Source organism: Nonomuraea sp. NPDC003727 (assembly GCF_053586935.1).
Window position 1 is genome coordinate 629,830 of sequence record NZ_JBSFNE010000001.1, and the last position, 115,343, is coordinate 745,172.

The 115,343-nt window shown below is 71.5% G+C and carries 90 protein-coding genes, 1 tRNA gene and 1 pseudogene (1 of these 92 running past the window's edge); 53 read left to right on the forward strand and 39 right to left on the reverse strand.

Annotated elements, in window-relative coordinates; genetic code table 11:
* Nucleotides 1–465: 465 nt before the first annotated feature.
* Nucleotides 466–918 (reverse strand): GatB/YqeY domain-containing protein, encoded by a 453-nt coding sequence (locus ACWDLG_RS03195; protein ID WP_354907930.1) that lies wholly within the window; start codon nucleotides 916–918, stop codon nucleotides 466–468.
* A gap of 30 nt (nucleotides 919–948) precedes the next feature.
* On the opposite strand from ACWDLG_RS03195, the gene ACWDLG_RS03200 reads away from it, so the two are divergent.
* Both ACWDLG_RS03200 and ACWDLG_RS03205 read left to right on the forward strand, forming a co-directional pair.
* A complete protein-coding gene (locus tag ACWDLG_RS03200) occupies nucleotides 949–1,842 on the forward strand; it encodes a metallophosphoesterase (protein WP_354907931.1) in 894 nt (297 codons plus the stop codon).
* A 63-nt stretch (nucleotides 1,843–1,905) separates the two neighbouring features.
* Nucleotides 1,906–1,979, forward strand: a tRNA-Pro gene (locus ACWDLG_RS03205).
* Nucleotides 1,980–2,086: 107 nt separating this feature from the next.
* Here ACWDLG_RS03205 and ACWDLG_RS03210 read toward each other — a convergent pair.
* Both ACWDLG_RS03210 and ACWDLG_RS03215 read right to left on the reverse strand, forming a co-directional pair.
* Nucleotides 2,087–2,236: a hypothetical protein gene (locus ACWDLG_RS03210; protein WP_449915444.1), complete on the reverse strand. Its 150-nt coding sequence runs from the start codon at nucleotides 2,234–2,236 to the stop codon at nucleotides 2,087–2,089.
* 707 nt (nucleotides 2,237–2,943) lie between these two features.
* Nucleotides 2,944–3,318 (reverse strand): winged helix-turn-helix transcriptional regulator, encoded by a 375-nt coding sequence (locus tag ACWDLG_RS03215; RefSeq protein ID WP_449915447.1) that lies wholly within the window; start codon nucleotides 3,316–3,318, stop codon nucleotides 2,944–2,946.
* A gap of 109 nt (nucleotides 3,319–3,427) precedes the next feature.
* Here ACWDLG_RS03215 and ACWDLG_RS03220 point away from each other — a divergent pair, with 109 nt between their 5' ends.
* Entirely contained in the window at nucleotides 3,428–4,924 is a 1,497-nt protein-coding gene (locus tag ACWDLG_RS03220; protein ID WP_449915450.1) for an FAD-dependent monooxygenase, read from the forward strand.
* Nucleotides 4,925–5,132: 208 nt separating this feature from the next.
* Nucleotides 5,133–5,276 (forward strand): annotated as a pseudogene (locus tag ACWDLG_RS03225) (IS5/IS1182 family transposase); the annotation flags it as partial.
* 646 nt (nucleotides 5,277–5,922) lie between these two features.
* Here ACWDLG_RS03225 and ACWDLG_RS03230 read toward each other — a convergent pair.
* Complete coding sequence (locus ACWDLG_RS03230; RefSeq protein WP_449915453.1) at nucleotides 5,923–6,768, reverse strand: alpha/beta fold hydrolase; 846 nt, start codon at nucleotides 6,766–6,768, stop codon at nucleotides 5,923–5,925.
* 81 nt (nucleotides 6,769–6,849) lie between these two features.
* Here ACWDLG_RS03230 and ACWDLG_RS03235 point away from each other — a divergent pair, with 81 nt between their 5' ends.
* The gene (locus ACWDLG_RS03235; protein WP_449915455.1) at nucleotides 6,850–7,299 is read left to right on the forward strand and encodes a MarR family winged helix-turn-helix transcriptional regulator; all 450 of its coding nucleotides are present in this window, start codon (nucleotides 6,850–6,852) and stop codon (nucleotides 7,297–7,299) included.
* 358 nt (nucleotides 7,300–7,657) lie between these two features.
* Here ACWDLG_RS03235 and ACWDLG_RS03240 read toward each other — a convergent pair whose 3' ends face one another.
* From ACWDLG_RS03240 to ACWDLG_RS03250, 3 genes are all read right to left on the reverse strand, one after another.
* Nucleotides 7,658–8,071 carry a hypothetical protein gene (locus ACWDLG_RS03240; RefSeq protein WP_354907935.1) on the reverse strand — a complete coding sequence of 138 codons (414 nt, stop codon included), beginning with the start codon at nucleotides 8,069–8,071 and terminating at the stop codon, nucleotides 7,658–7,660.
* 484 nt (nucleotides 8,072–8,555) lie between these two features.
* A complete protein-coding gene (locus tag ACWDLG_RS03245) occupies nucleotides 8,556–9,941 on the reverse strand; it encodes a DHA2 family efflux MFS transporter permease subunit (RefSeq protein WP_449915457.1) in 1,386 nt (461 codons plus the stop codon).
* A 52-nt stretch (nucleotides 9,942–9,993) separates the two neighbouring features.
* Nucleotides 9,994–10,827, reverse strand: a complete 834-nt coding sequence (locus ACWDLG_RS03250) for an NAD(P)H-binding protein (RefSeq protein ID WP_449915460.1) — start codon at nucleotides 10,825–10,827, stop codon at nucleotides 9,994–9,996.
* Between the two features lie 100 nt (nucleotides 10,828–10,927).
* On the opposite strand from ACWDLG_RS03250, the gene ACWDLG_RS03255 reads away from it, so the two are divergent.
* The 4 genes from ACWDLG_RS03255 to ACWDLG_RS03270 all read left to right on the forward strand — a co-directional run bounded on the left by ACWDLG_RS03255 (nucleotide 10,928) and on the right by ACWDLG_RS03270 (nucleotide 14,672).
* Nucleotides 10,928–11,407 (forward strand): MarR family winged helix-turn-helix transcriptional regulator, encoded by a 480-nt coding sequence (locus tag ACWDLG_RS03255; RefSeq protein ID WP_449915463.1) that lies wholly within the window; start codon nucleotides 10,928–10,930, stop codon nucleotides 11,405–11,407.
* Nucleotides 11,408–11,584: 177 nt separating this feature from the next.
* Nucleotides 11,585–13,177 (forward strand): serine hydrolase domain-containing protein, encoded by a 1,593-nt coding sequence (locus tag ACWDLG_RS03260; RefSeq protein WP_449915466.1) that lies wholly within the window; start codon nucleotides 11,585–11,587, stop codon nucleotides 13,175–13,177.
* Nucleotides 13,178–13,442: 265 nt separating this feature from the next.
* Nucleotides 13,443–13,616, forward strand: a complete 174-nt coding sequence (locus ACWDLG_RS03265) for a CsbD family protein (protein WP_354907941.1) — start codon at nucleotides 13,443–13,445, stop codon at nucleotides 13,614–13,616.
* A 111-nt stretch (nucleotides 13,617–13,727) separates the two neighbouring features.
* Nucleotides 13,728–14,672, forward strand: coding sequence for a D-2-hydroxyacid dehydrogenase family protein (locus tag ACWDLG_RS03270; protein ID WP_449915469.1), 945 nt, complete (start codon nucleotides 13,728–13,730; stop codon nucleotides 14,670–14,672).
* A 342-nt stretch (nucleotides 14,673–15,014) separates the two neighbouring features.
* Here the strand turns inward: ACWDLG_RS03270 and ACWDLG_RS03275 are convergent, their stop codons facing one another.
* The 5 genes from ACWDLG_RS03275 to ACWDLG_RS03295 are packed head-to-tail and all read right to left on the reverse strand — an operon-like array spanning nucleotide 15,015 to nucleotide 30,605.
* Nucleotides 15,015–15,920 (reverse strand): TauD/TfdA family dioxygenase, encoded by a 906-nt coding sequence (locus ACWDLG_RS03275; protein ID WP_354907944.1) that lies wholly within the window; start codon nucleotides 15,918–15,920, stop codon nucleotides 15,015–15,017.
* 2 nt (nucleotides 15,921–15,922) lie between these two features.
* Nucleotides 15,923–17,212 carry an MFS transporter gene (locus ACWDLG_RS03280; protein WP_449915472.1) on the reverse strand — a complete coding sequence of 430 codons (1,290 nt, stop codon included), beginning with the start codon at nucleotides 17,210–17,212 and terminating at the stop codon, nucleotides 15,923–15,925.
* Nucleotides 17,187–21,083, reverse strand: coding sequence for an amino acid adenylation domain-containing protein (locus ACWDLG_RS03285; protein ID WP_449915474.1), 3,897 nt, complete (start codon nucleotides 21,081–21,083; stop codon nucleotides 17,187–17,189). Before ACWDLG_RS03285 ends, ACWDLG_RS03280 begins: the two co-directional genes overlap by 26 nt.
* Nucleotides 21,080–30,385, reverse strand: a complete 9,306-nt coding sequence (locus tag ACWDLG_RS03290; RefSeq protein WP_449915477.1) for an amino acid adenylation domain-containing protein — start codon at nucleotides 30,383–30,385, stop codon at nucleotides 21,080–21,082. Before ACWDLG_RS03290 ends, ACWDLG_RS03285 begins: the two co-directional genes overlap by 4 nt.
* Before the next feature lie 13 nt (nucleotides 30,386–30,398).
* Nucleotides 30,399–30,605, reverse strand: a complete 207-nt coding sequence (locus tag ACWDLG_RS03295) for an MbtH family protein (protein ID WP_354923334.1) — start codon at nucleotides 30,603–30,605, stop codon at nucleotides 30,399–30,401.
* A 446-nt stretch (nucleotides 30,606–31,051) separates the two neighbouring features.
* Here ACWDLG_RS03295 and ACWDLG_RS03300 point away from each other — a divergent pair, with 446 nt between their 5' ends.
* From ACWDLG_RS03300 to ACWDLG_RS03335, 8 genes are read left to right on the forward strand one after another with little or no spacing between them, the layout of a single operon-like run.
* The gene (locus ACWDLG_RS03300; protein WP_449915479.1) at nucleotides 31,052–32,149 is read left to right on the forward strand and encodes a hypothetical protein; all 1,098 of its coding nucleotides are present in this window, start codon (nucleotides 31,052–31,054) and stop codon (nucleotides 32,147–32,149) included.
* 16 nt (nucleotides 32,150–32,165) lie between these two features.
* Entirely contained in the window at nucleotides 32,166–33,500 is a 1,335-nt protein-coding gene (locus ACWDLG_RS03305; RefSeq protein ID WP_449915481.1) for a DUF6002 family protein, read from the forward strand.
* A complete protein-coding gene (locus ACWDLG_RS03310) occupies nucleotides 33,500–35,191 on the forward strand; it encodes a beta-ketoacyl synthase N-terminal-like domain-containing protein (RefSeq protein WP_449915484.1) in 1,692 nt (563 codons plus the stop codon). Before ACWDLG_RS03305 ends, ACWDLG_RS03310 begins: the two co-directional genes overlap by 1 nt.
* On the forward strand, nucleotides 35,188–35,919 hold the full coding sequence (locus ACWDLG_RS03315) for a thioesterase II family protein (protein WP_449915487.1): 732 nt from the start codon (nucleotides 35,188–35,190) through the stop codon (nucleotides 35,917–35,919). Before ACWDLG_RS03310 ends, ACWDLG_RS03315 begins: the two co-directional genes overlap by 4 nt.
* Nucleotides 35,916–38,240, forward strand: coding sequence for a lantibiotic dehydratase (locus tag ACWDLG_RS03320; protein ID WP_449915490.1), 2,325 nt, complete (start codon nucleotides 35,916–35,918; stop codon nucleotides 38,238–38,240). Before ACWDLG_RS03315 ends, ACWDLG_RS03320 begins: the two co-directional genes overlap by 4 nt.
* Nucleotides 38,237–41,626 (forward strand): amino acid adenylation domain-containing protein, encoded by a 3,390-nt coding sequence (locus tag ACWDLG_RS03325; RefSeq protein WP_449915492.1) that lies wholly within the window; start codon nucleotides 38,237–38,239, stop codon nucleotides 41,624–41,626. Before ACWDLG_RS03320 ends, ACWDLG_RS03325 begins: the two co-directional genes overlap by 4 nt.
* The gene (locus ACWDLG_RS03330; protein ID WP_449915494.1) at nucleotides 41,623–46,914 is read left to right on the forward strand and encodes an SDR family NAD(P)-dependent oxidoreductase; all 5,292 of its coding nucleotides are present in this window, start codon (nucleotides 41,623–41,625) and stop codon (nucleotides 46,912–46,914) included. Before ACWDLG_RS03325 ends, ACWDLG_RS03330 begins: the two co-directional genes overlap by 4 nt.
* A gap of 4 nt (nucleotides 46,915–46,918) precedes the next feature.
* Entirely contained in the window at nucleotides 46,919–48,721 is a 1,803-nt protein-coding gene (locus ACWDLG_RS03335) for an AMP-binding protein (RefSeq protein ID WP_449915496.1), read from the forward strand.
* 55 nt (nucleotides 48,722–48,776) lie between these two features.
* On the opposite strand, the gene ACWDLG_RS03340 is transcribed toward ACWDLG_RS03335, so the two are convergent.
* Complete coding sequence (locus ACWDLG_RS03340; RefSeq protein WP_449915498.1) at nucleotides 48,777–49,235, reverse strand: MarR family winged helix-turn-helix transcriptional regulator; 459 nt, start codon at nucleotides 49,233–49,235, stop codon at nucleotides 48,777–48,779.
* Between the two features lie 56 nt (nucleotides 49,236–49,291).
* Here ACWDLG_RS03340 and ACWDLG_RS03345 point away from each other — a divergent pair, with 56 nt between their 5' ends.
* The 12 genes from ACWDLG_RS03345 (at nucleotide 49,292) to ACWDLG_RS03400 (ending at nucleotide 57,371) form a co-directional block, all read left to right on the forward strand.
* Complete coding sequence (locus ACWDLG_RS03345) at nucleotides 49,292–50,422, forward strand: FAD-dependent oxidoreductase (RefSeq protein ID WP_449915500.1); 1,131 nt, start codon at nucleotides 49,292–49,294, stop codon at nucleotides 50,420–50,422.
* A 267-nt stretch (nucleotides 50,423–50,689) separates the two neighbouring features.
* Complete coding sequence (locus tag ACWDLG_RS03350; RefSeq protein WP_449915503.1) at nucleotides 50,690–51,301, forward strand: hypothetical protein; 612 nt, start codon at nucleotides 50,690–50,692, stop codon at nucleotides 51,299–51,301.
* Nucleotides 51,302–51,306: 5 nt separating this feature from the next.
* Nucleotides 51,307–52,491, forward strand: coding sequence for an SRPBCC family protein (locus ACWDLG_RS03355; RefSeq protein ID WP_449915504.1), 1,185 nt, complete (start codon nucleotides 51,307–51,309; stop codon nucleotides 52,489–52,491).
* Nucleotides 52,492–52,531: 40 nt separating this feature from the next.
* A complete protein-coding gene (gene gvpJ / locus ACWDLG_RS03360; protein ID WP_449915507.1) occupies nucleotides 52,532–52,993 on the forward strand; it encodes a gas vesicle protein GvpJ in 462 nt (153 codons plus the stop codon).
* A gap of 1 nt (nucleotide 52,994) precedes the next feature.
* Nucleotides 52,995–53,786: a GvpL/GvpF family gas vesicle protein gene (locus ACWDLG_RS03365; protein WP_449915508.1), complete on the forward strand. Its 792-nt coding sequence runs from the start codon at nucleotides 52,995–52,997 to the stop codon at nucleotides 53,784–53,786.
* A complete protein-coding gene (locus ACWDLG_RS03370) occupies nucleotides 53,786–54,043 on the forward strand; it encodes a gas vesicle protein GvpG (protein WP_449915511.1) in 258 nt (85 codons plus the stop codon). Before ACWDLG_RS03365 ends, ACWDLG_RS03370 begins: the two co-directional genes overlap by 1 nt.
* Nucleotides 54,044–54,047: 4 nt before the next feature.
* Nucleotides 54,048–54,389 carry a gas vesicle protein GvpO gene (gene gvpO / locus ACWDLG_RS03375; protein WP_449915513.1) on the forward strand — a complete coding sequence of 114 codons (342 nt, stop codon included), beginning with the start codon at nucleotides 54,048–54,050 and terminating at the stop codon, nucleotides 54,387–54,389.
* Between the two features lies 1 nt (nucleotide 54,390).
* Nucleotides 54,391–54,807 carry a gas vesicle protein GvpJ gene (gene gvpJ, locus ACWDLG_RS03380; protein ID WP_449915515.1) on the forward strand — a complete coding sequence of 139 codons (417 nt, stop codon included), beginning with the start codon at nucleotides 54,391–54,393 and terminating at the stop codon, nucleotides 54,805–54,807.
* Complete coding sequence (locus ACWDLG_RS03385) at nucleotides 54,776–55,600, forward strand: GvpL/GvpF family gas vesicle protein (RefSeq protein ID WP_449915517.1); 825 nt, start codon at nucleotides 54,776–54,778, stop codon at nucleotides 55,598–55,600. Before gvpJ (ACWDLG_RS03380) ends, ACWDLG_RS03385 begins: the two co-directional genes overlap by 32 nt.
* A complete protein-coding gene (locus tag ACWDLG_RS03390; RefSeq protein WP_449915519.1) occupies nucleotides 55,590–55,823 on the forward strand; it encodes a gas vesicle protein in 234 nt (77 codons plus the stop codon). Before ACWDLG_RS03385 ends, ACWDLG_RS03390 begins: the two co-directional genes overlap by 11 nt.
* Before the next feature lie 7 nt (nucleotides 55,824–55,830).
* Nucleotides 55,831–56,133, forward strand: a complete 303-nt coding sequence (locus ACWDLG_RS03395) for a gas vesicle protein K (RefSeq protein ID WP_354921818.1) — start codon at nucleotides 55,831–55,833, stop codon at nucleotides 56,131–56,133.
* Nucleotides 56,134–56,207: 74 nt separating this feature from the next.
* A complete protein-coding gene (locus tag ACWDLG_RS03400) occupies nucleotides 56,208–57,371 on the forward strand; it encodes an ROK family protein (RefSeq protein WP_449915521.1) in 1,164 nt (387 codons plus the stop codon).
* Nucleotides 57,372–57,400: 29 nt separating this feature from the next.
* On the opposite strand, the gene ACWDLG_RS03405 is transcribed toward ACWDLG_RS03400, so the two are convergent.
* Entirely contained in the window at nucleotides 57,401–57,613 is a 213-nt protein-coding gene (locus ACWDLG_RS03405) for a CsbD family protein (RefSeq protein ID WP_449915523.1), read from the reverse strand.
* A 78-nt stretch (nucleotides 57,614–57,691) separates the two neighbouring features.
* On the opposite strand from ACWDLG_RS03405, the gene ACWDLG_RS03410 reads away from it, so the two are divergent.
* A complete protein-coding gene (locus tag ACWDLG_RS03410) occupies nucleotides 57,692–58,570 on the forward strand; it encodes an alpha/beta fold hydrolase (RefSeq protein WP_354921889.1) in 879 nt (292 codons plus the stop codon).
* Here ACWDLG_RS03410 and fxsT read toward each other — a convergent pair.
* From fxsT to ACWDLG_RS03445, 7 genes are all read right to left on the reverse strand, one after another.
* Nucleotides 58,539–62,357, reverse strand: coding sequence for an FxSxx-COOH system tetratricopeptide repeat protein (fxsT, locus tag ACWDLG_RS03415; RefSeq protein WP_449915524.1), 3,819 nt, complete (start codon nucleotides 62,355–62,357; stop codon nucleotides 58,539–58,541). The genes ACWDLG_RS03410 and fxsT overlap by 32 nt on opposite strands.
* Nucleotides 62,354–63,436 (reverse strand): TIR-like protein FxsC, encoded by a 1,083-nt coding sequence (locus ACWDLG_RS03420; protein WP_449915526.1) that lies wholly within the window; start codon nucleotides 63,434–63,436, stop codon nucleotides 62,354–62,356. The genes fxsT and ACWDLG_RS03420 overlap by 4 nt, the downstream gene beginning before the upstream one ends.
* A gap of 12 nt (nucleotides 63,437–63,448) precedes the next feature.
* Nucleotides 63,449–64,201 carry an aminoglycoside N(3)-acetyltransferase gene (locus ACWDLG_RS03425; RefSeq protein ID WP_449915529.1) on the reverse strand — a complete coding sequence of 251 codons (753 nt, stop codon included), beginning with the start codon at nucleotides 64,199–64,201 and terminating at the stop codon, nucleotides 63,449–63,451.
* Entirely contained in the window at nucleotides 64,198–66,402 is a 2,205-nt protein-coding gene (locus tag ACWDLG_RS03430; RefSeq protein WP_449915531.1) for an FxsB family cyclophane-forming radical SAM/SPASM peptide maturase, read from the reverse strand. The genes ACWDLG_RS03425 and ACWDLG_RS03430 overlap by 4 nt, the downstream gene beginning before the upstream one ends.
* Before the next feature lie 19 nt (nucleotides 66,403–66,421).
* Nucleotides 66,422–66,592 (reverse strand): hypothetical protein, encoded by a 171-nt coding sequence (locus ACWDLG_RS03435; protein WP_354921837.1) that lies wholly within the window; start codon nucleotides 66,590–66,592, stop codon nucleotides 66,422–66,424.
* A gap of 199 nt (nucleotides 66,593–66,791) precedes the next feature.
* On the reverse strand, nucleotides 66,792–67,151 hold the full coding sequence (locus ACWDLG_RS03440; protein WP_449915534.1) for a hypothetical protein: 360 nt from the start codon (nucleotides 67,149–67,151) through the stop codon (nucleotides 66,792–66,794).
* 138 nt (nucleotides 67,152–67,289) lie between these two features.
* Nucleotides 67,290–68,027 carry a class I SAM-dependent methyltransferase gene (locus ACWDLG_RS03445; protein ID WP_449915537.1) on the reverse strand — a complete coding sequence of 246 codons (738 nt, stop codon included), beginning with the start codon at nucleotides 68,025–68,027 and terminating at the stop codon, nucleotides 67,290–67,292.
* A gap of 268 nt (nucleotides 68,028–68,295) precedes the next feature.
* Here ACWDLG_RS03445 and trpD point away from each other — a divergent pair, with 268 nt between their 5' ends.
* From trpD to ACWDLG_RS03460, 3 genes are all read left to right on the forward strand, one after another.
* Complete coding sequence (gene trpD, locus ACWDLG_RS03450; protein ID WP_449915540.1) at nucleotides 68,296–69,312, forward strand: anthranilate phosphoribosyltransferase; 1,017 nt, start codon at nucleotides 68,296–68,298, stop codon at nucleotides 69,310–69,312.
* A gap of 200 nt (nucleotides 69,313–69,512) precedes the next feature.
* Nucleotides 69,513–70,247, forward strand: coding sequence for a glycosyltransferase family 2 protein (locus ACWDLG_RS03455; RefSeq protein ID WP_449915543.1), 735 nt, complete (start codon nucleotides 69,513–69,515; stop codon nucleotides 70,245–70,247).
* Nucleotides 70,248–70,390: 143 nt separating this feature from the next.
* On the forward strand, nucleotides 70,391–70,813 hold the full coding sequence (locus ACWDLG_RS03460; protein ID WP_449915546.1) for a hypothetical protein: 423 nt from the start codon (nucleotides 70,391–70,393) through the stop codon (nucleotides 70,811–70,813).
* On the opposite strand, the gene ACWDLG_RS03465 is transcribed toward ACWDLG_RS03460, so the two are convergent.
* Nucleotides 70,777–71,211: a hypothetical protein gene (locus ACWDLG_RS03465; protein ID WP_449915548.1), complete on the reverse strand. Its 435-nt coding sequence runs from the start codon at nucleotides 71,209–71,211 to the stop codon at nucleotides 70,777–70,779. The genes ACWDLG_RS03460 and ACWDLG_RS03465 overlap by 37 nt on opposite strands.
* Before the next feature lie 44 nt (nucleotides 71,212–71,255).
* On the opposite strand from ACWDLG_RS03465, the gene ACWDLG_RS03470 reads away from it, so the two are divergent.
* Nucleotides 71,256–73,160, forward strand: a complete 1,905-nt coding sequence (locus ACWDLG_RS03470) for a sensor histidine kinase (RefSeq protein ID WP_449915550.1) — start codon at nucleotides 71,256–71,258, stop codon at nucleotides 73,158–73,160.
* Here ACWDLG_RS03470 and ACWDLG_RS03475 read toward each other — a convergent pair.
* The gene (locus ACWDLG_RS03475) at nucleotides 73,133–73,606 is read right to left on the reverse strand and encodes an NUDIX domain-containing protein (RefSeq protein ID WP_449915553.1); all 474 of its coding nucleotides are present in this window, start codon (nucleotides 73,604–73,606) and stop codon (nucleotides 73,133–73,135) included. The genes ACWDLG_RS03470 and ACWDLG_RS03475 overlap by 28 nt on opposite strands.
* A gap of 92 nt (nucleotides 73,607–73,698) precedes the next feature.
* On the opposite strand from ACWDLG_RS03475, the gene ACWDLG_RS03480 reads away from it, so the two are divergent.
* On the forward strand, nucleotides 73,699–74,982 hold the full coding sequence (locus ACWDLG_RS03480) for an MFS transporter (RefSeq protein ID WP_449915555.1): 1,284 nt from the start codon (nucleotides 73,699–73,701) through the stop codon (nucleotides 74,980–74,982).
* Here the strand turns inward: ACWDLG_RS03480 and ACWDLG_RS03485 are convergent.
* Nucleotides 74,875–75,588, reverse strand: coding sequence for an MBL fold metallo-hydrolase (locus ACWDLG_RS03485; protein ID WP_449915557.1), 714 nt, complete (start codon nucleotides 75,586–75,588; stop codon nucleotides 74,875–74,877). The genes ACWDLG_RS03480 and ACWDLG_RS03485 overlap by 108 nt on opposite strands.
* Entirely contained in the window at nucleotides 75,578–75,724 is a 147-nt protein-coding gene (locus ACWDLG_RS03490) for a hypothetical protein (protein WP_449915560.1), read from the reverse strand. Before ACWDLG_RS03490 ends, ACWDLG_RS03485 begins: the two co-directional genes overlap by 11 nt.
* 275 nt (nucleotides 75,725–75,999) lie before the next feature.
* Here ACWDLG_RS03490 and rho point away from each other — a divergent pair, with 275 nt between their 5' ends.
* From rho to ACWDLG_RS03510, 4 genes are all read left to right on the forward strand, one after another.
* A complete protein-coding gene (gene rho, locus ACWDLG_RS03495; RefSeq protein ID WP_449915561.1) occupies nucleotides 76,000–77,130 on the forward strand; it encodes a transcription termination factor Rho in 1,131 nt (376 codons plus the stop codon).
* A gap of 179 nt (nucleotides 77,131–77,309) precedes the next feature.
* Nucleotides 77,310–78,320: a putative RNA methyltransferase gene (locus ACWDLG_RS03500; RefSeq protein WP_449915564.1), complete on the forward strand. Its 1,011-nt coding sequence runs from the start codon at nucleotides 77,310–77,312 to the stop codon at nucleotides 78,318–78,320.
* Between the two features lie 120 nt (nucleotides 78,321–78,440).
* The gene (locus tag ACWDLG_RS03505; RefSeq protein WP_449915566.1) at nucleotides 78,441–80,216 is read left to right on the forward strand and encodes a prolyl oligopeptidase family serine peptidase; all 1,776 of its coding nucleotides are present in this window, start codon (nucleotides 78,441–78,443) and stop codon (nucleotides 80,214–80,216) included.
* A gap of 83 nt (nucleotides 80,217–80,299) precedes the next feature.
* The gene (locus ACWDLG_RS03510) at nucleotides 80,300–81,802 is read left to right on the forward strand and encodes an APC family permease (RefSeq protein ID WP_449915568.1); all 1,503 of its coding nucleotides are present in this window, start codon (nucleotides 80,300–80,302) and stop codon (nucleotides 81,800–81,802) included.
* On the opposite strand, the gene ACWDLG_RS03515 is transcribed toward ACWDLG_RS03510, so the two are convergent.
* Nucleotides 81,799–83,331 (reverse strand): PP2C family protein-serine/threonine phosphatase, encoded by a 1,533-nt coding sequence (locus ACWDLG_RS03515; protein WP_449915570.1) that lies wholly within the window; start codon nucleotides 83,329–83,331, stop codon nucleotides 81,799–81,801. The genes ACWDLG_RS03510 and ACWDLG_RS03515 overlap by 4 nt on opposite strands.
* 120 nt (nucleotides 83,332–83,451) lie before the next feature.
* Between ACWDLG_RS03515 and ACWDLG_RS03520 the strand changes: the two genes are divergently transcribed.
* Complete coding sequence (locus tag ACWDLG_RS03520; RefSeq protein ID WP_449915572.1) at nucleotides 83,452–87,618, forward strand: HAMP domain-containing protein; 4,167 nt, start codon at nucleotides 83,452–83,454, stop codon at nucleotides 87,616–87,618.
* A gap of 3 nt (nucleotides 87,619–87,621) precedes the next feature.
* Nucleotides 87,622–88,254, forward strand: a complete 633-nt coding sequence (locus ACWDLG_RS03525) for a response regulator (protein ID WP_354920307.1) — start codon at nucleotides 87,622–87,624, stop codon at nucleotides 88,252–88,254.
* A gap of 40 nt (nucleotides 88,255–88,294) precedes the next feature.
* Here ACWDLG_RS03525 and ACWDLG_RS03530 read toward each other — a convergent pair whose 3' ends face one another.
* The 5 genes from ACWDLG_RS03530 to ACWDLG_RS03550 all read right to left on the reverse strand — a co-directional run bounded on the left by ACWDLG_RS03530 (nucleotide 88,295) and on the right by ACWDLG_RS03550 (nucleotide 94,939).
* A complete protein-coding gene (locus ACWDLG_RS03530; RefSeq protein ID WP_449915574.1) occupies nucleotides 88,295–89,260 on the reverse strand; it encodes an NAD(P)-dependent alcohol dehydrogenase in 966 nt (321 codons plus the stop codon).
* 462 nt (nucleotides 89,261–89,722) lie between these two features.
* Nucleotides 89,723–90,673 carry a permease prefix domain 1-containing protein gene (locus tag ACWDLG_RS03535; RefSeq protein ID WP_449915575.1) on the reverse strand — a complete coding sequence of 317 codons (951 nt, stop codon included), beginning with the start codon at nucleotides 90,671–90,673 and terminating at the stop codon, nucleotides 89,723–89,725.
* The gene (locus tag ACWDLG_RS03540; RefSeq protein ID WP_449915577.1) at nucleotides 90,670–91,005 is read right to left on the reverse strand and encodes a PadR family transcriptional regulator; all 336 of its coding nucleotides are present in this window, start codon (nucleotides 91,003–91,005) and stop codon (nucleotides 90,670–90,672) included. Before ACWDLG_RS03540 ends, ACWDLG_RS03535 begins: the two co-directional genes overlap by 4 nt.
* Nucleotides 91,006–91,091: 86 nt before the next feature.
* Entirely contained in the window at nucleotides 91,092–92,423 is a 1,332-nt protein-coding gene (locus ACWDLG_RS03545) for an NYN domain-containing protein (protein WP_449916180.1), read from the reverse strand.
* Nucleotides 92,424–92,596: 173 nt separating this feature from the next.
* Entirely contained in the window at nucleotides 92,597–94,939 is a 2,343-nt protein-coding gene (locus tag ACWDLG_RS03550) for a sigma-70 family RNA polymerase sigma factor (protein ID WP_449915580.1), read from the reverse strand.
* 172 nt (nucleotides 94,940–95,111) lie between these two features.
* On the opposite strand from ACWDLG_RS03550, the gene ACWDLG_RS03555 reads away from it, so the two are divergent.
* A complete protein-coding gene (locus ACWDLG_RS03555) occupies nucleotides 95,112–95,741 on the forward strand; it encodes a hypothetical protein (protein ID WP_449915583.1) in 630 nt (209 codons plus the stop codon).
* Nucleotides 95,738–96,277: an orotate phosphoribosyltransferase gene (locus tag ACWDLG_RS03560; RefSeq protein WP_354920325.1), complete on the forward strand. Its 540-nt coding sequence runs from the start codon at nucleotides 95,738–95,740 to the stop codon at nucleotides 96,275–96,277. The genes ACWDLG_RS03555 and ACWDLG_RS03560 overlap by 4 nt, the downstream gene beginning before the upstream one ends.
* 22 nt (nucleotides 96,278–96,299) lie before the next feature.
* Here ACWDLG_RS03560 and ACWDLG_RS03565 read toward each other — a convergent pair whose 3' ends face one another.
* Nucleotides 96,300–96,740 carry a hypothetical protein gene (locus ACWDLG_RS03565; RefSeq protein WP_449915586.1) on the reverse strand — a complete coding sequence of 147 codons (441 nt, stop codon included), beginning with the start codon at nucleotides 96,738–96,740 and terminating at the stop codon, nucleotides 96,300–96,302.
* 43 nt (nucleotides 96,741–96,783) lie between these two features.
* A complete protein-coding gene (locus ACWDLG_RS03570; RefSeq protein ID WP_449915588.1) occupies nucleotides 96,784–97,479 on the reverse strand; it encodes a DedA family protein in 696 nt (231 codons plus the stop codon).
* Between the two features lie 115 nt (nucleotides 97,480–97,594).
* Between ACWDLG_RS03570 and fbaA the strand changes: the two genes are divergently transcribed.
* The gene (gene fbaA / locus ACWDLG_RS03575) at nucleotides 97,595–98,605 is read left to right on the forward strand and encodes a class II fructose-bisphosphate aldolase (protein ID WP_354920334.1); all 1,011 of its coding nucleotides are present in this window, start codon (nucleotides 97,595–97,597) and stop codon (nucleotides 98,603–98,605) included.
* A 339-nt stretch (nucleotides 98,606–98,944) separates the two neighbouring features.
* On the opposite strand, the gene srmL is transcribed toward fbaA, so the two are convergent.
* Both srmL and ACWDLG_RS03585 read right to left on the reverse strand, forming a co-directional pair.
* Complete coding sequence (srmL, locus tag ACWDLG_RS03580; protein ID WP_449915589.1) at nucleotides 98,945–100,111, reverse strand: PheS-related mystery ligase SrmL; 1,167 nt, start codon at nucleotides 100,109–100,111, stop codon at nucleotides 98,945–98,947.
* Nucleotides 100,112–100,343: 232 nt separating this feature from the next.
* Entirely contained in the window at nucleotides 100,344–100,745 is a 402-nt protein-coding gene (locus ACWDLG_RS03585) for an NUDIX hydrolase (protein WP_449915591.1), read from the reverse strand.
* 169 nt (nucleotides 100,746–100,914) lie between these two features.
* Between ACWDLG_RS03585 and ACWDLG_RS03590 the strand changes: the two genes are divergently transcribed.
* The 4 genes from ACWDLG_RS03590 (at nucleotide 100,915) to ACWDLG_RS03605 (ending at nucleotide 104,955) form a co-directional block, all read left to right on the forward strand.
* Nucleotides 100,915–101,901 carry an aldo/keto reductase gene (locus ACWDLG_RS03590; protein ID WP_449915593.1) on the forward strand — a complete coding sequence of 329 codons (987 nt, stop codon included), beginning with the start codon at nucleotides 100,915–100,917 and terminating at the stop codon, nucleotides 101,899–101,901.
* A 121-nt stretch (nucleotides 101,902–102,022) separates the two neighbouring features.
* Entirely contained in the window at nucleotides 102,023–102,433 is a 411-nt protein-coding gene (locus tag ACWDLG_RS03595) for a DUF3151 domain-containing protein (RefSeq protein WP_354920343.1), read from the forward strand.
* Between the two features lie 96 nt (nucleotides 102,434–102,529).
* A complete protein-coding gene (locus tag ACWDLG_RS03600) occupies nucleotides 102,530–103,813 on the forward strand; it encodes an adenylosuccinate synthase (RefSeq protein ID WP_354920346.1) in 1,284 nt (427 codons plus the stop codon).
* A 236-nt stretch (nucleotides 103,814–104,049) separates the two neighbouring features.
* The gene (locus tag ACWDLG_RS03605) at nucleotides 104,050–104,955 is read left to right on the forward strand and encodes a glycerophosphodiester phosphodiesterase family protein (protein WP_449915596.1); all 906 of its coding nucleotides are present in this window, start codon (nucleotides 104,050–104,052) and stop codon (nucleotides 104,953–104,955) included.
* Between the two features lie 55 nt (nucleotides 104,956–105,010).
* Here ACWDLG_RS03605 and corA read toward each other — a convergent pair whose 3' ends face one another.
* A complete protein-coding gene (corA, locus tag ACWDLG_RS03610; protein WP_449915598.1) occupies nucleotides 105,011–106,078 on the reverse strand; it encodes a magnesium/cobalt transporter CorA in 1,068 nt (355 codons plus the stop codon).
* Nucleotides 106,079–106,571: 493 nt separating this feature from the next.
* Between corA and purD the strand changes: the two genes are divergently transcribed.
* The 5 genes from purD to ACWDLG_RS03635 all read left to right on the forward strand — a co-directional run bounded on the left by purD (nucleotide 106,572) and on the right by ACWDLG_RS03635 (nucleotide 112,808).
* Nucleotides 106,572–107,792 (forward strand): phosphoribosylamine--glycine ligase, encoded by a 1,221-nt coding sequence (gene purD, locus ACWDLG_RS03615; protein WP_449915599.1) that lies wholly within the window; start codon nucleotides 106,572–106,574, stop codon nucleotides 107,790–107,792.
* Nucleotides 107,789–108,625: a phosphoribosylaminoimidazolesuccinocarboxamide synthase gene (locus ACWDLG_RS03620; RefSeq protein WP_354920358.1), complete on the forward strand. Its 837-nt coding sequence runs from the start codon at nucleotides 107,789–107,791 to the stop codon at nucleotides 108,623–108,625. Before purD ends, ACWDLG_RS03620 begins: the two co-directional genes overlap by 4 nt.
* A gap of 102 nt (nucleotides 108,626–108,727) precedes the next feature.
* Complete coding sequence (gene murA / locus ACWDLG_RS03625; protein WP_354920361.1) at nucleotides 108,728–109,996, forward strand: UDP-N-acetylglucosamine 1-carboxyvinyltransferase; 1,269 nt, start codon at nucleotides 108,728–108,730, stop codon at nucleotides 109,994–109,996.
* Between the two features lie 164 nt (nucleotides 109,997–110,160).
* The gene (locus ACWDLG_RS03630; protein ID WP_354920364.1) at nucleotides 110,161–111,450 is read left to right on the forward strand and encodes a transcriptional regulator; all 1,290 of its coding nucleotides are present in this window, start codon (nucleotides 110,161–110,163) and stop codon (nucleotides 111,448–111,450) included.
* A 389-nt stretch (nucleotides 111,451–111,839) separates the two neighbouring features.
* Nucleotides 111,840–112,808 carry an EamA family transporter gene (locus ACWDLG_RS03635; RefSeq protein ID WP_449915603.1) on the forward strand — a complete coding sequence of 323 codons (969 nt, stop codon included), beginning with the start codon at nucleotides 111,840–111,842 and terminating at the stop codon, nucleotides 112,806–112,808.
* 114 nt (nucleotides 112,809–112,922) lie between these two features.
* On the opposite strand, the gene hisC is transcribed toward ACWDLG_RS03635, so the two are convergent.
* From hisC to ACWDLG_RS03650, 3 genes are all read right to left on the reverse strand, one after another.
* A complete protein-coding gene (gene hisC, locus ACWDLG_RS03640) occupies nucleotides 112,923–113,990 on the reverse strand; it encodes a histidinol-phosphate transaminase (protein ID WP_449915604.1) in 1,068 nt (355 codons plus the stop codon).
* A gap of 153 nt (nucleotides 113,991–114,143) precedes the next feature.
* Entirely contained in the window at nucleotides 114,144–114,809 is a 666-nt protein-coding gene (locus ACWDLG_RS03645; protein ID WP_354920373.1) for an NUDIX hydrolase, read from the reverse strand.
* A 10-nt stretch (nucleotides 114,810–114,819) separates the two neighbouring features.
* Nucleotides 114,820–115,343: the final stretch of a DUF4434 domain-containing protein gene (locus ACWDLG_RS03650; protein ID WP_449915607.1), read on the reverse strand. 1,249 nt of this gene lie beyond the right edge of the window; 524 of the gene's 1,773 nt are visible here — the last part of the coding sequence; the start codon falls outside the window, past its right edge; it ends in the stop codon at nucleotides 114,820–114,822.

A 115,343-nucleotide genomic window follows, 5' to 3' on the forward strand; every position in this document is an offset into this window, starting at 1 on the left:
ACGTGCCCGCTTGCCGAGTGCACGGGCCGCTCGCCGCACACCCACCTGCCGCGTGCACGGGCCGCTCGCCGTAGCGTCGTCCCCGGTGCACGGGCCGCTCGCCGTACTGCCGCCCACCGGGGGTGCACGCCGCGCGGAACGGGCGTGATCCCGCGCCTGGAGGCGGCGTACCCGAGAACCATCACGCCCCGCCTCCCCCTCCGAGACGGCAAGCCGGAGGTCGACGAGCAGGGGCGCCCGGCACTCCGAGAAAGCGCGGGGTCCGCCCAGAATGCGGGGTCCGCCCAGAATGAGGGCGCGCCCGGGTTCTGGGATGAACCGGGCGTGCCCTCGCCCGCAGGAGCCCGTGGAAGCCTCTGGAAAGCAGGAGATTCTGGAAGCCTCTGAAAGCAGGAGACCTGGAAGCCCCTGGAAAGCAGGAGCCCTTGGATGCCCCTGGAAGGAGCGGGGGAAGCCCGGGAGGGGCTAGCTGAGGCGTGCGCGGACGATCTGGGCCACCCTGCCGCCCTCGGCGCGCCCGGCGACCTTGGGGTTGACGACCTTCATCACCTGGCCCATCGCCTGCGGCCCTGACACGCCGAGTTCGGCGACGGCCTCGTCCACGATGCGGCCGAGCTCGTCGTCCGACAGCTGCGCGGGCAGGTACTCCTCCAGCACCGCCTGCTCGTCCAGCTCCGCCTGGGCCTGCTCCTTGCGGCCCGCGTTGCCGAACGCCTCCGCGGCCTCACGACGCTTCTTGGCCTCCTTGGTGAGGACCTTGATGATCTCGTCGTCGGACAGCTCCCTGGCCTCCTTGCCCGCGACCTCCTCCACGTTGACCGCGGCCAGCGCCATGCGGATGGTCCGCAGGCGTACCTCGTCCCTGCTCTTCAACGAGGCCGACAGGTCGGCCTTCAGCTTGTCCTTCAATGCGCTCATGCGCTCCATCCTTTCAGGCATGATGAAGAGATGAGGAAAGCTGTCGCAATCCCCCTGTCCCTGATGGGCCTCGGTCTGGCCGGCCTTGGCTACGCCTCGGTCATCGAGCGCAACAGCTTTCGCCTCAGGCGCTTCGACGTACCGGTTCTCGAGCGCGGCCAGCGGCCCGTGCGCATCCTGCACCTGTCCGACCTCCACCTGACGCCGGGGCGGCGCATGCTCATCAACTGGGTGCGTTCGCTCGGCTCCCTGGAGCCCGACCTGGTGGTCAACACCGGCGACTCCATCGCCCACGTCGACGCCGTGCCGTCCCTGCTGCACGCCCTGGAGCCGCTGCTGTCGCGGCCCGGCCTGTTCGTGTACGGCTCGAACGACCTCTACGCGCCCAAGCCGAAGAACCCGGCCCGCTACCTCTGGCGTACCTCGAAGAACGACCGCCGCCAGCACGTCCCCTCCCTGCCGTGGCGCGAGCTGGGCGAGGGCATGGCCGCCGAGGGCTGGCTCGACATGAACAACACCACGGCCCGCATCAAGGTCGGCGACCTCGACATCGCCGTCGCCGGCATCCACGACTCGCACATCGACCGCGACCGCTACGACCTGGTCGCCGGCCCGGCGCCCCGCGACGCCGACCTCCGCCTCGGCGTCATGCACTCCCCCGAACCGCGCAACCTGAGCCGCTTCGCCGCCGACGGCTACCAGCTCCTGCTCGCCGGCCACACCCACGGTGGCCAGCTCTGCATCCCGTTCTACGGGGCGCTGGTCACCAACTGCGGCATCGACAGGGCGCGCGTGAAGGGCCTGCACCGGCACTCGTCCGCCTGGCTCCACGTATCGGCGGGGCTCGGAACCTCCCCCTACGCGCCGGTTCGGTTCGCGTGCTTCCCCGAGGCGTCGTTGCTGACATTGGTTCCGCGACGCTGAGGCGTCACATGTGGTTCGGAAGTCCGCTAGACTCGTGCAGGCACGCACAAGACGGGCGTGCACCGGGGTGTAGCGCAGCTTGGCAGCGCGCTTCGTTCGGGACGAAGAGGCCGTGGGTTCAAATCCCGCCACCCCGACCCAGTAGGTGCAGGTGAGAAGAGGCTTCGGAGAGATCCGGGGCCTCTTTTTCGTTCTCTGAAGGTCGATGGGGAGCCAAACGGGGAGCCACCTCAGTCAGACTTTTCTAGCTGTCGCCGAAGATGGCGTTCATGGTCTCGGCACCTTTGGTGATCACCGGCTTGAGTTGATGCCGATAGACCTCCTCCGTGACGCTGGTGCCGGAGTGCCCCACGAGATCGGCGATGGTCTCGATGGACACGCCATGGTCACTCATGATCGAAACGAACGAGTGACGGAGTTCGCGGGGAGTCCAGTTCTTGCCGACCCCGCCCGAGCTATGATCTTCCTGAAGGATCGCCGGACTCTCCCGGCACCCAAGGGAGCACCGATATCGGTGGTGAACACCAAACCGGAGTCCTCCCAGAGTTCCCCGACCTCCTCCCTGCGAGCGACCTGCTTCGCGTGGTGCAGTCGGAGCGCATTGGCCGCGAGCTGGGGCAGTTCCAAGGTTCGGCGCGACTTGCGCGTCTTGGTGTCGCCTCCCACTCGATCAGCTCGCCACACGTAGATGGCGAACCGCTCGTGAGGAACCCCACCTCGGTTACCGGACGCCAGGATCTCCGAGACTTCACCCAGGCGACTAGGTGATCCCCAACGCAGCGCGCGGGCTTCTTCGGTACGGATGCCCGTCGTGAGACTGAGCACCACGTACGCGTGGAGATCTGACGACTCTGCGGCTTTGAGCACCGCTTCGGCTTGTTGTTGCGCAAGCGCTCGACTCGGCCGGCCGCGCCTGCCTTTTGGCGTGACCACCAGCTCAGCTACGTTCCTGAGAACCAGGTCGCGCGCTTGTGCATGGCGGATGGCCCGTTTCAGAACCGCGTGAACTTCCGCGAGGCGCGCTCCCCGCGCACGTGGGGACGGTCCCTGCCGTGGCTGCCGCCCGGCACCCCATCCACAGCGCTCCCCGCGCACGCGGGGTCAGGGAAGCGCGGCGCCGGCGTCGTGGGCCGCGCGCGCGGCGATCAGTTCGGACAAGTGCGCACTGGTCCACTCACAGACAGCGGCCAGAGGGCGGAACAGCGTGCGGCCGAGGGGGGTGAGCTCGTACTCCACGCGGGGCGGATTCTCGGCGTAGGCGGTGCGGGAGACCAGGCCGTCGCGCTCCATCGAACGCAGCGAGGCGGCGAGCGTCTTCGGCGTGATTCCCCGCAGCGGCACCAGGAGCTCCGAGAAGCGCCGGGGACCTCCGGCGAGACAGGCGATGATCTTCACGGCCCACTTGCCGCCGATCTGGATCGGCGGCCTGGCAGAGGCACACCCCGCGAACATGTCGGGATCCAACGGTCGGGTCACCGGTCCATCGTAGGCAACTATCGTTGCGGAAACCGGCACCCCCGCTACTACCGTCTGCGCAGTGGCCGGCGACTTCACCGCCAGCCTCCTGTCGAACGGAGCATCCGTGATGAACGTCGATGTGATCGTCGTCGGAGCCGGACCGACCGGGCTCATGCTCGCCACCGAGCTGGGCCTCGCCGGAGTACGCGCCGTTGTCGTCGAACGGCTGACGCAGCGCAGCGGACAGTCCAAGGCGCTCGGCATCCAGCCCCGCTCCGCGGAGGTGCTCGAACTGCGAGGCCTCCTGGAACCGCTCATGGACCGGGCGGTCCAGCGGGTGGCCGGCGGGCACTTCGCCGGGTTGCGGCTGGACTTCACCGCCTGGGACACCCGGCACCCGTACGGGATCGGCATCCCTCAGGGGCGGGTCGAGGCGCTGCTCGAGGAACGGCTCGGCGAGCTGGGCATCCAGGTCCTGCGCGGGCACGAGGTTACCGCGCTGTCGCAGGATCCCGACGGGGTCGAGGCGACTCTGCTCGGGCCCAGGGGCGAGTCACGGCTCACGGCACGTTTCCTCGTGGGCTGCGACGGCGGGCGCAGCACCGTCCGCGAGCTCCTGGGCATCGGATTTCCCGGCCTGGACGGGAAGCTGTCCTCGGTGGTCTGTGACATCACGATCTCCGACTCGGACGGCGCCGTGCCGGAGACCTGGCGCCTGCCCGTCATGACCCCCGACAGGACCGGCAAGGGCTACATCGCTCCGATCGGCGACGGCGTCCACCGGTTCCTCTTCTACGGGGCCGAGCAGCAAGGACTGTCCCGCGACACCCCGATCACAGAGGAGGAGGTGGACCGGGCACTGCGCAACGCGTTCGGACCGGGGGTTCGGGTCACGGACATCCGGTGGGCCTCCCGGTTCACCGACGCCTCGCGGCAGGTCGAGCGGTACCGTCACGGGCGGATCCTGCTCGCCGGGGATGCCGCGCACATCCACTCGCCCATGGGTGGGCAGGGGATGAACCTCGGCCTGCAGGACGCGTTCAACCTGGGGTGGAAGCTCGCGGCGGAGATCGGCGGGTGGGCGCACGAGGGGCTGCTCGACACCTATCACACCGAACGGCATCCGGTCGCCGCGCGCGTCCTGGCCAACACCCGCGCCCAGGCCGTCCTCCTCGTCCATGACGAGGAGAACCTGGCCCTGCGCGACATCGTCGAGGAACTGCTGCGGGTGCCGGACGCCAACCGGATCGTCGCTGGGATGATCTCAGGGCTGGACATCCGCTACGACCTGCCCGGCCGACCCCACCCACTGCTGGGGCGCCACATCCCTGATCTCGACCTGATGACGCCGTTCGGGCCCGACCGTGTAGCGCGGCTGCTGCGCGACGGCCGCGGCCTGCTGCTGACGACCGGCGACGAGGCCGTGTTCGCCGAGGCCGCCGAGGCATGGGCGGCCAGGATCGGCCGGGTGCATGTGAAGGGCGAACTCGGTGCGGACGCGGTGCTGGTACGGCCCGACGGTTATGTCTGCTGGGCTGGTTCCGCCGCCGACGTCTCCAGCCTGACCGACGCCTTGGCACGGTGGGCAGGTGCCGCCGTGACGACCATCAGATCGCGATCATAACCGGGTGCCACGTGAGCGCCGCTACCTTTCCGACTTAACCGATGCGCAATGGGCGCCGATCGGGCCGCTGCTTCCCACTCCGAGCACGGACGGACGGCCCAAGAAGCACCCGCGCCGCGACATCGTGGTGGAGTGGAGTCAGCGGATCTTGCAAACCATGCTGCACGTTGTCCGCAAGGCACCCGGACAGATCGGGTTCGCGGTAATCAAGCGGCGGTGGGTCGTCGATCGGTCGCTGGCCTGGCTGACCAGTCATCGCCGCCTGGCACGGGACTATGAGCGCCAGCCGGCCACGGCCGAGGCCATGATCCGGTGGGCGGCGATCAGCGGAATGGCCCGCCGCCTTACCCGGGGAAGCGCCGCAACTCGTCAGCAGCGCCTCGCCCTCACTCGTCCAACGGAGTGACCCTTCTCAAACACGCACTAAGACATGGTCCGCTGGCGGAGGCGCCAAGAGGCTCTCAATCATGATCAGTCCCCAATGCGTCACCAAACCGCCCGTGTGGATCTTAGGCGTAGCGCGCCGGTGCAGGTCAGAGCCATGATCTCGTTGGTCTGAGCCTTCCCCTATGGATCAGAAGGCTATGGGTTCCTCCTGTCGGCCTCGGCGCGCGGAGCGCGTCTCAAGCTCTCGTTGTGAGTGACGTATTGAGTGACAATGGCGGCAAACGATCACAAACGTCTGCGGACGTCCACAAACGTTCTATGCAGCTCAGGATGCCGACAGAGCAAGTTCAAACACATGTTCGAATTGCTTCGGGACGAAGAGGCCGTGGGTTCAAATCCCGCCACCCCGACCCAGAAGTAGCAGCACAAAGGCCAGTTCCGGAGATCGGAACTGGCCTTCTGCGTTGGCTGAGTGTCTACAGCCCCAGATCCGAAGTTCTGGGACTCGAACCTCCAAAGTGGCCGGCACAGCCGCGCCAAGACAGCCGTGAGCCGCCGTGCGGGAACATCATCGCCGCCATCGCGAACACGGCGAACGCGAGGATCAGATCTCAGTGGGAGGCCGCGGGACCTGCGGCGAAGTCGTGGATGAGCTTCCAGATCTGGGCGGGCGCCTCTTCCTGGGCGAAGTGGCCGACGCCGGGCACCAGGGCGGTGGTCAGATGCTGGATTCCCGACTCGCGGAACCCTTGCGCGTAGGTGGCGATGTCGCCGCCTTCTCCGTCGCCGCGCAGGTAGAGAAGCGGCGTGCTGACCGGTCCGGCTTCGGCGAAAACCGCGTTGTCCCGCGCGTCCTGACCGAAGGCGCGGTAGAGGTCGAACCCGGCGGTGAGTGCCGCGTCGCCGTCATAGGCGACGGCGTGGGCACGCCGCGACTCCGGGGTGATCCTCGCCGGGTCCACCGACAGCACGTCGTAGAAGTAGTCGAAGTATTCGGCCTGATGCCCCTGGACCAGGATCTCCGGCAACGCCGTTACGGCGTGGAAGCCGAAGTGCCAGATGTAGGGGTTCGCCAGGACGTCACTCCATGGGGCCACGCCAGGGATCACCGTGTTCATGATCACAACACGGGCGACGTCGTCGTATTGCCGTAGATAGGCGTAGGCGATCATCCCACCGGCGTCGTGTCCGACCAGCGTCAGGTCGGTGAGTTCGAGACGCCGCACCAGCTCGTGCACCACTCCCGCCAGGCGAAGCTTGGATCCACCCGGGACAGCCCCAACGGATTCGCCGATTCCGGGCAGATCGATGGCGATGACCCGAGCGTCCGCGGCGGCCGCATCCATCACGCCCTCCCATGCCCGCCATGATTCCGGCCAGCCGTGCAGGAACAGGAACGGCTTGCCCCGCGGATCCCCCACTTCGACGGCATGCAGCGAGAAATCGGCGATCGACACGTGGGTATGACGCGGCCTAATAGACATGTTTCATGTCTATCAAACGACATGAAACATGTCTAATCGACTAGTCTGGTGGGCGTGAGCAACGACGACGGCCCCACCTTCGAGCGGGGAACGGGTTTCCTGCTGGCACGGCTGGGCTCGCTGGCAGCACGGTCGTGGACCGGGTTCCTGACAGGGCACGATCTCACCCAGGCCCAGTACGCGGTCCTTGTGACAGTCAGGGAACAGGGGCCTGTCGGCCAGCGGCGCCTTGCCGAACTGATCGCCGTGGATGCCCGCAACATCGTGCTGGTCCTCGACTCCCTGGCCGCCAAAGGGCTCATCGAGCGCAGGGTGCATGACCTCGACCGCCGCCGCCGCGTCATCACCCTCACCGACGGCGGAAACGCCCTCCTCGACACCATGGTCGCCACCGCGGCGACCGAGCAGGATCACTTCCTCCACGCCCTGACCCATCGTGAACGCGAACACCTCAACCGCCTGCTCAGAACGGTCTACGACTCGCACGTTCCGGCTCCCGGCTGACGCGTCCAGTGGCTGCCGGCGACCGTGAGCTTGTCGCCGAAGACGGTGTTCATCGTGTGGGCGCCCTTGCTGATCACGGCTTGAACCGGTGCTGGTGGACCGCTTCCGTGACGCTGGTGTCCGCGTGCCCGACGAGATCGGCGATGGACTCGATGGACACACCACGGACGCTCGTCTCCACCGAGCCATCCGCTCCTCCTTCGCCGGCGGATGTCGCGTGCGGCGAGGCGCGCCGGAACGAAAGTCACCGGTCCCCGGGCGATCCGGTCCTGGTGGGGCTTCCGCTCCGATGCGCCTCGCACTGCGACAGATCAACGGGTCGGCGGGGACAGCGCCGATACCCTCCGCCCGCCCGTCATCACCCTCCGGGGTTCGCGCACTTCCTGATCTGCCTGCGGATGTCGTCGCCGGTGTTGACCCACGCGTCGGTCAGCACCGTCTGCGTGCCGTCACCGCCCGCACCGTAGCCGCCGCCCAGGGAGATCCAGGCGGTGGTCGAACCGTACGGGCCGGTGACCTTCGGGCCCTCCAGCCAGCACACCGGATGGACCGTGTCCCCGTAGGCGTACCAGCCCACGGGGCGCTTGCCGAAGTTGATCCGGTACACCTCCCCATCGGCGGTCCCGCCGATGGTGGTCGCCTCGAACGTGGCGAGCCCCGCCGTGTTGACCACCTTGCCGGTGAGTGCCTGCTGGGCCGAGGCCGCACCCGGCAGGGCCGTCATCCCTGCCGCCAGAAGCCCGCCCGCGACCAGCGCGCCGATCTTCCTCATCGTCTGTTCCCTTCGTCGTGACGAACGCTGCGAGATCACTTTCGGCAGGCAGGCACGATGTCCACCACCGGTGGACAGCACCTGCGGACAACAACCGGACACTCCCGGATGGCCGGCGACCATGACCGTCTGCTCTGCGATGAGGACGCGACGGACTGCACCGGCTCGGCGGCGCTGCGGAAGCGCTGGTACCCGAACCCGCCCCAGGAGGCCGTGGTGATCCCGGAGACCGGCCACGTGCTGACGGCTGGGGGCCGTCCCCGTGTCAGACGCAACGGCTTTCCTCCGGGACGACGAGGCCGAGAGCGCCGACCCCTTGAACGCAAGATCAGTCCTGGAGGGTCTTCGCACGGCTTGGAGGGTTTCCGTCGGTCGGGCGGCAGAGGCGTCCGTGATCCACAGAACGTCGACGAACGAAGCCTGCGCCCGGCCGGACGGGTGCGGAGCAGGGCATGGCGAGAGCGGTGCGCCCCTGGTCGTTTCCTCAGTGGTGGCCGGGCTGGGCGTTGCGGGGCATGAGCCAGACGAGGCCGCAGCAGGCGAAGGTGGCGGCGGCCACGACGGTCAGGCTGAGCGCGGCGCCGCCGGAGGTGTGGAAGTAGACGGTGGTGATGGCGGCCGCGCCGATGCTGTTGGCCAGTTGCTGGATGGCCGACAGGGAGCCGCTGGCGCTGCCGGACTGCTTCTGGTCGACGTCGCCGAGGGTGACCTGGTAGATGGAGCCGAAGCAGGTGCCCAGGCCCAGACCGGTGACGAACACCGGCAGGGCGAGCGCCGGGCCGGAAGCCCGGGTCTGCACGAACGCGAGCAGCACGAGGGTGCCGGCCAAGGTCAGGACCAGGCCGATGAAGACGAGGGTACGGCCCAGCCGGGCGATCAGCCGGTGCGCCGCGATCGAGGCGACGATGATGCCGGCCGCGATCGGCGCCAGGCCGAGGGACGCCTGGGTCGGGCTGTGGTGGAGCACGTCCTGCAGGAACAAGGAGAGGACGAGCAGCAGGCCGGAGACCCCGGCGTAGAAGACCAGCCCGAGGATCAGGCCGGAGGTGAAGCCGCGGTTCTTCAGCAGGGACGGCTCGATGAGCGGGTTGGCCGCGACGCGCTGGCGCAGGAAGAACAGGGCGAGGAAGCAGGCGCCCGCCGCCAGGGAGAGGATCGGGCGCGCGGTCCAGCCGTGGCCGGGGCCGTCGATCAGGCCGTAGAGCAGGCCGAGCATGGTCGCGGCGAGCAGGCCGGAGCCCAGGGCGTCCACCGTGACCGTACGGTCGCCGTCGTCGTGCGGCAGGAGCCGGGCGGCCAGGACGATGGCCAGACCACCGAGCAGGATGTTGATCAGGAACATGGCGCGCCAGCCGAGCCCGAACAGGTCGGCGTCGATGAGCGCGCCGGCGACGATGGGGCCGCTGATGGCGGACAGTCCGAGTCCGGGGACGAAGACGCTGAAGGCCTTGCCGATCTCCTCGCGGGGGAACACCGCGCCGAGGATGCCGAAGCCCTGCGGGATCAGCAGCGCCCCGAAGGCTCCTTGCAGGAGCCGGAAGACGATGGCGGACGCGGGACCGACGGCCAGGCCACAGGCGATGGACGCGAGAGTGAAGCCGGTGATCCCGATCAGGAACAGGCGGCGCCTGCCGTACTTGTCGCCGAGCCGTCCGCCGACCACGAGCAGGACGCCCATCGCCAGGGCGTAACTGGCGCCGAGCCACTGGATGAGAGCCTGACCGCCGTGCAGGTCGGCGGCGATGGTGGGGGCGGCGATGTTGGTGATCGTCGCGTCGAGCAGGTCGAGGATCGCGGCGAAGAGGATGACGGCGAGGATGGCCCAGCGTCTGCGGACGAGGGTCTTCGGGGGCGCCGAGAGAGTGGACATGAGGGGTGCCTTAGGAGAAGGGCGGGCCTGAACGTCGGCCCGGCGGCGGTTGTCACTGCTGGAAGGCCGCGGCGTTGTCGCGGGCCCACTGCTCGAAGGTGCGGGCGGGCGTGCCGAGGAGGGTCTGGGTGGTGTCGGCGACGGCGGCGGGGGCGGCCGAGGCGGCGGCCCACAGGGCGAGCAGGGAGGCGACCATCGGGGCCGGCATGTACCGGCTCATCTGCTGCTCGGCCTCGGCGTGGGTGATCTGCACGAGGGGGATGTCCCGGCCGAGGACGTCGGACAGGACGGCGAGCTGCCGGCGGAAGGTGAGCGCCTGGCCGCCGGTGAGGGTGACCGCGCGGCCCTTGAGCGAGTCGCCGGTCAGCGCCTCGACGGCGATGTCGGCGATGTCGTCGGGGTGGATGGGCGCGATGTCGGCGTCGGGGTAGGCGAGCTGGATCGGCAGGTTCTGGCCGATGAAGTAGGCCCAGCCGAGGGCGTTGCTGGCGAAGGCGTCGGGGCGCAGGAAGGTGTGGACCAGGTCGGAGGCGGCGAGGGCCTGCTCGACTTTCAGGCTGTGGGAGGCCAGGGGGTCGGTCTCGGCGTCGGGGCCGAGGACCGAGGAGGACGACAGCAGGACGACGTGCTCGACCCCCGCGGCCTGGGCGCTCTTGATGAAGGCGTCGATGCCGGTGGGGTCGGGGTAGAGGAAGACCTGCCGTACTCCGTCGAGCGCGGCGTCGGTGGGGTGGTCGAGCGCGAGCTCGACGGCCTCGACGCCGGCGGGGACGGTGAGCTCGGCGGGGTTGGCGCTGGCGGCGCGGACGGGAAGCCCGGTGGCGTGGAGGCGGGCGATGATCGCCTGGCCGACCTTGCCGCGGGCGCCGGTGACGAGGATGGTCATGAGGAACTCCTTTTCGTGTTGATCGACACATGCATGCTGTCATGCACATAATTTCATGTCAACACATGTCTTCGGAGACTCATGGATATACGATGGACGCGTGACGAATGACGAGCTACTGGACGCTGTGGGGCCGGCCTTCTCCAAGCTGCGCCGTACCTCGCTGCTAGAGGTGGAGAACCCGATCTCGACCAAGGACCTGAGCAGGACCCTCGTCCTCAACATCGTCCTGGAGCACCCCCAGGGCGACGGCAAGGAGGTCACCGTGGGAGCGGTGGCGGAGGTGCTGGGAGTGGATCCCTCGGTCGCCAGCCGGATGGTCACCGACAACATCAAGGCCGGCTATCTGATCCGGGCGGCCTCCCAGGAGGACGGCCGTCGCACCGTCCTGCGGCTCAGCCCCGAAGGCCGCGAGCTCATGACGCGCTTCCGCCGCCACCAGCGCTCGGCGTTCGAGTACATCACCGCCGACTGGTCGGAGCACGATCGGCTGGAGTTCGCCCGCCTGATGCTCAAGTACGTCGACTCGCTGGCGCACCTGAACGAGAGAGCCCAGGCCCGCGACACGAAGGGCGCCTAGTCACCGTTCAGGCGTCGCCGCCCCAGTGCTCGAGGGCGCCCTCCTTCGGCTCGGCCGTGGACGCCGGGGTCCACCTGACGAAAGTCAGGGTCAGGGGCGGCCGATCGGCCACTGTGTGGCACCCTGGCCGACTCCTAGCGTTCCTTCCCAGCGGACGAAGAGCTCGGAAGGAACCCGATGAAGGTGCGGAAGATCGCGGCGATGGCCGGTCTGGCCGGCGTGCTGCTGGCCACGGGGATGACGGCGGCGGGCGCCTCGACGACGGGGACGACGACGGCGGGCGCCTCAGCAACGGCGCACGCCTCGGCAGCGGCGGGCGCCTCAACGACCGCGCACGCCTCGGCGGCACCGAAGAGCGCGGACCTGAGCGCGAGCGTGATCGACGACTTCATGCGCGGCTATGTCGAGAGGACCCGGCTGCCTGGCGCCGTGGTCGCCGTCACCAAGGGCGACCAGGTCGTCCATGTCGCGGGCTACGGCCACACGGCCGGCGGCGAGGCCATCACGAAGACGACGCCGATGCCGCTCGCCTCGGTGTCCAAGTCCTTCACGGCCTTGGCGGTGCTTCGGCTCGCCGACCAGGGCACGATCAGCCTGGACTCCCCCGTACGGACATATCTCCCCGAGTTCACCATGGCCGACCCGCGCGCCGAGAAGATCACCGTGCGCCAGCTGCTCCAGCAGACCTCGGGGATGAGCGACATGAGCTTCCCTGAGCTGACGCTCCCCGCGCCGGACACCCTCAAGGACGCCGTCGCGATGCTGCGGACCGCTCCGCTCGACACCGAGCCCGGCGCCAGGATGGCCTACCACAACCCCAACTACGCCGTCGCGGCGCGACTGGTGGAGGTGGTGGCGGGGATGCCGTTCGCGGACTACATGGCCACCGCGGTGTTCCGTCCACTCGGCATGACGTCCACCAGGACCGTGAACACCACCAGGGACCTGCCGGGTGAGGGCGCCGGTTACGTCCGGGCCTACGGGCAGCTCATCGGGCGCTCCCACCCGAAGTGGTTCGTCAGCGGCTCCTTCGGCGTCGTCAGCACCGCCGACGACCTGGCCAGATGGCTGATCGCGCAGAACGGCGCCGGCCGCGTCCTGCCCAGGAAGACCCTGAAGACCGCCCAGACCGCGTCCGGTGTGGCCGGCAGCACGTACGGCATGGGCTGGGTGGCCGGCAGGACCGCCGGTGGAGCGCCCCAGCTCCAGCACACCGGCTGGCTGCTCACCCACAACTCCGCGCAGACGCTCCTCCCCGCGAGCCGGTACGGCATCGCCGTCGTCACCAACACGGGGATGATCTCCGGCGACGACGCGCTCCTCATCACCAACGGCCTGATCGACATCATCGAGGGCCGCCCCGACGCCGGAGCGGCGCCCTTCACCATGACCGCGGACCCCTGGCTGGCCGGCCTGACCGTGCTCAACCTCGGACTCGGCCTCCTGGGGGTCTGCCGTGCCCGCCGCTGGGCCCGCCGCCGCACGGGCCAGGCCGTCTGGCGCCCGCTGCTGCGGCTGCTGCCGTACGCGGTGCCGATCGTGTTCTTCTTCGGCCTCGCCGACCTGATCGGTCTCCTGATGCACAGGTCAGGCACGCTGGAGCAGATCACGTACGTGTGGCTCGCCCTGTACGTCTGGGCCGCCACGGCCGCGCTGGCCGCTGCCGCCGTCATCGTCTGCCGTCTCGTCCACCTCGTTGGTGTCCGCGGCCCTCGTGATTGGCGGCGCCGGAGGACCGCCCGCGGTGGCGCTCTGTCGTCGACGACATGAAACGGGTCGCCGTGAACCCGGCGTGCCCGTGTACTTATGGGAATCCAGGGCAGCGTGGTGGGTGGAGCCGTCCGGCCGGTCGAGGCCGGCGCGCACCGTGGCGGCCCGCAGGCGTGCCAACTGGTGGATGAGCCGGTGCCTGCGGTGACCGTCGTGGGATCGACCGCAGCTCCACGTGATGTGGACGGCGACGACGCGCATGCCCCGGCTGCTCGCGCGGACGTACTGTGGAAGTGGACATTCGCCACGCAGGGGAGGCGCGGGGATGGGCAAGACGGAGAAGGCCAAGGGCAAGGCAGAGGAAGTAAAAGGCGAGGTCAAGCGGGATGTCGGGGAGATGACCGGCAACCAGTCGATGCGGGCCAAGGGGAAGGCCGAGAAGATCAAGGGCAATCTCAAGCAGGCCGCCGAGAAGGCGAAGGACGCCTTCAAGAAGTGATCGAAGGCGAAGGACCGGCCACGAACCGCGTGGCCGGTCCTTCCGTGGCCGGCCTTGACAGGAGGGGCGTCGGCTCTCACCTCGGTGACGTCAGCTTGGTAGGGTCCGGCCATGCTGCGTTGCGCCATCCTCGACGACTACCAGAACGTCGCTCTCACCCTGGCCGACTGGACCGCCGTCGAGGCGAGGAGCATCCAGGAGCACATCGACTCGATCGACGACCTCGTCACGGCGATCGCCGACGACGAGATCGTGATGATCATGAGGGAGCGCACGCCGTTCCCCGCCGAGGTGTTCGCCAGGCTGCCCAAGCTGCGGCTGCTGATCACCTCCGGCATGCGCAACGCCTCCATCGACCTCGACGCCGCCCGAGCCCACGGCGTGACCGTCTGCGGGACCGGCGGTTTCTCCACGCCGCCCACCGAGCTGACGTGGGCGCTCATCCTCGGCCTGGCCAGGCACCTGATGCACGAGTCCGCCGCCATGCGCGCCGGCGGGCCCTGGCTAACCACCGTGGGCACCGACCTGCACGGCGCCACCCTCGGCCTGGTCGGCCTCGGCAAGATCGGCTCCCAGGTCGCGAAGGTCGCCCAGGCCTTCGGCATGGACGTCGTGGCCTGGAGCGAGAACCTCACCCGCGCGCGTACCGACGAGGCCGGCGTACGGCTGGCGCCCTCGCTGGAGGCGCTGCTGTCCGAATCCGCCTTCGTCTCCGTCCATCTCGTCCTGAGCGAGCGCACCCGCGGCCTGATCGGCGCCAAGGAACTGGCGGCGATGCGCTCGGACGCCTACCTGGTGAACACCTCGCGCGCGGCCATCGTCGATCAGCCGGCACTCATCCGGGCGCTGGAAAGCCGCGCGATCGCCGGCGCCGGCCTCGACGTCTTCGACATCGAGCCGCTGCCCGCCGACCACCCCTTCAGAGCGCTTCCCAACGTGCTGGCCACCCCGCACCTCGGCTACGTGACCATGGCCAACTACCGCACGTACTTCCGCGAGGCCGCGGAGAACGTCACCGCCTTCCTCTCCGGCGCCCCGCTCCGCGTCCTGACCTGAGCGCGACTCGCCGGCCATCAGGCCTGACGCACCCGCCAGGAGCTCGGACCCATGCCGGCCCGACGCACCCGCCAGGAGCTCGGACCCATGCCGGCCCGACGCACCCGCCAGGAGCTCGGACCCATCCCGGCCCGACGCGCCCGCCAGGGGCTCGCGCGCACCGGTCGGCTCCGGCGTCCGGCAGAGTGCGCCGGTTCGACGACCTGCCCGCGGACCCCGCCGCCGGACCCCGCCGGCGGGCCCTGCCGACAGACCCCGCCGGCGCGTGGACTTCCCCCGGGGACGCAGGGTGCCCCCGAGGGGAGGTCGTCCGTCGAACAGGGCGGCCGCCCGCGAACGCGGTCAGATCATCGCGACGAGGATTCTCCGGTTGCCGGTGTAGGCGTGGCGGCCGTGCATCACCAGCAAGTTGTCGATCATCATGACGTCGCCCTGCTGCCAGGGGAAGGCGCACTCGTTGCGTTTGGCGACCTCGCGGACCTGGCGAAGGTCGGCCACGTCCAGCGCGCTCCCGTCCCCGTAGGTGGCCTGCAGCGGCAGTTCCTCGTCGGAGGCCGCCATCTCCAGCAGGGCCTCGGCCTCGTCGTCGGGCAGGCTGGAGACGTGCCACTGCTCGGCCTGGTTGAACCAGACCTCCTCGCCGGTCTCCGGGTGGCGGCGGACGGCGGGGCGCACCTGCCGTACCCGCAACTCGTCGTCCTCCGTCCAGCGGAACTCGGCGCCGGTCTCGGCCAGGGCACGCTCGACCTCGTCCCGGTCGGCGGTCTCGTAGGTGTCCTGCCAGGACTTGCCCAGCCCGAAGCCGCCGTGCAGGTTCTGCAGGTAGGCGACCCCTCTGGTGGCGAAGCGCTCGCGCACGTCCGGCGCCAGGCCCGCCAGCACCGCGCGAGAGTCGGAGACGGGTGTGGCGCCGCCGGTGGCCGGGGCCTGGTCGCAGTAGAAGAACAGCCGCGACGGCCAGCGGTGCGCGTAGGACAGCTCGTTGTGCAGGGAGATCTCGTACTCCGCCGGATACTCGGTGGAGGTCCACACGCCGGTCTGTACGGCGACGCGGGGCGAGTTGCCGTGGCGGTAGTTGGTGAACGGCTCGCCGAAGGTGCTGACGAACTCGTGGAAGGCGGCCGGCGAGTCGACGCCGAGGCCGCGGAAGAGCACCGCGCCGTGCTGGAGCAGCAGTTCGTCGGCGGGCCCGCGCGCGGCGTCGTCCAGCACGGCGATCGTGGTCGCGCCCGAGGTGATCTTTTCCATCGTCAGTGCTCCTGCGGTTCGGGCATGCCCTTGGTGCGGGGGACGGGGGAGAGCGCCAGCACGATGATCGGGATCACGGTGCCCACGGCGCAGATGAGCATGGTCGTCCGCAGGCCGACACCTTCGGCCAGCAGACCCATGAGGAAGGCCCCCACCGGCGCCAGGCCGAGGGCCACGGCCCGCTGCGAGGCCATGACGCGGCCCTGGAGGTGCTGCGGGGTGGCGCCCATGCGGAGCGTGGCGCTGGACACCATGGCGATCGGGCCGGTGACGCCGAGCAGGAACTGCGTGAGGCCGATCATGACGACGATCAGCCAGGTGGGTCCGGTGGCCAGGCCGACGAGGAGGAGCGAGAGGTTGCCGACGACGGTCATCCAGAAGAAGGAGGGCCCGATGCCGATCTTCTTCATCGACCTGGTGGCCAGCAGGGAGCCGAGGATGGCTCCCGGGCCGCCGATGGCCAGCAGGATGCCGACCCAGTACTCCTCCATGCCCAGGCCCTTGATGACCCAGAGCGGCAGCAGCACCTCGATGCCGGTGTAGAAGAACATGTAGAAGCCGGCGGCGATCATGCTCGGCCTGATCAGCGGGTCACGCAGCACCCAGCGCAGGCCCTCGGCGATCGAGGAGAACACGCCCTGCTGCTCGGCGTTGCGCTCCGGCACCGGTTCGGGCTTGCGGATGAGCGCGCAGCTGATCGCGGAGACGATCAGCGTCACCACGTTGACGAGCAGCACCTGGGTCGCGATGAACGCGTTGACCAGCACCGAGCCGACGCTGTTGCCCACGACCCTGGCGACGGAGTTGCTCAGCTGGAGCTTGGCGTTGCCGTCGCCGATCAGCTCGCGCCCCACCAGGAACGGCAGGTGCGACATGTTCGCGACCTCGAAGAACACGAACAGCACGATGGACAGGAAGGAGATCGTGCCGAGCCAGAAGAGCGTGAGCATGTCGGCGGCGTAGAGCCCGACGACCGCCAGGAGGAGCACGCTGCGGCCGACGTCGGCGACGATCATGGTGGGCCGCTTGCGGAACCTGTCGGCCCAGAAGCCGGCGAACAGGAACAGCAGGAACGGCAGCCGTCCGACCGCGCCCAGCGTGCCCACTTCGGCCTCGTCGGCGCCCAGCAGGACGATGGCGATGAGGGGCATGGCCACCACGGTGACCTGGGCGCCGAACTGGGAGGTGCTGTAGCCGAGCCAGAGTTTGAGGAAGTCGCGGTGTTTCCAGAGGCTGGCCGGCTTCTCTTCTGCGGGCGCGAGCGCCTCAGTGGTGGGCGTGTCCGAGGCCACGGTCCATCCACCTCCTCCATTGGTTGGCGGTCCGGGTGACGTAGGGGTTGTAGAGCGCGCTGAACCGCGCGCCGGGGATGAGCCCGGTCTCCAGGTGCGGGATGACCGCCCGCCACCCGTAGTCCTCCTCGGGAGGAGCGTTGTCCTCCTCGGGGATCAGCAGGATCACCGGTCCGTCGAAGGTGTCGTGCTTGTAGCGCCCCACCGCGTGGGCGTTGGCGCGGAAGACCTCGACGTAGCGCTGGATCTGGTCGAGGTCGGTGCTCTCCGTCCGGAGCTGGCCTTCCTTGGTGGCCGCGTTGACGATGGCCAGCAGCCGCTCCGCCGGCTCCATCAGGCTCAGCTCGCGAGGGTCGAGCGAGGTGGCTCCGCCGGCCAGCGCGTGCACCATGAGCGCGGTGTCGTCCTCCAGCGTCGAGCCGACCACGGGCTCCTCCGCGGAGGACCAGGCCAGGAAGACGTACGGCACGTCGTGGCCGTCCTGGCGCAGCTTGCGGGCCACTTCGAGGGCGATGTTCCCGCCGATGCAGAAGCCGCCGACGAAGTAGGGCCCGTCAGGGAAGAGCTCGCGGATGTAGCCGGCGTAGCTCTCGGCCATCTCGTCGATGGTGGTCTGTACGGCGTCGCCCTCGGTCAGCCCGTGCGCGGGGATGGCGTAGACCGGCTGGTCGTCGCCGAGGTGCTGGGCGAGCGGCCGGTATCGGAAGACCTGCCCGCCGAGCGCGTGGATGAGGAACAGGGGAGGACGGTTGCCCGCGGTGCGCAGCGGCACGACCCGGCCCCGGGAGATCGGGTTGTCGCCTTCGTCCGCGAGGGCCTCGGCGAGCTGGGCGACCGTGGGCGCGGCGAGCACGGTGGCCACCGGGATCTCCCTGCCGAGCGCCTGCCGCATCCGCAGGGCCAGGCGAAGCGCCAGCAGCGAGTGTCCGCCGAGGTCGAAGAAGTCGTCGCGGATGCCCGGCGTTTCCACGCCGAGGATCTCCGCCCAGATGCCGACGAGGGTCTCTTCCAGCTCGTCCCTGGGTGCTTCGTACGGGGCTCGGGCCACCGGTGCCGGATCAGGGAGGGCTTTGCGGTCGAGTTTGCCGTTGGCGGTCACCGGCAACCGATCCAACACCGTGAACGACGACGGCACCATGTGCTCCGGCAACCCCTGCCGCAGGAACCCCGCCAACTCCTCGAAGTCGACCGCCCCCACCACATACGCCGCCAGCACACCACCCACCGGCCGCACCGCCGCCGCCTGCACCCCCGGATGCCGAGCCAGCACCGCCTCGATCTCGCCCAGCTCCACCCGCATACCCCGGACCTTCACCTGATCGTCGTTCCGACCCAGGTAGTCCACCTCACCATCCGGCAACCAACGCGCCAGATCACCCGTCCGATACAACCGCGACCCCGGCCCGCCATACGGATCCGGCACGAACCGCTCCGCCGTCAGACCAGGCCGCGACACATACCCCTCGGCCACCTGCACCCCGCCGATGCACAACTCACCCGCCGTCCCCACCGGAACCCGACGCAGATCCGCATCCAGAATCTCGATCCTGGTCGCCCGGATCGGCGCCCCGATCGGCGTCCGCTCCTCCCCCACCCGACACGCATGCCAGGTAACATCCACCGCCGCCTCGGTCGGCCCGTACAGGTTGTGCACCTCGACACCCGGCCACACCGCGTGCACCCGCGCCACCAGCGCCGACGGCAACGCCTCACCCGAACACACCACCCGTCGCAGCGACGGCACCGCCAGCTCCGGCTCCTCCACCAGCGCATCCAGCATCGACGGCACGAAGTGCACCATCGACACTCGTTCCCGTCGCATCAGGTCCACCAGCGCGGTCGCGTCCAGGTGGGCCCCGGGTGGCGCCACCACCAGGCCCGCCCCTTCCATCAGGGGCCAGAACAGCTCCCACACCGACACGTCGAAGGTGAACGGCGTCTTCTGGACCACCCGGTCTCCGGCGCCGAGCGGGAACGTCTCGCCCATCCACACCAGGCGGTTCGCGATGGCCCGATGCGACACCATCACGCCCTTCGGCGTCCCCGTCGAGCCCGACGTGTAGATGACGTAGGCGGGAGCGCTCGGCGGGATCGGCAGGCCCAGCGGCGCGGCGTCACCGGAAGCGCCGGGTTCGACGGTGGCGAGTCCCGGGAAGCGGTCAGGCTCGTCGGTGATCACCACGCGCGCGCGGGCGTCCTCGGCCATGAAGTCCAGCCGCTGGTCGGGGTAGGCGGGGTCGAGCGGCAGGTAGGCCCCTCCCGCGGCCATCACCGCGTGCACGGCCACGACCAGGTCGACGCTCCTCGGCAGGCACACACCCACCACGTCACCCAGCCCGACACCCCGCTGCCGCAACACCGAGGCCAGCCCGTTCACCCGCGCACCGAACTCGGCATACGACAACCAGACACCGTCGCCGCCACAGATCGCCGGAGCGTCCGGCACCTCGGCCACCCGCCGCGCCACCACCTCCGGCAACGCCACGAACTCCCGCGCCTCACCCGTCGCGTTCCACCCCTCCACCGCCGCCACGTCGGCGGACAGGAGGTCGTCGGACTCGCGCGGGTCGGCGGCCGGATTCTCGGCGATCTTCGCGAAGACGCGGCGGTAGTACTCGCCGGCCTGCACGACCTGGTCCGCGGAGAACTGCGTGATGTCGTACTTGAGCTTCAGCTCCAGCCCGCCGGCCTGGGGCGACCAGGTGAAGTTGGCGGACAGGGGCAGGTTGGTCTGCTCGAAGAACTCGCTCTCCACGACCTGGATCGCCCCGCCGGGGCCGAGGTCCCGGTAGACGTGGAAGTCGCGGTAGTCGAAGAGCACGTCGATCACCGGGGAGCGCTGGGCGAGGCGCTGCATCTCGAACAGCGGGTAGAGCCGGTGCGGCAGGAACGCCACCTCCGCGGCGAAGACCCGCTTGATCAGCTCGTCCCAGCTCGCCACGGCGGTGCCCACCCGCACGGGCACGCTGTTGAGGAACAGCCCGAGGACCTGCTCGGCCGCCTCGTGCTCGGGCCTGCCGTGCGTCACGATCCCGGTGACGACATCGCTGTCGCCCGTCAGGAGCGCCAGCACGCGCAGGTGTCCCGCGAGCAGCACGGTGCGCAGCGGCACCCTGGCCTGCCGCGCCGCCTGCTCCAGCCCCTTGACGACCTGGTCGTCGAGGGGTACGGCGTGCGAAACGGTGTCTTCGGCGTCCCCCGTGCGGTAGCCGGGCAGCCTGGGCAGCGCGGTCATCGGCGCGTCGGCCAGCATGTCCCGCCAGAACTGTTCGGTCTCCGGCGAGGCCACCGCCGCCTTCTCGCGGGCGACGAAGTCCCTGAAGGTGGAGGGCGGCGGGGCGGCGGGCGCCTGCCGTACGCCGTCGAGCCCCGCGGCGTAGCGGTCGAGCAGCTCGGTCACCAGCGAGGCGACGCTCCACCCGTCGAGGATCGCGTGGTGGAAGCTCAGCGTGAGGGCGAACCGTTCAGGGGCGAGGTGGTGGATGACGGCGCGGAAGAGCGGCGGCGCCTCCCAGTCGAAGGGGCGGTGCTTCTCCTGGTCGCGCCAGATGCTCAGGCGCGACCTGGGGTCCTCGAACCCGGACAGGTCGATCTCCTGCACGGGCGGCTCGACGTCCTTCCAGACCAGCTGGATGGGCTCGTCGAAACCGGTCAGGTCGAACGAGGTGCGCAGCACCGCGTGGCGGTCCATGACCTCGCGCAGGGCGGCACGGAAGGTGTCGCTCTGGTAGGGGCCGCGCAGGTTCAGGGTGAAGACGTCATGGTAGGTCGCCGAGTCTTCCTGGTAGGCGCTGTGGAAGAGCATGCCCGACTGCAGCGCGGTCAGGGGGTAGGCGTCCTCGAGTTCGGTCGCGGGTTGTGTCGCCGTCAACGCTTGCCTCCTTGGAAACGCTGCTTCAGCCGATCCAGGTCCGCGGCTCCGAGCATGCTGAACGCCTCGCTGCCGCGGCTCTCGTTCACCGTCCCGGTGGTGATCACCCGGGCGAGCTCGCGCACCGTCTGGTGGACGAAGACGTCCTCGAGCGCGAGGGCGTACCCTCGCGCCCGGAGGCGCGCGACGATCTTGAGCGATCTGATGGAGTCGCCGCCCAGCGCGAAGTAGCTGTCGTGGGCGCCGGGGGCCGGGACGCCCAGCACCTCCGCCCATACTTCGGCCACGGCCCGCTCGATCTCACCGCTCGGTTCCTCGTACGGCACGCCGGCGGGGGCGTCGGGTTCGGGGAGGGCTTTGCGGTCGAGTTTGCCGTTGGCGGTCACCGGCAACCGATCCAACACCGTGAACGACGACGGCACCATGTGCTCCGGCAACCCCTGCCGCAGGAACCCCGCCAACTCCTCGAAGTCGACCGCCCCCACCACATACGCCGCCAGCACACCACCCACCGGCCGCACCGCCGCCGCCTGCACCCCCGGATGCCGAGCCAGCACCGCCTCGATCTCGCCCAGCTCCACCCGCATACCCCGGACCTTCACCTGATCGTCGATCCGACCCAGGTAGTCCACCTCACCATCCGGCAACCAACGCGCCAGATCACCCGTCCGATACAACCGCGACCCCGGCCCGCCATACGGATCCGGCACGAACCGCTCCGCCGTCAGACCAGGCCGCGACACATACCCCTCGGCCACCTGCACCCCGCCGATGCACAACTCACCCGCCGTCCCCACCGGAACCCGACGCAGATCCGCATCCAGAATCTCGATCCTGGTCGCCCGGATCGGCGCCCCGATCGGCGTCCGCTCCTCCCCCACCCGACACGCATGCCAGGTAACATCCACCGCCGCCTCGGTCGGCCCGTACAGGTTGTGCACCTCGACACCCGGCCACACCGCATGCACCCGCGCCACCAGCGCCGACGGCAACGCCTCACCCGAACACACCACCCGCCGCAGCGACGGCACCGCCAGCTCCGGCTCCTCCACCAGCGCATCCAGCATCGACGGCACGAAGTGCACCATCGACACGTTCTGCTCCCGCATGAGTGCGAGCAGTCCGGCGGTGTCCCGCTGCATCCCCGGTGGTGCCACCACCAGCCCGGCCCCCTCCATCAGGGGCCAGAACAGCTCCCACACCGACACGTCGAAGGTGAACGGCGTCTTGTGCAGCACCCGGTCGCCCGCGCCGAGCGGGAACGCCTCGCCCATCCACACCAGCCGGTTCGCGATGGCCGCGTGGGAGACGAGCACGCCCTTCGGGGTGCCGGTGGAACCGGAGGTGTAGATCAGGTAGGCGGGCGCGCTGGGCGGGATCGGGATGCCCGGCGGCGCCGGGTCACCGGACACTCCTGGTTCGACGGCGGTCAGTCCCGGGAAGCGGTCAGGCTGCTCGGTGATCACCACCCGCGCCCCTGCGTCGCCGGCCATGAACGCCAGGCGCTCGTCCGGGTACTCCGGCTCCAGCGGCAGATACGCGGCTCCCGCCGTCATCACCGCGTGCACGGCCACGACCAGGTCGACGCTCCTCGGCAGGCACACACCCACCACGTCACCCAGCCCGACACCCCGCTCCCGCAACACCGAGGCCAGCCCGTTCACCCGCGCACCGAACTCGGCATACGACAACCAGACACCGTCGCCGCCACAGATCGCCGGAGCATCCGGCACCTCGGCCACCCGCCGCGCCACCACCTCCGGCAACGCCACGAACTCCCGCGCCTCACCCGTCGCGTTCCACCCCTCCACCGACGCCACGTCGGCGGCCAGGAGCGGAAGCCGGGAGACGGGGAGGTCGGGGTCGGCGACGGCGGCGGAGAGAAGAGCGACGAAGTGCTCGGCCATCCGCGCGATCGCGTCGGCGTCGAACAGGTCGGCGCGGTACTCGAAGATGCCGCCGAGCTGTCCGGGGAAGCGCTGCAGGTACAGCGACAGGTCGAACTTGGCGGTGGTCGTGCCGGAGGTCACCCACTCGGCCGCCAGGTCGCCGAGGCGCGGTTCGGTCCGTTCGGCGTCCTCGAGGCTGAACAGCGCCTGGACCAGCGGCGTGCTGCCGAGGTCACGGCGCGGCTGCAGGTCCTCGACCAGCGCCTCGAAGGGCACCTCCGAGTTGGCGAAGGCGCCGAGCGTGGTGTTCCTGGCCCGGCCGATCAGCTCACGGAAGGTGGGGTCGCCGGAGCAGTCGGTGCGCAGCACGAGCGTGTTGAGGAAGAAGCCGATCAGCGGCTCCAGCTCGGGCCGGGGCCGCTCGGCCGCGGGGGTGCCGACCACGATGTCCCGCTGGCCGGTGTGCCGCGCCAGCAGGACGGTGAAGGCGGCCAGGAGCGTCATGAACAGGGAGGCGTTCTCGGCGGCGCCGAGCAGCCGGAGGCGTTCGGAGACCTCCGGGGAGACCATGAACGGGACGTTGCCGCCATCGTGGCCCCTGCGGGCCGGGCGGGGCCTGCTGGTCGGCAGCTCCAGGCGTTCGGGCATGCCCGCCAGCCGCTCGCGCCAGTAGGCCAGCTGGGTGTCGCGCAGCTCACCCTCGACCCGGTCATGCTGCCAGGCCGCGTAGTCGGCGTACTGCACGGTCAGTTCCGGCAGCGCCGCGCCCCGGCCCGCGTAGCACTCGCCGAGCTCCCGGGCGAACAGGACCGCCGACCAGGCGTCGTTGGCCACATGGTGAATCGTCACCAGCAACTCGTGGTCGTCGGCCGCGTGCCGTACCAGAGCGGCCCGGAGCGGGGGCTCCGCCGTCAGGTCGAAGCGGCGGGCGGCGAACGCCTCCAACGCGCCCTGCTCCACCGTCTCCAACGGCACGTCCGCCTCGGCCGCCACCGTCACCAGTACGTCGTCGTCACGCTGGACGAACCGCGACCGCAGCACCTCGTGCCGGGCGGCCACCATCGTCAGCGCCCGTTCCAGCGCCGCCACGTCCAGCGGACCGCGCAACCGCAGCCGGACGTGCGTGTTGTACACCGCCAGCTCCGGCTCCAGCTGGTCCAGGAACCACAGCCGCCGCTGGCCGTACGACACGGGAAGCAGCCCGTCGCGCGGGACCGGCACCACCTCGGGAACCGGAGTGGCGGCTTCGAGCCGCGCGGCGGCGATCCGCTCGGCCAGACCGGCCACGGTCGGCGCTTCGAACAGCGCCCGGACCGGGAGGTCGATCCCGAAAGCGCTTCGCAGCCGAGTGACGATCTTGATGGCGAGCAGCGAGTGGCCGCCGAGGGTGAAGAAGCCGTCCTCCCTGCCGAGGGGACCGCTCTCGAGCACCGACTCGAACAGCGCCGCGACCAGCTCCTCCACCGGGCCCTGCGGCGGCGTGCCCGCGGAGTCCTGCCGCGCCTCCCCTGGCTCGGGCAGGGCGGCTCGGTCGAGCTTGCCGTTGGCGTTGGTCGGGAGCTCGTCGAGGAAGGTGAACGACGCCGGGATCATGTGGTCGGGCAGCCGCTCGCGCAGCAGGCCGGCGAGCGCCGCCGGGTCGGCCCGGCCGTCCCCTGACGGCACGACGTAGGCGGCCAGCGTGCCCCGCACGGGCTGCACCACCGCGGTCCTGACCGAGGGGTGGGCGGCCAGGAGCGACTCGATCTCGCCGGGCTCGACGCGCATGCCCCGGATCTTGACCTGGCCGTCCATCCGGCCCAGGTAGTCGACCTCACCCTCCGGCAGCCAGCGGGCCAGGTCGCCGGTGCGGTACATGCGCGCGCCGGCCGGGCCGTACGGGTCGGGCACGAACTGCTGCGCGGTCAGCCCGGGCCGCCGCGCGTAGCCGTGGGCCACGCCGATGCCGGCGATGCACAGCTCGCCGGGCGTGCCGACGGGCACGCGGCGCAGGTCGGCGTCCAGGATCTCGATCCTGATGCCCCTGATGGGCGCGCCGATCGGGGTGCGGGACTCGCCGGGCTCGCACCTGTGCCAGGTCACCTCGATGGCGGCCTCGGTGGGGCCGTAGAGGTTGTGCAGTTCGACGCCCGGGAGCCGCTCGTGCAGGCGGGCCGCCAGCGTGGCCGGGAGGGCCTCGCCCGAGCAGTACACCCTGCGCAGCGCGGGCAGGTCGAGGACCGCTTCGTCCAGGAGCGCGTCCAGCATCGACGGCACGAAGTGGACGGTGGTGACGCGGTGGGCGGCGAGCAGCCGGACCAGCGCGGCCGGGTCGCGGTGCGCGTCGGGGGTGGCGACCACGAGACCGGCTCCGGCGATGAGCGGCCAGAACAGCTCCCAGACCGACACGTCGAAGGTGAAGGTCGTCTTCAGCAGGACCCGGTCCTCGGCGGTGAGCGTGAAGGCGTGATCGGTCCAGGTCAGCCGGTTGCCGATGGCTTCGTGGGAGACGAACACGCCCTTCGGGGTGCCGGTGGAGCCGGAGGTGTAGATCAGGTAGGCGGGCGCGCTGGGCGGGATCGGGACGCCCAGCGGCGCGCCGTCTCCCGGGACCGCGGGATCGACGGTGGTCGTTCCCGGGAAGCGATCCGGCTGGTCCGTGACCACCACGCCCGCTCGGGCGTCCTCGGCCATGAAGGCCAGCCGCTGGTCGGGGTATCCGGGGTCGAGCGGCAGGTAGGCCGCTCCGGCGGCCACCACCGCGTGCACGGCCACGACCAGGTCGACGCTCCTCGGCAGGCACACGCCCACCACGTCACCCAGCCCGACACCCCGCTCCCGCAGCACCGAGGCCAGCGCGTTCACCCGCGCGCCGAACTCGGCATACGTCAACCAGGCGCCCTCCGCGTCACAGATCGCCGGGGCGTCCGGCGTCCGCGCCACCCGCCGCGCGAGCAGTTCGGCGAGGGAGGCGTACCCCTCCGGCGCGCCCGTGTCGTTCCACCGCTCCACCAGCGCGTCGTCGGCGGCCGGCAGCGAGGGCAGGCCCGACATCCGCTGCTCAGGGCCGGCCGCGACGGCGGTCAGCACCTCGGTGTAGAGCGCCGCGATGCGCTCGGCGGTGGCCTCGTCGAACAGGTCGGTGCGGTATTCCAGGATGCCGCCGACACCGCCGGACTCCCGGCGCAGGTACATGGTGAGGTCGAACTTGGCCGTCGAGGTGCCGACGCCCCGCCACTCCATGGTCAGGCCGCCCGCGCTGACCGCCGGACGGTCCGCGTCCTCCAGGCTGAACAGCACCTGGACCAGAGGCGTCGCGCCCAGGTCGCGCTCGGGCTGCAGCTCCTCGATGAGCGCCTCGAAGGGCACCTCGGAGTTGGCGAAGGCCTCCAGCGTGGTGGCCCTGACCTGCTTGAGCAGATCGCGGAAGGTGGGGTCGCCGGAGCAGTCGGTGCGCAGCACCAGCGTGTTGAGGAAGCAGCCGATCAGCGACTCCAGCTCGGGCCGGGGCCGCTCGGCCGCGGGCGTGCCGACCACGATGTCCCGCTGCCCGGTCGCCCGGGAGAGCGCGACCGAGAGCGCCGCGGCCATGGTCATGAACAGGGAGGCGTTCTCCTCCGCGCCCAGGGACCGCAGCCGCTCCACGACCTGGCCGGGGACGGTGATCGGGACGTACGCGCCGACGTAGTCGCGGCGCGCCGGGCGCGGGCGGTCTGCCGGGAGCTCCAGGCGTTCGGGCATGCCGGCGAGCCGCTCGCGCCAGTAGGCCAGCTGGGTGTCGCGCAGCTCGCCCTCGACCCTGTCACGCTGCCAGACCGCGAAGTCGGCGTACTGCACGGCCGGCTCGGGCAGCGCCGCGCCCCGGCCCGCGTAGCACTCGCCCAGCTCCTGGGCGAACAGCACCGCGGACCACGCGTCGGTGACGACGTGATGGATCGTCACCAGCAGCTCGTGGTCGTCCGCGGCGTGACGCGCCAGAGCGGCCCGCAGCGGCGGCTCGGCCGTCAGGTCGAACCGGCGGGCGCCGAAGGCCGCCAGCGCCTCCGGCTCCACCACCTCGAACGGCACGAACGCCTCGGCCGCCACAGACACGAACAGGTCGTCATCGCGTTGCACGAACCGCGACCGCAACACCTCGTGACGGGCGGCCACCATCGTCAGGGCGTGCTCCAGCGCCGCCACGTCCAGGGCGCCGCGCAACCGTAGCCGCACATGGGTGTTGTAGACGGCCAGCTCCGGCTCCAGCTGATCCAGGAACCACAGCCGGCGCTGCGAGTAGGAGGCGGGGAGCAGACCGTCGCGTGGCACCGGGAGGACCGGCGGGATCTGGTCGGCGCCCCTGCCCTGTGCCGCGGCCACCAGGTCGGCGATCCCGGCGACGGTGGGCGACTCGAACAGCGCCTTGGGGGAGAGCCCGACGCCGAACGCCTTGCGCAGGCGGCCCATCAGCTTGATGGCCAGCAGGGAGTGGCCGCCCAGCGCGAAGAAGCCGTCGTCCCGGCCGACGGGACCGCTCTCGAGCAGCGCCTCGAACAGGGCCGCCACCAGCTCCTCCACCGGGCCGCGCGGTGGCACCCGCTCGGCCTCCACGGTGTCCGGCGGGTCGGGCAGCCTGGATCGGTCGACCTTGCCGTGCGCGGCCAGGGGCAGCGCGGGCAGCTCCACCAGGTGGGCGGGAATCAGGTAGGTGGGCAGGCGCTCGGCCAGGTAGCCGGGCAGCTGCCGGGTGTCGCCGACGACGTAGGCCACCAGCTCGGGCTCGTCCTGCCCGCGCACGACCACCACGCAGTCGGTGACCGCGGGATGGGCCGCCAGCACGGCCTGCACCTCTCCGGGTTCGACCCGGTGCCCGCGGATCTTGACCTGGCCGTCCGCGCGGCCGAGGAACTCGATGGCGCCGTCCGGTAACCGCCGCGCCCGGTCGCCGGTGCGGTAGATGCGGGCGCCGGGCGCGCCGTACGGGTGGGGGACGAAGGCGGCGGCGGTCTGTCCCGGGCGGCCCAGGTAGCCGCGCGCGACGGTGGTTCCGCCGATGCACAGCTCGCCGACGACCCCGTCGGGTACCGGGCGCAGGTCCTCGTCCAGGATGTAGGCCTCGGCGTGGGGCAGCGGGAAGCCGATGGGCGTGACCGCGCCGGCTCCGGCCGGCTCCTGGTCGCCCGCCAGGCCGAGCACGCCGACGGTGGTTTCGGTCGGACCGTAGTGGTTGACGACCGCGGGGCCGCCGGGGCGCGAGCGCAGCTGCCGTACCCAGTCCCATCGTGACGCTTCGCCGCCGAACACCAGCGTGCGGCCGGGCAGCAGGTCGGCCTCGTCGGCGTGCAGGGCGGCCAGGTGCGAGGGCGTGATCTTCATCAGGTCGATGCGGTCGCGCCTGAGGTGCTCGGCGACCCAGGCGGCGTCCGTCGCGTGCTCGCGTGGGACCAGGTGCAGGGTGCCGCCGGTGAGGAGCGCGCCGTGGAAGACGGTGACGCTGAAGTCGAAGGTCAGCGGCTGCAGCATCGAGTGGCGCAGCCCGGGCGCCAGGTCGAGCAGACCGCCGACCCCGGCCACGTAGGCGGTGAGCTGCCGGTCGGCGATGCCCACCCCCTTGGGCCGGCCGGTCGAGCCGGAGGTGTAGATCACGTAGGCGAGCGTGTCCGGGTGCCGGGTGATCTCGGGGGCGGTCTCCGGCTGCTCGTCCGCCTCGCCCAGGTCGATGACCGAAAGGCCGGTCTCGGGCGGGCCGAGCTCCGCCCTGGTGATGACGGCCGTCGCCCCCGAGTCCGCCAGCAGCTCGCGCAGCCGCTCCACGGGATGTTCCAGGTCCAGCGACAGGTAGGCGGCGCCCGCCTTGAGCACGGCGAGGACGGCCACGGCGAGCTCGACGTCGGTGTCCAGGAAGAGCGCCACCGGGGTGTCAGGGCGGGCCACCCCGGCCAGGCGGTGGGCCAGCCGGTTGGACCTGCGGTCCAGTTCGGCGTAGGTCAGGGTGCGTCCCGCGGCGTCGGCCACCGCCACCTGGTCCGGGCGGGCGGCCACCTGGGCCGCGAAGGCCCCGGTCACGGTGTCGGACGCGGGGGCGGACCCGGCGCGGAACGGCGAGGTGGCCGTGGTGAGGCGCTCCTCCTCGCCGGGCAGCAGGAACGGCAGGTCGGCCAGGGACGTCTGCGGCTCGGCCAGCGCGGCGTCGAGCAGGCCGCGGTAGCGGGCGGCGAAGTCCCTCGTCCAGGCCTCGTCGAACAGTGCGGTGGCGTACTCGATGCGCCCGTCGATGCGCCCGTCCACCTCGGCGAGGTCGATCAGCAGGTCGACCTTGGCGGTGCCGTTGCGCACCTGCCCGTTGGTGACCAGGGAGGGCAGGAGGTTGAACACGACCTGGTGCAGCGGCGTGCCCACACCTTCCGCACGGTCCGGCCTGAGCTCCTCGACGAGCCGCTCGTAGGGCACTTCGGCGTGGTCGAGGGCGTCGAAGACCGCGGTCCGCACCCGGTCGACCAGCTCGGCGAAGGTCACCTCGCGCGCGCAGTCGGTGCGCAGCAGCAGGGTGTTGACGAAGTTGCCGATCAGCGGCTCCAGCTCGGGCAGCGGCCGCCCGCCCACCGGGGAGCCGACCACCACGTCCGCCCGCCCGGCCAGCCGTGACAGCAGGGCTTTGAGCCCGGCGAGCAGCACCACGAAGGGTGTGGTGCGCCGCTCCCTGGCCATCCGGTGCACGCCCTGCACGGTGGGGGCGGGCAGCTCGAAGCCGATGTCGCCGCCGGTGTGCCGCGGCAGGCCCGGATCGGGCGCGCGGGGTGACAGGCGCAGCGGCTCGGGCAGGTCGGCGAGCTGCTTGCGCCAGTAGCCGAGCTGGTCGGCCAGCTCGCCGCCGTCCCACCTGCCGCGCTGCCAGGCGGCGAAGTCGCCGTACTGGATCGGCAGCTCGGGGAGCTCGCTCTCCCCGCTCCCCGTGACGGCACGGTAGGCGGCCTGGAACTCCCGCTGGAAGATCGCCACGGAGGCGGCGTCGAAGGCGACGTGATGCACGGTGAAGAAGAGGCGGTCGGCCTCATCCGTGCGGATCAGGCGCGCCCGCCACAGCGGAGCCCGGTCGAGCGGAACGGAGCGGGCGGCCTCGGCGTCATACACCTCGGCGAGCCGTGCCTGCTGTTCCTCGGGTGGGAGCCCTCGCAGGTCCGTGACAGGCACGTCGACCGGCACCTCGGGCAGCACGACCTGGGTCGGCACGCCGTCGCGGGCCTCCAGCGCGGTACGCAGCACCTCGTGGCGGGCGACGACCCTGGCCAGGGCGGCTGCCGCCGCGGAGGGCACGGCGGCAGCGTCGGTACCGGCCGGCAGGCGGGTACCGAAGGGGATGTTGTAGACGGCGAGCCCAGGTTCCAGCTGGTCCACAAACCAGAGCCGTTCCTGCGCGAAAGAGGCGGGGAGCTCGAAACCGTTCGCCGGGTCCATAGGCGCGCTCACGCTATTCGGCCCGCTCGTACTCCTGCATGGCCTCGCGCAGGCTGCGGGGCCTCATGTCCGTCCACACCTTGTCGATGTACTCGAGGCAGTCTTTACGGTCGCCCGAAAAGCCTTCCTCGCGCCAGCCGGCCGGGAAGGGGCGGTCGGCTGCCCAGATCGAGTATTGCTCTTCGTGGTTGATCACTACCTTGTAGTCGCCACTGGGCATGGATCCGCCTACTCCCTTTCGCGGCGCCAGGGGTTGCCCGACACGCCAAAGAACAATGTGGGACTTTGGGCCGCAAAATCTGGCAAGTTACGGCCCGTAATGGAGCAGCAGCGCACCTTATCCGGCTCTGACAGCCCCTGTAGTCGTTTTCACAGAAGCGTCGCCGATTGAAGTAGATGGGCGCCCGGCGAGTCAAGACATGTCGGAAGAACAGCACCTAACGATCACTGACAGTGTTCATGACAAGAATCGTGCATTGACACCGCCCCGAGGCTCGGTGAAATATTGGCCGGGCCCAAACTCGTCACCACGACTTGGGCGGCAACAGACCATACGTCCGTTTTACGGGGTTCTCCTTCATTCCGCGCTCACCCAGTGCGGAGAGAGGTTCAGTCCAGCATGGCGGTGCACAGCTCCCTCCCCTACCTGCAGACGACCCGAACGGCATGACCACCCGGCCCTCGCTGGCGGTCATCGGCACCGGCGGCCTGGCCAGAGCCGTCTGCTACGCCCTGGCCGTGATCGGGCCGCCGGCCCATGTCACCGTGATCGGGCGCGACCCGGCCCGTACCGCCGATCTATGCCATGTCGGTATGGCCAGAGCCGCACTGTCCGGCACCGGCGTCAGCTTCCGCCCCCAGACCGCGGACCCTTCCAGCGAGGACGCCCTCGCGGAGGCGCTGGCGGCCGCCGCTCCGGCGGGCGTGCTGCTGGCCGCCTCCAGCCAGTCCCCCTGGGAGTCGCTCAGCGCGCCCTCGGCATGGACCGCCCTGCTGCGGCGCGGAGGTTTCGGGCTCACGCTGCCCTTCCAGGCGGAGTCCGCCGTCCGCGCGGGCGAGGCGCTCGCCTCGGCCTGCCCCGGCTCGTGGTTCGTCAACGCCTGCTTCCCCGACGCGGTCAATCCCGTGCTGGCCGCCGGCGGCACCCAGGTGCTGTGCGGGATCGGCAACGCCGGCCTGCTGGCCGCCAGCCTCCAGGCCGCGCTCGGCCTGCCCGACCAGCGAGAGCTGCAGGTGCTCGCACACCACGCGCACCTGTACACCCCGGCCTCCCCCGAGACCGAGGCGCGGGCCTGGCATCAGGGCCGCCCGCTCGCCGACGTCGGCACGTTGCTGGCCGGCCAGCGGGCCACCTCCCGAACCGAGCTCAACCACGTCACCGGCCTGACCGCCGCCCGCGTGCTGGGCTGCCTGCTCACCGGCGGCGACCTGGACACCTCGCTGCCGGGCCCGCTCGGACTGCCGGGCGGCTACCCGGTACGGCTCGCGGCCGGCCGGCTGAGCCTGCGCCTGCCGCCCGGAGTGGACCGTGCCGACGCCGTCGCGTTCAACCAGCGCTCCGCCGTACAGGACGGGGTGGTCGTGGACGGGACGCGCGTCACCTTCGGCCCTGCCGCCCAGCAGGAGCTGGCGCGGGTCGCCCCCGATCTCGCCGACGGCTTCCACGTCGCGGACCTGGCGCCCGTGACCAAGGCGTTCGCCCAGCTCCGGGACCGGCTCCGCGACCTGCCCGCAGACTCACCCAGCCCCGCCGACAACCCGTAACGAGGTGCGCCCGACGATGCACGCAGCGAACCTGCTTATCGACTACTACGACCGCCTCCCCGCCTCGATCGCGGCCTGCGTCGACGACCTGGAGCCGGTCAGGTCCGACACCGGCTTCTCCCCCGGCTACCACCTGCCCGCCCTCGACGCGGACGTGGAACGTTTCCTGTCCGTGGCCACCGCCCGCTGGCAGCCGCTCGGCGCCTACGGCGAGCACCGGCTGACCCTGCTCGACCTCACGGGCAACCCCGCCACAGGAACCACCAAGACCTTCGCCTCGCTGCTGATCGTCGCGCGCGCGGTGGAGTACATCAGGCGGTACGGCGAAGCCGTCACGATCTTCTCGCCCACCTCGGCCAACAAGGGCGTCGCGCTGCGCGACGCGGTGCTGCGCGCGATCGAGGCCGGCCTGGTCGAGCCCGACCAGCTGCGCACGGTGATCCTGGCGCCCCGCTCGTGCCTGGCCAAGCTCCGCTCCAGCCGGCTGTCCACCGATCCCGCGCTGCGCGCGCTCAACCCGATGCTGATCTACAGCGGGCCCGAGCCTGAGCAGGTCAAGGCGCTCGGCCGGGCCTTCGCCGACAAGTTCGCCGGTGACCTGCGGGCCAGGGGCGAGAACCTCTGGTACTCGCTGGACCTGGCCAACTACCTGGTGGCCGACACCGCGAGGGCGTACTTCGAACACGCGGCGGCCCCCGTCACGGGGCCCCGGCTGCACGCGCACGCGGTGTCCAGCGCCTTCGGCCTGCTCGGCTACCACCGTGGCCGGGACGTGCTGGAGCACTCCGGGGCCTCGAGCCCTGAGCACCGGCCGGCCAGCCTGCTCGTGCAGCATCTCGGCACCCCCGACATGGTGCTCAACCTGCGCCACGGCGACTTCGAACGCGCCAACCTGCCCGCCTACCAGGCCCTCGACGGGCTCTACCGGCAGTCGTCCGACCCGCGCTTCCCCCAGGTGACCTACGACCCCGACGAGGTGCTCGACCCGACCTTCTACACCCACCGGCCCGCCACGTCCCCCGCGATGAACGCGATCATCGAGCGGGCCGGCGGCGACGGCATCGTGGTCTCGCTGGCCGAGTGCGTGGCCCGCTATCCGCAGGTGCGCGAACTGCTCGCCGGGTCCGGCTGCGAGCTGCCCGCCGACTTCCGGCAGCTCAGGGAATGGTCCCTGGTCATGGCCATGACGGGCGTGCTCAACGCCGTGGACCGCGGCCTGGCCGACGACTGGCGGGACGTGGTCGTGCACGGGTCGGGCCGCTACACCTCGGCCGAGTACGTGCCGCTCGAACTCGAGGCGATGACCGAGGTGGCGAACGTCGAGGACGTCGCCGCGGTGGTCTGCCGCTGATGTCGCTCCCTGAAGACGCGATCGCCGTCGTCGGGATGGCCGGGCGCTTCCCCGGCGCTCCCGACGTGGCCTCGCTCTGGCGCAACCTGCTCGACGGTGTGGACGCCGTGCACGACCACACCGAGGCCGAGCTGCGCGCGCTCGGGGTGGGCGAGCGCCTGCTGACCGACCCGGCGCACGTGCGGGCCGGCGGGCGGCTGCCCGACGTGACGGCGTTCGACGCCGAGTTCTTCGGCATGCCGATGGACGAGGCCGCCGCCATGGACCCCCAGCAGCGGCTCTTCCTGGAGCAGTCCTGGGCCGCCCTGGAGGACGCGGGCTGCGACCCGGCGGCCTTCGACGGGCTGATCGGCGTCTTCGGCGGAGCCTCGGTCAACAGGCATTTCCTCTACCGGCAGTTCACCGGCGACCCGGACGAGCCGCTGGTCCCCGGCTTCGCGCCGGACTACCTGGCCGCCCAGACGGCCTACCGCCTGGGGCTGACCGGCCCCGCGATGGCCGTGCAGACCGCCTGCTCCAGCTCGCTCACCGCGGTGTGCGTGGCCGCCCAGCACCTGCTCGACTACCGCTGCGACCTGGCGCTCGCGGGCGGCGTGAGCGTCACCGAGCCCCGGTTCCTGCACACGCCCGGCGGCCTGGTCTCGCCCGACGGCCGCTGCCGCGCCTTCGACGCCGCCGGCCAGGGCGGCGCCTACAGCAGCGGTGTGGCCGTGCTGGCGCTCAAGCGCCTGGAGGACGCGGTCGAGGCCCAGGACCGGGTCCTCGCCGTGCTCAGGGGCTGGGCGGTGGTCAACGACGGCGCCCGCCGCGCCGGGTTCGCCGCCCCCGGGCTGGAGGGCCAGGCGAGAGTGGTGGCCGAGGCGCTGGCGGACGCCGGGCTGCCGCCCGCCGCGATCGGTTTCGTCGAGGCGCACGGCAGCGGCACCGCGGTCGGGGACGCGATCGAGCTCACCGCCCTGGCCCAGGCCTTCTCCGGCGAACCGCTGCCGCCGGCCTCCGTCGCTCTCGGGTCGGTCAAGACCAACCTCGGCAACCTGGACACGGCGGCGGGCGCGGCCGGGCTGATCAAGGCCGTGCTGGCGGTACGGCACGGCGTCATCCCGGCCAACCTCCACTTCGAGCGGCCCCATCCGGACGTCGACTTCGCCTCGCTGCCCTTCTACGTGCCGGTCAAGAACGTGGCGTGGGACGCGGAGACCCGGCGGGCCGGGGTCAGCTCCTTCGGCCTTGGCGGGACCAACGCGCACGTGATCGTCGAGCAGGCCCCGGCCGGCCCGCCGCGCCCGGCCGCCGCCGGCTGGCGCGTCCTGCCCGTCTCGGCCAGGACGCCCGAGGCGCTGCGCCAGGCCCGCACGCGGCTGGCCGACCACCTGGAGGCGGCTCCCGGCACGGACCTGGACGACGTCGCCCACACGCTGACCGCCGGACGGCGGGCCTTCGCGTGCCGGGCGGCGATCGTCTGCCGCGACCTGACCCAGGCCGTCGCCGGGCTGCGCGACCTGGCCGAACCTGTCACCCCGCCGCACGACCCGGCAGGGGGACGCGGCGGCCTGCCGTACGACGCTCCCGAGGACCTGCTGCGGGCGGCCGCCGCCTGGGTGAACGGCGGCGGGCCCGCCTGGCCGCCGCCGGGCGGCCGCATCGTCTCGCTACCGGCCTATCCGTTCCAACGGGAGGAGGTCCGATCATGAGACCCGACACCAGCTCGCTCGACCGCTGGTTCTCCACCCCGCAGCCCCGGCCCACGGCGCCCAGGCAGCTGTTCTGCCTGCCGTGGGCCGGCGCGGGGGCGGGAGCCTTCCAGGGCTGGGCCGCGGCGGCGGGACCGGAGCTCGAGGTGTTACCCGTGGTCCTCCCCGGACGGGAAGGCCGCTTCTCCGAACCCTTCGACCTCGACATCGCGGAGCTGGCCGACGCCGTCTCGGCCCGGGCCGACCGCCCGTACGCCTTCTACGGGCACTCCATGGGCGGCAGGCTGGGCTTCGAGGTGATCCGCGAGCTGACCAGGCGGGGCGAGCGGCTGCCGCGGCGGCTGTACCTGGGCGCGTGCCGTCCCCCGGACCTCGTGGAACCGCTGGCGGCGCTGTCGGAGGTGTCCGACGAGGAACTGCTCGGCAGGCTCATCGAGCTCGGCGGTCTGCCGGAGGAGCTGCTGGCCGAACCGGAGCTGTGCGAACTCGTGCTGCCGGTGCTGCGGGCGGACTTCACCTGGCTGCACGAGTACGTCTACGAGCCGGGGCCACCGATCGGGGTGCCCATCGAGGCCTTCGCCGGAGCCGAGGACAAGTCGGTCTCCGTCTCGGCCATGCGGGGCTGGTCCAGGCACACGAGCGCCGGATTCACCCTCAGCGTCCAGCCGGGCGGCCACTTCTTCCTGCGCGAGCGGCGGGATCACATCTTGGACAGGGTGCGGGGATGAGCGGAACCGGCACGGGTGGACACCGCATGCCGCTCGGCGAGACCGGCTGGTGGGTGTGGCGCGAGGCGCTGCTGCGCAGCACCGGCTTCCCGGCCGACGGCCTGGACCGGCTGGCCGCCCCCGACTGCGGGCGGGCGGCCGACGCGCTGCTCTCGGGCGAGCTCGGGGACGCCGACTTCGACAAGATCCTCGCGGAGGCCTGCCACGACCTCGCGAGGGAACTGAGCGAGATCGCCGCCGATCCGCTCTTCCGCGAGGCGATCACCTGGCAGAACAGGGGTGCCCTGGTCTCGCTGGACGCCCTGGCGCGGGGCGGGGCCGATCAGCGTCGCGACAGCAGGCGGCGCGAACGCGAGCGCATCGCCGTCAAGTACTGGCAGCGTTACAGCGCCAAGAACGAGACCGTGGGCTTCTTCGGGCCGGTGACCTGGGTGCGGTGCACGCAGGACGAGCCCGCGCTGAGCGTGCGGCCCGGCGAGCGGCTGCTGTCGGAGCGGCGCGTCTTCTTCGAGGACTGGGCGCTGCGCGCGTACGCGGCGAAGCTGGCCGAGGATCCGGCGGTGCGCCGCTGGCTGCCGCCCGCCCTGCAACCCCAGCTGACCTTGGACGGCCGCCAGGTACGGCGGCCGGCGCACCCGCCCGTCCCGGTGTCGGCCGCCGAGGCTCTGCTGCTGTCCCGGTGCGACGGCAGGCGCCGGGCGGTGGACGTGGCCGGCGAGGTGGCGGGACAGGCAGGCATCCGCACCGAAGGCGACGCCTACCTGCTGCTGGACCTCCTGGTCGAGCGCGGCCTGCTGACCTGGCAGGGCGACCTGCCGCAGTCCCCGCACGCCGAGGAGCGCCTGCGGCTGCTGCTGTCCTGCATCGAGGACGCGCCCGTGCGCGAGCGTGCCCAGGCGGGGCTGGAGCGGCTCTCGTCGGCCAGGCGGGAGGTCGCGCGCGCCGCCGGCGACCCGGACGCCCTGCTGGCCGCCCTGGACGCGCTCAGCACGGTGTTCACCGAGGTCACCGGCGCCGGCTCGGTCCGCAGGACCGGCCAGACGTATGCCGGCCGCGGTCTCGTCTACGAGGACACCACGCGCGACGTGACCGTGAGCGTGGGCGGGCCGCTGCTCGACGGCATCGCCGAGCCGCTGGCGCTGATGCTCGGGGCCGCCCGGTGGCTGACGGCCGAGCTGGCCGCGGCCTACGGCCAGGCGCTGCGGGACCTGTACGAGGAACTGCGCGCCGACGGCCCGGTGCTGCTGTCCGACCTGTGGTACCTCGCCCAGGGCATGTTGTTCGGCTCCGGGCCCAGACCCGTCGACGCCATAGCCGAGGAGTTCGCCCGCCGCTGGGCGGAGCTGTTCGGCCTGGACAGCGTGGCGCCGGAGACCGCCGAGCTGACCTTCAGCACCCGCGAGCTGGCCGCCTCCGACGCGTTCGCCGCCACCGGCCCCGGCTGGTCCGCCGGCCGGCTGCACAGCCCCGACCTGCAGATCTGCGCCGACAGCGTCGAGGCGGTCAACCGCGGCGACTACCTGGTGATCATGGGCGAGATGCACGCGGCCTGGGCGACCTTCGACTGCTCCGTCTTCACCCTCGCCCACCCCGACCCCGGCGCCCTGCGCGACGCGCTGGCCGAGGACCTGGGAACGGGCCGGGTCAGGCCGCTCTACCCGGTGGACTGGCCGCGCTACACCGGCCGCGTGTCGTACTCGCTGGACCACCCGACCGACAGCGAGCTGGCCTGGACCGCCGCCCCCGGCGCGGACCCCGACCGGCTCATGCCCGCCACGGGCGTCCTGGTCGGCGAGGTGGACGGGGAACTGGTCGCCACCGCCCCCGACGGCCGGAGCCGGCCGCTGCTGGAGGTCTTCTCGCAACTGCTGTCCATGCACGCGGTGGACGGCTTCAAGCTCGTCGGGGCCGGACCGAACCAGCACACCCCGAGGATCACCATCGACCGGCTGGTGGTGGCCCGCCGGACCTGGCGGACCACCGCCGACGCGACGGGGCTGACCGACGTCGGCGGCGAGCGCGCCCGCTACCTGGCCGTACGCCGCTGGCGGCGCGAGCTCGGCCTGCCCGAACGGGTCTTCGTCAAGCTGTCCACGGAGATCAAGCCGCTGTACGTCGACCTCACCAGCCCGGTCTTCGCCGACCTGCTCTGCTCGATGGTGCGCTCGGCGCGCCTCACCGCCGGGCAGGACGTGCGGCTGGTGGTCTCGGAGATGCTGCCCACCCCCGACCAGACGTGGCTGCTCGACGCCGAGGGCCGCCGCTACTTCACCGAACTGCGCATGCACATGGTCGATCCCCTTCCTGGAGGCGCGGGATGACGCTGCCCGATCTGGTGCTGGCCCACGCCGCGCGCCGCCCGTGGGCGCCGGCCGTACGGCAGTGGCAGGACGTGCTCACCTACGGCGAGCTGGCCGAGCAGGCGGGCGGTCTGGCCGCCCGGCTGCCGGACATGGGGCCGGAACGCCTGGTGGGGGTGTGCCTGCGGCGCACGCCCAGCATGGTCGCCGGGGTGCTCGGCGTACTGCTGGCCGGGGGCGCGTACGTGCCCCTCGACCCCGACGGCCCCGCCGCGCGCCGGGAGCAGATCATCCGGAGCGCGGGCCTCGACGTCGTCGTGGTCGACGAGTCCACCGCCGGCCTGTTCGACGGGGTGCGGGTGGTCCCGGTGGAGGGTCCGCCCGCCGCGCCGGGTCACTGCCCCGCGCTGCCCGACAACGCGGCCTACGTGCTGCACACCTCGGGATCCACCGGCACGCCCAAGGGGGTGGTGATCAGCCATCGGAGCGCGCGCGCGTACGCCACCAGGCAGATCGAAGTGATGGGCCTCGACGAGCACGCGCGCGGCTTCGCCTTCGCCTCGCTCGGCTTCGACGTGTCGGTGCACGACCTGTTCGTGCACCTGGGCGCCGGCGCCACCGTCATGCTGCTGGGCGAGGCGGACCGGCGCGACCCCGTACGGCTGCAGCGCTTCTGCGAGGAGCATCGCATCACGACCGGCTGCGTGCCGGTCTCCCTGCTGCCCGTGCTGGAGCCGGCACGTCTGCCCGAGTGGCGGACCCTGGTCACCGGGGCCGAGGCGCCGGGGCCGGAGCAGGTGGAACGCTGGTCAGGCGCGCGCTTCCTCAACAACTACGGGCCCACCGAGACGACGGTGGCGGTCACCCTCTTCGAGGCCGAGGGGAGCTGGGACCGGCCGCTGCCGATCGGCGTCCCCAAGGGCGGGCACCGCGCGCACGTCGTGGACGAGGAGCTGCGGGAGGTCCCGGCGGGCGTGCCCGGCGAGCTGCTGATCGGCGGGGTGGGCCTGGCCCGGGGGTACCTGGGCCGGCCAGGGCTGACCGCCGAGCGTTTCCTGCCCGACCCGTTCGGCGGCGGCGGTGAGCGGCTCTACCGGACCGGCGACCTGGTGGTGCGCCAGCCCGACGGGAACCTGCTGTTCCTGGGCAGGACCGACCGCCAGGTCAAGATCCGCGGGCAGCGCGTGGAGATCGGCGAGGTGGAGACCGTGCTGCGCGGCCACCCGCAGGTCGGGCATGCCGTGGTGGAGGCCGTCGAGGGGCCGGGCGGGCTCCGGCTGGTGGCCTTCTGCACCGCTGACGGCGCGAGTCCCGGCCTGCTGCGGGAGCACTGCGCGGAGCGGCTGCCCGAGGTGATGGTGCCGGCCGAGGTGCTCGTCCTGCCGAGCCTGCCGATGTCGTCGTCGGGCAAGGTCGACATCCAGGCCTTGCTGGCGCTGGTGCCCGACGCGCCGCCCGCGGGCGGGGGCACACCGCCGGAATCGCCGACCGAGCGCGCGGTGGCCGAGGTCTGGTCGCGGGTGCTCGGCCGGACCCCCGGGCTGGAGGACGACTTCTTCGCCTCCGGCGGGCATTCCATCAGCGCCATGCGCCTGGTCAGCGGCCTGCGCGAGGCGCTGGGGCGGGAGCTGGCGGTGGAGGACGTCTTCGCCGCGCGCACCCTCGGCGCGCTTGCGGCACGGGTGGACGGCGCGCCGCCCGCGGCCGAACGGCTGCCCTCCGGCAGCTCACCCGCGCTGACCGCGTCGCAGCGGCGCCTGTGGTTCCTCGAGCGGCTCTCCCCCGGCAACGTCGCCTACAACATCGCGGTCGCCGAGCGCCTGCGCGGAACGCTCGACGTGGCGGCGCTGGAGCGGGCGCTGTCCGCCGTGGCCGCGCGGCACGAGGTGCTGCGCTGGCGGGTGCCCGACGCCGGCGGCGTGCCCCGCGTGGAGGTGTCCGCGCCCGAACCCGTGCACCTGGAGGTCGAGGCCCTGGACGGCGACTTCCAGGGCCAGGCGCAGCGGCTCCGCGCCTGGCTGGACGAGGCCGCCGCCCATCGCTTCGACCTGGCTCGCGGCCCGCTGTGGCAGGCCAGGCTGGCCAGGCTCGGCCCGGACGACCACGTGCTGTCGGTGACCTTCCAGCACGCGGTCTTCGACGGCTGGTCGCAGCGGCCCTTCTTCGACGATCTGGCCCGTGCCTACGTCGGCGAGGTCCTGGCCGAACCCCCGACCACCTTCTCCGACTACGCCGCGTGGCGCGCGGAGCGGAACAGCAGGCGGGCCGAGCAGGACCTGGCCTGGTGGACCCGGTCGCTGTCCGACGCTCCCACGACGCTCGACCTGCCCAGGGACAACCCGCGGCCCGACGTGCAGAGCCATGCAGGGGCCCTGGCCACGGCAGCGCTGACGCCGGAGACCACCGCCGGCATCCGCGCGCTGGCGGTACGCCTGGGCACCACCACCCCGAGCGTGCTGCTGGCCGCCTTCGCCGAACTGGTCCGGCGCATCACCGGCCGCGACGACATCGTGGTCGGCACCCCGGCGGCGGACCGCAGGCACGAGGCGTTCCAGGACCTGATCGGGTTCTTCGTCGACATCGTGCCGATCCGGTTGCGTTCGGCCGGGTCGGCCACCTTCGCCGAGCGGGTGCGTGGCTGCTCGGACGCGGTCATCGACGCGCTGGCCAGGCCCGGCGCCGCCATCGAGGACATCGTCGGCGCCCTGGCGGTACGGCGTGAGCCGAGCCGGGCCCCGCTCGTGCAGGTGCTCTTCAACGTCTACAACTTCCCCGAGCCGCGGCTGGAGCTGAAGGGGCTGAGCTCCACCGGCATCGTGCCCGCGCCCGCCGGCTCCCCGTTCGACCTGACGGTCTACGTCGTGGAGCGGGACGGGCGCTACGCGGTGGACATCGTCTACAACACCGACCTCTACGCCGCCGAACGCATCGAGCTGCTGCTGCGGGCGTTCGCCGACCTGCTCGACCAGGCCGTGGCCGACCCCGGCGCCCCCGCGGCCGGCTTCGAGCTGAGGGGCGTCGACGTGCTCGCGCGGGGGGTGGCCGACGACCCGGCCGACGCCGTACGAGCCGAGCCCGTGGCGGCCGGGGCGCGCGCGGAGCCCGTCACCGACACCGAGCGGCTGCTGGCCGGGATCTGGCGGGACGTGCTCGGCCGGGCCGAGGTGACCGCGACCGACAACTTCTTCGACGTCGGCGGCACCTCCATGGCCGTCGTCGTGGTGCGGGACCGGCTGGCCGCCCTGACCGGGCGACAGGTGACGGTCGTCGACCTGTTCCGCTACCCGACCGTACGCGCGCTGGCCGCCCACCTCGACGGCGAGGCCGCGAATCCGGAACTGAGCCGCGCCGACCGGCGTGCCGACACACGCCGCCAGCTGCGGGACAAGCGCAGGAGGAGACAGTGACAGAGTTGTCGAACGACTCGGGCGCCGAGCCCATCGCCATCATCGGCATGAGCGCCCGCGTGCCGGGCGCCAACGACCTCGACCAGTTCTGGCGCAACCTGGTCGACGGGGTGGAATCGGTGACCTTCTTCACCGACGAGGAGCAGCTCGCCAGAGGGGCGACCCCGGAGCAGCTGGCCAGCACCTCCTTCGTCAGGGCCGCGCCCATCATGATCGACATGGAGGGCTTCGACCACCGCCTGTTCGGCATGAGCGCCCGCGAGGCGGAGCTGGCCGACCCGCAGCAGCGGGTCTTCCTGGAGCAGGCGCACGCCGCGCTGCAGGACGCCGGCTACGACCCGACCACCTACGACGGCGCCATCGGCGTCTACGGCGGCTCGGGGCCCAGCCAGTACCAGTGGCTCAACCTGCAGACCAACCCCGACCTGGACAGCAACGCGCTCAAGCTCGGCATGTCGATCGGCAACAACATCGACTACGTCGCCACCACGGTCTCCTACCGGCTGAACCTGCGCGGGCCGGCCATGACCGTGACCACCGCCTGCTCGTCCTCGCTGGTCGCCCTGCACCTGGCGTGCGAGTCGCTGCGCGGCGGGGAATGCGACATGGCGCTGGCCGGCGGGGTCTGCGTGGAGCTGCCGCACGGCGTCGGATACCCGGCCATGGACGGCTTCACCTCCTCCGACGGGCACGTCAAGCCGTTCGACGCCCGCGCCGACGGCACCATCTGGGGCAGCGGCGTCGGCGTGATCGTGCTCAAGCGCCTGGAGGACGCGCTGGCCGACGGCGACCACATCCGCGCCCTGGTCCTGGGGAACGCCGTCAACAACGACGGCAGCAACAAGATCGGCTTCTCCGCGCCGAGCCACGCGGGCCAGACCGAGGTGATCGTGGAGGCCCTCGGCGTGGCCGGGGTGGATCCGCGCACCATCAGCTACGTGGAGGCGCACGGCACCGGCACCGCCCTCGGCGACCCCATCGAGGTGGCCGCCCTGAGCGAGGTCTACCGGCGCGACACCGACGATCGCGGCTGGTGCGGCATCGGCTCGGTGAAGTCCAACATCGGCCACCTCAGCCAGGCCTCCGGCGTGGTCGGCGTGATCAAGACGGTGCTCGCGATGGAGCACGGGCTGATCCCGCCCAGCATCAACTTCGAGCGGCCCAACCCGGCCATCGACTTCGACTCCAGCCCCTTCTACGTGGTCTCCGCCCCGTCGAAGTGGGAGGGCGACGAGGCCGACCCGCGCCGCGCGGCGGTGAGCTCCTTCGGCATCGGCGGCACCAACGCCCACGTGATCCTCCAGCAGGCTCCGCCGGCCGCCGCCGCCACGCGCGCCGACGGCCCGCACCTGCTGCGGCTCTCGGCCCGGACGGAGAGCGCGCTGGAGGCCATGCGCGCCCAGCTCGCCGACCACCTCAACGCGCACCCCGAGCTCTCGCTCGCCGACGTCGCCCACACGCTGCGGGTGGGCCGGCCGGAACAGCGGCATCGTGTCGCCGTGGTCGCCGACGACGTGGCGGGCGCGGTGAGCGCGCTGACCGACCGCAAGCGTCACCCGGCCGGGTCGGCCGTCGGGGCCCCGCCCAAGGTGGCCTTCCTGTTCTCCGGGCAGGGCGCGCAGTACGCGGGCATGGGAGCCGCGCTCTACGCGGCCGAGCCGTCCTTCGCCGCCGCCGTGGACGAGTGCGCGGAGCTGCTGCGCGCCGAGCTCGGCGAGGACATCAGGCAGCTGATGTTCGCCGAGGGCGGCGACGACAAGCTGCGCGAGACCCGCTTCACCCAGCCCGCGCTGTTCACCGTGGAGTACGCGCTGGCCAGGCTCTGGCAGGAGCGCGGCGTCCGGCCCTCGGGCATGATCGGGCACTCCGTCGGGGAGTACGTCGCCGCCACGCTCGCCGGGGTGTTCACCCTGCCCGACGCGCTGCGCCTGGTGACCGCCCGCGGGCGGCTGATGCAGTCGATGCCCTCAGGTTCGATGCTCGCGGTGATGAAGGACGAGCAGGAGATCGCCGAGCTGCTCGTCGACGGGGTGAGCATCGCCACCGTGAACGGCCCGGGCACCTGCGTGGTCGCCGGGACGGACGAGGCGATCACCGCGTTCGCCGAACTGCTCGACGGCAAGGGCGTCAAGGCCACCCGGCTGCGCACCTCGCACGCCTTCCACTCCCCGATGATGGACCCCATCCTGGCCGACTTCGAGGCCCTCGTGGCGTCCGTGCCGCGCCAGGAGCCCCGCCTGCCGTTCCTGTCGAACGTGACCGGCGACTGGATCACCGCCGAGCAGGCCGTCGACCCCGCCTACTGGGCCGGGCACATCCGCCGCCCGGTGCGCTTCGGCGACTGCGTCGCCCGGCTGGTGGCCGAGAAGGACTGGGTGATGCTGGAGTGCGGGCCGGGCAAGCAGCTGACCGGGCTCGCCCGCATGCAGCTGCGCGGCGCCAAGGACGCGCTCCCGCCGCTCGCCAGCCTGCCCGGCCCCGCCGAGGGCACCGGCGACCTGCACGTCCTGTACGGCTCCGCCGCCCGGCTGTGGTCGGCGGGAGTGCCGGTCACCATGGCGGACGGCCAGGAGACCGGCCGCAGGGTGCCGTTGCCCGGCTACCCCTACGAGCGGGAGTACCGGTTCGTCCCGCCGGGCGAGGGCAGGGCCACGCCCGCCGCGCAGCCGTCCGGCCCGCGGGCGCTGGAGGACTGGTTCGAGGTCCCGGCGTGGCAGCAGCTCGCGCCTTCCACGCCCGGCGAGCCGATCACCCGCTGCCTGGCCTTCGTGAGCGGCAGGCGCGGCGAGGAGCTGGTGGCGGCGATCCTGGCCGAGGGCGGCGAGGTGGTGACCGTCCGCCCCGGCACGGAGTACACGGGCGGCGGCGAGTTCACCGTGCGTCCCGGCGAGCGCGCCGACTACGACGCCCTCGTCGCGGCGCTCGGCGACTCCCTGCCCTCGCGCATCGTGCACGCCTGGGCCCTGGACAGCGACCCCGCGCAGGCGCAGGAGCACGGCTTCTTCAGCCTGCTCTCCCTCGTCCAGGCGCTGGCCGCCGAGCAGCGGGCCGACGGAGTCCACCTCGACGTCCTCACCACGGGCACCGAGGACCCGCTGGGCGGCGCCGACGTGACCCGGCCTGAGTACGCGCTCGTCGCGGGCATCGCCCGGGTCGTCCCGCTGGAGGTCGACGGCCTGCGGGTGCGCCACCTCGACCTCGAGCCCGACGAGCTCGGACGCGGCGGCACCCCCGCCGGGAGCGCCCTGGCCGAGCTGCGCAGGGAACCGGCGGGCGACGTGCTGGCCCTGCGGGGCGGGCGCCGGTGGGTCCGCGAGTTCCAGCCGGTCCGGCTGGCCGGCGGCGCGGGCCACTCGGGGCTGCGCGAGGAGGGCGTCTACCTGATCACCGGCGGGCTGGGCGGCATCGGCCTCACGCTCGCCGAGCACCTCGGCACCCGGCTGCGGGCCCGAGTGGTGCTGCTCGGCCGCGGCGGCACGGTGACGCCGAGGGCCGCACTCGCGATCACACGGATCGAGCAGGCGGGCGGCAAGGTGACCGTCCTGGCCGCGGACGTCACCGACCCCGCCCGGTTGCGCGAGGTCAGGGACGAGGTGGTGGCCACCTACGGCGGGCTGCACGGCATCGTGCACGCCGCGGGCCTGCCGGGCGGCGGCATGGCCGAGATCAAGGAGCGGGCCGTGGCGCAGGCCGTGCTCGACCCCAAGCTGGCCGGCACCGTCGCGCTGCTCGACGTCTTCGGCGACCTGGGGCTGGACTTCGTCGCCCTGTGCTCCTCGGTCACCAGCGTCAGCGGCGGGTTCGGCCAGGTCGACTACTGCGCGGCGAACGCGTACCTGGACGCCCGCGCCCGCGCCGCCCACGGCACCCGCGTCCTGAGCCTCAACTGGGGCGCGTGGCTCGAGGTGGGCATGGCCGCCAACGCCACCGGGCTCACCGGCGGCGCCACCGGCCTCACCGCCGCCGTCGCAGGGGGCACGCCCGTCGACCATCCGGTCGTGCGCAGCCGTACCGACGGCAGGGCGTCGGGGCCGCTGGCCGCCGACAGCCACTGGGTGCTGGACGAGCACCGCATCGGCGGCGTGCCCGTGCTGCCGGCGACCGGACAGCTGGAATGCGCGCGGGCCGCCTTCGCGGCCGTCGTGCCGGCGCCGGGCGAAGGCCACGCGGTGGAACTGCGCGACGTGGTCTTCCTCGAGCCGCTCGCCGTACCCGACGACACCACCACCGAGCTCGTCGTCGCCTTCCCCGACGCCCCCGACGGCACGGCCTTCGAGGTGCGCGCGGGCGGGCGGCTGCACACCCAGGGCGCGGCGGCATGGGTACGGCCCGCGCCCGCCGCGGCCGTGGACGTGGCGGAGGTGAAGGCCAGGATGGAGCCGGTGGCCGAGCAGGACGGCGAGTACGCCGGAGTGCTGACCTTCGGTCCCCGCTGGCGCTCGCCCGAGCTCATCTGGCGGGCCGAGGAGGAGGAGCTCGCCTTCGTCGAGGGCACCGAGCAGGTCGCGGAGGAGGTCGGCCGCTGGGGCCTGCATCCCGCGCTCCTCGACGTGGCCACGTCCTTCGGCCGGGGCAACGGCGGCGGCGCCTACCTGCCGCTGAGCTACGGGCGGCTGCTGGTCAGGTCGCCGCTGCCGGACCGCTTCTACAGCCACCTGAAGCGCAGGGGCGACGGCGGCGCCGAGGTCGTCACCGCCGACCTGACCCTGATGGACGAGTCGGGCACGGTGCTCGTGGAGATCGAGGAGTTCGTGCTGCGGCGCATCGACGCCTCGGCGGTGACGGGCTCGCTGAGCGCCGGGGACCCGCAGCCCGGCGCCGGCATCCGCCCCGCCGACGGCGCCGAGGCGTTCTTCCGCGTGCTGGCCGCGGCCGAGCTCGGTTCGCAGGTCGTCATCAGCGCGACCTCGCTCGCCGAGATCACCCGGCGGGAGCGGCTGACCCGCGAGAGCCTCGAAGCCCAGGCCCCGGCGGCCAGGACCGAGGACTTCGTCGCGCCGGAAGGCGAGGTGGAGGCCGCGCTGGCCCGCGTGTGGAGCGAGATCCTGGGCGTGCCCGAGGTGGGCGCCGACGACGACTTCTTCGAGCTCGGCGGCAACTCGCTCATCGCCGTCCAGCTGATCGCGCAGGCTCGGGCCGCGGTCGGCGTCAAGCTGCCGATGCGCACGCTCTTCGAGGCCCCGTCCGTGCGCCAGATGGCCGCCAGGGTCGAGCAGGTCCGCGCGGAGCAGCAGGCCGCCGAGGCCCCCGCGTCCACCACGATCCCGCGCGTGGCGCGAGGAAGGTAGCCCGATGCGCGCCGAGCATCGCGAGTTCCGGGCGGACTGGCTCGAGGAGTCCATCGCCGCCCGGTTCTGGGCCGTCGTCGCCGAGCATCCCGACCGGGTCGCGGTGCTCGGCGAGGAGGGACCGCTCACCTACGCCGAGCTCGCCCGGGAGGTCCAGGCCGTGGCCGCGGCCGTGCACGGGGCCTCCCGGGTCGGGCTCCTGGTCGGTCACGGTCCCAGGATGGTGGCCGCCATCCTGGGGGTGCTCACGGCCGGCGCCACCTACGTGCCCCTCGATCCGGCCTACCCGCGGGCACGCCTGGAGCGCATGGCCGAGCTGGCCCGGCCGGAGCTGGTCGTGACCCTGCCCGAGCACAAGGACGTGCTCGACGGCGACCTCGTCGACCTCACCTCGGTGCCGCCGGCGCCGGGCTTCCGGCCCGTCGCCGTGGACCCGGACGCGCCGGCGTACATCCTGTTCACCTCAGGGTCCACGGGCCGGCCCAAGGGGGTCGTGCAGAGCCACCGGGGAGCGTTGTTCCAGATCCGGACGCATACCAACAACCTGCGTATCGGGCCCTCGGACCGGATCAGTGTCGTCTCCTCCTTCAGCTACGACATGGCCGTGACGGACGGCTTCTCCGCGCTGCTCAACGGAGCCGCCGTGGTGCCGGTCGACCTCCGGCTGCACGGACTGGGACGGCTGCGGGAAGCCCTCGTCAGCGGATCGGTCACGATCTATCACTCGACCCCGACCGTTTACCGGTATCTGCTCGACTCCCTTTCCCCTGACGAGGTGCTGCCGGACATCCGGGTCGTCGTGCTGGGCGGCGAGGAGGTCGTCCGCCACGACCTCGACCGCTTCCGACGGCATTTCCCCTCCTCCTGCGTCTTCGTCAACGGTTACGGGGCCACCGAGATCTCCTTCGTCGCGCAGAACCACCTGACGGCCGCCGGCCTGGGCGACGACCCGGTCGTACCCATCGGGCGGCCCCTGGACGGTGTGGAGATCGAGCTCCGTGCCCCGCGACCGGACCCGGCGGAGGGCGAGATCGTCATCCGCAGCCGGTACCTGGCCGGCTACCTGGGCGCCTCGGAACGGGACCAGGCCAGGTTCGGCGTCGATCCGGACGGCATGCGGTACTACCGCACCGGCGACCTCGGGCGGTGGCTTCCCGACGGCCGCCTCGCCTACCTGGGCCGCCTCGACCGGCAGGTCAAGATCCGCGGCCACCGCGTCGAGCTGGGCGAGGTCGAAGCCGTGCTGGCCACGCTGGTGCCCCGGGCCGCCGTCGTCACCCGTGAGGTCAGGGGCGAGCCCCAGATCGTGGCCTACGTCCTGGGCGCCGACGCCGCCGGGCTGCGCGAGCGGCTGGCCGAGGAGTTGCCCGACTTCATGGTTCCCTCCGTGATCGTCCAGGTCGACACCCTGCCCCTGACCCCGACCGGGAAGATCGACACCGCCGCCCTGCCGGACCCGAGCCCCGGACCCGCCCCCGTGCGAACGGCGAGCCTGCCGCGGCCCGTGGCCGAGCTCGCCACCCAGATCGCGGGCGCCTGGGGAGCCGTGCTCGACCTGCGGGAGGTCGACTGGGAGCGGTCGTTCTTCGACCAGGGAGGGCACTCGCTGCTCATGGCGAAGGTCCAGCAGCGGCTCGAAAGCGTCCTGGGCCGGCGCGTCCCGCTGACCACCCTCTACGCCCATGCCACCGTCGAGTCCCTCGCGCGCCACCTCGCGTCAGGGGACGAGCGGGCGGCCGAGGCGGGCGCGCCGAGCGACGCCCCCGCCGTCCGCGCGGCCCTGCGCCGCCGGCGCCGCCGGCCCTGACCAGGCTCCTGCCCGCCCGCGCGCGGGGAAAGGGCCGGTCAGGACGGGCAGGCGTTCAGGACGCGCCCTCTCGCAGTTCCTTGGCGGCCGCTCGATAGCCCTGGGCGACGCGGCCGAACATGTCCAGCAGTACCCCGACCTGTTCCGGCCGGTAGTCCAGGCTGACCGCCTCCAGGTGGCGCCTGGACGACGCGCAGGCGGCGTCGTAATCGTCCATGCCGCCCTCGACCAGTTCGACGGTGACCGTACGCCGGTCACGTTCCCCGCGCACCCGGCGCGCGTAGCCGGCCTTCTCCAGCCTGTCGATCAACCGGGTGGTCGAGGCGGACGGCAGCCCGAGCTCATCGGAGATCGCCCCCACGGCGAGCGGTCCGCGCGTCTCCAGCAGCATGAGGGCGGCGACGTCGGCCGGTTGCAGGCCGAGCCGTTCGGCGACCGCCTCGTTGTGCAGGAGGACCGCGATCAGGAACTCGCGGAACCCGGCCTCTCCCGGGTGGTTGTGGGGCACTTTCACAACCTACTCCACGGCGATATATCTTCATATCGGAGATACTCCGATTTGGAGGAGATATGGAGATCCTTGTCATCGGCGCCGGCGTGGGCGGACTCGCGGTGTCCCGCGCGTTACTGGCCGCCGGGCACCGCGTGCGGGTTTACGAGCAGGCTCCGGCCCGGCGGACAGGAGGTAAGGCGCTGCTCGTCTGGAGCAACGGCAATGCCGTCCTCGACGATCTCGGCATCAGCCTGGACGGCGTCGGCGCCCGCATCGACAGGATCGACGCGATGACCGACGACGGGCGGCTGCGCACCAGCATGGACATCGCCCACGCGGCCGGCCGCTTCGGCTTCGCCACCCAGGCGATCCCCCGCCGGCACCTGCTGGAACGCCTGGGCGACGGGCTGCCCGACGACCTCGTCCGCTACGGCACGAGCTGCCAGGGCGTGAGCCAGGACGACGACCGGGTCACGGTGACCTTCAGCGACGGGTCGACGGCCACGGGAGACCTGCTCATCGGAGCCGACGGCCACCACTCGGCCGTCCGGCGCCACCTGTGGGGCGACGGCTCGGTCCAGCCGGCCACCTTCGGCACGTGGCAGGGCCTCAGCCCGATCGACATCGACCTCACCGGCACGCACCGCCATCTCATGATCACCGGGCCGGAGGGCGCGTGCGGGCTCATGCCCGCCGGCGACGGTCTGCTGCAGTGGTGGTTCGACGTGCGGTGGTCACCCACCGACCCCCGGCCCGCCGCCCCGCTGGCCGAGCTGCGGCGCAGGTTCGGGCGGTGGGCCTCGCCCGTCCCCGAGGTGCTCGCCGCCGCCACCGAGGACGACCTCGAGTTCTTCGGCCACCACTGGAACAAGGTCCGCCCGGTGTGGGGAGAGGGCCGCATCACCCTGGTCGGCGACGCCGCCCACACCATGCCGCCCACCCTGGGACAGGGCGCCAACCAGACCCTCGAGGACGCGTGGGTGCTCGGCCGCGAGCTCGCCGGAGGCGGCGACCCTGCGGTACGGCTGCGCGCCTACGAGAAGGCCCGCTACCCGCACATCTCCCTGGTATCGAGGCTGGCCAAGCGCAACCCCGCCAACTGGCGCATCCCGCCGCTGCTCGGCCGGCTGATCCCGGAAACGTCCCAGACGGGAATGCTCGCCCGCTTCAGCAACCGCCTCACCGCGCCTGCCGTCCGATCCGCCTGACGCGGCCGCCGGTCGCGCCGTGCCGCCCGCCCCTTCCGCGACGAACCTGCCGGTGTCCGGCGCCCACCAGGCCGGATAGCGATCGTCAAGTTTGTACCTCTTTTTCGGCTATATGCGTGTTTGTCAGATTTTCGGGGCAGAAGGGGGACCGATTCACGGCTCGGGAGAGGCGCCTCCAGGAGCAGATCGCCGTTCGAGCGGATGCTTCGCCGGTGCGGCCCTGCCGGGTGGTCGAGGTCGAGGCAGGAACGGCAAGGAGCGCTCATCATGAAGGACCGAACACGGGTAGCGCTGGCTGTGATCGCCGGCTACTACCTCGGTCGGCGGCACAAGCTGGGGCTGGCCATGGCGCTGGCGGCCGCCGGGCTGGCGAGCGGGATGACTCGGGGCGAGGGCGGCGGCGGACTGCTCCAGCTGGGGAGCAAGCTGCTCGGCGAAAGCCCCGAGTTGCAACAGCTGACCGGACGCCTGCGGGGCGAGCTGGTGGAGGTCGGCAAGGCCGCGGCGGTGGCCGCGACCAGCAGGCAGATCGACTCGTTGAGCTCGCGCCTGCACGACCGCGCCGAATCCCTGCGGCAGCCCGGCGGCGGCAGGGGCGCCGGCGAGCAGGCCGGTGCCGAGGAGCAGACCGGCGACGGAGAAGGCGAGCGGACCGCCGGCGGAGCGGGCAGGAGCCGCGGCGCGGAGGAGACAACGGACCGTGGCGCGGGCGGCCGGGCCGGCCCGGAGGCCGACGAGGAAGACCAGTACGACGAGGACGAGTACGACTACGTCGAGGAGCCCTACGACGAGGAGGAACAAGAGCCTCCTGAGGAGGAGCCCACACCACCGCCGAGGCGTCAGCGTCCCGTCCGGCCGGTCTCCAGGACGCGGAGGTGACGTCGATGGCCGCGCCGAAGACAGCAGTCACCGAGAAGGTGGCGGAGAAGATCGCGCAGGCCGTGCCCACGGACCGGCTCGCCCAGGAGATGCAGAACCTCGTCCAGGCCATGGCCGAGCGGGCGCTGCTTTCGCTGACCGGCAAGGTCGAGGGCATGGCCGGCCGGCTGACCGACTTCGCGGCGGGGGGCGGAACAAGCCTGATCAGCGCCATCACCGGGTCGGAACCCGGCGGTTCCGGGCTGGCCAAGGCGACTGAGGCCGTCAAGGGCGGCATCGGGAGCACGGGCCGGAAGCTCGGGGGCGTGAGGCAGAAGCTCGGGAAGGCGGGCCAGAAGAGCGCCAAGCCCAAGATGACCAACATCGTCGAATCCGTCGACGTCGGCGCTCCCGTGCGCGTCGTCTACAACCAGTGGACGCGCTTCCAGGACTTCCCCGGCTTCATGAAGAAGGTCGAGAGCGTCGAGCAGGAGTCCGAGGAGCAGGTGAGCTGGAAGGCGCAGGTCTTCTGGTCGCATCGGACGTGGCAGGCCAAGGTGATCGAGCAGGTGCCCGACAAGCTGATCATCTGGCGTTCGGAGGGAAACAAGGGATATGTCGACGGCGCGGTGACCTTCCACGCGCTCACCCCTGATCTCACCCGCGTGGTGCTCGTCCTCGAGTACCACCCGCAGGGCGTGGTCGAGCGGGTCGGGAACATGTGGCGCGCGCAGGGGCGGCGGGCACGGCTGGAGCTCAAGCACTTCGTCCGGCACGTCATGACGCAGACGATGCTGCATCCCGAGGAGATGGCCGACGACGGCTGGCGTGGCGAGATCCACGACGGCGAGGTGGTGAAGGACCACGAGACGGCGCTCCAGGAGGAGCAGGAGCGGGAGGAGCCCGCGGACGAGAGGGCCGAGGAGGAACCCGAGGAAGAGCCCGAGGAGGAACGCGAGGACGAGAGGGCCGAGGAGGAACAGCCGGAGGAGGAACCCGAGGAAGAGGAGGAGGAAGAAGAGGAAGGACCCCAGCGGGAGACCGCCGAGGAGGAGGAAGAGGAGCCCGAGGAGGCTTCCCGGCCCGCCGTCGCCAGGGAGCGGTCGACGGGAGCGGGCGCCGCGCGTCCGGTACGGCGGCGCCGCGAGGCCGCGGAGGACCAGCCGTCCTCCCCGGCGCGCAGAAGGACGGGCTCGACGCGCACCAAGTGACGGGCCACGCAAGCAACGACCACCAAGGAAGAGGCAGGGCATGACGGTGCAGCCTGCGGGAGGCGGCGGGGTGACCAGCCGTCCTTCCGGAACGAGTCTGGCCGATGTCGTCGACACGATCCTCGACAAAGGGCTCGTCATCGACGCCTACGTCAGCGTCTCGCTGATCGGCATCGAGATCCTGAGCATCGACGCGCGGATCGTCGTGGCGAGCGTGGACACGTATCTGCGTTTCGCCGAGGCGACGGATCGGCTGGATCTCACCAAGTCCAGAAAACCTGGGCTTCCGGAGGTCGTGCAGAGCGTGACGGGAGGCGGGGGCCCGCAAGAGGCGGCGGAGCAGATCCAGGCCGAACAGGTGCAGGCGGAGCAGGTGCCGTCCGAGGAGGACGAGCGCCCCTCGCTGGAGGCGGCCGGCAAGAGGCTGGAGGACCTGGTCGGCGACCGCGACGAGGAGCGCCAGCCTGCCCGGTCGCGCGGGAGCAAGAGGGAGGAGGGCTGACATGGGCCAGACCACCGAGACGACCGAACAGCCTGCCACCGAGCAGAAGACCGGGTGCTACCTCTACGGCATCGTGCCCGCGGACGTGGAGGTCGACCCGGAGGCCCAGGGCGTGGCGGAGGCGCGGATACGCACGGTACAGCACGGCGACCTGGCCGCGCTGGTGAGCGAGATCACCCTCGACCGCCCGCTCGGCACCCCCGACGACCTGCGCGCGCACGAGCAACTGCTCGACGCGACCGCCGCCGAGGTGCCGGTGCTGCCGATCCGCTTCGGCGCCGTGCTGGCGACCTGCGACGCGGCGGTCGAGGAACTGCTGGCCCCCTATCACGACGAGTTCGCCGCCGCGCTGCGGGAGCTGGAGGGACGCGCGCAGTTCGCGGTGAAGGGCCGCTACGCCGAGGAGACGGTGCTCGGCGAGGTGCTCGAGGAGAACCCCGAGATCGCGCGGCTCCGGAAGGAGATCCACGGCCTGCCGGAGGACGCCACGCGGAACCAGCGGATCCAGCTCGGCGAGCTGATCAACACGGCGGTCACCGCCAAACGCGAAGCGGACACCGCGGCGCTGCTCGAAGCCGTCCAGCCGGTCGTCGTCATGTCGTCCCTCCGGGAGCCGTCACACGAGCTGGACGCCATGAACGTGGCGCTCCTCGTCGAGACCGACCGCGAGGGCGAGCTGGCGCAGGCCGTGGAGGAGCTCGGACGGCAATGGGCCGGGCGGGTCGAGCTGCGGCTGCTCGGGCCGATGGCGCCCTACGACTTCGTCGTGAGCGGCGGCCAGGGTGGTGGGTGATGGGACTGCTCACCATGGTCGTGGGCCTTCCGCTCGCGCCGCTCAAAGGACTGATCAAGCTCGCGGAGGTGCTGCGGGACGAGGCGGACCGCCAGCTGTACGACCCCTCGGTGGCCAAGCGCGAGCTCGAGGAGATCGAGAACGCCAGGGACGCCGGCGAGATCTCCGAGGAGGAGGCGGAGGAGGCCATGGAGCGGGTCCTGCTACGGATCACCGGCCAGGCCACCGACCCGCCCGATGACACGGAGGGGAGGTGACTTCGTGCCTGCCAAGCGCAGGGTCGCACATCCCGAGGAAGACCGGAACGACCGGCCCGCCGCGCGCCGTACAGGTGACATGACGGCCGCGTCGGCGGGCCAGGCAGGCCTGCGCCACATCATCGACCTGACCGGGCGAGAAGCCGAGGGCGTCACGATGGTGGAACCGGCGGAGGACGGCTGGGTGGTGGAGGTCGAGGTCGTCGAGGACCGCCGCATCCCCTCGGCCGGCGACATCCTGGCCCTCTACGAGGTGGACCTCGACGAGGAGGGCAACCTTCTCGCCTACCGGAGGAAGGGACGGTACCGGCGGGGCACAGGCGACAGAGCGTACGAGGAGTCATGACATGACCGACCCGCGTTCCGCGCCTGCCGTACGACCGATGTCCTCTCCCGCGCGACAGGGCGGGCGCGAGCCCGCCAACCTCGGCGACATCCTGGAGCGCGTGCTCGACAGGGGGGTGGTGATCGCGGGCGACATCCGGGTGAACCTGCTGGACATCGAACTGCTCACGATCAAGTTGCGGCTGGTGATCGCCTCCGTCGACACGGCCAGGGAGATGGGTATCGACTGGTGGGAGCACGACCCATGGCTCACGGGCGACAGCCGGGGCCTCCTGGAGGAGAACCGCAGGCTGCGCGCCAGGCTCGAGGCGCTGGAGGAGCGCGAGTCCCTGGGCGCGGGCCGAGAGGAGCGCCAGTCCCTGCGGGCCGGACGATCGGACGAGCAGCGTGAACGACACAGCCAACGAGACACCGAATGACACCCTGCGGGACACGGGGACCTACCTCTACGCCGTGACCCGCGACCTCGGTCTCAAGGTGCCTGAGGGCCTGGTCGGTGTGGCCGGCACGCCGGTGCGGGCCGTCGCGCACGCCGGGCTGGTGGCCTACGTGAGCACCGTCCCGCTGAGCCTGTTCGGGGCGGAGCCGCTGCGGCGGTCGATGGAGGACCTCGACTGGCTCGGCCGGACCGCGAGGGCCCACCATCACGTCGTGGAGGCGGTCGCGGAGGGCTGCCCGGCCGCGCCGGTCCGGCTGGTCACCGTCTACAGCGGCGACGACCAGATCAGGCAGCTCCTCAGCCGCAGGCACGACGACTTCGTGGAGGTGCTCGCCCGCATCGCCGACCGGCAGGAGTGGGGTGTGAAGGCCTACGTCGACCTGTCCGCCGCCGCTCCCCCCGAGGAGGAGACGGTGCAGGCGGGCGGCCCGGGAGCGGCCTACCTCAGGCGGCGCCGGCAGAGCATTCGCGGTCGCGAGGAGTCGTGGCGCAAGGCCGCCGCGCGCGCGGAGGAGATCCACGAGGCGCTCTCGTCCCTCGCCATCGGGAGCCGGCGGCACCGCGCCCAGGACCCGCAGCTGTCGGGCCGCAGCGAGCTCATGATCCTCAACGGCGCCTACCTCGTCGAGCGGGACCGCGCCGGCGAGTTCACCCGCGCCGTCGAGGGGTTGCGCGGGCAGGGTGTGGACGTCGAGCTGACCGGTCCCTGGGCGCCCTACTCCTTCACCGATCTGGCCGATCCGGCGGAGCCGGAGGTGCTCGGTGACGCTTGAGGAGCCGCGCGGTGCCCAGCTGGCCAGGGAGGGCCGCCTTCCCCCCGAACGGGTGGCGCTGGTCGACCTGCTGGACCGGCTGCTGGCCGGCGGGGTGGTCGTGAGCGGCGACCTGGTCCTGTCCATCGCCGACATCGACCTCGTCCGGATCTCCGTACGGGCGTTGATCATGTCCGTGCGGGAGTGCGACACGACGGCGGGCGACGACACCGGCTGGAGGTGAGAGCGCGATGGAACCACGTCATACGGCGCGCACGAGCAGGGTGCGCATCGAGACCGACCGCGAGGCCATGGAACGCGACCTCTCCCGCCTGGTGCTGACCCTGGTCGAGCTCGTCCGCCAGCTGGTGGAGCGCCAGTGCGTGCGGCGGATGGAGCAGGGGGACCTGTCGGACGAGCAGATCGAGGTGCTCGGGCTGACGCTGATGCGGCTGGAGGAGGCGATGACCGAGCTGTGCGACCGGTTCGGCCTGACCCCGGCCGATCTCAACCTCGACCTCGGACCGCTCGGGACCCTGCTTCCCGAGGACTGATCAGGTGCCGCTCACGCGCCGCCGGCGACTAATAATGGAGTCCTGCATTAGTGGGCCGGTCGGCGAGGTGGGCTGTGAACATCGGTGGCGGAGATCTCCGGCGGCTGCGCCATCTCAACTCGCTGGCCTGCCTCCGGGTGCTGCGCGGGGCCGATCCGCTGACGCTCGCCGAGGTGGCCAGGCGCACCGGGCTGTCCAGGGCGTCGGCCGTCGAGGTGGTCGCCGACCTGTGCGAGCGCGGCTGGATCATGGAGGTGCCGCCCACGCGGGGTGCCATGGGCAGGCCCGCGCGCCGCTACCGCTTCCGTTTCGAGGCCGGTCACGTCCTCGGGCTCGACATCGGCGTGCACAAGGTGCTGGCCGCGATCACCGACCTGGACGGCCGGGTCGTCGCCAGCGGCAGGACCCCGGTCAGCCCCGACGTGCCGCGCCCTGAGCGGCTGGCCGCCGTGGACCGTGCCGTCGCCGCCTGCATGGAGACGGCGGGCCTGGCGCCCGGCGAGGTCTGGGCGGTCACCGCCGGGACGGTAGGCGTGGTCGACCGTAAAGGCCAGGTGACCGCCGTCCACGCGATACCCGACTGGGCGGGCGTGGACCTGATCGCGCACCTCGGGGCCACGTTCGACGCGCCGGTCCTGGTGTGCAACGACAGCAGGCTGGCGGCGCTGGCCGAGCAGCGGATGGGCGTGGCCCGCGACGTGCGCGACCTGGTCTACCTGCATGCCGGTCGGCGGCCCGGCGCCGCCGTCGTCCTGGACGGCAGGCTCCACCACGGGTTCGGCGGCGCGGCGGGCGAGGTGGGCATGCTGGACGCGGTGGGCTGGCTGCGCATGGGCGAGCACCTGGAGCGGTCGCCGTCGTTCGCGGGAGCGGCGCCCGACGAGGTGGCCGGACTGGTCTTCCGCGCGGCGCGGCAGGGCGACGCCGGCGCGCTGGCGGCCGTCGAGCGGTACGCCGCGGACCTGGCGGTGGGCACGGCGGCCATGGTGCTCACCCTCGATCCGGAAGTGGTCGTGCTGGGCGGTGGCCTGTCCCGCTCGGGCGACGTGCTGCTGGAGCCGCTGCGCCGCGCGCTGGAGCCGCTGTGCCTGCGGATGCCGGAGATCCGCCTGTCGACCCTGGGCGAGAACTGCGTGGTGCTGGGCGCGGCGTGCATGGCCATCGACGAGGTCGACGCGCTGACGCTGTCCGCCGACGACCCGCTGGAGCGCGCCCGGCACACGTCGATGGCCCCCTGAGCGAAAGACCGGACGGTCTTTCGCCGTGGTCACTTCCTGAAGGCGTCCTTCGTCTTCTCAGCGGCCAGTCTGAGACTGCCCTTGACCTTTTCGGCTTTTCCCTTCGCCTGCAGCGAACGGTTGCCGGTCATCTCGCCGAATCTCTGCTTGACCTTGCCTTTCGTCTCCTGGATCTTGGCCTTGGCCTTTCGGTCCTCCCCATGGCCGTGCCTCCCCCCGCGTGACGAATTGTTGCTGTCCACAATAGGTCGGAGGTGACGACGAGCCGCCGCGGCCCACATAAGTTCACCGTTCTGGGCATAACCGGAGCTGTGACGACAATGGTGCGCACCTCCGGGGGCAGGAAGCTCGCCGTCGAGGAATGGGGGTCCCCCACCGGCCATCCCGTCTTCCTGCTGCACGGCACTCCGGGCAGCAGGCTCGGCCCCAGACCCAGGGCCTCGGTGCTGTACCGGCTCGGCGTACGGCTGATCACCTTCGACCGTCCCGGCTACGGCGGGTCGGATCCCGCGCGCGGGCGCCGGGTCAGCGACGCGGTCGAGGACGTCAGCGCGGTCGCCGACTCGCTCGGCCTCGACACCTTCGCCGTCGTGGGCCGCTCGGGCGGCGGGCCGCACGCGCTGGCCTGCGCCGCGCTGCTGCCCGGACGGACGTCGAAGGCCGCGGTGCTCGTCGGCCTGGCGCCGCGCACCGCCGAGGGCCTCGACTGGTTCGAGGGGATGGCCGAGTCGAACGTGGTGGAGTACAGCGCCGCCTGCGCCGGCTACGACGTGATCGCCGAACGGCTCGGCGCGGCGGCCAGGCGGATCAGGGCCAACCCCGCCCAGCTCGTCGCGGGGCTGTTCCACGAGTTACCGGAGGCCGACCGCAGGGTGGTGGCCGACGACGGCATCAGGACGATGCTGTGGCGCAACTTCGCCGAGGGCCTGCGCCACTCGGCCGACGGCTGGGTGGACGACGCCATGGCGTTCATCCGGCCGTGGGGATTCGACCCCGCCGTGATCGAGACGCCCACGCTGTTGTGGCACGGCGAGGACGACGTGTTCTCCCCCGTCGCGCACTGCCGCTGGCTCGGCGAGCGGATCCCCGGCGCGGTCGTGGCCGTGGAGCGCGGGGCGGCGCACTTCGGCGCGCTGTCGGTGCTGCCCGACGTGCTGCGCTGGCTGGTCACGTCGGCTGAGGTTCGAGGTCCCTGTTGATGCGCCGCCACTCGCGCAGCGACTCGATGTTGGGGTGTCCAGGGCCCAGCACGTCTCTCATCAGGCCGATGACCTCGCGCTGCTGACCCGTCGAGTGCAGGGTGACGGCGAGGTTGGCACGGCAGGCGAGCGTGTCGGGGTGCTGCGCGCCGAGCACGCCCCTGAGCAGGGCGGCGGTGTCGCGCTCGAGCGATTCGGCGGCGGCCAGGTCGCCGAGGTCGCCCAGGCAGTTGGCGTAGTTGACGGCGCACGACAGGGAGAAGGGGTGGTCGGCGGCCAGCCGTACCCTGAAGGCCTCCAGGGTCTGCTCGCCCAGCTCGCACGCCTCCCGCACCGCGCCGGTGCCGCGCAGGTAGGTGATCAGGTTGTTGGCGACGACGAGCGTGTAGGGGTGGGTGGCGCCGAGGCCGGCGCGGAACTCCTCGAGGATCCCCGTGGCGATGCGCCGCGCCTGCGGCTTGTTGTCCAGCGCCGACAGGCAGCAGGCGTACTCCAGCTCGGCCGCCCTGGTCTCGGGGGAGGCGGGGAAGTGCTGGACGTAGCGGTCGTAGGTGTCCTTGGCCAGTTCGAGCGCCTCGCTCTGCGCTCCGGCCTTGCGCAGCGAGACCGCCAGGCTCTTGGCGGTGCGCAGCGTGTCGAGGAAGTCGTCGCCGAGCACGTCCTGGTACTTCTCCAGCGTGTCGCGCAGCAGCTCGACCGACACCCGGAACTCGCCCGCCTCCCGGTGGTCGCGCGCCAGGTTGGCCTGCGAGAACAGCGTGTAGGGGTGGGTGGCGCCGAGCACCGACCTGCGCCGCTCCAGCGTCTCCTGGTCGATCCGCCGGGCCGAGAAGCAGTCGCCGACCAGCCGGTAGGAGACGGCCAGGTTGTTGGCGGCGGCGAGGGTACGCGGGTGCTCCTCACCGAACAGCTCCTTGAACTGGGCGTAGGTGTTCTGGTCGAGCGCGAGCGCCTGCCTGAACTCGCCGAGGCCGCGCAGGTCGGCGGCGAGGCTGCCCGAGGTCATGAGCGTGTGCGGGTGCCGCCCGCCGAGCGTGGCCTTCTGCAGAGCCATGACCTGCTCGTCCTCCTCCTTCGCCGCCTTGTAGCGGCCCTGTGACCGCAGCACGTTGGCCAGGTGGAAGCGCAGGTAGAGCGTCTGCCAGTGGTCGGGCCCGTACGAGTCGAGCCAGGCCCGCTCCAGCTGCCGGCCGCGCTCCAGCGCCCGCTCGAAGTTGCCGCGCTTCCAGGTGTAGCGGACCGAGTCGATGAGGAGCTGGCGGGTGTCCTCGTCCCCGCACTCGGCGGCCCGCGACGGTGTCAGGTGCGGCCAGATCAGGCTGTAGCGCGGCCAGTTCTCCGGGTCGTCGACGTCGCCCTGGCGCGGCCGGGCGCCCACGAGCACGGTGTGCACGTCATGGCAGGCGCGCGTCTGGGCCTCGTCGTCCATCTGGCTGCGGATCACCGCCTGCACGAGGCGGTGCACCTGGATGGTGTTGTCGCCCTGGTCCACCCGCGCCAGCGCGAACCTGCTGATCTCCCTGATGACGCTGCCGAGCATGAGCTTCTCGCGCAGGGTGTCGTCGTGCTCGCGCAGCAGCCGCACCATCTCGTCGCTGTAGATCATGGTCATCGAGATGGGCTCGGCGGAGAAGAACGCGCACAGCTGCAGCAGCCGCACCGCCGCGGGCGAGCGGCGCCTGAGCTGTTCGAGCGAGACGCTCCAGGTGGCGGCGACCGGCTTGGGGCCGCGGAAGGTGGGCAGCGCCCTGGTCAGCTCGCTCTCGAGCAGCTCGACGTAGTCGCCCGCGGGCATGCCCGTCTCCCGCAGCCACGCGCCCGCCTGGTCGACGGCCAGCGGCAGGAACCCCAGCGCCGCGGCCACCTTCTCGGCGTCGCTCTCGGCCAGCCCCGGCACCTGCCCGCGCAGGTGCTCGACGCTCTCGTCGCGGCTGAAGACGTCCACCTCCAGCGGCGCGGCCACGCTCGACCAGGCGGGGTTGCGCGAGGTGATCAGCACGTGCCCGGCGGGGCTCACCGGAAGATAGTCGGTGAGCTCGGCCAGCTCGGTGGCGTTGTCGAAGATCAACAGCCACCTCGGGTACGGCTCGCCGCGCCGCAGCCCCTCCAGCACGGCTCTGACCGTGGCGTCCTCCGGCTTGAGCCCCAGCCTGGGCGCCAGCTCGTCGAGGAAGTTGTCGGAGATGGCGGCGGGCTCCTCCGCCGACACCCACCACACGAGGTCGTAGTCGGCCATGAAGCGGTAGGCGTACTCCAGCGCGACCTGCGTCTTGCCGACGCCGCCGAGGCCGTACAGGGCCATCGGCAGGACGACGGCCTGGCCGGTGCCGACGAGCTGGTTGCGCAGCTCCTCCAGCACGGCCGCGCGCCCGGTGAAGGCGGCGTTGCGGGGCGGCAGGTTGGAGACCCTGGGCGGCGTGCCGGGGAAGCGCGGGCCGATCGGGGCGGGCTCGGCGGGGTGCTCGGGCGTGTGGCCGGCCCTGCCGAAGGCGTGCAGGAGCAGCTGCGCCGCCTCACCCTCGACGAGCTGGTCGATGCGGACGCCCTCCTGGGTGGGCACGTCGCCGACGCAGACGGCGACGTAGGGCGGCGGCTGCGCGACGAAGTGCCTGGTCCTCGGCGAGCGCTGGAAGGCGGGCGAGACCACGGCGGCGGTCCTGGCCGCGCCCGCCAGCGCCTGCTCCCAGTCGGGCAGGTCGGCGCTGACCTGCAGGACCTTCATACCGCTCCGGCGCAGCAGCGCGGCGACCCAGTCGGCCCACATCCGGTCCTCGGGGACGTAGGCGAGCGCCAGCGTCCCCTCCTCCTCCGGCTCGGGCGGCCTGCGCTCGAACAGCGCCAGGACGTGGGCGCGGACCTCCTCGGTGACCGGCGGCAGCCCGTTGACGTCGCCGTCGGTGACCGCGCCGGCCAGCCGCTCGTAGGCGGACAGGATGGACGTCGGCGAGGAGGCGACCTCGCCGAAGGTGGCCAGCGTCTCCTCGTAGGCGTAGAAGGGCACGTAGGGGATCTCGATGGCGGCCCAGTACTCCTCGGCGTCGGTCCCCTTGGGGAATCCGGCGAAGCGCCTGCGCGCCAGCGCCCGCCCGGCGTCGAGCTTCTTCTTCTCGCCCGACTCGATGCGCATCGGGACCGGCAGGATCCTGATGCCCCTGTCGCCGTAGCGCTGGTCGATGTGCCTGGCCACGGCCGCCGCGCCGTCGATGCTCTGGTCGCTGAGCGTGAAGCAGTCGACGAGGACGTCGGGGAAGTGCACGGTGCAGATGTCGGCGATGTCGCTGAGCCCGGTGCGGCTGTCGATCAGCACGTAGTCGTAGTGGCGCCGCATGTCGGCGCGCAGCGCGTCGAGGAAGACGCCGCCGCCGAGCCGTTCGTAGAAGTTGTCCCAGTCGAAGGTGGACAGCAGCGAGGAGTAGTCGCGGTTCTGCCGCCCCGCCGAGATGAAGTCGATGGTGCCGCTGCCCGGGAAGTGGTCGTACTCCAGGGACACCGCGCGCGGCAGCACCTGGGTGTACTCCAGGTGCCAGTCGGCCGCGCGCTCGACCGGCTGCAACGCGGCGAAGGCGTAGTCGGTGATCAGCTCGATGACGCCGGGCGTCGCGCTGATCACCCCCGCGTCCAGGAAGGGGTGGAAGAACCTGTGCAGGCCGGGCGATTCCAGGTCCCAGTCGAGCGCCAGGACCTTCCTGCCGTTGGCGGCGAGGATCCAGGCCACGTTGGCCAGCGCCATCGTGCGTCCCGTGCCGCCCTTGTAGGAGTAGAACGTGATGATCCTGCCCTCGCTCATGACCACTCCTCGGGACCGCTCAACCTCGGTTTCTCGCTCGACGGGCCAGGCGGTGGATAGCCGGGCGCCTCGCGCAGCCGCCGCCACTCCGCCTGCCTGATCAGGTCGGCCAGCGCGTCCAGGTCGGAGATCGGCCTGGCCTGGACCGTCTCGCGCAGCGCGCCCTCCAGCCGCTCGCGCTCAGCCGCGCTCTGCGTGTCACCCGCGGGCCAGGGCACGAGCACGGGCGCGGTCAGCCGCGACACCGCCTCGCGCACCCCCGCGTCGGCCAGCGCCCACGGGTCGAGGAGCACCACCCCCTGCTCGCCGTCGAGCCCGCCGGCCTCCTCCAGCGTGCCGACGACGGGGCGCAGCCCCTGCCGCCTGACGACCTCGGCCGCCGCCTCGGCGAGCGTGCCGGGGCCCGCGAAGGGGTTCCAGTCGAGCGGCGACCTGCCGTAGAAGCCGGGGTCGCGATCACCCGGCAGCGCGCTCAGGGACGGCGCCACCACCGTCACGTGGTACGGCCTGCCGGTCTCGATGGTCGCGAACGCGTTCGGCTGCTCCCGGTAGTCGGGGATGGCCTGGTAGGGCACCTGGACCGTCCTGCCGACCTCGATGATCCTGCGCGCCAGCCACCAGACGCCCTCCTTGTACGCCTCGCGGAAGCGGCGCAGTTTCATGACCCCGTAGATGCCGCTTCTGGCGTACTCCTTGCCGAAGGCGGCGTGCTCGTAGTTGAGCACGCCCGCGCACTCCGGCACCGGCGTGTCGTACAGCGGCGCCCACAGCACCGGCAGGATGGCCTCGGAGCCGGGACCGCAGCGCCGGCTGAAGGCGCCCCACTCCTTGCCGCAGTGCTCGCTGTCGAAGTAGCTCATGGAGTAGACGGGCACGAAGACCCTGCAGGTGGACAGCGCCTGGGAGACATGTGATGGCCAGATCCCGCCGATCGGCACCTGCCGGTCCATGAAGCCCGGCTGCTCCACGTTGACGACGGCGCGCACGTCGTCGGACAGGTGTTTGAAGAAGCGAGCGACCCAGAGGTCGCTCACGTCGTTGCGCCGGTAGCTCAGAAAGAAGTACGGGGATTCGGGCAACCCGCCTCCTTCCTATTTCACGGCAAGCCAATTCACTGCGAAATCCACCATCGGCGCAAGAGGCAGTAGACGACATTCTGCCCGGCCAACACCGCCTTTCCGCGAGAAATCCGTTTTGTCGAGATCGGCGCCCAGTTCTGTCAGGTGAGCATCCTGGAGGTCCACGTCCTGGTATTCCCACCAGCCTTCCTCCACCACACATCGGTAGGTCCTGAGCGGCGGGTCAGGCAGGCGGTACTCCGCGAGGTGCAGAGCCGTACAGGCGGTGTAACCCACGCCGAGCAGCAGGATCCACGCGTTCGCCTCGTACAGCCGGGCCAGCGGGGAGTGCTCGCCGAGGTGGCAGTCGCGGGCGTGGCCGTCCATCAGCTTGGCGGCCATGGGGCCCAGCGCGGCGAAGGAGGTCTGCGGGTGCGCGCTGCGCACCGCCCCCTCGGTGGTCCTGACGTGCTCGGCCAGCCGTCCCATGCCGGTGGACGGCGTGGTCAGCGGGTCGAAGGGCGGCATCGTCGCGCGGAAGGCGGCGACCTGCCCGGGGGACATGCCCGCGATCCGCTCCAGGTGCTCGCGCGAGGTGTCGGAGTTGCCGGCCGTCTGCGTGGGCACGACCAGCGTGCCCTCCTCGCCCAGCACGTCGCGCAGCGCCGCCGCGGCGGTCGCCGCCGTGACGTCGCCGACCCTGCGCAGCGCGCTGTGGACGAGCAGGACCTGGCCGGCCGCCACCCCCAGCCGGCTGAGCTGGCCGGACAGCTCCCGCCTGGTCATCCGAACCTGCCGCGGTGGGCCGCCCGCTCCTCCTGCGCGGCGCGCTCGGCCGTCTCGGGCACCGGTTCGTCCAGCCACGGCATGACGCTCCGCCGCATGCCCGCCACGAACGCCACGCCCAGCGGGGTCAGCGTGCCCGCGCCGAGCAGCGTCTCGACGGCCATGGCGGTGTCCGCCCGCCAGCGGGCGAAGGCGCGGGCGTCACGCCGGCGCCAGAAGTCGGTGACGGCCAGATGCGCGTAGGCGCCCTGCAGCAGTCCCTCCAGCGGGCGGGGATCGTCACGCCACGGCGCGTAGAAGAGCCGGGCGTCGCGCGCGTCGAACAGGTCGAACAGGTCGAGCACCGCGCCCAGCTTCACGTGCTGGAACTCGTGCAGGAGCAGCAGAGCCAGACTCTCCCCCTCGTCCGGCAGCGTGGTGGCGATCGCGCCGAACGCGTGCCTGGAGGCCGAACTGGTGGCGCCGCCGACCGTGCTGAGCGGGGTCAGCGTGGTCAGCCCCGCCCTGATCGCGGGCAGGTAGGCGGGATGGTCACGCTCGATCACCCGGACGGCCGCGGCGAACCGCTCCTGCCACGCCCGCGCCTGCTCGCCGGTCAGCCGCGGCGCCAGCGACCACTGGTGGCAGTCGCGGTAGGGGTCCAGGTCCTCCACCGCCACCTCCATCCCCCCTGCCGAGAGCCGCCGCAACGGCTCCCAGGCTGCCCCGCCCGCCTCGGCGCCCCCGCCGTCGAGGCGCACCACGGTGCCGGTCATGCCGGTGAAGGCGCCGAGGCCGGGCAGGTAGCCGACGCCGCCACGCACCTCCACCTCGACCTCGGCCGTGACACCTGCCCTGAGCGCGGCGGCCGCCGCGATGTTGCCGAGGTGGGCGGGGCCTGCCGTACCGGCCAGGTGTCCGGCCGCCCACGCCAGCACGTACGGGTGGTCCAGCACGGCGGCCAGCGCGGCGGGATGCTCGGCGTCGATCCTGGTCAGCAGGCGCCACGCGGCGCCCGGCGCGGCGGCCTTCGTCAGCGCCAGCCTGCGCAGGCTGGCCTGGCCCGCGGCCAGCGCCGCGACCGTCTCCGCGCTCCCGTGCCCCGCGGCCAGCTCGCCGAGCTGCGCCGACGTCAGCTCGTGCGTACGGCGCAGCCGCCCCCGCACGTGCGTGATCAGCTTGAGCAGGTCGGCGCAGTAGACGCTCGGATTGGCGAAGCCGCCCCCCTTGTAGCGGTGCGGGTAGAGGCCCCCGCCGCAGCTGCCGACCACAGGGCAGCGCCGGCACGCCTCGGCCAGCCCGTCGATCCCGCGCTGCCGCGCCACGATCCCCGGATGCCCGGCCACCTCGTCGAGCGGGTGGGAGAACACGTCAAGCCCGGTCGCCGGGGCGCCGTCGTAGGCGGTCTTCAGCGAGTCGACCTGCTCGTAGGCGCCGTCGGTCTCGATGACCACCAGGTCGCTGGGCTCCAGGCCGAGCGCTTCGGTGGTGCTCGGGCCACCCCTCGACGTCGACTCGATCGACTCGAACAGCCGCACGGACATCGGCCTGCCGTCGGCCACCCACCTGTCGAAGACGGCGACGAGCCAGTCGCCCGCCCCGCGCTCCGGCGGGTCGTCCCAGGTGGCGTGCTTGAGCAGGAAGTCGACCCGCGGTGGCGCCTGCCGGGCCAGCGCCTCGTAGACGGCGATCGGGTCGTTGGCCACGTCCACCGTGCACAGCAACCCCGCGTAGAGGTGCGGACGCCGGCGCAGCAGGGCCAGCCTGCCGACCACCCTGTCGTGGCTGCCCCTGCCGTCGGCGTAGCGCCGGTGGCGGTCGTGGGCGGCCCGGTCGCCGTCGAGCGAGACCCCCACCTTGATGCCGTGTTCCTCGAACAGGTCGAGGAAGTCGTCGTCCAGCAGCAGCCCGTTGGTGTGCAGGCGCAGGTCGAGGCGGCACGTGCCGGCCAGCGCCGACTCGATCGCCTCGGCGACGGCCCGCAGCCTGGCGTGGCCGGCCAGGAGCGGCTCGCCGCCGTGGAGGACGACCGTGATCCGGTCGAGGGCGTGGCTCTTGGCATGCTCGGCGATGCGCAACGCGCTCCAGGCGATCGTCTCGGCGGACATCACCCTGGGCCGTCGGCGCCAGCTCCGGTCGGCGTGCTCGTACACGTAGCAGTGGTCGCAGGCCAGGTCGCACCTGCTGTGGACCTTGAGGACGAACTGGCGGAACGGCACCATCGCCGCCCTCCCGTCAGATTCAGATGGCGGAGTTGAACGCCGCGACGGAGACCCTCGGGGTGTCGGGAACGACGCGGCGCAGCATGCCCTCCAGCTCCGCGTCGCACATGTCGTTCTCACACAGACTGCTCAGCGGGACGTCACGCACATCGACGACGCCCGAAATAACCGCTGTGGCCTCTTTGTCCATGTCTGTTCCATCGCTCGGAAAACCCTGCAGGGATTCAAGGGGAGTGTAATCCTGGCGATCCCCGTGGCTTCCGACCGCCCGCGGCAAAACTCCCCTCGAGTTTTCCCTCATCTCTGGATACGTCCCGGCAGCGGCACCCGCCTCATACCTTTTCCGCCCCGGGAAGCGCGGTCAGGAGAACGCGGTCGGGAGAACGCGGTCAGGAGAACAGGGCCTCGGACACGTCGAGCCTGAGGCCCGGCACGGCGGCCTCGGCCTGCATCGCGGCCAGGAAGAAGATCAGCGCACTCGGCTCGCCCTCGGCCTTGCGCTCGACGGCCAGCGCCAATGCCGCCTTGGCCAGTTTGACCCCGCGCAGCCGCAACTCCGCGGCCTCGGCGACCCTGCCCGTCGCCCGGCGCAGCCAGTGGGTCGCCGCCTCCAGCCACGCCTCACTGTCGCGGTCGCCCTTCGCGGCCTCGCAGGCCAGCAGCACGGCCACCTCGTAGGCCGCGCCCGCGTTCCCCTCCCGCGCGCTGTCGAGCAGTTCCAGGCCGACCGCGCCGTAGCTGGCAGGCATGCGATGCGCGGCCGGGCCCAACGCGCCGGCGGACGCCTCACCGGGGACAGACGACTTCCCCAGCCCCGGTCACCTCGCGGCCGCGGTCACCTCGCAGGCGCGGCCAAGGGGAGAGCGTGGTCGCGCAACGCCGCCGTGTCAGCCGATGGCCGTGGCGGTGCGGAGTTCGGTGAGGTAGCGCTTGACGACGCGCCCGCCGTACCGGGAGGAGACGAGCGCCCCGACGCAGTCGAGCAGGGCGGCGCGCGCGGGCAGCGCGCGGAGACCCGAGTAGGTCGACAGCAGGTCGAGGTACTCCTCGGTGGTGTAGGCCAGCTCCCACTCCCAGCGCTCGAAGACGGGGGCGGCGAACCCGGGCAGCGCCTCACCGTCGGGCGGGACGGCGGCGGCGGGCCGGAGCCGCAGGCCCGGCGTCGTGGCGGGGTCGAACCGTTCGTAGCACTCCTGGACCTCGGCGAAGAAGGCCGCGGTGCCGCCCGCCACGTGGTGCGTGGCCACGGTGGCGAGCAGCCCGCCGGGGCGGAGCGCGGCCCGCGCCCTGGCCACCCGCGTGGCCGGGTCGAGCCAGTGGAAGGAGGTGGCCGCGAACACCACGTCGTACGGCTCGGCCGGCAGCGGCCACGTCTCGAAGTCGGCGTTGACCACCTCGACGGACGGCATGCGGGCCCGCGCCAGCGCCGCCAGCGCGGGCCCCAGCTCGACGGCGGTGACGACGCAGCCGCGGCCGAGCAGGCCGCGGGTGGCCTGCCCGGTGCCGCAGCCGATCTCCAGCACGCGCGACGCCACGGGGATACGGGTGAACAGTTCGGCCGGGTAGCCGGGCCTGGCCCTGTCGTAGAGCTCCGCGTCCTCGTCGAACGTTCGCCTCAGATCCACGGCCGCTCCCTTCGCGGTGTCTCCTGCGGCGGCACGGCCCCGATCCGGCGACGCGTGCCCGCGGGGCCGGTGCCGGCCGCGGCGGCGGCGCCGACCGCTGTGTCCCGGAGGGGGGAGAGCACCGACATGCCGGTAGCATGTCATGTCATGATCGCGCTTTCCTGGTGGCCGGCCTTCTAGGCGGTCCCTGCGCGATGTCCGATGACCGCCCTTCGCGAGGCGGTCATCGATGGTTGGCCTCCTCGTCCGCACGACTGGAGGCTCGAACATGACGACCTGGTCCACTCTGCTCGGCACGCTGCTCGACGGTCGATCGCTGCGCGCGCGGGACACCGCGTGGGCGATGGGCCAGATCATGGCCGGCGCGGCGACCGACGCGCAGATCGCCGGGTTCGCCGTCGCGCTGCGCGCCAAGGGCGAGACCGTCGAGGAGGTGTCGGGGCTGGCGACGGCGCTGCTCGACGGCGCCGCCCCGCTGGAGGTGCCCGGCGACGCGGTCGATCTCGTCGGAACGGGCGGCGACCAGGCCCACACCGTGAACGTCTCCACCATGGCCGCGATCGTCGCCGCCGCGGCGGGGGCGAAGGTCGTCAAGCACGGCGGGAGGGCGGCCTCGTCGTCCACGGGCGCCGCCGACGTGCTGGAGGCGCTCGGCGTCGTGGTCGACCTGCCCCCCGCGCGCGCGGCGGGGGTCGCGGCGGAGGTGGGGATCACCTTCCTGTTCGCCGCGCGGCACCATCCGGCCTTCCGGCACACCACCGGGCCGCGCAGGCAGCTCGGCGTGCCGACGGTCTTCAACGTGCTCGGGCCGCTGGTCAACCCGGCCAGGCCGGCGGCGCAGGCGGTGGGGGTGTTCCACGCGCACCTGGCGCCGGTCGTCGCGGGGGTGCTGGCGGCGCGGGGCTGCTCGTCGCTGGTGTTCAGGGGCGACGACGGCCTGGACGAGCTGACCACGACAGGGCCGTCCACCATCTGGGAGGTCAGGGACGGGACGGTCACGTCGAGCCGCTTCGACCCGCTGTCGCTGGGCATCGCCCGGGCGTCCGTCGACGACCTCAGGGGCGCGGACGCCGCGTACAACGCCGAGGTCGCGCGGCAGGTGCTGGGCGGCGCTCCGGGGCCGGTGCGCGACATCGTCTGCCTGAACGCCGCCGCGGCGCTGGCGGCGGCCGGGCGGGAGGGGGTGCGCGGGCTGGCGGCGGCCTACGGACGCGCGTGCGCGGCGATCGACTCGGGCGCGGCCGCGGCGCTCCTGGAGTGCTGGGCGGCGGCCACCCGGCGCTGATTCCATACATTTTCCCAATACGATGTCAAGAGACGGCAAGTGGATCATTACTTTCAGAGCCGTGGAACGAGCGAAAGAGACAACATCGCAGGTCACCGGGAGCCCCAGAAACACGGGGTTTCGTCCCGAATGCGGTAGATCATCACCAGCTGCAAGGGGATGTCAAGCGAGTTGCAGGTGTGATCGTGGACCTTGGTTCCATGAACACAGGCCCCTTCGCGGCGAGCGTCACTGTTGTTGTTCCCGCACTCAACGAAGCCGACAACCTGCCACACGTCTTCGCGACGTTGCCCACCTGGATCGACGAGGTGATCCTGGTGGACGGCAACTCCGTCGACGACACGGTGGCCGTGGCTCGCAGCCTTCGCCCGGACCTGCGTGTCGTCACGCAGACCAGGCGGGGCAAGGGCAACGCGCTGACCGAGGGTTTCGCCGCCGCCAAGGGCGACATCATCGTCATGATCGACGCCGACGGGTCGACCGACGGCCGGGAGATCGGCCGGTTCGTGCAGGCCCTGGTCGACGGCGCGGACTTCGCCAAGGGCTCCCGCTACATCGAGGGCGGCGGCTCGGACGACATCAGCCCCGTCCGCTCGCTGGGCAACAAGGTGCTGACGTTCGCCACCAACGCCCTGTACGGCACGCGTTACACCGACCTGTGCTACGGCTACAACGCCTTCTGGGCCCACCACCTGGACGCCATGGCGCTCGACTGCGACGGGTTCGAGATCGAGACGCAGATGAACGTCAGGGCCGCGAAGGCGGGGCTGGACATCCGCGAGGTGCCCAGCCACGAGCGCTCGCGCATCCACGGGGCCAGCAACCTGCACGCCGTCCGCGACGGGTGGCGGGTGCTCAAGACGATCTGGCGTGAGCGGGGAAAAGCCGCCCCCGTCCTGAGCGGCGACATGCTTGATCCCTGCATGACGCCGTGAGCCGGACGGGGCGGTCGGCCACAGGCCGCATGTTGTCCACAGGGTGTGGACAACATGGCCGTGACGCCACCGGCCCGCGTCCGGCCGCATGACTCCATCGTTCAGGGGCAGAGGAAGCGCCGTCTTGAAAGAGAGGTGAGCTCATGATCGTGTTGGGGCTGATCCTGGTCCTGATCGCAGCCGCGACCATCTACCTCGTCGCGATGGAACCCGATACCACCTACACCGTTGTCGGCTACACCTTCCAGCCGTCCCACCTGGAGATGTTCCTGGTGGGCGCGGCCACCGCGGGAGTCCTGCTCCTCGGCGTCTCGATGATCGGCTCAGGTTCGCGCCGGTCGCTCCTGCGGCGCCGCGCGCTGCGCGACGTCCGGGTCCAGGCCGACGACCGGGTCGCCAAGCTGGAGGACGAGAAGCGGGCGCTGGAGCGGAAGCTCAACGACAACACCCCCGACAGCACCCACGACGACACCCACGACGCCGCCGGGGAGACGCGGACGATCCCCCGCCAGGCCCCGCACCCCGACGATCACCTGGTCGCGGGGCGCCGTTCCGACGAGCGCTGAAACAGCTTGCCCTCGCGCCACAGCGCGAGGCCGGTGACCAGGGCGCCGAGCCCCTCCCACACCCCCACGCCCACGAACTCGGCGGGTGCGGCGCCCGTCACCACCAGCGTGGTGAACACCACGAACGTCACCGTCCTCCACGGGACGGTCCACCGGAAGAACGGTGTCCAGTCGGTGGCCGCGGCCAGCAGGTAGTAGACGCCCATGTTGACCGCGGCCATCGAGGAGGCCGCCATGTACACCTTCGTGTAGTCACCGGGTCCGCGCCTCTCCACGACCTCGAATCCCAGCAGGCCGAGCAGATCGTCCGATCTCAGCAGGCCGAACAGGCCCAGGGCGAAAGCAAGGAAGCCGAAGACGGCGATGGTCCATCCGGATATCGATCGCGGCAAGCGCATGGGAAACCTCCCAAAAGGGGTGTGATCTGCGAGACGATCTCACCATGAAAAGGCGCTTCACCCGCCCCGGCCGCCCCATCGCGCTCAAGCTGCTCGTCCTGCTCTCGGTCCCGCTGATCTCGCTGGTCGGGCTGTGGACGTTCGCGGCCGCGTTGACCGGTGGTGACGGGTTGCGCCTGCTGGAGATCAACAACCTGGTCACCAACCTGGCCGACCCGTCGGAGCAGATGAACATCCAGCTCCAGCGCGAGCGGCTGTCGTCGGCCGAGTTCCTGTCGTCCGCCAGGCCGTACCGGGAGCTGATCAACCAGCGCAGCAGGACGGACACCGCCGTGGCGGCCTTCCGCCGGCGCGCCGCCCTGCAGGAGAACGTCACACCGGAGATGGCCGAGCAGCTCAAGGCGCTCTACCGCGAGCTGAACCGCCTTCCCGAGCTGCGCAGAGGCGTCGACGCGCGCTCGGTCGGCGCCATCCAGACGATCACCGTCTACAGCGACATCGTGGACGCCTCCTTCCGCATGTACGACCAGATGATCCTGGTGCCCGACATGGCGCTCTACCGGCTGGCCAGGTCGGTCACCATGCTCGGCGAGGCCAAGGAGCTCCTGTCCAGGGAGCGGGCGATGATCGTGCACGTGCTCGCGACCCGCGAGGTCGGCCCCTCCGACCGGGCGCTGTTCACCCGGATGTCGGCCACCCGCCGCCTCCTCTACTCCCAGGCGCTCGCCCACCTCGACGACGACCTCGGCGCCGCCTACCGCGGGCTGGCCGGCTCCGCCGCCTACCGCGACTTCGTCGCGATCGAGGACGCCATCCGCGGCCAGGCGACCGCCAACGGACTGCCCGCGACCTCCGCGACCTGGGTGTCGCGGGGCGACGACCTCGCCGCCGCCGTCGAGCGCAACCAGTCCGAGGCCGTGCAGGGCCTGGTCGACCGGGTCAACCCGACCGCCACCGCCATCCTGATCAAGATCGGCGTCGCAGGGGGCATCGGCCTGGTCGCCGTCGTCGCCTCCATCGTGCTCTCCCTGCGCTTCCGCGGCCGGCTGGTGCGCGAGCTGGCGGGCCTGCGCGACGCCGCGACCGGCTTCGCGGAGGTACGGCTGGCGGGCGTCGTCGATCAGCTGCGCGCCGGCGGCGCCAAGCCCGAGGTCGAACCGCTCGACACCGGAGCGCAGACCACCGAGGTGCGCGACATCGTCCAGGCGTTCAACTCCGTCCAGTCCACGGCGGTCGGAGCCGCCGTCGACCAGGCGAAGCTGCGCGACGGCGTGCGCCAGGTCTTCGTCAGCCTGGCCAGGCGCAACCAGTCGCTGCTGCACCGCCAGCTGCTCCAGCTGGACGGCATGCAGCGGCGCACCCACGACCCGGTCATCCTCGACGACCTGTTCAAGCTCGACCACCTCACCACCCGCATGCGCAGGCACGCCGAGAGCCTGATCATCCTGTCGGACCAGACGCCGGGCCGGGGCTGGCGCAACCCGGTGCCGGCCGTGGACGTGCTCAGGGCGGCCGTGGCCGAGGTGGAGGAGTACGCCAGGGTCGAGGTGCCGCAGCCGCCGAACGTGGCGGTGATGGGTTCGGCCGTGACCGACGTCGTGCATCTGGTGGCCGAGCTGGTGGAGAACGCCACCCTCTTCTCGCCCCCGCAGACCAGGGTGGACGTGCGGGCGGTCGGCGTGCCGGAGGGGCTGCAGGTCGACATCGAGGACCGGGGGCTCGGGCTGCCCGAGGAGGAGCTGAGCCAGCTCAACGCCAGGCTGGCCGAGCCGCCCGAGTTCGACCTGGCCGAGAGCGACAGGCTCGGGCTGTTCGTGGTGGCCAGGCTCGCGGCCAGGCACGGGATCAGGGTGCGGCTGCGGCCCTCGCCGTACGGGGGGATCACGGCGACGGTGACGCTGCCCGCGGCCCTGCTCTCCGATCAGCCGGCGCTGACGGGCGGCAGGTAGCGGCTCCAGCCGCTGGCCCTGGCGGCGGCCGCGGCGGGCACCCGGTCGCCGGCCCACGGCGGGAGCAGCTTCCTGGCCTCGGCCTCGGTGAAGAAGCCGTAGTCGTCGAGCTCCTCCGCCTGCAGGGTGATCGGGGTGTCGGCGGGGATGGTGCCGCAGTCGAACAGGAAGTTGACCAGCGGCAGCGGCCGGACGTCCAGCGGGCCCACCCACTGCACGACCAGCAGGTCGCCGACGGGCAGCGTGAGGCCGAGCTCCTCGGCGACCTCCCTGGCGCAGGCCTGCGCGGGGTCCTCGCCCTCGTCGACGTGGCCGCCCGCGAAGCCCCAGTGGTCGCGGTAGTTGGGCTTGACCAGCAGCGTTCTTCCTCCGGGGTCGGTGATGTAGGCGCCCGCCCCGGCCAGCACCTTGCTCAGCGACGCCCAGAACTCCGTGTCCACGCTCACGTGATCAACCTACAACGTCGTCCCGAACGCGGAACGTCCGACGCCGGGGCCAGTGATGGGAACATCCTATGAAAAAGATAGGATTTGTCCCCGTGACACGACGCGCGTTGATCTTCTGGGCGACGGGCGTCCTGGCCTACTTCGTCGCGGTCTTCCACCGCCAGTCCCTCGGTGTCGCGAGCCTGGCGGCCGCCGCCCGTCTCGACGTCGGCGCGTCGGGTCTGGCGACCCTCGCGATGCTCCAGCTCCTCGTCTACGCCGTGATGCAGATCCCCGTCGGCGTGCTGGTCGACAGGTTCGGCTCCAAACGCATGCTGCTCATCGGGGCGCTGATCATGTCGTGCGGCCAGGTCGTCTTCGCCTTCGCCGACGACCTGCTGCTCGGCCTGGCCGCCAGGACCCTGGTGGGCGCGGGCGACGCCATGACGTTCATCAGCGTGATCAGGCTGGTCAACCTGTCCTTCCCGGCCCGCCGCAACCCGGTGATCGTGCAGCTGACCGGCATCCTCGGCCAGTTCGGCGCCATCGCGTCGACCGTGCCGATCATCGGATCGCTGCGCGCGTACGGCTGGACGCCGACCTTCCTCGGCGCCGCCGGGGTCGGCGTGCTGGCCACGGTCCTCGTCGCGGCCGTCCTGCGCGACGGGCGTCCCTCGGCCGACCGGCGCGCACCGGGGTTGAAGGCCGCGTGGATGCAGCCGGGCACCAGGCTGGGCATGTGGACCCACGCCGCCACCCAGTGCTCGGCCGCGGCGTTCCTGCTGCTGTGGGGCTACCCGTACCTGGTGCAGGGCCAGGGACTCGCGCCCGGGACCGCGGGCGTGCTGCTGTCGGCGCTGACCGCCGTCGGCATGGTGTGCGGCCCGATCCTCGGCTACCTGGCCGGCCGCTTCCCGCTGCGCCGATCGTGGCTGGTGCTGGCCGTCACCGGGTCGACCGCCACCGCGTGGACGGCGGTGCTGCTGTGGCCGGGCGGCCGGGCTCCGCTGTGGCTGCTGGTGGTCCTGGTCGTCGTGCTCGCCACGAACGGCCCCGGATCGATGATCGGCTTCGACTACGCCAGGACGTTCAACCCCGCGGGCCGCATCGGCGCGGCCACCGGCATCGTGAACGGCGGCGGCTTCCTGGCCTCGATGTCGGTGATCGCGCTGATCGGCGTGACGATGGACCTGACCGGCGACCACCGCTGGGCGATGGCCGTGCAGTACCCGGTCTGGCTGCTCGGCGTGGTGCAGGTGCTGCGTTACCGCGCCAAGGCCCGCGCGCTGCTAGCCCAGCTCGACGAACGGCTCGGGGAAGTGGGAGGTGCCGAGCAGCCGGCCCTGCGCGCGCAGTCCGGCGACCAGGTCGAGCCTGGTCTTGGCGGCCAGGTCTGAGTCGCCGTCGTAGACGTAGCGGATCGTCGGGTCGGCCAGCTGCACCGGGTGGTGCAGGACGTCACCGGCCATGGTGAACTCGCCGACCTCGACGCTCTGGTGTCCGGAGGTGTGGCCGGGCGTCAGCCGTACGACCACGCCGGGGGCGACCTCCGCGTCGCCGTCGACCACCTGCAGCAGCTCCCTGACCGGGTCGAGGACGGACGTCGCCTCGATCTCGGCCCGCTGGACGACGTGGCGCGCGTTGGGGAACACCGGCCGGCCGTCGACGATCGTGCCGCCGAAGTGGTCGCTGTGCAGGTGCGTGATGATCAGCGTGTCGACGTCGCCGGGCGCGACACCCGCGGCGGCCAGCTCGCCCGGCAGCGCGCCAGGGGCGGGAGCCCAGCTGGAGGTGGGCCCGATGCCGGTGTCGATCAGGGTGACGTGGCCGTCGCGGTCACGCAGGAGGAAGCAGTGGAAGTGAAGGATCCACTCGCCCTCGTCGACCTCCGCGCCGAGAAAGGTCTCGAGGAACGGCAGGCGAAGCGAGGGCCCCATCGGGCCGATGGCATCACACAACGGGGTGATCTCGACATCGGCCACGATTCTTGACTTATGCGGCATCCGACAACGCTAGCCGGGTGACGTACTCGTTCTCCAGGTCTGCGGCGAACACGGCGCGACGGCAGCACGCGCAGCGGTACATGATCGGACCCTCGTCGAGGGTGGTGTGACACGTCGGGCACTGGGTCTTCTTCATGACATCCCCCTTGGGCTCGCACCTCCATGAGAGCCTCCGACGATTGCAGGAGCCCTGCAGCCGGCTTGACGGATCCCGCTCCGGGAGATGTGGGCGGCTTGGGGCGACGGGAACAGAACCCTTGCCGTCCGCGTTGACTGTGATATCTTGCGAACCAGCGTTGAGCGTCCACCTGCTCCGCTGATTTCCCTGAAGGGTCCGTGCTGAGGGCCCGTCCCGTGTTCTCTCACCCACCGCCTGCGTTTTTCCAGGCGTGCCCTCGAGGAGGGTTCATCATGTCTGTTTCCACCGTGTCTTCTGTTCCCACGGTCCCCCGCCCCCGCACCGCCGCCGCACCCGCCCGGCAGGTCACCGGACTGCTGGACGTGCGCGACAAGAGCGCGTTCCTGCGCCTGTCCGGCTACCGGCCCGGCCCCGACGACGTACGGCTGCCGCTGGACCGGATCAAACACCTCGGCCTGCGCGCCGGCGACCAGGTGACCGCCACCGTCGCGGGCGCCAAGCTGGTCTCCGTCGAGCAGGTGAACGGCCGCGCCGACTGGCGCGAGCGTCCCCACTTCGCCGACCTGACCCCCGTCCACCCGGAGGAGCGGCTGACGATCGAGACCGAGTCGCTGACCACCAGGGTCGTCGACCTGTTCGCCCCCATCGGCAAGGGCCAGCGCGGGCTGATCGTCGCCCCGCCCAAGGCCGGCAAGACCATGGTCCTGCAGGCGCTGGCCGCGGCCGTCTCCCGCAACCATCCCGACACGCACCTCATGGTCGTCCTGGTCGGCGAGCGACCCGAAGAGGTCACCGACATGCGCCAGACCATCGCGGGCGAGGTGGCCGCCTCCACCTTCGACCGGCCCGACAAGGAGCACGTCGCGGTCGCCGAGCTGGCGCTCGAACGCGCCAAGCGCCTGGTCGAGCAGGGCCAGGACGTCGTGCTGCTGCTCGACTCGCTCACCAGGCTCGGCCGCGCCTACAACAACCTCGCGCCGGCCGGCGGGCGCGTCCTGTCGGGCGGCATCGACGCCGGCGCCATCTACCCGCCCAAGCGCTTCTTCGGCGCCGCCCGCAACCTCCAGGACGGCGGCTCGCTCACCATCCTCGCCACTGCGCTCGTCGAGACCGGCTCGCGCATGGACGACTCCTTCTTCGAGGAGTTCAAGGGCACCGGCAACATGGAGCTGCGGCTCAACCGCGCCCTGGCCGAGCGCCGGCTGTTCCCCGCCGTCGACCTCGGGGCGTCCAGCACCCGCCGCGAGGAGATGCTGCTGCACCCCGCCGAGCGGCAGGTGGTGTGGCGGCTGCGCCGCATGCTCGGTGGCCTGGACCCGCAGCAGGGCCTGGAGCTGCTGGTCGGCCGGCTCCGCGAGACCCCGTCGAACGCCGCCTTCCTCACACTGGCCGAATCCGCCTGACGCTCACCGGTGCCGCACATAGGTCGCCGGTCTCCCGGAACCGCCGGGAAAGACCGGCTCCTCCGCGGGGCGGCGGGACGGCGCACGTCCACAGCAGGACGGTTGACCGTCGGAGCGGACGATCATCCCGGGCATCACCGGCATCACGGGCATGCCGGCTGACCCGCGATGATGGGGGGATGCTGGCTGACATCGTCGAACACCTGCGCTGCCCCGTCTGCCGTGAAGGGGTGCGGCTCGACGCGGGGGCCGTGCGGTGCGGGCATGGGCACGCCTTCGACGTGGCCAGGCAGGGATACGTGAGCCTGCTGACCGGATCGCAGGCGCCCGGCACGGCCGACAGCTCCGCCATGGTGACGGCCAGGGCCGACTTCCTGGGCAGGGGGCACTACGCGCCGCTGGCCCGGGCGCTCGCCGAGACCGCGGCGGCCTGTCTCGCGCCCGCCACGCCGTCCCGGAACGCCGGCACGGGCCGGGAGTCCGCCGGTCCGGCGGGCACGACTGAGCTCGACCCTTACCCCGACACGGGCCGGGAGTCCGCCAGTCCGGCGGGAGCGGCCGAGCTCGACCCTTATGCCGCCGGCGGGCCGGGGGCCGGCGCGCCGATGATCGTGGACGCGGGGGCGGGGACCGGCTACTACCTCGGGGCGGTGCTCGACGCCGTGCCCCGGGCCACCGGCATCGCGTTCGACATCTCCAAGCACGCGGTCAAACGGGCGGCCAGGGCGCACGAGCGCGCGGGCGCGTTCGTGGCGGACGCGTGGCGGCCGCTGCCGCTCGGGGACGCGGTCGCCGACGTGGTGATGAACGTGTTCGCTCCGCGCAACGGCACCGAGTTCGCCAGAGTCCTGCGACCGGGCGGCCACCTGATCGTGGTCATCCCGGCAGGCGACCACCTCAGCCCGCTGGTGCGAGAGTTGGGCCTGCTGTCGGTCGACGAGGCGAAGGAGCATCGGGTCGCCGAGAGCCTGCGGGGCTTCGAGGAGACGGGCAGGCGGGAGGTGAGGTTCGAGATGTCGCTGACGCGGGAAGATGTCGGCTTGGTGGTGGGCATGGGTCCGAGCGCGTGGCACAAGGACCCCGACCACCTCCACCACCAAATCCGGAAATTTCCGGAATGGACCTCAGCAATTGCGAGTTTTCGCCTGTCTATCTTCACCGCACCCCCTCAATCAAGACCCATTCCTTGACGCACCTCCGGGACTCATGTTACTGATGGGGCATTTAGTCCGAAATTCCCTCACATTCCTCAGGTATTTCATCCACCCAGACGCAATACTGGACGGCAACTGAGGAGGGGGAGGCAGCGGATGAAGGCGGAGGAACGCTGGCAGGCCAGGTTCCGGGCGCCCAGCATGACGCTGCCCGAGTGGGCACGCCAGGCGCCGAACCGCTCCCTCTACCGCTCGAACGCCTCGGGCGTGTGGGAGATCTACGCGTGGGACCGTACGACCGGCATCACCCGCCAGGTCACCAACCAGCCGTACGGCACCAGCCACGCCGCCCTCGACCCGACGGGCCACTGGATCTACTGGTTCGCCGGCAGCGACCGCGACGAGCTCGGCGTCTGGATGCGCCAGCGCTTCGCCGGCGGCGTCCACGAGGTCATCGCCCCCGACCTGCCGCCCAGCGAGCCCGGCGGCATCGCGCTGTCCGCCACCGGCCTCGCGGCCGTCAGCCTGGCCCGCGCCGGCACGTTCAGCACCTACCTGGTCCGGCCAGGGGAGTCCGCCCGCCTGCTCTACGAGCATTCCGAGGCCTCCTGGGTCACCGACATGTCGCTCGACGGCGAGCTGGTCGCCCTCAACCACAGCGAGCACGGTGACTTCCGGCACCCTGCGCTGCGCGTGCTCAAGCAGAACGGCGACGTGGTCGGCGAGCTGGCCGACGGTCCCGGCAGGGGCGTGGTCGGCCTGCGCTTCGGCCCCCTCCCCGGCGACCGCCGCCTGCTCACCCTGCACGAACGCCGCCAGCGCCACGAGCCGCTGGTCTGGGACCCGAAGACCGGCGAGCAGCGCGAGATCTGGCTGAAGGACCCCGGCGAGCTGACCGCCGAGTGGTACGACGACGGCCGCGCCCTGCTGATCGTCAGGGACGACCGGGGCCGTACCCATCTGCACCGCTACGACCTCGGCGGCGGCGGCATGTCCCTGATCGACACGCCTCACGGCGTGATCGGCGCGGCCAGGCCCAGGCCGGGCGGCCACGTGGAGTACGCGTGGTCGAGCGCCTCCCGCCCGCCGGTGATCCGGTCGAGCAGCGGCCACGTGGTCATGAACGCGATCGGCCCCGCCGCCCCCACCAGCGTCCCCGTCGAGGACATCGACGTCTCCGGTCCAGGCGGGCGCATCCACGCGCTGGTCTCCAGGCCCGAGATGGGCTCGGCCCCCTTCCCCGCCGTCTTCCTGCTGCACAGCGGCCCGCACCTGCACGACGCCGACACCTTCTCCCCCGAGGTCGCCGCGTGGGTCGACGCCGGCTTCGCGGTCGTGCGCGTCAACTACCGCGGCTCGACAGGGTACGGCTCGGCCTGGCGCGACGCGCTGCGCGGCGACGTCGGCCACATCGAGCTGGCCGACGTGGCGGCGGTCAGGGAGTGGGTGGTCTCCCAGGGCGTCGTCGACCCGGACAGGACGGTGCTCGCGGGCACCTCGTGGGGCGGTTTCCTCACCCTGCTCGGTCTCGGCGTCCAGCCCAGGCTGTGGGCGGCGGGCATCGCGGTCGCCCCCATCGCCAGCCACGTCACCGCCTACGAGGACCACGTCGAGGGCCTGCGCGCCCTGCAGCGGTCGCTGCTCGGCGGCTCCCCCGACGAGCAGCCGGAGCGCTACCACGACAGCTCGCCGATCACCTACGTCGAGAAGGTCGAGCGCCCGCTGCTGATCCTCGCCGGGGTCAACGACTCCCGCTCGCCGCTGCGGCAGCTCGAGGAGTACGTGAGCCGCCTGGCCGAACTCGGCCGCGAGCACGAGGTCCACTACTACGACGCCGGTCGCGGCGGGCTCGTCGTCGCCGAACGTATCGACCAGATGGCGATAATGCTCAATTTCATCCGCAAACACGGACTCACAACTGACACAGCGTAATAGGTTGCCTCTTTCTTCGCCTTGAATGTCGCCCTCGGCCGCTGCCAGCATCACGCCACCCCCCAGCCGAAGGGCACGAATCTGTGAGTACCTCCACTGAGACCCACGGCGTCAACCGTCTGAAAAAGGACGCCGTCGGCCTCGTCGGCGTCATCTTCATGGCCGTGGCGACCGCGGCCCCCATCACCGCCATGACCGGCAACGTGCCCATCGTCGTCGGCTTCGGCAACGGTCTGGGCGTCCCCGCCGGCTACCTGTTCGCCACCGCCGTGCTCACGATCTTCTCCGTGGGCTACACGGCGATGTCGAAGCACATCACCGCGGCCGGCGCCTTCTACGGCTACATCTCCCACGGCCTCGGCCAGGTCGTCGGCATGGTCTCGGGCCTGCTGGCCACCATGGCCTACGTGGTCTTCGAGGCCTCGATCATCGGTTTCTTCGCCTACTCGGCCAACGACACCTTCAAGTCGCTGGCCGGGGTGGACATCCACTGGCTGTGGTTCGCCTTCCTCGGCCTGGCGCTGAACATGATCCTCACCTACTTCGACATCAACCTGACGGCCAAGGTCCTGGGCGTCTTCCTGATCACCGAGATCTTCATGCTCGGCCTGGTGGCGATCGTCACACTGCTGAACGGCGGCGGCCCCGACGGCCTCATGGCCGCCACGCTCAACCCCGCCAACGCCTTCCGGACCACCGGCCTGCAGGCGGGCGCGGTCGGCCTCGGGCTGTTCATGTGCTTCTGGTCGTGGGTCGGCTTCGAGTCGACCGCGATGTACGGCGAGGAGTCACGCGAACCCAAGAAGATCATCCCGATCGCGACGCTGGTCTCGGTGGTCGGCATCGGCCTGTTCTACACGTTCGTCTCGTGGATGACGGTCGCGGCCAACGGCGTGAAGGCGCCGGAGATCGCCGCCAAGGAGTTCGCCGGCATCTTCTTCAACCCCACCGAGCAGCTGCTCGGCCCGTGGGCCGTCAGTCTGTTCAAGATCCTCATCCTGACCGGGTCGTTCGCCTGCGCGATGGCCTTCCACAACTGCGCCGCCCGCTACCTCTACGCGCTGGGCAGGGAGAACCTCATCCCCGGCACCGGCCGTACCCTCGGGGCCACCCACCCCGTCCACGGCTCGCCGCACATCGCCGGATTCGTGCAGTCGGCGATCTCCGTGGTGCTGGTCCTGGCCTTCCACTTCGCCGGCATGGACCCCTACGTCCACATCTACACGCTGCTGGCCGTGCTGGGCACGCTGGCCATCCTCATCGTGCAGACCCTCTGCTCGTTCTCCGTGATCGGCTACTTCCACGTCAAGAAGAAGCACCCGGAGACGGCCAACGTCTGGCGCACCCTGATCGCCCCGCTGGCCGGCGGGCTCGCCATGGCGTACGTGGTGCTGCTGCTGTTCCAGAACCAGGAGGCGGCGGCGGGTGAGGCGGCCAAGAGCGGGTTCTTCACCGCGATCCCGTGGATCGTGGTGGGCGTCGCGGTCCTCGGTGTCGCGACCGCCCTGTACCTGAAGGCGCGCGACCCGGAGAAGTACGAGGTCATCGGCAGGATCGTGCTGGAGGACACGGTCGAGCGCGACTAGCGGGCGCGCAGCACCAGGATCGCCAGGTCGTCGGCGCTCGGCTCGGGCGCGAAGTCGGCCGCCGCTCTGCGGATGCGTTCGGCGACCGCCCTGGCCGACAGGCCCGCGCACTCGGCCAGCAGCTTGGCCAGGCCGCCGTCGTCATCGAGCAGGCGCCCGCCGCAGCGCCGCTCGGTGACGCCGTCGGTCACCGCCAGCAGCACGTCGCCGTGGTCGAGGTGGATGGTGTCCGCCTCGAACACCACCTCGGGGAAGACGCCGAGCAGCGACTGCGGGGTGGTCACCGTGTCGACGACGCCGCTCGGCCTCAGCCGTAGCGCCTCGGGGTGGCCGGCCGAGACCAGACGCACCTCAAGGCCGCTCTCGACAGGAGTGATGTCGCCGTGGAGCAGCGTGAGGAACCTGGCGCGCTCCCCCTCCTCGAGGATGGCCTGGTTGAGCCGGCCGAGGACGGCGGCCACGCCGTACCCCTCCCTGGCGAGCAGGCGCAGGGTGTGGCGGGCCAGGCCGGTGACCGCGGCGGCCTCGGGGCCGGTGCCGCAGACGTCGCCGATGGCGAACCGCCACGACTCGTCGCCCGCCTTGAACAGGTCGTAGAAGTCGCCGCCGACCTCGTTGGCCTCGCCGGCGGGCTCGTAGACGACGCCGTAGTCGAGCCCGGGCACCTCCGGCTCGTTCGGCGGCAGCAGGCTGCGCTGCAGCGCCCGGTTGGCGGCGGCCTGCTGGGCGTACAGGCGGGCGTTGTCCATGGCCAGCGCCGCGCGCCGGGCGATGTCCTCGGCGAGCTGGATGCTCTCGTCGGTGAAACGGTCGGGACGGCCCAGGCACATGGCCCCCAGCGAGCGCCCCCGCGCGGTCAGCGGTACGGCCAGCACCTGCGAGTCGGCCAGCTGGAGGCTGGCGGAGGTGCTGTCGGGGACGGTGAGCTCGCTCAGCCGCTCGCGCAGCCCGTCGATGCGCGCCTCGTCGGCGTGCCACAGGTAGGCCAGGCGGCGCGGCCCCGTGGTGTCGGCGGTGTAGACGGCGCACCAGGCCGACAGCCTCGGCACGACGATCTGCGCGATGATCGCGGGCACCATGTCGGGATCGAGGGTGCCGGCGAGAAGGTCGCTGGCGTCGGCGAGGAAACCGAGCCAGTGGGGGCCCCTGGAGGTCTCCTCCGCCCATTCGGCTGCCACCCGGTCCGCCGAGCCGGGTAGCGTGAGCCTTGCCCAATGGACACGGGAATCGCCCGCGAAGGTGATGCCCCATTCCTCGACATCCACGGAGGGGCCTTTCGGGTCCCCGTTGGGAGCGGTCCGCTGCCTGAACTCCACCTGCACGGCGTCGCCGCAGTGCTTCCAGACGATCTCGAAGGGAGCGTCGGCGACCTGCGTGGCCAGCTCCTCTGCCAGGTGCTCGGCCGCAGGCAGCACGGGAGAGGCGGCCCAGGCGGTCATCACCTCACGGGTGAACCTTCTCGCGGAGGGGACGGCGGTCTCGCCTGGCGCGAAGGTGGCCGCGAGAACCGCGCGGGAAGAAGCAGTCATCGTTCCGTGCCTACCACACTTCCCATTGACTTGGGGTAAATCCAAGGACAGGACTACGAGCGACTCATCGTGACAGACTTGCATCACTCACGGCGGCACCCCGGGAGTGGAGGAGACCCCATGACGACGGCCAAGACCGCGCCTGCTGCGGAAGAGAGGACGTACTCAGAGTCCGACCTCGTCCCCGTCCTCGAGACGCTTTTCGCATGGCGCGACGGTGACTTCCGCCGCCGGGTCCCGCATGCCCCTCCCGGGATACTGAGCGAGATCCGGCTGCTGCTCAACGAAGTGGCGGACCGCAGGGAGCACCTCAGCAACGAGCTGACGCGTGTGCGCAAGGAAGTGGTCAAGGAGGGGCGTTTCGGCGAGCGGCTGACCCCCGGCCCCGGTGTGGGGTCGTGGGCGGAGAGCGTCGAGTCCGTCAACGCCCTCATCGACGCGCTGGTCAGCCCCGTGACCGGAGCGGCCGACGTGATCGACGCCGTGGCCAAGGGCGATCTGACCCGCAGGATAGACCTCGACCGCTCGGCCAGGGGTGAGGTCAGGCGGCTCGGCAAGGCCATCAACGGCATGGTCGAGCAGCTGTCGCTGTTCAACAGCGAGGTGACCAGGGTGGCCCGCGAGGCGGGCACCGAGGGCAGGCTGGGCGGCGCCGCCAACGTCAAGGGCATGTCCGGCAGCTGGCGCGACCTGACCGAGGCCGTCAACACGATGTCGTCGCGCGTCTCGGCCCAGGTGCGCGACATCGCCGAGGTGACGACCGCCGTCGCGAAGGGCGACCTGAGCCGCAAGGTGACCGTCGACGCGGTCGGCGAGATGTTCGAGCTGAAGAACACCGTCAACACGATGGTCGACCAGCTGTCGGCCTTCGCCGAGGAGGTCACCCGTGTCGCCCGCGAGGTCGGCACCGAAGGACAGCTCGGCGGCCAGGCGCAGGTCAGCGGCGTGTCGGGGGTGTGGAAGGACCTCACCGACAACGTCAACTTCATGGCCAACAACCTGACCAACCAGGTACGCCAGATCGCTGCCGTCTCCACCGCCGTCGCCCAGGGAAACCTCACCAAGAAGATCACCGTCGACGCCCAGGGCGAGATCCTCCAGCTCAAGGACACCCTCAACACGATGGTCGACCAGCTGTCGTCCTTCGCCGACGAGGTCACCCGCGTCGCCCGCGAGGTCGGCACCGAGGGCAAGCTGGGCGGTCGCGCCGAGGTGAAGGGCGTCTCCGGCGTCTGGAAGGACCTCACCGACAACGTCAACTCGATGGCCAACAACCTGACCTACCAGGTGCGCAACATCGCCCAGGTCACCACGGCCGTCGCCAACGGCGACCTGACGCGCAAGATCGACGTCGACGCCCAGGGCGAGATCCTCGAGCTCAAGTCGACGATGAACACGATGGTCGACCAGCTGTCGTCGTTCGCCTCCGAGGTGACCCGTGTCGCCCGCGAGGTCGGCACCGAAGGACAGCTCGGCGGCCAGGCGCAGGTGCGCGGCGTGTCCGGGGTGTGGAAGGACCTCACCGACAACGTCAACTTCATGGCCAACAACCTGACCAACCAGGTACGCCAGATCGCCGCCGTCTCCACCGCCGTCGCCCAGGGAAACCTCACCAAGAAGATCACCGTCGACGCCCAGGGCGAGATCCTCCAGCTCAAGGACACCCTCAACACGATGGTCGACCAGCTGTCGTCCTTCGCCGACGAGGTCACCCGCGTCGCCCGCGAGGTCGGCACCGAAGGACAGCTCGGCGGCCAGGCCCGGGTGCAGGGCGTGTCCGGGGTGTGGAAGGACCTCACCGACAACGTCAACTTCATGGCCAACAACCTGACCTACCAGGTGCGCAACATCGCCGAGGTCACCACGGCCGTCGCCAACGGCGACCTGACCCGCAAGATCGACGTCGACGCCCAGGGCGAGATCCTGGCGCTGAAGACCACCATCAACAAGATGGTCGACCAGCTGTCGTCCTTCGCCGACGAGGTCACCCGCGTCGCCCGCGAGGTCGGCACCGAGGGACAGCTCGGCGGCCAGGCCAGGGTCGAGGGCCTCGAAGGCACCTGGAAGCGCCTGACCGAGAGCGTGAACGAGCTGGCCGGCAACCTGACGACGCAGGTCCGCGCCATCGCCACCGTGACGAGCGCCGTCGCCCAGGGCGACCTGACCCGCTCGATCGCCGTGGAGGCGCAGGGCGAGCTGGCCGAGCTCAAGGACAACGTCAACTTCATGGTGGCCAACCTCCGCGAGACCACCCAGGCCAACCAGGAACAGGACTGGCTGAAGTCCAACCTGGCCCGCATCTCGCGCCTCATGCAGGGTCACCGCGACCTCATGGAGGTCGCCAAGCTGATCATGAGCGAGCTGACGCCGCTCGTCTCGGCCCGCTTCGGCGCCTTCTACGGCGTCGACAACAGCGTCGCGGAGCACGACCTCATCCTCATCGGCGGCTACGGCGTGCGGCCCGACCGCTCGCCACGCCAGCGGTTCGCCCTCGGCGAGGGCATCGTCGGCCAGGCCGCGGTGGAGGGGCGGCCGATAGTCCTCGACGACGTGCCGGCCGGGTTCATCACCATCGACAGCGGGCTCAGCCAGTCCACGCCCGCGCAGATCGTCGTGCTGCCGATCCTGTTCGAGAGCCGCGTGCTCGGCGTGCTGGAGCTGGCCTCCTTCACCAAGTTCGGCGAGGTCCACCTCGACTTCCTGACCCAGCTCGTCGAGACCATCGGCGTCACGATGAACACCATCATCGCCAACTCCCGCACCGAGGACCTGCTGAAGGAGTCGCAGCGCCTGACCACCGAGCTGCAGGAGCGCTCCGACGAACTGCAGCGCCAGCAGGAGGAGCTGCGCCGGTCCAACTCCGAGCTGGAGGAGAAGGCAGGGCTGCTGGCCAAGCAGAACCGCGCCATCGAGATCCAGAACTTCCAGATCGAGCAGGCCCGGCGCACGCTGGAGGAGCGCGCCGAGCAGCTGGCCGTCTCCTCGCGCTACAAGTCCGAGTTCCTCGCCAACATGTCGCACGAGCTGCGCACCCCGCTCAACAGCCTGCTCGTGCTGGCCAAGCTGCTGACCGAGAACGCCGAGGGCAACCTCACCTCCCAGCAGGTCGAGTTCGCCCGCACGATCCACGGGGCGGGCTCGGCGCTGCTGCAGCTCATCAACGACATGCTCGACCTGTCCAAGGTCGAGGCCGGGCGCATGGACATCCATCCCGCCCAGCTGTCGCTGCCGAAGCTGGTCGACTACGTCGAGGCCGCCTTCGCGCCGCTGGCGCAGGACAAGGGGCTCGCCTTCATCGTCGAGGTGGATCCCCGGGTGCCGCAGGAGCTGCGCACCGACGAGCAACGCCTGCAACAGGTGCTGCGCAACCTGCTGTCCAACGCGGTCAAGTTCACCCCCAAGGGCGAGGTACGGCTGCGCGTGGTGCCCGCGCCACGCGAGGTCGACTACGACGACGACACCCTGCGCCTGGCCGACGGCCTGATCGCCTTCCAGGTGGTCGACACCGGCATCGGCATCGCGCCGGACAAGCTGGAGATCATCTTCGAGGCGTTCCGCCAGGCCGACGGCACCACCAGCCGCAAGTACGGCGGCACGGGTCTCGGCCTGTCGATCTGCCGGGAGATCGCCAGGCTGCTCGGCGGCGAGATCCACGTCGACAGCGAGCTCGGCGCCGGCAGCACGTTCACCCTCTACCTGCCGACCGACTACGCGGGCCCGCTGGTCGCGCGCGACGGCGGGGCGGCCCGCAGGCAGGTGCTGACCATGCAGGTCGAGCAGCAGAGCCCGATGGTCGTGCCCGAGCCGCCGATGCCGCTCGACCTGCCGCTGCCCGAGGTCGTCCAGCCGGCGAGCAGGCAGCAGTGGCAGGGCGACGACCCGCTCGACGGCGCCAAGATCCTCATCGTCGACGACGACATCCGCAACGTGTTCGCGCTGACCAGCGTGCTGGAGCGACACGGCTCCACGGTCGTCTACGCGGAGAACGGCCGCGAGGGGATCGAGCAGCTCGAGCGCAACGAGGACGTGGCGCTCGTCCTCATGGACATCATGATGCCGGAGATGGACGGTTGGGCCACGACGTCGGCCATCCGGCGCATGCCGCAGTTCGCCGATCTGCCGATCATCGCGCTGACCGCCAAGGTCATGCGGGGTGACAGGGAGAAGAGCATCGCGTCCGGCGCCTCCGACTACGTGCCGAAACCGGTCGACGTCGACCAGCTGCTCGAACGGCTGCGCGGTTGGCTCAGCCGAGGGCGGGTGTCCGACACGGCGGAAGAGGCGTAACAGATGGCAGAACGGGCCAAGATCCTCCTGGTCGACGACCGCGAGGAGAACCTCATCGCCCTCGAGGCGATTCTCAGCTCGCTCGACCTGACGCCGGTGCGCGCCAAGTCGGGCGAGGAGGCGCTCAAGGCGCTGCTCGGCACCGAGTTCGCGCTGATCCTGCTCGACGTGCGGATGCCGGGCATGGACGGGTTCGAGACGGCGGCGCACATCAAGCGGCGCGAGCGTACCCGCAACATTCCGATCATCTTCCTGACCGTCGTCGACAGCGCCCCCGACTACGCCTTCCGCGGCTACGCGGCGGGCGCGGTCGACTACCTCACCAAGCCGTTCGACCCGTGGGTGCTCAGGGCGAAGGTGTCGGTGTTCGTCGAGCTCTACAACATGCACAAGCGGCTGACCGAGCAGGCGGCGCTGCTGCGCGAACGGCTGGCGGGCGAGCTGCCGCCGGGCAACGGCACCGCCCAGCCCGCCGTGCTGCCCGAGCTGTCGAGGCGCCTGACGGCCGTGGAGGACGAGTTGGAGCGGGTGCGGGAGCTGGCCCGCAAGTCGGCCGACCCGTCGCTCTCCGCGCCGCTGTCGGACCTGTCCGAACGGGTGGCGCACCTGCGCGCGGGCTTCGACGCCCTCAGCTGAGGGCAGCACCGGCCGTGGTCGCGCGGCCGGTCCCGCCGGATCACACCGTGAGCACGATCTTGCCGCCGGCGTTCCTCCCCTCGAGGAGGCGTAGCGCGTCGGCGGCCTCGGCCAGCGGAAGCGTCCGCGTGATCGCCGGGGCGATCTTCCCCGCCGCGACGAGTCCGGCCAGGTGGTCCAAGTCCTCGACGCTGCGCCTGACGATCAGCCCGCGCAGCTTCTGGCGCAGGAACGGCGAGGTGACGGCCACGGCGAGCAGCCGCGGCAGCGGGCCGAGCACCGCGCCCCGGGTGCCGTTGGAAGAGATGTAGACCCCCTCCGGGGAGAGCACCCGGCGGAAGGCCGACAGCGAGTGGTCGGCCGCCAGGTCGATGATCGTGTCGAAGCGGGTCGAGCCCCGCGTGACGTCCTCGCGGGTGTGGTCGATGACGTGGTGGGCGCCGATCGAGCGCACCAGGTCCACGTTGCGGGTGCCGCAGACGCCGGTGACCTGCGCGCCGAGCGTCCTGGCCAGCTGGACGGCGAAGCTGCCGACCCCGCCGGAGGCCCCGTTGACCAGCACCGTCGTGCCGGGTCCCACCTGGCCGAGGCGTACCGCCTGGAGGGCGGTCGTGCCCGCGACCGGCAGGCTGGCCGCCTGCTCGAACGTCACCCCGGCGGGCTTGCGCGCCAGGTGCGCTTCCGGCGCCGCCACGTACTCGGCGAAACCCCGCTGGTCCATCTCGCCGCACACCTCGTCGCCGACCTGCAAGCCGGTCACCTTGGCGCCGACCTGCTCCACGGTGCCGGCGATGTCGCGGCCCAGCACGGTCTCCCTGGGGCGGCGCAACCCGAACCAGGCGCGGGCGATGTACGGCGAGCCGCGCATGACCAGCCGGTCGGCGGCGTTGACCGAGGCTGCGCGAACCCGCACGAGCACCTGGTCGTCGCCGATGACTGGCCGGTCGACGTCGGTGTGGCGCAGGACGTCGGCCGGGCCGTACTTCTCGTAGACGATCGCTTTCACGGAGGCTCCTCTTGTCGGGATCAGCTCTCAGGACGGGACGGTTTCCGGGCAGGGGCGGTCGCGCCGGCGGGTTCGCCCGGCGCGGCGGGAGTCGGGGCATGGGCGGTCACGCCGGCGGGCCCCCGGCGTGGCACGGGTCAGGACAAGTGGTCGCGCCGGCGGGCTCGCCCGGCGCGGCCGGAGTCGGGGCATGGGCGGTCACGCCGGCGGGCCCCCGGCGTGGCACGGGTCAGGACAAGTGGTCGCGCCGGCGGGCTCGCCCGGCGTGGCGGGGATCGGCGCAGGGGCGGTCGCGCCGGCAGGTCTACCGGCGTGGCGCGGGTCGGGTGTCGGGCGCGGCTGGGGGTGTCAGGACGCGGGGTCGGGTCAGGGCGCGGGCCGGGTCAGGTCGCGGGTCGGGGTCAGGGTCCGGGCGGTAGGGCGGGGTCGGGGAGGCGGTGGCGGGGCGGGCGGGGTGGTCGCTCAGCGGCGGAGCGCTCGGGTGAGCCCTTCGACGACGGTGTGGATGATCGTGCCGACGGAGATCACGATGAGTCCGGTGTCGATCCAGCCGGGGACGCTCGACGGCCATCCCGCCGCCGCCACGAAGGCCGGGTTGAGCACCCGGTGGGTCGCCGCGAGCCAGATCAGCATGACGGCCGAGGGGACGCCGACGAGCAACCCCACGACGGCGACGGGAACGCTCCATTTCAGGTAGTACCCCGCGAAGGAGAAGCCGAGGCTCGCGATCACGAGGGCGATGAAGAGGTGGACGAGGCCGGTCTCCCACAGCCAGGGCGACAGCACGCCGACGGGGTGGCCGTTGGCGTCGGTCTCGGGGCTGACCACCGGCGAGAGCAGGATGAGCGTCGTGCAGAGGACCGTGAGCACGGTCTCGGTCACCAGCTCGCCGTAGCGTGCGCGGCGGCTGGGCGGTTCGGGGAGGGCTGCGGGGGTCCATCGCCGGGTCGCCGCCCGGCGGAGGGCGGGCGTGCGTTCGAGGATCGCGAAGACCAGCGTCGTCCAGAAGGCGATGTGGACGCCGGTGGTGAGCGCCGCGCCGAGGGTGTCGCCGAGCACGGTGAGAGGGGCGCCGCCGTTGAGTCCGCGCACGAGCCCGACGGTCGCGGCGACGACGGGCACGATGGTGGCGAGCAGGGCGGTCAGCAGCCGCGTGTAGTCGAGGAAGAGCGCGGGGCCGATGAGCTGGAGCGGGCGGTCGGCGTAGCCGGCGGCCAGCCGTACCGGATCGCCGAGCTCGGCCAGCACCGCGCGCTCGGCCTGGGCGGGATCGGCTCCGGTCTCCAGGTGGTCGTCGACGGCGTCGGCGATCGAGGCGCGCAGTTCCTTCTCGATGTCGGGGCGCTGCCGGGCGGGCAGGCGGCTCAGGGCCGCCTCGACGTAGCGGTCGGTGAGGCTGCTCGCGATGGTCATGACTCGCCTTTCAGGGTGCGCAGCGCGGTGTCGAGCTCGTCCCAGTCACGGCTCAGGGTGTCGGCGAGCGCGGTGCCGGCGTCGCTCGTGCGGTAGAACTTGCGCGGCCGCGACTCCTCGGTGTTCCAGTCGCTGGTCAGCAGCCCCTGCTTCTCGAGCCGGCGCAGGAGCGGGTAGAGGGTGTTGGCGTCGACGGTGAAGCCTTGCCGGTCGAGCAGGTCGAGCAGCGCGTACCCGTAGTTGGGTCGCTTGAGGATGAGCAGGCACGCGAGCACGACGGTGCCGCGCCGAAGCTCCTGCAGGTGCACGGAGAGCAGCTCATCGTCTAGCATGCGACTCACAATAGTGTGTGGCACACACTATTGCAACCACGACCCCTCGGAGGGGGCGCAACGGGCCCCGTCCCAGGGGTGGCGGTCTACCGGCGGGCGCGCTCCAGCGCGTCCCAGAAGCCGCGGCGCAGCGCGTGGCGGACCTCGTCGTGCAGCAGGAAGTCGATCGGCAGCGAGGAGCCCTGCAACAACCGCGCCTCCAGGTCGGACGGCATACGCGGCTTGCGGGCCAGCACGGCCTCCAGCCACAGCGCGGGCGCGTCGCGGGCCACGGACTCGCCGAAGTCGTGCCCCTCCTTGTGCGCCGCCTTCACCGCGTCGGCCAGGGTGGTCGCCCCGCCGGCGGCGGGGGCGGCCGCGGCGGCGACGGGGGCGGGCTGCGGCCCGGTGTACGGGCCGAGCTGCGACGGCTGGTAGGCACCGGGCGGCGAGGAGTACTGGCCCGTGGTCTGCATCGGGCCGGTCGGGCCGTGCGACACCGGAGGAGTGTGCGAGACGGGCGGAGTGTGCGACACCGTCGGACTGTGCGGGACGGCCGGCGCGGCGGGTGCGGCCGGCGCGGGCTGTACGGGCTGTACAGGCTGCGCGGGCGCGGGCTGCGGCTGCGGCGCGGACGGCGGCTCCGCCTGATAGCTCGGGTAGGCGGGCAGCGCGGGCGGCGGCGTCTGCGCCAGGCTCGGCGCGGACGGCGTCGGCACGGACGGCGTGGCCGGGGGCAGCTGCTGGCTCTGCGCGGGCGCGCCGGGCAGGTGCGCGGCGTGGTTGGCGGACTGCACGGACGGCGCCGGCGACTGGGCCTGCGGTGCCTGCGTACTCGGCGGAAGCGCGTGAGCGGCCTGGCCGTTGCTGACGGGTTGGGCGCCGTTGACGGCATCGGTGGTGCCGGAGACGAGGTTGACGTAGGGCCGCAGGTGGACGCCACCGATCTCGATGAGGTCGTCGCTCTCCTGGCGCAGCGACCGCGACACCGCCCAGCCGCCGTCGGCGGCGATGTGGACGACGGTGACCCGGATGCCGAGATCCTGGGCGTCGCAGACCACCTGGGCCAGGTCCTCGTCGCCGCTGACCACGACCGCGTCGCAGATCGCGCTGTTGCGGGCCAGCGTCATCAGGTCGCGGTGCACCTGGGCGTCGACGCCCTCGCGGCGGCCCGGCCTGATGCGCGAGAGGCGGAGCTTCAACCCGGGGATGTCGGCGAGCACGTCGTGCTCGGGCGTCCGCCTGCCCTCGACCGTGGCCTCGTACCAGTAGCACCGCAGCAGCGGCAGGCCCGTGCGCTCGCGCGACAGGTTGGTCATCAGCTGCAGCAGGCCCGGGTAGTCCCACGAGACGGCCTCGCGATGGCGGGTCCCATGCACGGCCATCGCGCCGTCGGCCAGCAGATAGCCGGCGTCCACGAACAGCGCGCAGCGATCCACTGACACCGCCCCTTTCTTCTGGCCCGACCCCTACCGGCTCCGCACCGCCAGAGCCGGGCTCGGCGGCCCACTCTCAGGGTAATGAAGCATCTGATCGTTCGAGGGTGAATCCCGGCGAATCGGCGTGACGCCAGCGGATTCCCGCAGACCGTACCAGTTTGTCCAGTTCGCGGTCACGACCTGGCAGGCACGCTGACGGCCGCCACGCCGAACAGGACGACGTCGCGTTTCGTCGAGATCGTCAGCGCCGGGCGGTCCGGCAGCTCGGCGCTGAAGGAGTCGACGTCGACGCCGAACGTCATCCCCGCCGCGCCGTTGGCGGAGCTGTCGAAGACGTTGTCCGCGTCGCGGTCGCCACCGGTGGAGGCGCCGGCCGACACCCGGTCGCCGTGGAGGTCGGCATCGCCCTCCCAGGTCACCAGCTCGATGTCGGCCGGGCTCGCCGCCGGGAACAGCCCGCCGAGCGGCAGCTCCAGTCGCGGCTGCGCACCGCCGACGACCGTGGCGGTGTCGAGGACCACCGCCTGGCTGTACGGCCGGCGCGGGTCGGTGGCGATCACCACGAGGCTCCACCCCGCGTGCTCGGAGACCCCCTCCCGCATCGGCGCGTCGGCCGCCCACCACGCCCCGGCGCTCCTGCCGTCGCTGACCAGCTCCGTCACGTCGGCGAAGGCCTGGTAGGCCGAGCCCGTGGGCAGTTCCCGTTCCGTCACCCGGTCGGGGAGGACCGTCCGGTAGCGCCTGGACCCCGCCGCCCTGAACTTGATCGGGCCCGCCTGCCGCACGCTGGCCGACCAGTAGAGCCCCGCCCAGACGACCCGCCCGCCGTCCGGCAGCTCCAGCCAGGCGCCGCTGGAGGAGTCCGTCGACGGCACGTCGTCGGCGTCGACGGACCGCATCGGCCACAGGTCGTTGTCGCGCCTGCCGCTCTCCCGTGCCAGCCGCGCCTCCCCGCATCCCTCGCGCTCGGGCGGGCAGGTCAGCAGCGTGTTGCCGACCGCCTTGACGACGACCTTGCCGTCCGTGGCGAACCGCGCCGCCGCCCCCTCAGCCTTCACCCCCGCGCTCGCGCGCGCGTCGACGTTGACGCCGCCCGAGGAGATCCGTACGGCCGGGCCCGTCCCCTCGGGAGCATTGGCGGACACCTGGACCCGCAGAAAGACGGCCGTCGACCGGCCCGCGGCCAGCGGGCCCCGCACGCACCTGGCGCCGCCGCCCGCCGGGGCGCACGACCAGCCGTCGACCGTGCCGACGGGCTCGACGACAGCGGCCGCGCTGCCCCTCGCCTGGGCGGGGACCAGCGTCACGCCTGGCGGCAGGTCGACCAGCGCGACGAGCTCGTCGCTGGCGGAGCCGCCGGTGTTGCGCAGCCGTACCGCGACGATGCCGGGCTCGGACTTGATCAGCGCGCCGAGCGGATGGATCGAGGCCCGGAGCCAGGGCGCGCCCTGCCGCTTGGCGGTGACGGGCGCGTCGGCGGGCGGCGGCACCAGCCGCGGCCGGAGTCTGGGCCTGGGCGCGGGTGGCGCGGTCGGGGGTGGCGCCGGCGAGGACCTGACGGCGGCCGCCGGCTGCATGTGGGCGGCCGGCAGCGGCTTGTCGTCGGCGGCCAGGACCAGGACGGCCGCCGCCGCCACCGCCACCGTGGCACCACCCGCCACCGCGGCCTGGCGGCCCTTGGGCACCCGCCTGATCCACCCGAGCGTGGACAGCAGACCGCTGTCCGTGGCCCCCGTCCTGGTCAGGCCCGCGACGTAGGCGGCGTAGGCGGGTCCGGCGACCAGGGGGCCGACGACGGTGCGCAGGCACTGGTCGATGTCGGCCAGGTCGAGCAGGATCTCCCGGCATTCCGCGCAGTCGTCGACGTGGTGGTCGACGCTCCTGCTCTCCCGCTTGGACAGCCCGCCCCGCACATGGACGTCCAGCCTGCCGAGCACGGGCCGGCACGGCTGGCGCGGTGTCCCCGCCAGATGCAGCTGCACGTACGCCTGGCGCAGCCCCTCCCTCGCCCGGTAGGCCAGCGCCGCCACTCCGTTGGCCGACAGGCCGAGCATCGGGGCGATCTCGGCGGGCTTGGCGCCCTCGACCTCGGTGTGCCAGAGCACGAGCCGCCAGCGTTCGGGCAGCGACTGGAACGCCCTGGCGACCAGTGACCTCTCCAGCCCGGCCAGCGCGGGATCGACGAAGGGCACGCCGGGGTCGAACGCCTCGATCTCCCCCGTGGTCACCTGGCGGCTCTCCACGCGGCCCCTGTCGTAGACCGTGCGGCGCACGACCGTGAGCAGGTACGGCCGGAAGGCCGCCTCGGGCCCGCCGCCGCGCCCGACCAAATCGATGATCTTGGTGAAGGACTCCGCGACGACGTCCTCGACCGCGTCCTCGCCCCTGACCAGCTGGCGGGCCAGCGAGCGCGCGGCGCCGACGTGTCGCTGCCAGAGCTCGCCGAACGCGGCCGCGTTGCCCGCACGCGCGGTGCCAAGGAGATCCGCATCACTTCGCGGTGATTCGACACTCATAGTGACCTCACGATTACCTGGAGTTGCCGAACGCATCATTCCGCATTCCGCGTCATGACTAACCCCTAAGACCGTCTTTGACTGCGAGAGGTCTGCCGGAGAGGAGGAGTGGCGCTTCCGTCGGCCGAGCGCCGCGCATCAGATGGGTGAGAGGGATCCGCAGAGACTGTCCGTGCTGTGGCGCGCGGCCAGCATGGCCGCCGGCTGGGCCGTACCCGGCGACTGGTGGACGCCTGCCGTCGAGCAGACGATCAGGGCCGTGACCGGAGGGCAGGGCCTGGCCCGCGCCTGCATGGCCCTCGGTGACGCCCGCGCCCGCGCAGGCGTCGGCATCGCCGAGGGCATGACGGACCTCGCCGCGCTGTTCCACGCCCGCGGCGAGGCAGGGCCGCCGCTGGCCGCCCTGCGTTCCTTCGCCAGCGGATGGGTGGAGGCCGAACTGGCACCCATGGCGGACCTGCGCTGCGAGGACCCGCTGACCGGCCTGGTCGGCCTCGCCTACCTGCGCACCCGGCTGGCCGAGGTCTACCGCGAGGGCGTCGCCCGCCGCCACCGCCTCGTCGTCGTCACCCTGACCGTCACCGACGCGTGGGACCGCATCGCCGCCATGCTGCGCCTGGCCGCCCTGCTGCGGGAGGTCTTCCCCCGTGGCGAGACCCTCGTACGGCTCGGCCCCGCCCGAGCGGGCGCGCTGACCACCAGGCCGGCGACCCGGCGGCTGCGGCAGGCCGGCGCCGTCGACGTCCTGACCCTCCCCGACCGCTATGGTGACGCGCTGGCGACCCTAAGCTTGTGGGCATGAGTGACCGCGAGAACCTGCTGGCCGAGATCCTGAAGAAGGCCGTCGTGCACGGCAAGGTCGTGCTCTCCTCGGGCATGGAGGCCGACTTCTACCTCGACCTGCGGCGCATCACGCTCGACGGCACGGCCGCGCCGCTCGTCGGCGGGGTCATGCTCGACCTCACGGCCGACCTCGACTACGACGCTGTCGGCGGTCTCACGCTGGGCGCCGACCCGGTCGCCGGTGCCATGATGCACGCGGCCGCCGCGCGGGGCCGTGCCCTCGACGCCTTCGTGGTGCGCAAGACGCAGAAGACGCACGGCATGCAGCGCCGGATCGAGGGCCCCGACATCGAGGGCCGCAGGGTCCTCGTCGTCGAGGACACCTCCACCACCGGCGGCTCCCCGCTGACCGCGGTCGCCGCGGCCCGCGAGGCGGGCGCCCACGTGGTCGCCGTCGCCACCATCGTCGAGCGCGGCGCGGCGGGCAGGATGGCCGAGGAGGGCATCGAGTACCGCAGCGCCTTCACCTTGCAGGACCTGGGGCTGAACGGCTGAGGGAGCCCCTCTCCCGCGGGCCTCATCCCGCGGGGTCCTGGGCCGAGCGCGTGACGGAGAACGTCTCGCGCTGACCCGCCCTGCCCGGCGGGCGGGGCTCGCCGTTCACGGTGACCTTCACCGTGCCGGCGTCCTCGAGGGCGACGTCGAGCTCGGCCTCGAAGAACGAGATCTCCTCGCCGCTGGTCAGGTCACGGTCGTTGAGCACGTCACCGCCGGGCACCCTGACCAGCACCGGCGGGCAGGTCTGCGCCGCGCACACGATGGAGAGCGTCGGCACCCGGCCCGCGGTCGTGACCGTCTGCCGCGGCGTCGCCGACGGCCGCGGCGCGGGGTCGGCGACCGACAGCACGGCCATGAGCGAGCGGATCCCGAGGAACACCAGAGCCACCAGCAGGACGGCCCCCACGCCGATCAGCGCCAGGCGGGCCGTCCCCATCGGATCGGTTCGATGCCGTCCCACAAGGGGGAGGGTAGCCAACGAGGTGGCCGCCCTCCGAGCGGCATCACGGAATGCGGTGGTGTTTGCCCTGCGGCTCGGGAACCGAACGGCCGCCGGCCCTGCGGCTCTTCACGACCTCGACGATGATCGGGATCACCGAGATCAGCACGATGAGGAAGACGCCGGGCAGGATGTACTTGTCGATCTGCTCCGGGTCGACCTGGTTGCCGAGGAAGTGGCCGATGAACAGCATGCTCTCGACCCACAGCAGCCCGCCGACCACGTTCCACACGAAGAACGTGCGCGCCGGCATCTCCAGCACGCCCGCGACCGGGTTCATGAACGTGCGGACGATGGGCACGAACCTGGCGATCACCACGGCCTTGGCGGGACCGAACTTGTCGAAGTAGTACTCGGCCTTGTCGACGTACTCGCGCTTGAACAACCGCGAGTCGGGCTTGTCGAACAGCTTGCGCCCGACCTTCGCGCCTATCAGATGGCCCAGTTGCGCGCCCGCCACCGCGCACAGCGGGGTGCCGATGACCAGCACGGGAAACGACAGCGGCTCGATGCCGATGCCCTTGGCCGCCGCGGCGGAGCTGAAGATGCCCGCGGCCACCAGCAGCGAATCACCCGGCAGGAAGAAGCCGATCAGCAGACCCGTCTCCGCGAAGATGATGGCGAGCACGCCGATGGTCGCGAACGCGCCGAGCATGGTGAGCCACCACTGCGGGTCCACGAGGTCCAGGATCGATTCCACGGGGTGAGCCTACCTGGAGGGTGGCCTTCATCGGGCGTGCGTTGTCACTACCCCAGCGGGTAAGGAGTTGGGAATACTGGGCACGCAGGCCGAATACATTCCAGGGAGCTGAACCATGCCTATCGCGACTCCAGAGGTCTACGCCGAGATGCTCGACCGGGCCAAAGCGGGCGGGTTCGCCTACCCGGCGATCAACGTGACCTCGTCGCAGACCTTGAACGCCGCCCTGCGCGGATTCGCCGAGGCCGAGAGCGACGGGATCATCCAGGTGTCCACCGGTGGCGCCGAGTTCCTCTCGGGCGCCACGGTGAAGGACATGGTGTCCGGAGCCGTGGCCCTGGCCGAGTACGCCAAAGTGGTGGCCAAGAACTACCCCGTCACCGTGGCGCTGCACACCGACCACTGCCCCAAGGACAAGCTCGACGGCTTCATGCGGCCGTTGATCGAGCTGTCCCTTGAGCGGGGTGGCGACCCGATCTTCAACTCCCACATGTGGGACGGCTCCGCCGTACCGCTGGAGGAGAACCTGTCGATCGCGCGCGAGCTGCTCGACAAGTGCCACCGGGCGAACATCGTCATGGAGATGGAGATCGGCGTCGTCGGCGGCGAGGAGGACGGCGTCGTCGGCGAGATCAACGAGAAGCTCTACACGACCGCCGAGGACGCGCTGGCCACCGCCGAGGCCGTCGGCATCGGCGAGAACGGCCGCTACATGCTCGCCGCGACCTTCGGCAACGTGCACGGCGTCTACAAGCCGGGCCACGTGAAGCTGCGCCCGACGGTGCTGAAGGAGATCCAGGAGGCCGTCGGCGCCAAGTACGGCAAGGAGAAGCCGTTCGACCTGGTCTTCCACGGCGGCTCCGGCTCGCTGCTGGAGGAGATCCACGAGGCGATCTCCTACGGCGTGGTGAAGATGAACATCGACACCGACACGCAGTACGCCTTCACCCGGCCGATCGCCGACCACATGTTCCGCAACTACGACGGGGTGCTGAAGGTCGACGGGGACGTCGGCAACAAGAAGGCCTACGACCCCCGCTCGTACGGCAAGACGGCGGAGGCCGGCATGGCGGCCAGGATCGTGCAGGCCTGCCAGGACCTGAAGTCGGCGGGCACCAAGCTCTGACGGCCGGGCGGTGACGCACCGGTCCGCGGGCGGACGGGTGCGGTGACCCGCTGATCCGCGGGCGGACCGCGGGCGTGCGAGGCGCCCGGCGCGTGACGCCGGGCGCCTGCGGGTCCTCGGTCAGGCGCGGACCAGGACGGTCTCGTTGCGGGCAGGTGATCCCCGATATGTGCGGCCGGCCCGCCGGTGCGCGCCTCGGCGGGTCCGAGCTGGTCGGCGGGTCGTGCGGCTGCCCGGATGTGCCGTTCTCCGCGTGCGATGTCCGCGTCGCACGACCCAGGTCTTTTGTAGAGGTATCGGGTTACTTATCCCTTTCATCCGGCTTGCAGGGTCGGATAGTCACGCCTGCCGGGGCGGCGGGCCGGCCCACTGGTGGGCGCCTCCCCGGTGGACGGCGGCGTAGACGCGGTCGCGCAGCGCGTTCGCCTCCTGGTCGGACATCGTCCGGGCCGGGTCGCGCAACACGATGCGGAGCAGCACGTTCTTCTGGCCGGGCAGCGCCCCCAGGCGTTCCACCGCCGAGCGCGGCAGTTCCTCGACCGGGGTCTCGGCGACGACCCTGATCTCCTCGATGGCGTCGGCGTGCGCGCCCAGCGCGTCGCGGACCGCTCCGCCCAGCGTCTCGGCGTCGGCGTCGGCCGGCACGGCCACCGACAGGTCGCGGGAGATCGGCGGATGCTTGGACACCGCCCGGTAGGGCGCCAGGTCCAGCATCTGGTCGGCGATGCGGGCGTCGGCGGAGGTCAGCAGGCGGATGTCGGGGATCCCCTTGCGCAGCATCAGCAGCCGGTCCAGTCCGAGGCCCATGGCGAGCCCGCTGACCGTGTGGTCCAGCCCCGCGTCCGTCAGGACCCGGCGCGCGGCCAGGCCGCACTCGGCGATCTCGATCCACTCCCCGCCGACCTGGACGTCGACCTGCCGGCCGTTCGAGGTGTAGGGGTGCGATGCCGGGACAGCCCGATACGGCAGGCCGGGAAGCGCCGCGGTCACGACGGCGGCGATCATCTCGTCGAGGTCGCCGGTGTCCATCGGTCGCCCCGTGACGACGCGCCAGAGGTCGAGCTGGTGCGGGGTGCCGGTGTGGAGGCGGTCGACGACGTCGCGCCGGTAGACCAGCCCCGGACAGGCCAGCAGGACGTCGTGCCAGCCGTACCGGCCGGTGGAGGTGGTCTGCCGGGCCAGCTCGCGGAGGGTGGGCGGGATGACGGCGCTGGTGTGGCTGCGCAGCATGCAGGTCTGGCTGGCGTAGCGGGTGTAGCGGGCGTCACGGGTGACGGCGTCCGGCGGGTAGCCGAGCCGTTCGTAGTTGTCCTCGACGGGCACGAGGGGGTGGGCCCGCACCACCCGGACGTCGTCGCGCCAGGCGGCCGCGAGGGCCCGGACGAGGGTGTCGACGACGAGCTGGACGGCGTGCGGCCCCTGGGCGGGGTCGCTCAGATCCCGGACGGTCAACGCGCGGGCGAGCTCGTCGGCGTGGAGGAGGCGGGGAGAGACGGCAGTGGACACGGGGACTCCGATCGGTTCGCAGCGGACGGGAGTTCTCCCCCGGCCGGCCCGCCGCCGGGCACCGCTGCGGCCGCCTTCGTCCTGTCAGGTCAGAGCACGTGTCCTGTCAGGGAGAGCACGCCGATGCGCCCCGGCGGCCGGCATCGCCGGCCGGGGGCGGATAAATCGCCGCACTCTCGACATACCTCGCACCCTAGCAGTCAAGATCTCCGCGCGTCGTGACCGCACGGACTCAGTCGAGCAGACTTGCCGCCCTGAGGTCGTCGAAGATCAGCTGGTCGACGGGCGCGATCCGGTCGCGGTCGGCGTACGTCAGCCAGACGACCTCCTCGATCTCGCTGCCGGGCGTGAGCGTGCCGCGGTAGTCGCCGCTGTAGCAGGTCATGCGGACCAGCACGCCGTCGGGATGTCCATGCGCCTGGGCCTCGTAGACGCCCAGGCCCGCGATGGTGTCGGGCTGGATCTCGACGGTGAGCTCCTCCTCGATCTCCCGCAGGAGCGTCTCGGTGTCGCTCTCGCCCTCTTCGCGCTTGCCGCCGGGAATGTAGTAGACGTCCTTGCCCCGGGAGCGTGTGCTGAGGATCCTGCCGCCTTCCAGCCGTACCCACGCCACCTTGTCGATGACCGTCGACATCGTGCTCCCTCCCGTGCCCTGAGCCGCTTCACCGCACCTTACCGACCGGTGATCGTCGTAGGGGTGAAGCCGGACAGATCGGCCTTATCCGAGCTTGACCTGGAGTGCGCTCCACGTCCCAGACTCCCGTACAGGAGCCCGGACGAGCGGGCCGTACCGGAGGAAGACCATGAAGTACCGCACCATCGGCACCGACCCGACGACCCGTCGCGAGGTGAGCGTCCTCGCCCTCGGCGCGATGCTCTTCGGCTCGGTGACCGACGAGCAGACCTCCTTCGCCGTCCTGGACCGCTACGTCGAGGCCGGCGGGACGTTCATCGACACCTCCGACAACTACGCCTTCTGGGTCGACGGCGGGCAGGGCGGGCAGAGCGAGGAGCTGCTGGGCCGGTGGCGGCGCAGCCGCGGCATCGGCGACGAGATCGTCATCGCCACGAAGCTCGGAGCGCGGCCCCTCGCGCCCGGCACCAGCTACGTCGACAACGCCGAGGGGCTGTCGGCGAAGGTCATCAGGGAGTCGGCCGAGCGCAGCAGGGAACGCCTCGGCGTGGAGCGGCTCGACCTGCTCTACGCGCACATCGAGGACCGCGCGGTCCCGCTGCGCGAGACGGTCGAGGGCTTCGCCGAGCTGGTGGCGGAGGGCACCGTGGGCCTGCTCGGCGTCAGCAACCACGCGATCTGGCGGGTGGAGCGGGCCCGCGCCATCGCGGCGGCGGCGGGACTGCCCGGCTACGAGGTCCTGCAGTACCAGCACAGCCACCTGCGCCCGCGCTTCGACGTACCCGAGTCGATCTTCGAGGACGGCAGCCTGGGCCACGCGGGAGCCGAGCTGCTGAGCTACCTGCGGGCCGAGCCCGACCTGACCCTGGTCGCCTACTCGCCGCTGCTCGGCGGCGCCTACGTCAGGCAGGACAAGCCGCTGCCGCGCGACTACGACCACCCGGGGACGCCCGCCCGGCTCGCCGTCCTGCGCGAGGTCGCCGAGGAGACCGGGGCGACGGTGAACCAGGTGGTGCTGGCCTGGCAGATCGGCGGCGGCTTCCCGGTGATCCCGCTGGTGGGGGCGTCGTCGGTGGCCCAGCTGGACGAGAGCCTGGCCGCGGTCGACCTCGAGCTGACCGAGGACCAGCGCGTACGGCTGGACGCGGTCCACTAGACGTGGAGGGCGGGCGGGCGCGACCGTCACAGGTCCGGCCGGTCCCGCGCCGGTGAAGGTCCGTGTACTGCGACAAAGATCTCCTAGCCACTTCCGCCGCCCGACGGGTATGACTTGTCCTATGGATAACCTTCTCGCCGGGCCGCCCCCGACTCACCTGCCGGACGTGCCCGAGGCCCGAGAGGCGCTGGAATCCGGCGCTAAGGCGTCCGACGTGGCGGCGCGCTACCCCGCCTACCCGGCGGCATGGGCCGCGCTCGCGGACGAGTACTTCGCCAACGGTCACGCCGTCACCTCCTACGCCTTCGCCCGCACCGGCTACCACCGTGGGCTCGACCAGCTGCGCCGCCACGGGTGGAAGGGGCACGGGCCGATCCCGTGGGAGCACGAGCCCAACCGCGGCTTCCTGCGCTGCCTGTATGCCCTGTCCAGGGCCGCCCAGGCGATCGGCGAGAAGGACGAGGCGGAGCGCTGCTCGCAGTTCCTGAAGGACAGCAGCGCCGAGGCCTACGACGCGCTCACCAAGAGTTAGCGCTTGGGACGTTTGGGCATACTCGGGTAGTCTCTCCACGCAAGAGCCCCTGTCGCGCTTGCGCCAGGGGTTTTCGTTTTGCTCGGGAGAGATACCATGCCGGCTGTCGTTGTCTTGGGCGCCCAGTGGGGCGATGAGGGCAAGGGAAAGGCCACCGACCTCCTCGGCGGTGCCGTCGACTACGTGGTCCGCTACCAGGGCGGTAACAACGCGGGGCACACGATCGTCATCGGCGACCAGAAGTACGCGCTGCATCTGGTGCCCACCGGCATCCTGTCGCCTGACGTGATCCCCGTGATCGGCAACGGCGTGGTGATCGATCCCGGCGTGCTGCTGTCCGAGCTGGACGCCCTGGCCGCGCGCGGCATCTCCGCCGAGCGCCTGCTGATCTCGGCGAACGCGCACCTGATCATGCCCCACCACAAGGCGCTCGACAAGGTGACCGAGCGCTACCTCGGCAAGGCAAGGATCGGCACGACCGGCCGCGGCATCGGCCCCGCCTACGGCGACAAGATCTACCGGATGGGCATCCGCGTGCAGGACCTGCTCGACCCGGGCATCCTCGCCAAGAAGATCGAGGTGGTCCTCGGCGAGAAGAACCAGGTGCTGACCAAGGTCTACAACCGGCGCGGCATCGACGCGCAGCAGGTGCTGGAGGAGTACCTCGGCTACGCGGAGCGGCTCAAGCCGCACATCGCCGACACCTCGCTGGTGCTGAAGAAGGCCCTGGACGAGGACAAGTTCGTGCTGCTGGAGGGCGGCCAGGGCACGCTGCTCGACATCGACCACGGCACCTACCCGTTCGTCACGTCGTCGTCGCCGACCAGCGGCGGGGCGTGCGCCGGCGCGGGCATCCCGCCGAACCGTCTCACGCGGGTGATCGGCATCCTGAAGGCGTACACGACCCGCGTCGGCTCGGGCCCGTTCCCGACGGAGCTGACCGACGAGGTGGGCGACTGGCTGCGCACGACGGGCGGCGAGTACGGCGTGACGACGGGGCGCAACCGCCGCTGCGGCTGGTTCGACGCGGTCATCGCCCGTTACGCCACCCGGATCAACGGCGTCACCGACTTCTTCCTCACCAAGCTGGACGTGCTGTCGGGCCTGGAGCGGATCCCGGTGTGCGTGGCCTACGACGTCGACGGGGTGCGCCACGACGAGATCCCGATGACGCAGACGGACTTCCACCACGCCAAGCCGATCTACGAGGAGTTCCCCGGCTGGCAGGAGGACATCTCCAAGGCCAGGTCGTTCGAGGACCTGCCGCCGAACGCCCAGGCGTACGTGCGGACGCTGGAGGAGCTGAGCGAGTCGCGCATCTCGGCGATCGGTGTCGGCCCCGGCCGCGACCAGACGATCGAGCTGCACTCCCTGGTCTGATCCCGGCCTCCGGTCCCCGCCGTCACGCCGTCCCGAAGGGGGCGGCCGACGATCCCGGCGTGACGGCGGGGCGGCGGCGGCGCTGGAGCGGCGTGATGGACGGGCGCCGGCCGGTGACCACGGTGGGCCTAACTATGCGATAGCCGTACAAGATAGAAAGAAGCCGAGAGAGCGGGACAAACAGCTACCGGCGTGGCTGTCGCGCCAAGGTGCCGCACGGGCGGTAGGGTCCCGGTGTGCATGCCGAAATTCACGGTCACCGGGGTGCGAGAGGTCTCTGGCCCGAGAACACCCTGCCCGGGTTGAGCCATGCCATGGAGCTGGGCGTCCACGCGCTCGAGCTCGATGTCGCGCTCACCGCCGACCGGCGCCTGGTGCTCACACACGACCTCACCGTCTCCGCGGTGACGAGCGCGGACACGCGGCCGCTGACCGCGCAGGACCCGCTGTTCCCCTACGTGGGCAAGCCGATCAACACCCTCACCCACGCCCAGCTGCGCATGCTGGACGTCGGCGTGCGGCTGCCCCGGCATCCCGACGACCCGTTCGCGCTCACCCAGAAGTCCATGCCGGACACGCGCATGCCGACGTTCGGCGCGGTGCTCGGGCTGGTGAACGCCTACGACGCCGCCACGGTGCGGCTGCACGTCGAGCTGAAGTCGGATCCGACCAGGCCCGAGCTGACGCCGGACCCGCTGGAGTTCACCGAGTTGGTGGTGGCCGAGCTCGACCGGCACGGCAGGCTCGGCAACGCGGCCGTCCTCAGCTTCGACTGGCGGATCATCGGGCACGCGGCCCGGCTCGCGCCCGAGACCCCGCGGTTCGCGCTGATCGAGCCCGACACCCTGCACTGGCACGACGACCTGGGCGACGACATCCCCGCCGCGGCGCGCGCCGCCGGTGGCACGGCGCTGTCGCCCGAGCACGTGATGGTGGACGAGACGCTGATGAGCCAGGCGGCGGCCGCCGGGCTGCCCGTCGTGGTGTGGACGGTGAACGACGCCAGGACGGCCGCGCGCCTGCTCGACCTGAACGTGGCGGGCGTCGTCACCGACTACCCGGACCGGATGCGCGCGTTGTGGGAGGAGCGCGGGCTGCCCCTCCCCCGCCCCGTCGGCCCCCTCAAGCCGGTGGGCGTCTGACCTTCGGCTCGGGCGCGATGCCCTCCGGCCGTTACGGCGGAGGGCAACGCGGCGGTCAGAGCCAGCCGTTACGGCGAAAGCCGCGGTACAGCAGCGTGCAGGCCATGACCATGACGCCGATCACCACGGGGTACCCCCACGTCTGCCGGAGCTCCGGCATGACGTCGAAGTTCATCCCGTAGATGCCCGCGATCATCGTGGGCACGCTGATGATCGCCACCCAGGACGAGATCTTGCGCATGTCCTCGTTGGCGAGGGTGTTGGAGCGGGCGAGCGCCGCCTGCAGGATCGAGTTGGCGAGCTCGTTGCTCGACTCGACCTGCTCGCACACCCTGGCCAGGTGGTCGCTGACGTCGCGGAAGTACTCGCGCATCTCGCTCGGGATGACGCGGCGCTGGGGCAGGGTGGCCATCGGGGCCTGCAGCGGGGTGACGGCGCGCTTCATCTCCAGCATCTCGCGCTTGAGCTGGTAGATGCGGTTGATGTCGCGGGAGCTGACGTCGGCGAAGACGGTGGCCTCGACCTCTTCGAGCTCGAGCTGCATCAGGTCGGCGACCTGGAGGTAGCGGTCGACCACGTGGTCGGAGATGGCGTGCAGGACGCCGGTGGGGCCGCGGTTGATCAGCTTGGGCTTGTCCTCGAGCTTCTCGCGCACCTCCGACAGCGGGCAGTGGTGGCCGTGGCGCACGGTCACGACGAAGTCGGCGCCGAGGAAGACCATGATCTCGCCGGTGGCGATGATCTCGCTGGTCGCGGTCAGCTCGTCGTGGTCGAGGTAGGCGATCGTCTTCAGCACCATGAACAGGGAGTCGCCGTAGCGCTCGATCTTGGGCCGCTGGTGGGCCTTGACCGCGTCCTCCACCGAGAGGGGGTGCAGGCCGAACACCTCGGCCAGCCACTCGACCTCGGGCGCCTCTGGCTCGTGGAGGCCGACCCAGACGAACGCCTTGGGTCCGTCGCTGTCGAGGTTGTGCTGCCGGACGAGCTTGAGCGACTCGACGATGCCGTCAGCGTCGATCTTCTTGCCGTTGACGTAGGCGCCGTACTCGACGATGGAGTCAACGGGGGGAACGCAGGAAGCACCCAGCGGCTTGGCCAGCTGGCGCGCGGTGTGCACGGGCACGGGGTGACGGTTGATGCGACGGAAAATGGTGGACGAGCGCATGGCAGTCCCTTCCCGCCCGACCTGGCACGGTCCACGCAGGACGAAAGATCACCTCAATCTGGAGATGCGTGGAGGCACGATCAGGCTGCCGAATTGGAGTGGTCGGGGGTGCGCACGATGATCGTGCGCGGGCGAGTACTGCTCGGATCACCAGGATTCATCCCGGACCACCTCCAATCACGCAAGACGCCGCAAAGCCGACCCAAACTACCACAGGCCGGTAACCCCCCACACCTTACTCGGGTCAGACCGGCTGATCGCGTAGAACGTCACAAAGATTCGTCCCGATTCCCGCACATCCGCTCCTCGACCACGTGGCCACGCCTTCGTCCGTCCCGTGGCGCGGACCGCCCCGGGGGCGCTTCTCGACGGTTGCGGGAGCGGTGTCCCCGCGGCGGCGAGAAGGCCACGCGAGTGTGAGGGGCGCGGTGCGAGCTGGGAGAATGAGCGGGTGCGCGTTCTTGTGATTGGATCCGGCGGGCGGGAACACGCCCTGTGCCGCTCGCTCAAACTCGACTCCCAGGTTTCCGAGCTCCACTGTGCGCCGGGCAACGCCGGCATCGCGGAGATCGCGACCCTGCACGACATCGTCCCCACCGACCCCCAACAGGTCGCCGGGCTGGCCGAGAAGCTCGGCGCCGACCTGGTCGTCGTCGGGCCCGAGGCGCCGCTGGTGGCGGGCGTGGCCGACGCGGTCCGCGCGAGCGGGATCCCCTGCTTCGGCCCCGGGCGCGAGGCGGCGATGATCGAGGGCTCCAAGGCCTTCGCCAAGGAGATCATGCAGGCCGCGGGCGTTCCCACGGCGCGGTCGCGCACCTGCGCGACGCGGGAGGAGGCCGAGGCGGCGCTCGCGGAGTTCGGCGCGCCGTACGTGGTCAAGGACGACGGGTTGGCGGCCGGCAAGGGCGTGGTCGTCACCGACGACCACGCCGCGGCGCTGGAGCACGCGGAGGCGTGCGAGCGGGTGGTGATCGAGGAGTTCCTCGACGGCCCCGAGGTGTCGCTGTTCGCGCTGTGCGACGGCGCGACGGCCGTGGCGCTGCAGCCGGCCCAGGACTTCAAGCGCGCCTACGACGGCGACCAGGGCCCGAACACCGGCGGCATGGGCGCCTACACGCCGCTGCCGTGGGCGCCCGAGGGCCTGGCGGAGCAGGTGATGCGCGAGGTCGTGCACCCGACCGTGAGCGAGCTGGCGCGGCGGGGCCTGCCGTACAACGGGGTGCTCTACGTCGGGCTGGCGCTGACGTCGAAGGGGCCGAAGGTCGTCGAGTTCAACGCGCGTTTTGGCGACCCCGAGACGCAGGTCGTGCTCGACCGCCTGGAGACGCCGCTGGCCGGGGTGCTCATGGCGTGCGCGACGGGCACGCTGGCCGAGCAGCCGCCGCTGGCCTACCGCGCCGGCTCGGCGGTGGCCGTCGTCGTCGCGGCGGAGAACTACCCGGCCGACCCGGTGAAGGGCGACGTGATCACCGGCCTGGAGCCGACGGAGCACGCCTACGTCCTGCACGCCGGCACGGCGGTCAAGGACGGCCGGACGGTCTCCGCGGGCGGCAGGGTGCTGGCCGTGGTCGGCACGGGTCCCGACCAGCAGAGCGCCAGGAACAACGCCTACGAGCTGGTCGGCAGGGTCAGGCTGCGCGGCTCCCACCACAGGACGGACATCGCCCGATGAAACACCTGCACTCCGGCAAGGTTCGCGACCTCTACGAGACCGACGAGGGCCTGCTGCTGATGGTCGCCTCCGACCGGATCTCGGCCTTCGACCACGTGCTGCGCCCCGACATCCCCGACAAGGGGGCGATCCTCACGCAGCTGTCGCTGTGGTGGTTCGAGCAGCTCAAGGACATCGTCCCCCACCACCTGGCCGGTCCCGCGCCCGACACGCGCAGCATGGTGTGCAAGCCGCTGCGCATGGTGCCGGTCGAGTGCGTGGCGCGCGGGTATCTGGCGGGCGGGGGCCTGGCCGACTACCGCCGCGACGGCGCCGTCTCCGGCGTACGGCTGCCGCAGGGCCTGGAGGACGGCTCGCGGCTGCCCGAGCCGATCTTCACCCCGTCCACCAAGGCCCCGGTCGGCGAGCACGACGAGCCGATCTCCTTCGACGAGGTGGTGGCGCAGGTCGGTGAGGAGACGGCGCACGAGATCCGCAGGATCACGCTCGCCGTCTACGAGAGGGGCGCGGAGATCGCCCGCGAGCGCGGCATCATCCTCGCCGACACCAAGATCGAGCTCGGCTGGGACGCCGACGGGGTGCTGACGCTGGGCGACGAGGTCCTCACGCCCGACTCCTCCCGCTTCTGGCCGCTCGACGAGTGGCAGCCGGGCCGCGCGCAGCCCTCATTTGACAAGCAATATGTCCGTGATTGGCTAACTTCGCCGGAATCTGGATGGGACAAATCATCCAGTGAAGCGCCGCCGCCTCTTCCCGCCGAAGTGGTCGAGCGGACGCGCCGGCGCTATGTCGAGGCGTACGAACGCCTCACAGGACTCTCCTTTACCGGGTAGTCACGGGGCGAATCGGCCGGGTCACGCGTCCACAGCGGCTACTGTGGGCGCGGTCGAATCACTTTTACCCAGATCACTTTTACCGAGGGAGAGCGGAAGCGAATGGTCCGTTACCGCGTGCGCGGTGGCAACGCACTGCGAGGAACCGCGTTCATCCAGGGCGCGAAGAACGCCGTGCTGCCCATGATCGGCGCCGCCCTGCTCGCGGCCGAGGGCCGTACGGTCCTGCGCAACGTCCCGATCATCGAGGACGTGCGCCGGGCGGTCGAGCTCGCCCAGGCCGTCGGCGCGCACGTGGAGCTCCACGAGGCCGAGCGCACGCTGGTCATCGACGCCTCCAAGCTGACCAGCCCGATCCTGCCCGCCGAGATCGCCAGGCGCTTCCGCGGTTCGGTCCTGTTCACGCCCGCGCTGCTGCACCGGCTGGGTGAGGCCGTGGTCGAGGGCGTCGGCGGCTGCAACCTCGGCAGCCGCAACCTCGACTTCCACTACCTCGGCTACAAGCGCCTGGGCGCGATCGTCGACGAGAGCGAGACCGTCATCCACGTCAAGTCCTCCGGGCTGACGGGCGCGACCCTCTACCTCGACACCCCCTCCCACACCGGCACCGAGAACCTCATCATGGCCGCCGCGCTGGCCAGCGGCACGACCGTGATCGAGAACGCCGCGCTCGAGCCCGAGGTGCTCGACGTGATCGACATGCTCACCAAGATGGGCGCGAAGATCAGCGGCGGCGGCACCGGGTTCATCACCGTCGAGGGCGTCAGCGAGCTGCGCGCGGTCGAGCACACCGTGATGCCCGACCGGCTCGACGCGGGCGTGTTCGCCATGGCGGCGGTCATCACCGGTGGCGAGCTCAACCTCGTCGGCACCGGCCTCGACCTCGGCGTGGTCCGCTACAAGCTCGAGCAGATGGGTGTGGAGTTCGCCACCCAGGGCGCGGTGCTCAGCGTCCGCTGCCACCACAGCCCGCTGAAGCCGATCAACGTCATCACCGACACCTACCCCGGCTTCGCCACCGACCTGCAGTCGCCGATGATGACCGTGGCCTGCTTCGCCGACGGCATCAGCTACATCCACGAGCGCATCTTCGACGGCCGGTTCGCGCTGGCCGGCGAGCTCAACAAGATGGGCGCCGACGTCAGGGTCAAGGACAACGCCGCCACCGTCCACGGCCACACTCCGCTCACCGGCACGCGGGTGACGGCCCACGATCTCCGCTCGGGAATCGCGCTCGTTCTGGCCGGGCTCGCCGCCGAAGGCGAGACGGTCATCGAGTCGGGCTATCTGATCGATCGTGGCCATGCGCATCTGGCCGAGCGAATGCGGGCCTTGGGCGCGGATATTATCCGCGAAGTTTCTCCGGCCTGAGCTGCTGAAACTCATTCCAGAGTCGCTTTCTGGAAAATTTGGGCGTGACATTATGGCCCTCGCGAGCGATCGTTCCAAAAGAGAGCACTGCAATGGACGGCAGGATGGGACGAACATTGGTCGAGCGGACCGAAGAGCCTCACCGAGTATCACGCCCGGGCGCCATGACACCGGACCTCACTATCGGTGTGGTCGGACCTCACGATCTGGTCGAGCGCGTGATGCTGATGGGTCATGCCGCGGCACCCCTTCCCTGCCGCCTCGTGGCCGCCGCCTACCGCGACGAGCAGGAGGCGGCGGACAAGGTCACCAGGCTTGGACCGGGGGTGGACGCGTGTCTGTTCGCCAGCCCGGTTCCCTATGACCTGGCAAGGCGGTCAGGGGTGCTGACGATGCCCGCGACGTATGTCCAGCTCGGCGGCGCCGCGCTGGTCGCCGCGCTGGCGAAGGCGGCGATCGACCCGCGGCTCGACCCGCAACGGGTGAGCATCGACGTGGTGTCACGCGCCGACGTCGAGGAGGCCTACACCGATCTGGGCATCCCGGCGACGGACGTGCACAGCCGCGACGAGCCGGGCGCCACCGGCACGATCGCGGCCTACCACGAACGTCTGGCCCGGCAGGGCGCGACGACGGGAGCGCTGACATGCCTTCCCGCGGTCGCGGACCGGCTGCACACCGCGGGCGTGCCCGTGATCAGGATCAGACCCACATCGGCGGCCGTGCGGTCCGCGCTGCATACCGCGGCGCTGCTCGGCGCCCACCACAGATTGGAGGAGTCACAACTCACCGTCGTACTCGTCGAGGTACCGACACTGCGGGAGCCCGTGCGCCGCGCGGCGCCCCGCTACTGGCGCGACGAACTGCGCCTGTCACTGCACCGCCTACTGGTCCAGGAGGCCAACAGGATCAACGCCACCGTCTGGCCCATCGACGACCATAGCTACCTGATCATCGCCACCCGTGGCTCGATCGCGTCCGCGACCGACGGCTTCCGGGTGCTGCCGTTCGCCGCCAGAGTGCGCGACGAACTCGGCCTGGCGGTCGAGGTGGGCGTGGGCATGGGCCGTACGACACATGACGCGGAATCCCACGCCCGTGCGGCGCTCGCGCGCTCGCAGGCGGGCAAGCAGGCACAGGGGTTCGCGGTCGATCGCGAGGGGAGAGCACTGATCCCCGCGCCGAGGATGCCCCCTCAGGGCTCGACGCCGCTCAAGCCGAAAGGCGTCGAGGTGCTCGCCAGGCTGGCGGCGAAACTGGAGGGGGGCGACACCGTGGTGGACGCCGAAGGGGCGGGGAAGATGCTCGGAGTCACTCCGCGCACCGCTCGGCGGTTGCTGCGCACGCTGGTTGACGAGGGACTCGCGTGGCCGCTTCCGCCGAACCGCACGCCCCAGCCGGGCCGTCCGCGCCAGCTGTACCGGTTGATCGTGGAGAAGCTCGGCCCGCGCTGACGTCACCACCAGTCCGGTCCGCCGCCCCCCTTCCCCTTCTCGGGGCGGCGGACCCCTACCTTTTCTGGGTTTCGTACGGCACGCCCGGCTCCGCGCCACCCCTGGCGCGGGGCCGCCGTCTGTCCAAGGGATACGCGTCACCGGGAGTGCGGGGCCGGGGTTTCCAACGGACGGCCATAATCGTCTGATCCGACAGCGCATCCCCCGGGCAGCCGTGATCGCCCGCTCCCCTACGCGTCCCCAGGGCTTGCGCGGAGGGCCGGGATCGCCTGCTCCGGCCGCGCATCCCCCGGGCTTACGTGGGCGGCGCTGATCGCCTGGTCCGGCGGTCGTCCCCCCGGTGGGGGTGCCGTACACCGTCACATGGCCACTCGTTATTGTCAGTAGCTATGACACAGAACACCACTGACAAGCGGCTGCTCATCTGGGTGGCCCTGGGCATCGTCTACGTGGTGTGGGGGTCTACCTACCTCGGCATCGCCGTCGCCGTCGAGACAATCCCGCCCATGCTCAGCGGGGCCATGCGGTTCATCACGGCGGGCATCCTGCTGGGCGGGTTCCTGCTGGCCAAGAACGGGACTGCGGCGTTCAGGATGACCCGCAGGGAGTTGGCCGGCGCGGCGCTGGCGGGGCTGCTGCTGCTGACACTCGGCAACGGCCTGCTCGCCGTCGCCGAGCAGCACATCTCCACCGGGCTGGCGGCGCTGCTCGTGGCCTCCGTGCCGCTGTGGCTGGTGATGTTCCGCTTCCTGGTCAGGGACCGGCCTCAGGTGCTCACCCTGGCGGGCGTGCTGATCGGCCTCGTCGGCGTGGCGGCGCTGTCGCTCACCGGCGGGCACGGCGCGAACTCGACGACCGGCACCATCATCGTGCTGATCGGATCGCTGTCGTGGGCGGTGGGGTCGTTCCTGTCGAGCCGCATCTCGATGCCGGCCAACCCGTTCGCCGCCAGCACGGTCGAGATGATCGTCGGCGGCCTCGGACTCGCGGTGCTCGGCACCGGGCTCGGTGAGCGGACGGACCTGGCGGCGATCTCCGGCCGGTCGTGGGTGGGGCTGGCGTACCTGATCCTGGTGGGCTCGCTGGTCGGGTTCACCTCGTTCGTCTGGCTGCTGGGGAACGCGCCGATCTCGCTGGTGGCGACCTACGCGTACGTCAATCCCGCGGTGGCCGTCGCGCTCGGCGCGCTGGTGCTGGGCGAGCCGGTGACGCCGCGGATCCTCGGCGGCGGTCTCGTCATCCTGATCGGCGTCGCGCTGGTGATCTCAACCGAGCGGAAGCGACCGCAGAGCGTCGGCGAACGCGTCGACGATGGGGCCGACGTCCGCCTCGGTGTGAGCGGTGGCCAGGAACCATAGGCCACGCGGCACCAGACGCTCCATGAGCTGCCTGCCACGCGGCACGAGACCCTCCGCCTGGAGTGACCACGCGAACCCGGGCCGCCTCCCGGCGGGACGGCCCGGACGGTCCCGTCAGGACTGGCGGAAGTCGGCCGCCGCCCGCAGGAAGGCGTCGTTGGCCTCGGGGGTGCCGATCGACACGCGCGCCCCCTCACCGGGGAACGGCCGCACCGCCACACCCTCGACCGCGCACGCCGCCGCGAAGTCCGTCGTGCGCTCGCCGAGGCGCAGCCACACGAAGTTGGCCTCCGTCGGCGGCACCGTCCAGCCCTGCGCGACGAGCGCCTCGCGGACCCTGGTGCGCTCCTTGACCACGAAGTCGACCCGGTCCAGCAGTTCCTTCTCGGCCTGCGTCTCCAGCGAGGCGATGGCCGCCAGCTGCGCCAGGTGGTTGACCGCGAACGGGACGATCGTCTTGCGGACGGCCGCGGCCACGGGCTCGTGCCCGATCAGGTAGCCCACGCGCAGCCCCGCCAGGCCGTACGCCTTGGAGAAGGTACGCAGGACGCACACGTTGGGCCGGTCGCGGTAGAGGGTGAGCCCGTCGGGGACGTCGGCGTCGCGGACGTACTCACGGTAGGCCTCGTCCAGCACCACCAGCACGTCGGAGGGGACCTTGTCGAGGAACGCCTCGAGCTCGGCGCGCCGGATGGAGGTGCCGGTCGGGTTGTTCGGGTTGCAGACGAAGATCATGGAGGTGCGGTCGGTGACGGCCGCCGCCATGGCGTCCAGGTCGTGGTCCTCGCCGGCCAGCGGCACCCGGACGGAGGTCACCCCGGCCAGGTCCGCTAGCAGCGGGTACGCCTCGAAGGAGCGCCAGGCGTAGATCACCTCGACGCCCGGCTCGCCGAACGTCTCGAACAGCTGCTGGGCCACGGTGACCGAGCCCGCGCCGAGCGCCACGTGCTCGGCCGGCACCCCGTACCTGGCCGCGATCATCTCGGTGAGCTTGACCGCGCCAGGATCGGGGTAGCGGTTGATCTGCCTCGCGCCCTCGGCGATCGCCTCGACGACCGACGGCAGCGGATCGTAGGGCGACTCGTTGGAGGAGAGCTTGTACGACCTGCCGTCGGCACTCACCACGGCCCTGCCCGCCTTGTACGGGGGCATAGTGTCAAGAATCGCACGGAATCGAGGCATGGCCTCATGTTAGTCGGCGGGAACGGCAGGCTTCTCGCTGGTCCACCCGGTCGACTTGACGATCGTGACGGAGGTCTTCGACGGACGTACACCTGTACTCCGCTGTACTCCGCCGATTCCCCGATCCGCCTTCACGTCCGCGCCGGGGCGCGACTACTCCTTGAGCGAGCGCAGCATCGGCGGGTGGAGCAGTTCGGCCGGCCCGCGGCGGTAGAGCTTGGCGGGACGGCCGCCGTCGCGGGTGGTAGTCCCGCCCGTCTCGACGAGGAACCCCTCGGCCTTGGTCACCTTGCGGTGGAAGTTGCGCGGGTCGAGCGGGCGCCCCCAGACGATCTCGTAGACGCGCCGCAGGTCGGCCACCGTGAACTCGGGGGGGCAGAAGGCCGCGCCGAGCGAGGTGTACTCCAGCTTGGCGCGCGCCCGCTCGATGCCGTCGAGCATGATGCGCCGGTGGTCGAAGGCCATGACGTTCAGCTCGGAGACGGGCACCCACGCCATGTGCGCCTTCTCCGAGGCGGGCAGGTCGGGAGCCAGCCCCAGGTAGGCCACGGACAGGACGCGCTGGCGCGGGTCGCGGTCGGGGTAGCCGTAGGTCTGCAGCTGCTCCAGGTGGACGGGCGCGCCGGGCAGGCCCGCGCGTTCGGCCAGGATGCGGCGGGCGGCGTCGGGCAGGTCCTCGTCGAGTTGGATGAAGCCGCCGGACAGCGACCATCGGCGCAGGAACGGCGGGTTGTCACGGCGCCACAGCAGAGCCGAGAGCGCCTGACAACGGACAGTGAGGACGACGAGGTCCACGCTGACCGGAACGGTGGGGACCATGCCAGGCACGTTACACGCTGACGCGCACGTGCAACGGCTCGGTGGCCTCCAGGCCCGTCGGTGAGCGCACCCCGACCTTGACCCAGACGCCGAGGGGCACCTGCGACCAGTCGAAGGGCACCCAGGCGACCACGATGCGGTCGGCCATGGCCTCGTTGGGCGCGTCGGTCGCGGAGATCAGCAGCTCGGCCGACCCGCCTGGCCAGGTCATCGTGATGGTGCCGCCCGGCTCCAGGTTGTAGCCGCGGACCTCGATGCCGTCCTCCTCGTTCGGCGAGGTCCTGACCGCGTCGACCGCGATGGGCCGCCGGTGGTCGGCCGTGACCTGCTCCTTGAGCGGGGAGTCGCCGCAGGTGAAGAAGTCGCTCCACATGTAGGAGACGACCTTCTGCACGTACCTGCCGGTCATCGCGACCGCCGCGTCGAGGCGCTTCTTGTCGGTCGCGCCGCGGGTGCCCTGCGGCTGGCACGGGGTGACGGCCGAGGGCTCGAACGACTCGACGTTCGCCCACAGGTCGACCTCGAAGCCCTCCT

Coding starts and splice junctions, on each gene's coding strand:
- ACWDLG_RS03195 (WP_354907930.1), bottom strand. CDS start 918: ATGAGCGCATTGAAGGACAAGCTGAAGGCCGACCTGTCGGCCTCGTTG.
- ACWDLG_RS03200 (WP_354907931.1), top strand. CDS start 949: ATGAGGAAAGCTGTCGCAATCCCCCTGTCCCTGATGGGCCTCGGTCTG.
- ACWDLG_RS03210 (WP_449915444.1), bottom strand. CDS start 2,236: ATGAGTGACCATGGCGTGTCCATCGAGACCATCGCCGATCTCGTGGGG.
- ACWDLG_RS03220 (WP_449915450.1), top strand. CDS start 3,428: ATGAACGTCGATGTGATCGTCGTCGGAGCCGGACCGACCGGGCTCATG.
- ACWDLG_RS03240 (WP_354907935.1), bottom strand. CDS start 8,071: ATGAGGAAGATCGGCGCGCTGGTCGCGGGCGGGCTTCTGGCGGCAGGG.
- ACWDLG_RS03245 (WP_449915457.1), bottom strand. CDS start 9,941: ATGTCCACTCTCTCGGCGCCCCCGAAGACCCTCGTCCGCAGACGCTGG.
- ACWDLG_RS03250 (WP_449915460.1), bottom strand. CDS start 10,827: ATGACCATCCTCGTCACCGGCGCCCGCGGCAAGGTCGGCCAGGCGATC.
- ACWDLG_RS03260 (WP_449915466.1), top strand. CDS start 11,585: ATGAAGGTGCGGAAGATCGCGGCGATGGCCGGTCTGGCCGGCGTGCTG.
- ACWDLG_RS03265 (WP_354907941.1), top strand. CDS start 13,443: ATGGGCAAGACGGAGAAGGCCAAGGGCAAGGCAGAGGAAGTAAAAGGC.
- ACWDLG_RS03270 (WP_449915469.1), top strand. CDS start 13,728: ATGCTGCGTTGCGCCATCCTCGACGACTACCAGAACGTCGCTCTCACC.
- ACWDLG_RS03275 (WP_354907944.1), bottom strand. CDS start 15,920: ATGGAAAAGATCACCTCGGGCGCGACCACGATCGCCGTGCTGGACGAC.
- ACWDLG_RS03290 (WP_449915477.1), bottom strand. CDS start 30,385: ATGGACCCGGCGAACGGTTTCGAGCTCCCCGCCTCTTTCGCGCAGGAA.
- ACWDLG_RS03295 (WP_354923334.1), bottom strand. CDS start 30,605: ATGCCCAGTGGCGACTACAAGGTAGTGATCAACCACGAAGAGCAATAC.
- ACWDLG_RS03300 (WP_449915479.1), top strand. CDS start 31,052: ATGACCACCCGGCCCTCGCTGGCGGTCATCGGCACCGGCGGCCTGGCC.
- ACWDLG_RS03305 (WP_449915481.1), top strand. CDS start 32,166: ATGCACGCAGCGAACCTGCTTATCGACTACTACGACCGCCTCCCCGCC.
- ACWDLG_RS03310 (WP_449915484.1), top strand. CDS start 33,500: ATGTCGCTCCCTGAAGACGCGATCGCCGTCGTCGGGATGGCCGGGCGC.
- ACWDLG_RS03315 (WP_449915487.1), top strand. CDS start 35,188: ATGAGACCCGACACCAGCTCGCTCGACCGCTGGTTCTCCACCCCGCAG.
- ACWDLG_RS03320 (WP_449915490.1), top strand. CDS start 35,916: ATGAGCGGAACCGGCACGGGTGGACACCGCATGCCGCTCGGCGAGACC.
- ACWDLG_RS03325 (WP_449915492.1), top strand. CDS start 38,237: ATGACGCTGCCCGATCTGGTGCTGGCCCACGCCGCGCGCCGCCCGTGG.
- ACWDLG_RS03335 (WP_449915496.1), top strand. CDS start 46,919: ATGCGCGCCGAGCATCGCGAGTTCCGGGCGGACTGGCTCGAGGAGTCC.
- ACWDLG_RS03345 (WP_449915500.1), top strand. CDS start 49,292: ATGGAGATCCTTGTCATCGGCGCCGGCGTGGGCGGACTCGCGGTGTCC.
- ACWDLG_RS03350 (WP_449915503.1), top strand. CDS start 50,690: ATGAAGGACCGAACACGGGTAGCGCTGGCTGTGATCGCCGGCTACTAC.
- ACWDLG_RS03355 (WP_449915504.1), top strand. CDS start 51,307: ATGGCCGCGCCGAAGACAGCAGTCACCGAGAAGGTGGCGGAGAAGATC.
- gvpJ (WP_449915507.1), top strand. CDS start 52,532: ATGACGGTGCAGCCTGCGGGAGGCGGCGGGGTGACCAGCCGTCCTTCC.
- ACWDLG_RS03365 (WP_449915508.1), top strand. CDS start 52,995: ATGGGCCAGACCACCGAGACGACCGAACAGCCTGCCACCGAGCAGAAG.
- ACWDLG_RS03370 (WP_449915511.1), top strand. CDS start 53,786: ATGGGACTGCTCACCATGGTCGTGGGCCTTCCGCTCGCGCCGCTCAAA.
- gvpJ (WP_449915515.1), top strand. CDS start 54,391: ATGACCGACCCGCGTTCCGCGCCTGCCGTACGACCGATGTCCTCTCCC.
- ACWDLG_RS03395 (WP_354921818.1), top strand. CDS start 55,831: ATGGAACCACGTCATACGGCGCGCACGAGCAGGGTGCGCATCGAGACC.
- ACWDLG_RS03410 (WP_354921889.1), top strand. CDS start 57,692: ATGGTGCGCACCTCCGGGGGCAGGAAGCTCGCCGTCGAGGAATGGGGG.
- fxsT (WP_449915524.1), bottom strand. CDS start 62,357: ATGAGCGAGGGCAGGATCATCACGTTCTACTCCTACAAGGGCGGCACG.
- ACWDLG_RS03425 (WP_449915529.1), bottom strand. CDS start 64,201: ATGACCAGGCGGGAGCTGTCCGGCCAGCTCAGCCGGCTGGGGGTGGCG.
- ACWDLG_RS03430 (WP_449915531.1), bottom strand. CDS start 66,402: ATGGTGCCGTTCCGCCAGTTCGTCCTCAAGGTCCACAGCAGGTGCGAC.
- ACWDLG_RS03435 (WP_354921837.1), bottom strand. CDS start 66,592: ATGGACAAAGAGGCCACAGCGGTTATTTCGGGCGTCGTCGATGTGCGT.
- ACWDLG_RS03440 (WP_449915534.1), bottom strand. CDS start 67,151: ATGCCTGCCAGCTACGGCGCGGTCGGCCTGGAACTGCTCGACAGCGCG.
- trpD (WP_449915540.1), top strand. CDS start 68,296: ATGACGACCTGGTCCACTCTGCTCGGCACGCTGCTCGACGGTCGATCG.
- ACWDLG_RS03455 (WP_449915543.1), top strand. CDS start 69,513: ATGAACACAGGCCCCTTCGCGGCGAGCGTCACTGTTGTTGTTCCCGCA.
- ACWDLG_RS03460 (WP_449915546.1), top strand. CDS start 70,391: ATGATCGTGTTGGGGCTGATCCTGGTCCTGATCGCAGCCGCGACCATC.
- ACWDLG_RS03465 (WP_449915548.1), bottom strand. CDS start 71,211: ATGCGCTTGCCGCGATCGATATCCGGATGGACCATCGCCGTCTTCGGC.
- ACWDLG_RS03470 (WP_449915550.1), top strand. CDS start 71,256: ATGAAAAGGCGCTTCACCCGCCCCGGCCGCCCCATCGCGCTCAAGCTG.
- ACWDLG_RS03485 (WP_449915557.1), bottom strand. CDS start 75,588: ATGCCGCATAAGTCAAGAATCGTGGCCGATGTCGAGATCACCCCGTTG.
- ACWDLG_RS03490 (WP_449915560.1), bottom strand. CDS start 75,724: ATGAAGAAGACCCAGTGCCCGACGTGTCACACCACCCTCGACGAGGGT.
- rho (WP_449915561.1), top strand. CDS start 76,000: ATGTCTGTTTCCACCGTGTCTTCTGTTCCCACGGTCCCCCGCCCCCGC.
- ACWDLG_RS03500 (WP_449915564.1), top strand. CDS start 77,310: ATGCTGGCTGACATCGTCGAACACCTGCGCTGCCCCGTCTGCCGTGAA.
- ACWDLG_RS03505 (WP_449915566.1), top strand. CDS start 78,441: ATGAAGGCGGAGGAACGCTGGCAGGCCAGGTTCCGGGCGCCCAGCATG.
- ACWDLG_RS03515 (WP_449915570.1), bottom strand. CDS start 83,331: ATGACTGCTTCTTCCCGCGCGGTTCTCGCGGCCACCTTCGCGCCAGGC.
- ACWDLG_RS03520 (WP_449915572.1), top strand. CDS start 83,452: ATGACGACGGCCAAGACCGCGCCTGCTGCGGAAGAGAGGACGTACTCA.
- ACWDLG_RS03525 (WP_354920307.1), top strand. CDS start 87,622: ATGGCAGAACGGGCCAAGATCCTCCTGGTCGACGACCGCGAGGAGAAC.
- ACWDLG_RS03535 (WP_449915575.1), bottom strand. CDS start 90,673: ATGACCATCGCGAGCAGCCTCACCGACCGCTACGTCGAGGCGGCCCTG.
- ACWDLG_RS03540 (WP_449915577.1), bottom strand. CDS start 91,005: ATGCTAGACGATGAGCTGCTCTCCGTGCACCTGCAGGAGCTTCGGCGC.
- ACWDLG_RS03550 (WP_449915580.1), bottom strand. CDS start 94,939: ATGAGTGTCGAATCACCGCGAAGTGATGCGGATCTCCTTGGCACCGCG.
- ACWDLG_RS03560 (WP_354920325.1), top strand. CDS start 95,738: ATGAGTGACCGCGAGAACCTGCTGGCCGAGATCCTGAAGAAGGCCGTC.
- fbaA (WP_354920334.1), top strand. CDS start 97,595: ATGCCTATCGCGACTCCAGAGGTCTACGCCGAGATGCTCGACCGGGCC.
- ACWDLG_RS03585 (WP_449915591.1), bottom strand. CDS start 100,745: ATGTCGACGGTCATCGACAAGGTGGCGTGGGTACGGCTGGAAGGCGGC.
- ACWDLG_RS03590 (WP_449915593.1), top strand. CDS start 100,915: ATGAAGTACCGCACCATCGGCACCGACCCGACGACCCGTCGCGAGGTG.
- ACWDLG_RS03595 (WP_354920343.1), top strand. CDS start 102,023: ATGGATAACCTTCTCGCCGGGCCGCCCCCGACTCACCTGCCGGACGTG.
- ACWDLG_RS03600 (WP_354920346.1), top strand. CDS start 102,530: ATGCCGGCTGTCGTTGTCTTGGGCGCCCAGTGGGGCGATGAGGGCAAG.
- ACWDLG_RS03620 (WP_354920358.1), top strand. CDS start 107,789: ATGAAACACCTGCACTCCGGCAAGGTTCGCGACCTCTACGAGACCGAC.
- murA (WP_354920361.1), top strand. CDS start 108,728: ATGGTCCGTTACCGCGTGCGCGGTGGCAACGCACTGCGAGGAACCGCG.
- ACWDLG_RS03630 (WP_354920364.1), top strand. CDS start 110,161: ATGACACCGGACCTCACTATCGGTGTGGTCGGACCTCACGATCTGGTC.
- ACWDLG_RS03635 (WP_449915603.1), top strand. CDS start 111,840: ATGACACAGAACACCACTGACAAGCGGCTGCTCATCTGGGTGGCCCTG.
- hisC (WP_449915604.1), bottom strand. CDS start 113,990: ATGCCTCGATTCCGTGCGATTCTTGACACTATGCCCCCGTACAAGGCG.
- ACWDLG_RS03645 (WP_354920373.1), bottom strand. CDS start 114,809: ATGGTCCCCACCGTTCCGGTCAGCGTGGACCTCGTCGTCCTCACTGTC.